This window comes from Micromonospora sp. PTRAS2, assembly GCF_054052245.1.
In genome coordinates this window covers 727,946-839,601 of the sequence record NZ_JBSWBU010000001.1, presented here as the reverse complement: position 1 = coordinate 839,601, position 111,656 = coordinate 727,946, and the positions used below count along the sequence as shown (strand labels likewise).

Here is a 111,656-nt window from a genome sequence, read left to right as displayed (position 1 = left end):
CAGCCCCGAGTTCCTGGACACCGAGGCCTTCCCGACCCTGGAGTACCGCAGCACGGGCGTGAAGTCCCGGGACGGCAACGAGTTCGTCCTCACCGGTGAGCTGACCATCAAGGGCGTGACGCGTCCGGTGGAGCTGGAGGTCGAGTTCGAGGGCGTGGGCCGCAGCCCGTTCGGCCAGGACATCTTCGGCTTCTCCGCCAGCACCGAGATCGACCGCGAGGACTTCGGCCTCACCTGGAACGTCGCCCTGGAGACCGGCGGCGTGCTGGTCGGCAAGAAGATCAAGATCGAGATCGAGGGCGAGGGCGTCCGCCAGGCCTGACCGCCCCGCTCCACGAGACCCGGGCCCGCGTCGCACCAGTCGACGCGGGCCCGCGGCCGTTCCGCCGGAGTCCCTTCGGCGGGAGCGTGCGAATTGTCACGGTCGGCCCCTTCGCGGGGGCGGTGGCGCGCGCCCCCACCTGGGTAGAGAGGCGGTCGGGAGCGCGTTCCAGGCCGGTCGCGGTCGCCGCAGAGGTGACCGTCCGGCGTCGGCCCCTGGCCCGGCGCGGGGGGTGCTTTTACCGTAGAAGGTTCACAATGTGCGCTGCGGGCGGCAGGCCCCGCCGCGCCTCGCGCCGGGAGGACACATGGGCAGGGACGTCGAGCAGGGCGCCTTCTCCCGAGAGGACAGGCTCCACTACCGGCAGAAGGTCCGGAGGTGCCTGGACGTCTTCGCGTTGATGCTGGACGACTTCGGCTTCGACGCCGACCGGCCAATGACCGGGCTGGAGATCGAGCTCAACCTGATGGACCCGGCCGCCGAGCCGGCGATGCGCAACGACGAGATCCTCGCGGACATCGCCGACCCGCTCTTCCAGACCGAGTTGGGGCGGTTCAACCTGGAGCTGAACGCCGAGCCCCGGCTCATCGAGGGCGCCGGCTTCGCCGACTACGAGCGTGACCTGCGCAGCAGCCTGGACCGGGCCGACGCGCGGGCGGCGTCGTCCGACGCGCGGATCGTCCTGGTCGGCATCCTGCCCACACTGACCGAGCGGCACCTGGTGGCCGACAACCTCTCCACCGCCGCCCGGTACCGGGTGCTCAACGACCAGATCGTCGGTGCCCGGGGCGAGGACATCGAGCTGGACATCCGCGGCGTCGAGCGGCTCCGGACGCACACCGACTCCATCGCGCCGGAGGCCGCCTGCACGAGCCTCCAGTTCCACCTCCAGGTCGCCCCGGACAGCTTCGCCGACTACTGGAACGCCTCCCAGGCCATCGCGGGCGTCCAGGTGGCCGTCGGGGCGAACTCCCCCTACCTGTACGGCCGGCAGCTCTGGGCCGAGACCCGGATCGCCCTGTTCCAGCAGGCCACCGACACCCGCCCCGACGAGCTGAAGGCCCAGGGCGTACGCCCCCGGGTCTGGTTCGGCGAGCGCTGGATCACGTCGATCTTCGACCTGTTCGAGGAGAACGTCCGCTACTTCCCGCCGCTGCTGCCGATCTGCGAGGACGAGGACCCGGTCGAGGTCCTGCACGCCGGGGGCGTGCCCGAGCTGGCGGAACTCCGGCTGCACAACGGCACGGTCTACCGCTGGAACCGGCCCGTCTACGACATCATGAACGGCCGGCCCCACCTGCGCGTGGAGAACCGGGTGCTGCCCGCCGGCCCGACCGTGGTCGACATGCTCGCGAACGCCGCCTTCTACTTCGGCCTCGCGCGGGGCCTGGCCGAGGCGGACCGGCCGATCTGGAGCCAGCTCACCTTCAGCTCCGCCGAGGAGAACTTCCACGCCGCCGCCCGGCGCGGGATGGACGCCGTCCTGCACTGGCCGCGCCTCGGGGACGTGCCGGTGACCAAGCTGGTGCTCGACACCCTGCTGCCGACGGCGGCCACCGGGCTGGACCGCTTCGGCGTCGCGCCCGCCGAGCGGGACCGCCTGCTCGGCATCATCGAGCAGCGCTGCCGCACCGGCCGCAACGGCGCGGTCTGGCAGACCGAGACGGTCTGGGCGGCCGAGCACCACCGGGGCCTGGAACGCGACGCGGCCCTGCACCACATGGTGCAGCGCTACGCGGAGTTGCAGCGGAAGAACGAACCGGTGCATACCTGGCCGGTCGACTGACCGACCCACCACCTCGCCGGCGGCCGGACCACCACCCCGCCGGCACAAGGTTGATCACGCCGGCTGGTCGGCCTCCGTGTCGACCAGCCGGGCCGGCCCGGGGCCGGTCGTCGCGGTCGCCTCCCCGGCCTCACCGGCCTCCCCGGCCTTTCCGGCGGCACCGGAGCGCTGCCGGGGCAGCACGGCCGGCGCGGCGGAGCCGCGTCCGCCCGTCGTCGGCTTCGAGGACCCGGCCGCCTGCCCCGCGAGGTCGCGCCCGGCGCTCCGGCGGGTCGCGGAGCGCTGGGCGAGCGCCGCCGTCAGCACCGATCCGGCGAAACCCACCACCACGGCGTACGGGGCGACCAGGTGCGCCGACACCTGCTCCCGGCCGAGCGTGCTCAGGCCGGGCACGACCAGCAGGTACGCCAGCGCGACGAGGACCGGCCCGGCCCCGCCGGAGGCCGCCGCCCCGAGCCGGTGCTCCGCCGACCGGGCGGCACGCCGCGCGCCCAGCGCCCCGATCAGCAGCGCCGAGCCGAGCGCCAGCGACGCGCCGGGCCAGTAGAACCAGTCCCGGATCCAGAAGTCGGGCCGGTCGGCGCTGAGCTGCCAGATCCCGAGCTGGGCGGTGGTCAGCCCGCGCCCGGCGAGCACCCCGTCCACCACGGCGACCACGGCGAGAAGCCAGAGCCAGCCGGCGGTAGCGATCACGTTGGCCGCCGCAGCGGGCGAGCGCAGCGCCCAGACCGCCACGAGCAGCCCGAGGAACAGGCCGATTCCGGCGTACCCGGCGGCCATGGCCTGCGGTGCGGCGACGCCGGGCACGTCCGCCATCCGTGCCGGCACGGCCACCAGCAGCACGGTGACCAGCGCGCCGACCGCAGCGGCCAGCGCCAGCACGAGCGCTCCCGCCGGCCGGGGCGGGCCGGTCGGCCCCGGCCCGGCGACCGGGTCGACGGCGTCGGCCACGTCGGGTCCCGGGTCGGCCACCTCCGGTCCCGGGTCGGCCACCTCCGGTCCCGGGTCGGCCACCTCCGGCCCGCGGGCGGCGGCCGGTGCCGGGGCGACCGAATCCGTAGCGGCGGCCGGTGCCGGGGTGCCCGGCGCCGGAGCCGGCTCCGGGACGGCCGGCTCGGCGGTGGCAGTGGGCTCGGCAGTGGCAGTGGCAGTGGGCTCCGCGGTAGCGGTCGGCTGGGCAGCGGCGGTGGGCTCCGCATCGGTCGTGACCCCGTCCGGGGCGGTCGCGGCCCGGTCTGCTGACCGGGCGACGGGACGCCGTAGCCGCTGGGCGCAGACCGCGCCCGCGATCGTCGAGGTGGCCGAGATCCAGGTCGCCCACGCGAGGCTCGCCACCCACGCCGCCTCGCCCGCGTCGACGCCCGACGCCGACCAGTTGATGATGCCCAGCCCGTAGCCGAAGCCCAATTGGGCGGCGCCCGCGCCGGCAGCGACACCGATCGCGGTGGCGATCGATCCTCCCCAGCCCCGTCTGGCCATGCCGGGCAGCGTAACGCCCCTGGGGCGGCCCGGCGAGTCGTGGCGGGGAACCCGCGCCGGGGTGCCTGGCGTGCCCCCGGTACGGTCGCCGGTGATGAGGTGGTGGGCGCTGTGACGGACGGGAACACCGTGGGGGAGGCGTACCCCGACGAGGCCGACGCGACCGGCTCGGGCCGGTCGGCCAAGCTGCTGGGCGGCGGCCTGGCCGTCGCGCTCCTCGCGCTGGCCGGCGCGGCCGGTGGCTGGCTGCTGGCCGGTGAGGACGACCCGTCGCCCGGCCTCCCGGCCGCGCAGCCCGACGTCTCGGCCACGGCACCCCCCTCCGAGGCCCCGTCGTCGCCGGCCCGGACGACCGCTCCGGCGACCCGGACCACCGCGCCCACCCGCTCCACCGGGCTGACCGTCCCGCCCGTGGTGGGCACGGACTTCGAGGACGCGCGGGACGAGCTGCGGGACCTGCGGCTGGGCTGGCGGTTGGTCTTCGGCGCGGAGTCGGGGCGGGACGTGCGGCGCGCCGACCCGCCCGTCGGCTCCCCCGTGTCGCGGGGGACGACCGTCGCGCTGTACGTCGCCGGGCCCGCACCCGAGGTCAGCGTCCCCGACCTGGTCGGCGACGACTGCGACGACGCGGCCGAGGACCTGGTCGAGGAGGGCCTCTACCCCGGCTATCCGACGGGCCGGACCGGCGTCGTCACGGCCCAGGCGCCGGCGGCCGACAGCACGGCGCACTGGAACGACAAGGTGGCTCTGACCTGCGGCGAGGAGCCCGGCGAGCCGAGCGCGGAGCCGCCGCCCACGCCGTGACGGCGGCTCGCCGCGCCGGTCCCGGCCGCGCTGGCCCACAGCGGTTAGCGTGGATGGGAGGGCCAGCCGCCCCGCCCGGTGTGGGAGAGGACGTGCCATGAGCGACGACCGCCAGGACCCGCCCCCCGACGACGCCGGTGACCAGACCCGGCCGCTGCCGAAGCCCGGTGACGACGACCGGCCGAAGCCGGCCGGCGGGCAGGTGTGGTCCGGTCGGGCCGGGGTGCCGCCGCCCCGACCGGCGGAGTACGGGCCCCCGACCGGCGAGTGGTACGCCGAGGAGCAGCCCGGCCGGCGCTGGTGGACGCCGATCCTGCTCGGTGTCGTGGCGCTGCTGCTGCTCGGCCTGCTGGGCGTCGGCTTCTGGCTGGCCCAGTCGTCCGGCGACGGCACCGGTCCCGAGGAGACGCCGTCGGCGGGCCCGACCTCGGCACCGGCGACGACCGGGGCACCGACGACCGAGGCGACGACCGGTGGGCCGTCCCCCACCCCGACGACGCCGCCGGCCACGACCCCGGCCGGGGTGCCGATGCCGCCGCTGGTGGGGCTGCCCCGGGCGACGGCCGAGCGGATCCTGGACCGGCTCGGGGTCGACCACCGCGTCGAGACCCGTGAGTCCGACCGGCCGGCCGGCACGGTGCTGGAGACCGACCCGGAGGCGGGGACGCTGGTGCCGGCCGGCGATCAGGTCATCCTGGTGGTCGCGGCGGCACCGGCACCGACGAGCAGCGCGGCGGCCCCGACGACCCCGGCGACCCCGACCCCCTGACGGCGGATCCGGTCGTCACGCCCGGCACCGGGTTCGGTCACCGCGCTTCGCGCCCGACGCCGGTCACCACATGCGGCGTCTGGTGCCGACCAGGCCCAGCCCGGCCAGGGAGATGGCGAGCCCGAGGAGACCGGACCAGAACAGGGAGCGGCTCGTCTCGTCCCGCTGGGAGGTGGGCCCCGCCGCGGCCCGCCCGGCCTCGACCACCGGGTCCGTTCCGGCGCCGGCCCCCGCGCCGGCCGGTGGACCGGTCGGCACGCCCGCCGCGTCCGCTCCCGCACCGACGGGGCCCGGGACGGCCGGTGGATCCGCCGGGGCGGCCCAGTCGGGCTCCGGCTCCTCGTCGACGACGGTGATCTCCGGCGCGGGGACCGGCGCGGCCAGCTCGGTGGCCGACAGGGTCGGGTAGCGGACCACCACCCCGAGGGTGGTGGCGGCGCCGAGGAGCGCCAGCAGCCCGAAGGCGTAGATCGTACGGGACCTGTGGTGCCGCCGCGCGGCGGGCAGTATGACCATGACCATCCCAGGTTCAGGGTCCGGGACGCGCGGGGTGGAGACGTTCGCCGGGGTGGGCGTACCGATTCTATGGCGGTGGCACGCCCACCGGGACGGGTTTCGGCTGGTCAGCCGACCCGGGCGGGGGTACGCACCACGGGGCGGCGCTGCCGGACGGGGACGGTGCGCTGCCGGGGTTGGGCGGCGGCCCGAAGCTGGCGCAGGCCTGCGGCCTGCACGTAGATCGAACGCCGGCTGACCGCGTCCCCCGCCGCGTTCAGCTCGTAGCCTTCGAGCCACATCCAACCGTCGTAGGTGGGCCAGTCGAGCACCCGGATCACGCGGAACATGATCGGCTTGAGGAACTGGACACTCGCCGCGCGCGTCACGTGCAGCACGTCACCTGAGCGGGGAAGCACAGAGTTCTCCTGGGGAGATCGGCCGGCGGGCACGCCGGTGGCTGGTGTTTCGGGGGATGTCTCGCCTGGTGACGGGGTTGTGCCTCGTGAACCGGCGGCGCTGGTGATGCTGGTCGGGTCGGGCGCGTTGGTGGCGTGCCCGCACCCGACCAGCACCCCGCCGCTCCCGGTCGTCGCGCCCGCCACCACAGTCACCCTGACGTGCGGCAGCGGGGTCCTCGCCCGGAGCGGATCTTGTCGTGCGGTGCCGGGCTGGTATCCCTCGACCGGACGCCCACCCGTCGGCGGATCGTCCCTTTCCGGCGGCCGACCGGAACGGTGAGTGATTCGAGCCCTACGGACAGATTGCATGAGTGTCGTGCTTCATGCAAGTTGCATGTCGACTTTTGCCGATACGTGAGCGGCTCGCGGAAATAGACGCTTGATGCCGCTGTCCCCGGACCGGCACACTGGACGCCGGTTCCGCCCGTCGCGGCCGGTCGACGACCGGCACCATCACCCCTGCCGCGAACGCTCGCCCGCCGTTCCGACGGTCGCGCCCCCGGCGGGCGTCGACCCCAGGCGCGACCGACCGGAGGTAACCGGGTGAGGGCGAGCAGCGAGCGATTCGGCCCAGTGGGCCGCCGGGGGGCGTCGTGAGCGAGCGGCGCAGCCCGACCATCCGCCGTCGCCGGCTCGGCGCCGAACTGCGCCGGCACCGCGACGCCGCGCGCATCACCATCGAGGCGGTGGCCGAACGGCTGGAGTGCTCGGCGTCGAAGATCTCCAGGATCGAGACCGGCCACACCACCGCCACCCCGCGCGACGTCCGCGACATGCTGCTGATCTACGGAGTGTCCGGCGCGGAGAGCGACGAGCTGGTGCAGATCGCCCGGGAGGCCCGGCAGAAGGGCTGGTGGCACCCCTACAGCACCGTGCTGGTCGGGGCCTACGTCGGGCTGGAGTCGGCCGCCAGCTCCATCCGGCAGTACGAGCAGCAGGTCGTCCCGGGCCTGCTGGAGACCGAGGAATACGCCTCGGCGATGATCCGCGCCGCCCGGCCGGACTTCACCACCGAACAGGTTCAGCAACGGGTGCGTGTCCGACTGGGCCGTCAGTCGTTGTTGACCCAGGACGATCCGGTCGATCTGTGGGTGGTGCTCGATGAGGCGGTGCTGAGCCGGCCGGTGGGCGGCGACGCGGTGATGCGTGGCCAGCTCAAGCGGCTGGTGGAGGTGGCGGAGCTGCCGAACGTGACGCTCCAGATCCTGCCGTTCTCGGTCGGAGCGCACGCCGGCATGGACGGCACCTTCACCATCCTCAGCTTCCCAGAAGCCAATGATCCGGATGTCGTGTACGCGGAGAACGCCACGGGTGGGCTCTTCCTGGAGAAGAGCGACGAGCTACAGAAGTACAGCTTCATCTTCGATCATGTTCGAGCAGCAGCCATGCGCCCGGAGGAATCCATCGCACAAATCGCAAAACTGGCAGAGGAGCCGTTGTGGAAATGGCGACCAAGGGGTTCCGTGGGGACCTGACGCGGGCGACGTGGTTCAAGAGCTCGAAGAGCGGGCCGAACTGTGACAACTGCGTGGAGGTGGCGTACGTGACCGGGGCGGTCGGGGTGCGGGACTCGAAGGACAAGAGCGGTCCCAACCTGGTCTTCGCTCCGGCAGGCTGGCACGCCTTCGTCGCCGGGGCCAGGGACGGCGCGTTCCTCCGGGACTGATCGCTGACCCCTAGACACGACGGGCGTGACCCCTTCCGGCAGCGTGGCCGGGGCGGGGGTCGCGCCCGTCGCGTTTCCACCGCCGACCCGGGTCGTTGAACCCGTCGGGACGGCGCTGGTCGACGACCCGGACCAGCTACCGGAACGGCAACGGCCACCCGGATCGGCACCCGAGCGAGGCAGGCGAGACGATGACGACGATCGGTTCAGAGAACCTCACCAACGGTCCGGGCAAGCCGGAGCGGTTCGGCGGGAAATACCGCGGGGCCCGCCGGGACACCGTCCTGACGGAGGTCGTCTCCACCGATTCCGAGATCGGCAGCCGGGACGACGGACCGACCGCCCTCGACCAGGCCGTCCCGCCGCTGTCGCTGCCGTCGCTGGACCCGAACCCGCTGACCGAGCCGTCGTTCCCGCCGTCGGGCTGGTCGGCCGGCCCGTCGGCCACCGACTCCCTGGTCGACCACCCGCTGCTGCGCGGGCTGCTGCTGGAGCTGCCACCCAAGGGCAGCGTGCCGCCGCCCGGCTGGCTGGACCGCTGGTTCGAGGCGACCCGGGCGATCCTGGAACTGCTATACGTGCAGGGCGGCGCTGGCCGCTCGCGCTGACCCGGGCTGCCGGGTCACCGCCCGCTCGGCGAGGCGGCTGTGGCGCAGCGCCTGGCGTACCCCGATCGCGGCGACGCCCAGCGCGGCCACGGTGACGGCGGCGCCGGTGGTGCCGGGCCCGGCGAAGAGGTCGAGGCCGCTGGCCGACAGCACCCCCGGCACGGTGGCCAGGCCGGTGGCCTGGAGCGGCAGGCCGATCAGCGGATGCGCCGCGGCGGCCCGCAGCCCGTGCGGGGCCGGCGTCTCCGGCGCGGCGGCGAACGCCCCCGCACCGGCCCACAGCCGGCGCACCCGGCGGGCCGTGACGACCGCCACCAGCAGCGCGGGGGCGGCGGCCAGTGCCAGGCCGGCGGCGGCCCGGTCGATCGTGCCGGTGCCGGCGCTGGTCAGCCCGGCGGCGAGCACGGCCGCCGTCAGGCCGAGGCCGGTCACCGTCAGGGCGAACAACCATCCGGTACGCCGCCGCAGCGCGCGGGCGCGGTGCGGCCGGGGCAGCCGCTCGGCTAGGAGACCCGCGGCCAGCCACACGCCGGCGATCGGCAACAGCACGATGAGATGCCCGTCCATGCCGTCAGCCTTGCCCAGTTCGACGCCCGCCGAATCCGGGTCGGCCCCCTGTTCGTCCCGCAGGCCCGTCCCGTAGGGGTCGCGCGGGCGGCCTAGACGGCGAAGGTGGCGGGGCGCTCGGTGGCCGGGGTCGGCGGCTTCGCCTTCCACAGGCCGGTCTTCTGCGCCGCCAGCCGGGCCAGGTATGCCGGGTTGAGGATGACGTACCGCCGCCAGAGGCGCTTCGGCTCCAGGCCGAGCCGCCAGAACCACTCCAGGCCGGCCCGCTGCATCCACGGCGGCGGGTTGCGCAGCAGCCCCGCATGGTAGTCGAAGGCCGCCCCGACGGCCATCATCGGCATGTCCAGCAACGGGCGCATCGCGTACGTGAAGATCTCCTGCCGGGGGCAGCCGAGCCCCACCAGGACGAGCCGGGCCCCGCTGGACCGGATCCGGTCGGCGATCTCGGCGTCCTCGCCGGGCTGCACGGCGCGGAACTTCGACGGCTCCACCCCGGCGATCTTCAGCGCCGGGAACATCCGCTCCAGGGCGGGGATCAGCCGCGCCAGCGTCTCCTCCGTCGAGCCGTACAGGTAGACCGGCAGGCCCTCCTCGGCGAAGCGGCGCAGCACGTGCAGGGTCAGCAGCGGGCCGTAGACCCGGTCGGCCAGGTTGGCGTGGTGCAGCAGGTTGAGCGCCCAGCGCACCGGCTGCCCGTCCGGGGTGACCACGTCGAACGAGTTGAGCCGGGCGTTGTGGGCCGGGTCGAGCACCCCGGTCATCACCCCGTGCACGGCGAGCGCGGTGAGCGCCAGCGGACGCCGCTCGTGCGCCGCCGCCACCACCCGCTCGGTCGCGGTGGCGTAGTCGGTGGCGTCGACGAGGACGCCGAGAACGTTGCGCTTGCTGCCGTCGGTCATGCCCCGGGCACCCACTTGTCCACGTTGGCCTCGTAGATCTCGCGCATGATCATCGGCACGTCGTAGACCTGCTTCCAGTCCGGGTAGTCGGCCTGGAACGCCTCGTTGGAGCCGATCCACCACTTGTGGTCGCCGATCCGGTTCGCCTCGACGTACTCGGTGATCATCTCCTGGCCGGTGATCTGCTCGGCCAGGGCGAACGCCTCCCGGTTGGAGGTGTTGGAGTGCCGGCCGCCGCCGAGGTTGTAGACGGCCGCCGAGCGCGGGTTGCGGAAGAACGCCTCGAACGCCGACACCACGTCCGAGCTGTGGATCGCGTCCCGGACCTGCTTGCCCTGGTAGCCGAAGATCTTGTACGTCCGGCGCTCCATGTTCGCGCGCATCACGTACCCGAGGAAGCCGTGCAGCTCGGTCGCGGAGTGCGCCGGGCCGGTCAGCGTGCCGCCCCGGAAGCAGGCGGTGCGCATCCCGAAGTAGCGGCCGTATTCCTGCACCATCACGTCGGCGGCGACCTTCGACGCGCCGAAGACCGAGTGCAGGCAGGCGTCGATCGACATGTCCTCGCGGATGCCCTGCGCGTACGGGTGCCCCGGCTCGATCTCCCAGCGGGACTCCAGCTCGACCAGCGGGAGGCTGTTGGGGCGGTCGCCGTACACCTTGTTGGTCGAGCAGTGGATCACCGGCGCCTCGATGCAGTGCTCGCGCACGTTCTGCAGCACGTTGAGTGTGCCGCCGGCGTTGACGTCGAAGTCGGTGAACGGGTCGCGCACCGCCCAGTCGTGCGAGGGCTGCGCGGCGGTGTGGATCACCACGGCGATGTCGCGGCCGTACCGGGCGAAGAGCTTCGCCAGCGAGTCGCGGTCGCGGATGTCGATGCTGTGGTGCGCGTACGCCCCGCCGAGCTCCTCGGCCAGCCGCCGGACGTTCCACGCGGTCGACGCCTCGGCGCCGAAGAACTCCTGCCGCATGTCGTTGTCGATGCCGACGACGTCGAGGCCGAGGCCGGCGAAGTGCCGGACCGCCTCGGAACCGATCAGGCCGCCCGACCCGGTCACCAACGCGACACTCACACGCCACTCCTGGTCCATCGGAGGCAGGGAAACGATCGGAGCATAGCGTGACGTCCGGCACCCACCGGATGGGACGCCGGGCCCCACGGAACGGCGAAAGGGCCCCGCGTTCCGCGGAGCCCTCGCTCTGGTGGGGAAGGGGGGAGTTGAACCCCCACGCCCTTTCGGGCACACGGACCTGAACCGTGCGCGTCTGCCATTCCGCCACTTCCCCGTGGCCTGACCCGGAACACTTTAACCTGCCCCGGATCCGCTGTCCCCAGCGGCCCGGCACATCCTACAGCGTCCCTGGCCTGCGCCGCGACCGGTTACCGTTCGTGGCGGACGAAACTGTAGCACGGGGGAAAGGGCCCGTTCGAACGGGCCGGTGACGGCCGGCCGAGCGGCGTGTGAGCTGCGCGCGCGCCGGCCGGATACCATCATGTCCTCGGGACCCGAGGAGGAGCCGGTGAGCGTGCTGCAACGCTTCGAGAAGCGTCTGGAAGGCCTGGTGGAGGGAGCCTTCGCCAAGGTCTTCAAAGGGGTGGTCCACCCCGTGGAGATCCTCAACGCCATGCAGCGGGAGGCCGAGGCGCACAAGGCGATCCTGGCCGGCGGGCGCACGTTGGTGCCCAACCGCTACGTGATCGATCTCTCGCCCTACGACCACAACCGCCTGGCGCCGTACGCCGCCGCCCTGGCCCAGGAGCTGGCCCAGTCGCAGGCGGAGTTCATCGGCGAGCAGGCCTGGACGGTCTACGGCGACGTGATCGTCGAGATCGAGCGCGGCGAGGGCCTCGACACCGGCATGTTCCGGGTCACCGCCGAGGTCTACACCGGCGGCGACGTGGCACCGGTCTCCGCGCCGGGCTACGACCAGGGCGGCTACGACGCCGGCCCCGCCTATCCGGCGTACGACCAGGGCGGCGGCTACGGTCCCCCGCCGGGGCACGGCGGTGGGCGCAACGTCCGGCTGGTCTCCGGCGACGGCCGCACCTACCCGCTCCAGATGGGCTCGACCGTGATCGGCCGGGGCGACCAGGCCAACCTGCGCCTGCCCGACGTCGGGATCTCCCGCCGACACGCCCGGCTGGACTTCGACGGTGGTCAGGTCGTGCTGACCGACCTCGGCTCGACCAACGGCACGATGGTCAACGGCCAGCGGGTCTCCGCCGTCGCGCTCAACCCCGGCGACATGATCCAGCTCGGCACCACCACCCTGACCTTCCGCGTGGACGGCTGATCCGCCTTGCCGGAACTCGTCATCACCGTCGCCCGGTTCGGGTTCCTGATCCTGCTGTGGATCTTCGTCTTCACGGTGGTCGGCGTCATCCGCCGGGACCTGTTCGCCGGCGCCCGGTCGGGCCGGCTGGTGGCCGCGCCCCGGGCCGTGGGCGCCTCGACCGGCCAGCCGCAGGCCAAGCCGGCCAAGGCGAAGCGGGGCAGGGCCGCGCACCAGCTGGTGGTGACCGCCGGTCAGCTCGCCGGCACCCGGATCACCCTGGGCGAGGCGCAGATCACCATCGGTCGGGCCGAGGATTCGACCCTCGTCATCACCGACGACTACGCGTCGGCGCGACACGCCCGGCTCGTGCCCCGCGACGGGCAGTGGTTCGTCGAGGACCTCGGATCGACTAACGGCACCTACCTCGATCGCGCTAAGGTCACCGGACCAACCCCCGTCCCCCTCGGCGTGCCGATCCGCATCGGGCGCACCTCTCTCGAATTACGGCCATGACTCTGACCCTGCGCTATGCGGCCCACAGCGACCGCGGTCTGATCCGAGACGGTAACCAGGATTCCGTCTACGCCGGGCCGCGGCTTCTCGCCGTCGCCGACGGCATGGGCGGCATGGCCGCCGGTGACGTCGCCAGCAACATCGTCATCGGTGCCATGGCGCCGCTCGACGAGGACGTCCCCGGTGACGCCCTGGTCGACGCGTTGCGTTCGGCCGTGGGCACCGCCAACCAGCAGCTCCGCGACACCGTGGACGCCAACCCGCAGTTGGAGGGGATGGGCACCACGCTGACCGCGACCCTCTTCTCCGGCACCAAGCTCGGCATGGTCCACATCGGCGACTCGCGGGCCTATCTCCTGCGCAACGGCGAGTTCGCGCAGATCACCAAGGACGACACCTACGTCCAGATGCTCGTCGACGAGGGCCGGATCAGCGCCGAGGAGGCGAGCAGCCACCCCCAGCGCTCGCTGCTCACCCGGGCGCTCGACGGCCGCGACATCGACCCGGAATACAGCGTCCGGCAGGTGCTCCCCGGCGACCGCTACCTGATCTGCAGCGACGGCCTCTCCGGCGTGGTGAGCGCCGAGACCATCGCCGACACCATGCGGGAATACACCGACCCCCAGCAGTGCGTCGAGCGGCTCGTCCAGCTCGCGCTGCGCGGCGGCGGCCCGGACAACATCACGGTGATCATCGCCGACGCCACCGACCGGGACATCGTCGAGGCGAGCCCGATCGTCGGCGGCGCCGCCGCCCGGGACCGGGGCATGGCCACCTCCGCCGACGTCTCCACCCCCGCCGCCCGCGCCTCCGCGCTCTCCGCCCCCCGGCCGCCCGCCCCCGAGGAGCCGGCCGACGACGACGGCGACGACGACCGCCCGAAGCGCCGCCCGCTGCGCACCGCGGCGATGACCCTCGCCCTGCTGGTCATCCTCGGCGGCGCGCTGCTCGGCGGATGGACGTACACGCAGCGGCAGTACTACGTGGGCGCCACCGAGGACGGCCGGGTGGCCGTGTTCCGGGGCGTGCAGGGGCAGATCGCCGGCCTCGACCTCTCCGCCGAGCACTCCGTCAGCCCCGCCCGGCTCGACGACCTCACCCTCGCCGCGCAGGAGCAGGTCAAGCAGGGCATCCCGGCCCGCGACGAGCCCGACGCCGAGCGCCGGCTGGCCGAGCTGACCAGCGACGACCCGCTGAACCCCAACCTGAAGCCGATCTGCCAGCCGACCCCGACGCCGACCCCCGAGGCGACGACGCCGGAGCCCACGAGGTCCCCGGTCAAGCCGGGGGCGACCCGCACGGCCTCCGGCAGCGCCCGACCCGTCGACACCCCGACCCCCGCGCCCACCGAGACGCCCGACGTGCTGCCCTCCGACACGGTTCCGCCGGCCGACCCGGCCGGGTGCCGGTCGCCGGAGTGAGCGTCGGCTGAGAAACCTGAGGACACCTCCGTGACCGCAGCCGCCGCACCGGCCGCCTCGCCCGCAACGACGGGCGAGCAGCCCGGCGTACGCCTGGCCCGGTCGCGGCGCAACGCCGAACTGTCGTTGCTGCTGCTGGCCCTGGTGATCGTCGCCGCGTACGGCGCGACGGTGGAGGCGACCGTGCTCGACACGGTCACCCCGGACTTCTGGGTCCCCACCGCCGTGCTGGCGGGCGTCTTCCTCGCCCTGCACGTCGTCATCCGGTACCTGGCCCCCTACGCCGACCCGGCCCTGCTGCCGGCGGTGGCGCTGCTCAACGGCATCGGGGTGGGCTTCCTGCGCCGGCTCGACCTGGCCCGGGCCGCCCCCGCCGACCGGGAGTCGCTGGCGATCTTCGCCGGCAACGGCGGTCGCCAGTTCGCCTGGACGCTGGCGTCGGTGATGCTCGCCGCCGGCCTGCTGGCGCTGATGCGCGACCACCGGTCGGTCTCCCGGTACGCCTACACGCTGGGGCTCGCCGGCATCGTGCTGGTGATGATCCCGGCGGTGCTGCCGGCGAAATACTCGGAGATCTACGGCGCGAAGCTGTGGATCATCGTGCCCGGGGTGGGGCAGATCCAGCCGGGTGAGTTCGCCAAGCTCGCGCTGCTCGCCTTCTTCGCCTACTACCTGGTGCGCAAGCGCGAGGTGCTGTCGCTGGCCAGCCACCGGTTCCTCGGCATCGACTTCCCGCGCGGGCGGGACCTGGGGCCGGTGCTCGCGGTCTGGGCGCTGAGCGTGCTGGTGCTCGTCTTCGAGAAGGACCTGGGCACCTCGCTGCTCTACTTCGGCATGTTCGTGGTGACCCTCTACATCGCCACCGAACGGGTGAGCTGGCTGCTCATCGGCCTGATCCTGTTCTTCGGCGGCGCCTACCTCGCGTACGTGCTCGGCGGCGTCGTCGGCGGGCCGTTCGCCAACTTCCACCTGCGGGCCCAGATCTGGCTGGACCCGTTCGCCGACCCCTACCAGGACGGCTACCAGCTCGTCCAGGGCCTGCTGGCGCTGGGCAGCGGCGGCCTGTTCGGCGCGGGGCCGGGCGGCGGGGAGCCGCTGGAGATCCCCGAGGTGCAGAACGACTTCATCTTCGCCGGCATCGGCGAGGAGATCGGGCTGTTCGGCCTCTCCGCGCTGCTGGTGGTCTACCTGCTCATCGTGGAGCGGGGCCTGCGGGCCGCGCTCGCCGTGCGGGACTCGTTCGGCAAGCTGCTCGCCGGGGGCCTCGCCTTCACCCTCGGCCTGCAGGTCTTCGTGATCGTCGGCGGGATCAGCAAGCTCATCCCGCTGACCGGTCAGACCACCCCGTTCCTCTCCGCCGGTGGCTCGTCGCTGATGGCGAACTGGCTGCTCATCGCGGTGCTGCTGCGGGTCTCCGACGCGGCCCGCCGCCCGGTGACCGGTGGTGGTGGCCCGGCGGCCCGACCAGGGGGCGGCCCACCCGAGCAGTTGCACGGTGCCCCCACGGAGGTGATCCGGCCGTGAACGCACCCCTGCGCCGCGTCGGTGTCGTCGCGATGGTCCTGTTCGGTCTGCTTTTCGCGAACCTGAACTGGATCCAGGCCTACAAGGCCGACGAATACCGCAACAGCGACTACAACGGCCGGGTCCAGGTGGCCGAGTACGAGCGCAAGCGCGGCAACATCGAGGCCGGCGGCACGGCGCTCGCCACCAGCAAGGAGACGGGCGGCAAGCTGCGGTTCCTGCGCACCTACCCCGGCGGCGAGAAGTACGCGCACGTGCTCGGCTACAAGCCGGTCAACCTCGGCGACACCGGCATCGAGCGGGTCGAGAACGACTTCCTCGCCGGCACCAGCGACGCGCTGATCGCCAACCGGATCAAGGACATGTTCACCGGCGACGAGACGGGCGGCGGCAACGTGCTGCTGACCCTCTCCAAGCGGGCCCAGGACGCCGCGTTCAACGGGCTGTCCAACAACCAGGTCGGGGCGAAGAAGGGCGCGGCGATCGCGTTCGACCCGCGCACCGGCGCGGTGCAGGCGCTGGTCTCCATGCCCAGCTTCGACCCGAACCCGCTGGCCAGCCACGACACGGACGAGGCGACGGCGGCGTACAACAAGCTGGAGAGCGCCGAGGGCGGCCCGCTGAAGAACCGGGCGCTGTCGGAGGTGCTGCCCCCGGGCTCCACCTTCAAGATCGTGGTGGCCGCCGCCGCGCTGGAGAACGGCATCGGCAAGAACACCCAGATCTCGGCCGGCCCCAGCTACACCCCGCCGACCTCGGGCACCCCGATCCGCAACGCGGTGCCGTCGATCTGCCCGGAGTCCGAGGTCAGCCTGATCAGCGCGGTCACCGAGTCCTGCAACACGGGCTTCGCCAAGCTCGGCGTGGAGCTCGGCGCGGACACGGTGAAGGAGAAGGCCCGCCAGTTCGGCTTCGAGCAGGACGACCTGACCGTCGGCCAGCTGGGTGAGGGCGGGCTGCCGGTGGCGGCCAGCCGCACCGGGGCCATGCAGGGCCCCGACGGCAGCACCGACCCGGCCGCGCTGGCCCAGTCCTCCATCGGCCAGCGGGACGTCAAGATGACCCCGTTGCAGGGGGCCCTGATCGCCGGCGCGGTCGCCAACGGCGGCAGCCAGATGCGGCCCTACCTGGTGCGGCAGCTCCTCGCACCGGACCGCACCACCAGCTACTACACGGCCAAGCCGCGCGAGCTGCGCCAGCCGGTCAGCGGGCAGGTCGCGTCGGACCTGCGCGACATGATGGTGAGCGTGGTGGAGAACGGCACCGGCCGCAACGCGAAGTTCAACGGCTACACCGTCGGCGGCAAGACCGGCACGGCCCAGTCGGGCCCGCAGACCCCTGACCACGGCTGGTTCATCGGCTTCGCCCTGGACTCGAAGGGCACCCCGGTCTCCGCGGTCTGCGTGGTGCTGGAGGAGGCGGGCAGCGGCGGCAGCGCCGAGGCGGCCCGGATCGCCGGCAAGATCATGCAGGCGGCGGCCGCCGACTCCGGGGGGCGCTGACATGCTCAGCCCCGGGGTCCAGCTCGGCAACCGCTACCGCCTCGACGAGCGGATCGCCAGCGGCGGCATGGGCGACGTGTGGCGCGGCACCGACCAGGTGCTCGGCCGCACGGTCGCCGTGAAGAGCCTGCTCCCGGCGCTGCTCGACGACCCCGACTTCGCCGAGCGCTTCCGCGGCGAGGCCCGCACCATGGCCACGATCAACCACCCCGGCGTGGTCGACGTCTACGACTTCGGCAACGACCAGCAGATCGCCTTCCTGGTGATGGAATACGTCGAGGGCGACGCGCTCTCCTCGACGCTGGGCCGGGTCGGCCGGCTCACCCCGGCGCGCACCATGGCCCTGCTCGCCCAGGCCGCCGACGCGCTGCACGCGGCGCACTGCAAGGGCATCGTGCACCGCGACGTGAAGCCCGGAAACCTGCTGGTCCGGCCCAACGGCACCCTCGTGCTGACCGACTTCGGCATCGCCCGGTCGGAGCTGGTCGCCCAGCTCACCGCCGCCGGCTCGGTGCTCGGCACCGCCTCCTACATCTCCCCCGAGCAGGCCACCGGCGCGGTGGCCACGCCCGCCTCCGACGTCTACGCCCTCGGCGTGGTCGCCTACCAGTGCCTGGCCGGCCGGCGGCCGTTCGAGGGCGACAATCCGCTGGAAATCGCCATGAAGCACGTCCGGGACACCCCCCGGCCGCTGCCGGCGGACATCCCGCCCCCGGTGCGGGCCATCGTCGAGCGGGCCATGGCGAAGGACCCGGCCGCCCGCTGGCCCAGCGCCGCCGCCCTCGCCGGGGTGGCCCGGCAGGCGAAGCTCGCGCTGGGGCAGCAGTCCCGTGGCGGCGGCCACGTCGGGCAGGTCTCCGCCGCCCCGGCGTCCCCGGCCGGCCCGCAGGCGCGCGCCCAGGTGCCGCCCGCGTCCCGGCAGCAGCCCCGGCCGCCCGCGGTGGCGCAGCGCCCGGTGCCGACCTCCGGCCCGCCGCAGCAGCGCCCGGTCCCGGCGTCGGCCCCGCCGCAGCCGCGTCCCCCGGTCACCCACCAGCCCCGCCCGCCGGTGGTGCACCAGCAGCCCCACCCGCCGGCCGGCGTGCCCCGTCCACCGGTGGCCAACCAGCCGGCCTACCCGCGTGGCGCGGCGACCGTGCCGCCGCCGGCCCCGGTCCACCAGGCCAACCCCCTCGCGTACGCCCGCCAGCCCGGCCCGCCCCCGGCCCCGCCGCAGCGGTCCAGGTCAGGGGCGGTTTGGCTGTTCATCCTGGTGGCCACACTGGTCCTGCTCTGCTCCGGCGTGATTTCCTACAACCTGCGGAAGAATGCGGCAGCCGGTGACCCCGGCGGGTCCGGTGCCCGGGCCGTGGCGTCCGGCGCGCTGCAGGCCGGTGGGCGCGACGATCCGTCCGGGACGCCGTACCGTCGAGTGGAACGACTCCTGCCGGGCGGCGGCGAGACGACGACGAGCGAAGGACGACAGACGCGATGACAGCGCAGGCCCGCCTGCTCGGTGGCAGGTATCAGGTCGGCGAGCTGCTCGGCTACGGCGGCATGGCCGAGGTGCACCGCGGCCGTGACCTCCGGCTCGGTCGCGACGTCGCGATCAAGATGCTCCGGGCCGATCTGGCCCGCGACGCCACCTTCCAGATGCGGTTCCGGCGGGAGGCGCAGAACGCCGCCTCGCTCAACCACCCGGCCATCGTCGCGGTCTACGACACCGGCGAGGAGACGGGGCCGACCGGCGAGACGCTGCCGTTCATCGTGATGGAGTTCGTCAACGGGCGGACCCTCAAGGAGGTGCTCGGCGTCGAGGGGCGGCTCCAGCCGCGCCGGGCGCTGGAGATCTGCGCCGACATGTGCGCCGCGCTGGAGTTCAGCCACCGGCACGGGATCATCCACCGCGACATCAAGCCCGGCAACGTCATGCTCACCCAGACCGGCCAGGTCAAGGTGATGGACTTCGGTATCGCCCGGGCGTTGGCCTCCGGCGCCACCACGATGACGCAGACCAGCGCGGTCATCGGCACGGCGCAATACCTCTCGCCCGAGCAGGCGCGCGGCGAGGCGGTCGACGCCCGATCCGACGTGTACGCCGGCGGCTGCGTGCTGTTCGAGCTGCTCTGCGGCCACCCGCCGTTCGTCGGGGACAGCCCGGTCAGCGTGGCGTACCAGCACGTGCGGGAGGCCCCGCCGACGCCGAGCGACATCAACCCCGACGTCAACCCCGCCGTCGACGCGATCGTGCTCAAGGCGCTGTCGAAGAACCCCCTCAACCGCTACCAGAGCGCCGGCGAGATGCGGGCCGACCTGCTCCGCGCGGCGGCCGGCCGGCCGGTGCTCGCCACCCCGGTGATGCGCGAGGCCGAGACCGCGCCGATGTCGGCCGCCGGGTCGGGCTACCCGACCCAGGTCGTCGGCGGCGCGGCCACCCGGCAGCAGATGCCGGCCCGGGTCGGCGACCCGCGCCAGCGCCGGGCGTCCTCCTGGGTGATCGCCACCTTCGCCGCGCTCGGCGTGCTCGCGGTCATCGCCCTGGTCACCGCCTACCTGATGAGCCAGGGCGGCACCGAGAAGATTGCCGTCCCCGACCTGACGGGTCAGACCCAGGCGGCGGCGGTGGCCCAGCTCGAACAGGCCGGTCTGGTGCCCGCCGTCGGTGACCCGATCGCCAACAGCACCTGCAAGAAGGACACCGTCGCGGCGCAGAATCCCCCGCCGACCACCCAGCTGGAGAAGGGCCGGGGCGTCACCATCCAGATCTGCTCCGGCAAGCCGGAGGTGACGATCCCCAACGGGCTGGTTGGCTCCCAGTTCGACAACGTCGAGCAGCAGCTCGAGGCCCTCAAGCTGAAGGTGAACAAGAAGGAGGTCAGCAGCTCCTCGCCGGAGGGGATCGTCACGAACGTCTCCCCGAAGTCCGGCACCAAGGTCGCCGAGGAGAGCACCGTGACCGTGGAGGTCTCCCGGGGCAACGTCCGGCAGGTGCCGAACGTCGTCGGCTCCTCGGCCGACGACGCCAAGCGCGAGCTGGAGCAGGCCGGTTACGTGGTGAAGATCGTCGACGGCGACGAGGTCCCCGCCGACCAGGCGGGCAAGGTGTCCGGTCAGAACCCCCGGGGCGGCACGGAGCTGGAGCGGGGCAAGCGGGTCACCATCGAGGTCGACATCCCCGAGCCCACCCCCGACCCGACCGAGCCGACGGGCAACCCGCCGGTCACGCCCACGCCGACCCCGCCGATCGACGGCGGGGGTGGCGGCAACGGCGGCGGCTTCCCCTTCCCGACCCCGCCGGTCCGCCTCAACCAGGACTGACGCCGGCCGAGGCTCGTCGATCAACGCGTTCGCCGACAGACGAGCGCGTTGATCCACACCATGCCAGCGACATGGCGCCATCCTTCGAGCCTGGATCGCCCCATGTCGCCGACAGGCCGCTCCCAGCTCGCGCCGCCCAGCGCGGGGAACCGGAGCCGGTCAGGCGGCGGCGAAGGCGGCGAGACGGCGCGCGTCCACCTCGGCGGCCAGCGCCGGGGCGCGCTCCAGCGCCTCCGGGTGGCCGCAGGCGGCGAGCCAGTTCGCCAGCATCAGGTGACCGCCCTCGGTCAGCACCGACTCCGGATGGAACTGGACGCCCTCGATCGGCAGGGTGCGGTGCCGCATCGCCATCACCACCCCCGAGCCCGTCCAGCCGGTGACCTCCAGCTCCTCGGGCAGGGTCTCGGGCAGCACGGCGAGCGAGTGGTAGCGGGTCGCGGTGAACGGGTCCGGCAGGCCGGCGAGCACCCCGACGCCGCGGTGGCTGACCTCGGAGGTCTTGCCGTGCAGCAGCTCGGGGGCGCGGGCCACGGTGGCACCGAACGCCTCGCCGATGGCCTGGTGCCCCAGGCAGACGCCGAAGATCGGCAGCTCGCCCGCGTACCGGCGGATGACGTCGAGGCAGATGCCGGCGCGGTCGGGGCTGCCCGGCCCCGGGGAGAGCAGGACGCCGGCCGCGCCGACCCGCCCCACCTCCTCGACGTCGATCTCGTCGTTGCGCCGCACCTCGCAGTCCACCCCGAGCTGGCCGAGATACTGCACGAGGTTGAAGACGAACGAGTCGTAGTTGTCGATCACCAGGACGCGCATCGTCACCTGCTCGGAGAGGGGGGCGGGGTGTTGTTCTGCTCGGTGTCGTACGGCAGGTCGTGCTCGTCGCCGGCCGGCGGGGCGTTGCCGTCCACGCCCGAGCCGCCGCCCGGCACCCCGGAGTCCTGGGTGACCTGCACGTCGTCGAAGGGGAGCAGCGGCTCCGCCCACGGGAAGACCACATACCAGAGCAGGGCCACCGTGGCGGTGGCCAGCAGCAGTGAGCCGATCAGCTTGCCGGGCACGCCCAACGGCAGCTTGCGCCAGATCCAGGCGTACATCGTCAGCCCCCCAGCTCCGCCGGTTGACCCGCCGACTTCGGCTGCGTACGGGTCAGCTCGGCGTGCACGATCAGGCGCTGGTAGTTGTCGAACTTCGGGTTGCAGGTGGTCAGCGTGAGCACCTTCTTCGTTGGCTTCGCGTCCGGCTGCATCGGCACCGGAGCGACGACCTCTACCTGGTTGGGCTTGACGATGCGCGACTTGTAGACCTGGTAGACGTACCACTCGGTCTTGCCCTCGACGACGATCGCGTCGCCCGGGTTCAGCTCGTCCAGCCGCCAGAAGGTCGCCCGGTTGCGGTGGCCGGCGACGGAGAAGTTGCCCACCTCGCCGGGCATCGCGCTGTCCGGGTAGTGGCCCGGGGCGTACCGGATGTCCTGCTGGGTGACTCCCTCGACCACGACCCAGTTCTTGTCGAGCTTCGGGATGTAGAGCCCGGCGATGGGCTTGCCGTGCGCCGGTGGCTTCGGCTTCGCCGACGCGCTCGCGCTGGGAGCCACGGTCGGGTCGCCGGTGGGACCCCACGCCTGGGCGAGCTGGTTGCTGAGGTCGTTCTGGTGGGCGTCGACGATGGCCGACTTGCCCCACACCTCGTAGCCGGCGAAGAGGAGCACCACCAGGCCGAAGGTGATCAGCAGCTCGCCGGTGAACCGGACCCCGGTGCGCAACCGGCTCCAGAACGTCGGGCGGGTGAGGTCGGAGTAGACGCTCTTGTAGCCCTCGTCGGTCTGCTCGGCCCGGAGCTGGACCACCCGCTCGCCGCGACGCGGCCGGGGCGGCTCGGCCGGCTCCCCGTCGGTGGCGGCCTCGTCGCCGTTGTCGGGCAGGCGCGGCACCGCGCCCATCAGCGCGGTCGCGTCGGGGGCCGGAGGTCGAGGGGGCACCGCCGGGATGACGGCGGTGGCCGCCGGGTCGACGGGGTGACCAGGGCTGCCGCCCGGCGGAACCGGACGCCCCGCCCCGGGGGACACCGGAGCGGGCGACACCGGGCCGGGGCGGTCGACCGCCCCGTGCGGCGGGGTGCCGTGCGGCGGGGTGCCGGGTTGGCGGTCCGCGGCGGGCGGCACCGGGCCGGGGCGGCGGTCCGCAGGGGGACGGTTGACCGCGTCGGGCGGCGCGGTGCCCGGGAAGCCGGACCCACGGGAGAAAGTCGCCCCGGAGCGGTCGTCGGCGCGCGCCTCGATCGGGGGGAGGAAGGCCGTGGGACCGTCGGTGTCGGTCGCCGGACGGGGCGCGGGCCTGAGCTCGGCCGGGCGGTGACCCGGCCCGAACCCGGCGTCGCCGTCGACGGGCCGCCGCTCGTACGGTGCCCGCCCGGGCTCGGTGCCGTTGCCCGAGGGGCGTCCGTACGGCGTCTGGTCGGGCTCGGCCGCCGGCCGGCGGGCCGGGGCGTCCACGGGCGGTCGCGCGGCCGGGGCCTGCGGGGGCGTGCCCATCGGGGGGTGGGCCGGGGCCGGTGGCCCGGATGCGGGCCGCTGCGGGGTGCCGGCGAACCAGTCGGTGCCGCGCCCGGGGTCCGGGGCCGGTGCGGGCCGCTGCTGGGCGCGGGGCCCGGCCAGGGGCGGGGCCGCCTCCGCGGGTGCCCGGCCGGGCGTCGCCGGCCGCTGGGCGTGGGGCACCGCCGGGCGGGGCGTCAGCACGGGCGTGGGCCAGGGACCGGTCGGGCCGGGCCGCTCCGGGCGGGACGGGTCCGGCGGAGCGGCGGCCACCGCGTCGGCGGCAGCCGGGCCAGGTGCGGTCGGGCCAGGACCCGTCGGGCCAGGATTAGCCAGGCCAGGGGCGGTCGGGTGGGGGGACGCCGGCCCATGGGCGGCCGGTTCGGCGCGGTCGAGCCTGGGGAGGAAGGCCGTGTCCTCCTCCTGCCGGCCCCGGTGCTGGCCGTCCCAGCCGTCGTCGGGCCTCCGGGTCACCGGGGCACCGTCGCCGCGCGCAGGGCTGTCGAGTCCTCGAACGCCGGCACCGTGACCGTCGAGACGGTCTCCCGGTAGCCCAGCTGGAAGTCGTTGACCGCGCCCTTGAACATCTGCACTCCCTCAGACGCGGCGAGGGCCTGCCGGAGCGCAGCGGGGTCGCCGATTGCAACGATCTTGAATGGAGGGGAGTACACCCGCCCATGGAGCAGCAGGGTGTTACCTACGCAGCGTACCGCGCTGGTGGCGAGGACGCGGACGTTCATGATTGACATCGCCTCCGCGCCGCCGGCCCAGAGCGCGTTCACCACGGCCTGCACGTCCTGCTGGTGGACGACCAGGTCGTCGTTGGTGGCGCCGTCGGGCAGCTCCTGGTCCGCGCGCCGTACGGCGTCGTTCAGCTCGACCGTGACGCCTGTCCCGGTGAGCGCGGTGAACCCGGCGTCCTGCCGGCTGGCGGCGGCGCGGTCCCGCTGCTCCCTGATCGGGCCGTCGGAATCGGCCAGGGTCGCCGTCTCCTCCTCGACCTCGGCCCGGAGTTGGGCGGCCCGGCGCTCGCTCGCGGCGACCTGCACCCGGCGGTCCTCGATGAGCTGGGTGAGCTGGGGTCGGCGGTCCTCGCGCAGCGCGGTGCCGCCGGCGGTCGTCGCGGTGGTGGTGAACAGCAGCCCGGCCGCGGCGGCGATCAGCGGCACGCCGATCGACCAGCCCGGACGCCGCTGCCGGGGACGGCGGGGCAGGAGGCCGACGACCGCCCGGCGGAGAACCTTCTGCCAGGAGGCCGCGCCGGACGTGTACTCCACCGAGCGCTCCTTCCGCGTCGTCTCGTGTCGGCCCGCGACGACGCGGGCCGGTGCGGCGACCCGAACAGTCCCGCCTTTTTCGGTCACTCCGTGCATCGGCCTGACCCCATTCATGGCTTGAACGGGTCATCCGGACTACGCTAGCTGTCGAACATTATTGGCCATGGACCGTCGCCCCCGCGCCCGGTTGTCAGGCCGGACGAGGTCGTCACCCCTCTGGAGAGCGTCGTGCCCAAGTCTCAGGTCCGCAAGAAGAAGGTGTACACCCCGCCGACGGACGTGCGTCCGACGGCGACGGCGGCGACGCGCAAGCCTAGCCCGGTCTGGCTGCCGGTCACGGCGGTCGCCCTGATCGTCGCTGGCATCGGCTGGCTGGTGGTCTACTACCTCTCCGAGCAGGAATACCCGGTCATGTCGTGGGGTTACTGGAACCTCGCGGTGGGCTTCGGCGCGATGGTCGCCTCCCTGGTCCTGCTCTCCCGCTGGCGCTGACCCCGCGGGCCCGGCCGTCACCTGCCGGGCTGGAGCCTGACCCCCGGCCTGCCTTCCGGCACGATCCACGCCACCCCGCCGGGCCCCTGCCCGGCGTTTCGGCGGCGGGCACCCTATGGTGTCCGCAGGGCGGCGCGGCTCAGCTGCGAGATGACTCACGTTACTGTCGGGTAACTCTCGCGTAGGCTGCACTGCATGACCGAGCGGAGCGAGGTCATCGACCGGTCCGGTCGGGGTGCGACGAAGGCGCTGCGCCGGTCGCGCCCCTGACCCGGCCCGGCCGCCGAGCCGCTCGACAGGCAGCAGACCGGGAGGCCAACTCGATGGGCAGCGTCCAGATCGTCACCACGATCCTCGCGGCCGCCATCACCGCCGTGGCGGTGTGGCTTGCGGTACGCGCGGTCATGAAGATCGTGGCAGTCGTCCGGTTGGGCCAGCCCGCCCCGGAGCGGTTCGCCGACCGGGGCACCCGCACGAAGACGATGCTGGCCGAGACCGCCGGCCACACCAGGATGCTCCGCTGGAGCGTGGTCGGCGCCGCGCACTGGTTCGTCATGGTCGGCTTCATCGTGCTGTCGCTGCTGGTCCTGGAGGCATACTTCGAGGTCGTCTCCCCGACCGGCGGCCTGCCGCTGATCGGCGGCCTGGCGGTCTACGGCCTGGTCACCGAGCTGATCGCGGTGCTCGGCACGGTCGGCATCCTGGTCCTGATCGCGATCCGGGTCCGCAACCGGCCCTCCCGGCCGGGAGGGCGCTCCCGGTTCACCGGCTCGACCATGTGGCAGGGCTACTTCGTCGAGGCCGTGGTGCTCGCCGTGCTGATCATGGGCTTCGTGATCCGGGGCTTCAAGGTGGCCACCGACCACTTCGAGTACCCGCTGTGGGCCACCCCGGTCAGCCACGCCGTCGGCGCGCTGCTGCCCGACTGGTCGGCCGGCGTCAGCATCGCCGCCCTCATCAAGATCGCCATCTCGATGACCTGGCTGATCGTCATCGCGCTCAACGTCACGATGGGCGTCGCCTGGCACCGGTTCCTCGCCTTCTTCAACATCTTCTTCAAGCGCGACCCGGGCCGGGCCGGCTCCGGCCTCGGTGCGCTGCGGCCCATGATGAGCCAGGGCAAGCCCCTCGACTTCGAGGAGGCCGACCCGGAGAAAGACCAGTTCGGCGTCGCCCAGGTCGAGCAGTTCACCTGGAAGGGCCTGCTCGACTTCAGCACCTGCACCGAGTGCGGGCGGTGCCAGTCGCAGTGCCCGGCCTGGAACACCGGCAAGCCGCTGTCGCCAAAGCTGCTCGTGCTCAGCCTGCGCGACCACGCGTACGCCAAGGCCCCGTACCTGCTGGCTGGCGGCGGCAAGGACCTCACCGGCGAGGAGAAGGCCACCGCCGCCCAGCTCGCCCACGTGGACGTGCTGGCGCTCGCCGAGGCCGAGAAGCCGCTGATCGGCGGCGCCGAGGACGGCGGCATCATCGACCCGGACGTGCTCTGGTCCTGCACCACCTGCGGCGCGTGCGTCGAGCAGTGCCCCGTCGACATCGAGCACGTCGACCACATCGTCGACATGCGCCGCTACCAGGTGCTGATCGAGTCGAGCTTCCCGTCCGAGGCCGGCGTCATGCTGCGCAACCTGGAGAACAAGGGCAACCCCTGGGGCGCCCCGCAGAACACCCGCGAGGACTGGACCAAGGGGCTCGGCTTCGAGGTGCCGCGCGTCGGCGAGGTCGACGACTTCGAATACCTGTTCTGGGTCGGCTGCGCCGGAGCGTTCGAGGACCGGGCCAAGAAGACCACCCGGGCGGTCGCGACCCTGCTCAACGAGGCCGGCGTCTCCTTCGCCATCCTCGGTGAGGGCGAGACCTGCACCGGCGACCCGGCCCGCCGGATCGGCAACGAGTTCGTCTTCCAGATGCTCGCCCAGCAGAACGTCGAGACGCTGAACGAGGCGTTCGACGGCCGGGAGAAGAGCAAGCGCAAGATCGTCGCGACCTGCCCGCACTGCTTCAACACCCTCGGCAACGAGTACGGGCAGCTCGGCGGCGAGTTCGAGGTGGTGCACCACACCCAGCTCCTGGCCCACCTGGTCAGCGCCGGCAAGCTCACCCCGGTGCAGCCGGTCGACGGCGGCGTCACCTACCACGACCCCTGCTACCTGGGACGGCACAACCGGGTCTTCGCCGCCCCGCGCGAGGTCCTCGGCGATTCCGTCCAGGGCGAGATCGTCGAGATGCCGCGCAACAGCGAGCGCTCCTTCTGCTGCGGCGCCGGCGGCGCCCGGATGTGGATGGAGGAGAAGATCGGCAAGCGGATCAACGTGGACCGGGTCGAGGAGGCCATGTCCACCGGGGCGAGGACCATCGCGGTCGGCTGCCCGTTCTGCTCGACGATGCTCAACGACGGCGTCAACGGCAAGGGGGCCGGTGAGCAGGTCGAGGTCGTCGACGTCGCCAGCGTGCTGCTCCGCTCGCTCAAGCCGGCCGACGCCGCCGGCGAGAAGGAGACCGCCACCTCCGGCAGCTGACCCGACGAGGCCGGTGCCGCGCGTAGTGATGTGCGGCCCGGCCCGTCGTGGAACAATCCTGCCGAGGTGAACCGATCATCGACAGTCTTCTGGTTGCCACGGTGTTGCCCCTGGTCGGCTTCGTGCTGCTGACCGCGGGCAACGCGTTCTTCGTAGCGGCCGAGTTCGCCCTGGTCACGGTGGACCGGCCGGAGATCGACCGACGGGCCGCCGCCGGCGACGGCGCGGCCAGGACGGTCCGCCGCGCGCTGCACGAGCTGTCCTTCCAGCTCTCCGGTGCCCAGCTCGGCATCACCATCACCGCCCTGCTCACCGGATACCTGGCCGAGCCGGCCCTGGCCCGGCTGTTCGCCCCGGCGCTGCACCCGCTGGGCCCGGCGGCCGACCGGTTCACCCCGTTCCTCGCCCTGGCCCTGGCGACCCTGCTGTCCATGCTCTTCGGCGAGCTGGTGCCGAAGAATCTGGCGCTGGCCCGGCCGATGCCCGCCGCGCTGGCCACCGCCCGGGGGATGCGCGGCTTCTCCCGGACGTTCGGGTGGCTGATCCGGGGGCTGAACAACTCGGCGAACACGCTGGTCCGCCGGCTCGGGGTGGAACCGCAGGAGGAGCTGGCCAGCGCCCGGTCCCCCGAGGAGTTGGGCCTGCTGGCCGCGATCTCGGCCCGCGCCGGCGCGCTCCCGCCGGACACCGCGATGCTGCTGCGGCGCACCATCCGCTTCGGCGACAAGCGGGCGGCCGAGGCGATGACCCCCAGGGTGGACGTGATCGCGCTGCGCGCCACGGCGAGCGTCGCCGAGCTGCTGACCCTCGCCCAGCACACCGGCCGGACCAGGTTCCCCGTCTTCGAGGAGACCCTCGACCTGGTCACCGGCGTCGCGGCGGTGCCGGACGCGCTGGGCGTACCGCTGGCGAACCGGGCCCGGACGACCGTCGCGTCGGTCGCCCGCGAGCCCGTGTACGTGCCGGAGAGCCTCGACCTCGACGGCGTCCTGGCCGCCCTCAAGGCAGCCGGCGCGGACCTGGCCATCGTCGTCGACGAGTACGGCGGCACCGACGGCGTGGTGACCGTGGAGGACCTGGTGGAGGAACTGGTCGGGGAGATCGCCGACGAGTTCGACCCGGACGCGGTCGACGACGTCGGGCCGGTCGAGCTGACCGTGCCGGGTGGTGAGCGGACCGTCCTGGTCGACGGGGTGCTCCGCGAGGACGAGCTGGTCGAGCAGACCGGCTTCCGGCTCCCCGAGGGCCCCTACGAGACGCTCGGCGGCTTCCTGATGGCCCGGCTCGGGCACATCCCGGTGGCCGGCGAGACGGTCGAGGAGGGCGGGTACGAGTTCACCGTGGTCGAGGTGGAGCGGCACCGGATCGAACAGGTGCGGGTGCTGCGCCCGGAGGAGCCCGGGGACGATGCCTGAACTGCTGGTAACCGTGCTGCTGCTGCTCGGCAACGCGTTCTTCGTCGGCAGCGAGTTCGCGCTGATCGCCTCCCGGCGGACGGTGATCGAACCGCTGGCGGCCGGCTCGAAGCGGGCCCGCTGGGCGCTGTCGGCGATGAACCAGATCCCGCTGATGATCGCCGGGGCGCAGCTCGGCATCACCATCTGCTCGCTGGGCCTCGGCGCGATCGCCGAACCGGCGCTGGCCCACCTGATCGAGCCGCTGTTCCACGCGCTGGGCCTGCCCGACGGTGCCGTGCACCCGTTGGCGTTCCTGATCGCCCTCGGCGTGGTGGTCTTCCTGCACACCGTGGTCGGCGAGATGGTGCCGAAGAACATCACCCTCGCCGGGCCGGAGCCGTCGGCGCTCTGGCTGGGCCCGGCGATGCTGGCGTTCTGCACGGCGACCAAGCCGCTGCTGCTGGCCATGAAGTGGGCGTCGCGGCAGGTCCTGCGGATCTGGCGGGTCGAGGCGACGGACGCGGTCAAGACGGTGTTCACCGCCGAGGAACTGGCCGGTCTCGTGTCGCAGGCCCGGACGGAGGGGCTGCTCGACGCCGAGGAGCACGCCCGGATCACCGGGGCGCTCGCGCTGCACACCCGCACGGCGGCGGACGCCCTGCAACCCTGGTCGACGGTGACCACAGTGGCCGAGGACGTGTCGCCGGCCTCGCTGGAGGTGCTGGCCACCCGCACCGGCCGGTCGCGCTTCCCGGTGGTGCAGCGTGCCACCCGCCGGGTGCTCGGCTTCGTGCACGTCAAGGACGTCCTCGGGTACGCGGGGGCGGAGCGCCGCGCCCCCGTGCCGGCCGGGGTCTACCACCCGCTGGCCGTGGTGCCGCCGGACCGTACGCTGGCCGACCTGCTGCTGTCGATGCGCCGCGAGCGGCGGCACATGGTGCTGGTGAGCGACGGCCGCCGCCCGCTCGGGGTGGTGACGCTCGACGACGTGCTGACGGCCATCGTCGGCTGACGGACCGGCCGCCACGGTGCCCGTCTTCTCCGTCGTCGCCGCACGGCCCACACCCGTTGTGCAGGAAGGATTTGCGGGGCGTCACGGTGTGCCGACCCGCCTTGATTCCTCGCGCGGGACTCCCCTAATGTGAGGCGCTGACCGCTGTGGGTCGTCTGCCTCGATCTTCCCTCTCGCGAGGCGCCCGGCGGTCGGTTGCGAAGGAGTCGGTGCCGGTGGCAACCATGCCCCCTCATCGTCATGCCCCGGAACGGTCAACCGCTCGCCCGGGTGGTGCCCGCCGTTTCGCACGCCGCCTGCTCACCTTGGTCGCGGCGGTCGCCGTCGGCGCCGGGACACTGACCGCGCCCGCGTACGCCGAGCCGTCGGTGGACGAGATCGAGGCGCAGATCGACAAGCAGTGGGAGCAGCTTGAGCCCACCATCGAGCAGTACAACAAGGTCCGCGCCCAGCTCAAGGTGAACCGCGAGAAGGCGGCGGAGGTGCAGAAGAAGATCGAGCCGCTGGCGCTTGAGACAGAGCTGGCGATGAACCGCGTCGGCGACCTCGCCTCCCGCTACTACATCTCCGGCCCGTCGCAGGACATCGGCGCGCTGCTGGTCAGCACCAAGCCGGGCACCCTCGCCGAGCAGCTGACCATCCTGGACCGGCTGGCCGCGCAGGAGCGCAAGCAGGTCGAGGGCGTGCTCGCCGTCCGGGCGAAGTACGACACCGAGAAGCAGAAGCTCGACACGCTCATCGTCTCCCAGGAGAAGCAGACCAAGGAACTGGCGGCGAAGAAGACCAAGATCAACGGTGAGATCAAGCGGCTCCAGGCGTCGATGCCGAAGACCGTGGTGTCCACCGAAGGCTGCCCGACGGTCACCGGCGTGGTCAGCGCCGCTGCCCGCACCGCCATCAAGACCGCCTGCGCCCAGGTCGGCGACCCGTACGTCTGGGGTGCCACCGGCCCGAACTCGTTCGACTGCTCCGGCCTGACCCAGTTCGCCTACAAGGCGGCCGGGATCCACCTGACCCACTTCACCGGCGCCCAGTGGAACGAGGGCCGCGCCATCCCGCGTTCCGAGGCCCGCCCCGGTGACCTGGTGTTCTTCTTCAGCGACCTGCACCACGTCGGCCTCTACATCGGCAACGACAAGATGGTGCACGCGCCCCGCGCCGGCAAGCCGGTCAACGTGAGCAGCATCAACACCATGCCGGTGGCCGGCTTCCGCCGACCCGGCTGACCCGGCCCGGCCCCCGCGAAGGCCGCGCCGCGCAGCACCACCCGAAGGCCCCCGGTCACCCGCCGGGGGCCTTCGGCGTGCGGCGGACATCGACGCCGGCCACGGGCCTGTACGGTGTGTCACGGCCGGTCGGGTTGCGGATCGATGGCGATCGTCTCTACTCTGGCCAATTGTCGGCCGGTAGCTGCACCGCCCAGCCGGGCGGTGACGGTGCGACACCGCCGAGTCGCCTCCGGGCGAGCCGGGGACCCAGGTACGCCGGGGTGAATCCGCAGCGGCGCTGCGGTAGGGCGCTCTCCCTTCCCGCCCGAACCCGTCAGCTAACCCGGTAGGCGGTAGAGGAAGAAGGAGAACGGAGCCCGGTGGCACTCCATGCCCCGCGGCGCCCGTCACGCCGGTCGGCCGACGCCGACCGGATGCCGGCTGCGCCGCGTACCCGCTGGTCACGCTGCACCACCGTCCTCGCCGCCCTCGTCGGCGTCGCCGTCGTCCTGACCGGCGCACCGACCGTGGCCCACGCCGACCCTTCGGTCGCCGAGATCGAGCGGCAGATCGACGAGGACTGGAACAAGCTCGAACCGATCATCGAGCGGCACAACGCCACCCGCCAGGACCTGGCCGCCAAGCGCAAGCAGGCCGACGCGCTCGCCGCGCGGATCGGGCCGCTCCAGCGCCAGGTGGACGAGGCGTTGAAGAAGGTCGGCGGCCTCGCCGCCGAGGCGTACAAGGGCGACAACATCTCGGTGGTCAACGCCCTGCTGGGCAGCCGCACGCCGAGCCAGATGATGGGGCAGCTGGAGCTGCTCGACCGGTTCGCCCAGCGCCAGCAGCACGACGTCCAGGCGGTCGTCGACCTCCGCGACGAGCTGGCCGCGAAGAAGCAGCCTCTCGACGAGATGGTCGCCCAGCTCACCCGCACCGAGGCCCAGCTCGCCGCGAAGAAGAAGCAGATCAACGCCGAGATCGACCGCCTGCAGAAGCTGCGGCTGAAGGTGTACGGCAACGGAGGCGGCGGCCCGTTGAAGCCCGCCCCCTGCCCGGCGAGCTATCCGGGTGGCGGCGCGGGGACGGCGGTGAAGTTCGCCTGCGCCCAGATCGGCAAGCCCTACGTCTGGGGCGCCGAGGGCCCGAACTCGTACGACTGCTCAGGGCTGATGCTGGCCGCCTGGGCGAAGGCCGGCGTCTCGCTGCCGCACAACGCGGCCCAGCAGCGGTCGGTGACCGCCAAGGTCAGCCGCGCCGACCTGCGCCCCGGCGACCTGGTCTTCTACTACTCCGACCTGCACCACGTCGGCATGTACGTGGGCGGGGGCTGGGTGGTGCACGCCTCCCGGGCCGGCGTCCCGGTGAAGATGAAGCGCGTCGACGACGGCCCGATCCACAGCTTCGGCCGCCCCGCCTGAGGTGCAAGGAGGGGCCCCTTCTTAACGCATACGGTCGAGAAGGGGCCCCTTCTCACACCCCTCGGGCGGGAGGACCGCGGAGGGTGGCGCAGCGCGCCGCAGCGTGCCGCAGGAGGAGCGGTACGTCAGGGGGCGGGGGTCAGCGGGGCGGCCAGGTGCGCCAGTTCTGCCACGAGCGGCTCGGGGTCGGGCCGCGCTGACCCTGGTAGCGCGAGCCGTAGACCGCCGAGCCGTACGGGTGCTCGGCCGGCGACGACAGCCGGAAGATGCACAGCTGGCCGATCTTCATGCCCGGCCACAGCGTGATCGGCAGGTTCGCCACGTTGGACAGCTCCAGCGTGACGTGGCCGGTGAAGCCCGGGTCGATGAAGCCGGCCGTGGAGTGGGTGAGCAACCCGAGCCGGCCCAGGCTCGACTTGCCCTCCAGCCGGCCGGCGAGCTGGTCGCCGAGCGAGATCACCTCCAGCGTGGAGGCGAGCACGAACTCGCCGGGGTGCAGCACGAACGGCTCGCCGTCGGGCACCTCGATCATGGAGGTCAGGTCGTCCTGCTGCGCCGACGGGTCGATGTGCGTGTAGAGGTGGTTGTTGAAGACCCGGAAGAGCTTGTCGAGGCGTACGTCGATGCTCGACGGCTGCACCAGGGTCGGCTCGAACGGCTCCAGCGCGAGCGTGCCGGCCTTCAGCTCGGCGACGAGGTCGCGGTCGGAGAGCAGCATCGCAACACCATAGCGAGGTGGGTCAGCGGGACCGGTCAGCGGGGCTGCTCAGCGGGCCTGCGAATCGGGTGCCCGACCCGCGCGTCGCGCTTCGCGTGTCGTACAGGTGTTCGATAGAATGCCGGCATGGCTTCCTGGTCCGAATTCGCCGCTGACGAGCCACGACTCGCCGACGGGATCCGTCATCTCATGCAGCAGTACGGGCCGGGCTTCGGCTACCTGGCCACCGTCCGCGCCGACGGCGGCCCCCGGGTGCACCCGGTGTCCCCGGTGATCACCGACGAGGGGCTCTTCTGCTTCGTCGTCGACTCGCCGAAGCGGCGCGACCTCGAACGCGACGGCCGCTACGCGCTGCACTCCTTCCCGCCGGAGGACAGCGACGACGAGGCGTACGTGGCCGGGCACGCCAGGCCGGTGACCGACCAGGCCCGGGTGGCCCGGCTCGCCGAGATCGGGCGAGCCGCGCCGCAGGTGGACTGGCGGCTCTTCGAGTTCACCGTCGACGTGGCGATGCTGGCCCGGCGCGGCGACGCCGGCACCGTGCGCCCGGGTGAGGCGACCGGTCGGCCGGCCGTGCAGGTCTGGCTCGACCCCGGTGCCGCTGGCGCTGCGGCCACCACCACTACTACTGCCACCACCGACGCCGCGAGCACCGCCCCGGGCGGGGGCGCGGTGGGCGTACCGGATCGGCGGTCGGTCCTCGACGGGCGCGGCGCCCATCGCGCGGCGGCCTGACCCCCACAGACGCCGGTGCCGGCCCGTCGGGAGACGGAGCCGGCACCGGAACGATCAGCGGCAGTGGTGCGTCATGCCGCGCGGTACGCGTTCCACGCGGTCAGCATCCGGGCCGCCTGGCCGGCGGTGAACTGGTACATGCAGGAGTCGTAGGTGTAGTCCATGAAGTTGGTGATCGGGTCCAGGCCGGTCGCGGTGCAGGTGTCCCGCCCGGTCGGGCACTGGTATGCCGGCGACGCCTCGGCCGGGGTGTCGCTCACGCCGTCGCCCGAGCCGGAGCAGCCGCCCTGGAAGGTGTGGTAGAGGTTCAGCCAGTGGCCGACCTCGTGGGTGCCGGTGTCACCCTGGTTGTAGTTGGTGGCGGTGCCGCCCGGCAGCGACTCGGTCAGCACGACGACGCCGTCCATGCTGTCGAGCCGGCGCTTCGGGAAGGTGGCCCAGCCGAGCAGGTCGTCGCTCAGCTCGCCGAGGTAGATGTTCAGCGTGTTCTTGCCGCCCTCGCGCAGCGAGGACTTCATCGAGCGCTCGGCCGAGGAGCCCTGCACGATCGGGAACCACGCCGGGTTGGTGACCCGGTTGATCTTCTGGAGCTGGAAGCTGAAGGCGGTGGCCGCGCCGCCGGTGGCGCCGGTGTAGGCCTGGTTCAACACGCTGATCTGCGAGTTGATCATCGAGTCCGGGATGTTGCCGCCGGCGCGGGTGCTGTCCTCCTGGATGACGTGCACGACGACCGGGATGGTCACGGTGGCGAGCGCGGCGGCGCCGGCACCGGCCCGGTAGTTGGCCCGCTCGCGCAGGGCGGCGGCGAGGTCGGCCTCCCGCTCGCGGGTCTCCTTGGCGGTCAGTTCGTTCGGCTCGTGCTTGGCGTGCGCGCCGGCCTTCACCCGGGCGTCCGAGTGGACGTCGGCCGGCTCGGCGCACGCCTCGGTCGGGGCGGCGGAGAAGGCCGAAGCGGCCGGGACGACACCCACGGCGGCGGTGCTGAGCAGGAGCGCGAGGGTCGTCGACGCGACGCCGGCGGTGCGCCGGGTCAGCAGGTTGGGACGGAGTCCCATGGGCCCACCTCTTTCTGGCGGCGCGACAGGGGGTGTGTCGCGCCGTGGCTTGAACGTGCGGGAGACGTTACAACCCATCGAGGCATTTGAGAATGGGCATATGTTGCGGCGATGAAAATCCCGCGTACCGACGATGGCCTGCGGATCTTGGTCGGCCGGGTGTCGGCGCGATCGGGACGATGGGGCGCGCGAGGGGTGCCTGGGTGCACGCGTCAGCGGTGTCGGGTACAGTGGGTCCGCCTGCGGGTGTAGTTCAATGGCAGAACATCAGCTTCCCAAGCTGACAGTGCGGGTTCGATTCCCGTCACCCGCTCCACGCACGAAGGCCCTGGTCAGGACGCAAGTCCCGAGCCGGGGCCTTCGGCGTTGCAAGGTCAATGGTCATGCGGCGTGTCGTCAGCCCGCTCGGAGGTGGTCGCCATGCCCGCGAAGCTGACCCGCAACGAGGCCGTCGCCCTCGTTGAGCGGATCATGCGGCTCGACTATGCCGAGGACGCCGAGTTGAACGACTGGCTGGACAGGCTCGAACGAGATCTCGTCTATCCGGATGTCTCTGAGCTGATCTTCAGCATCATGCCGGAGCTGACGGCTGCCGAGGTCGTTGACCGCGCCCTGGCCTACCGGCCGTTCGAGATGTGCGCGGCCCCGTGGACGGAGCCACCGGCAGGCTAGCTCGCTTCTCGTCCCGGTCCTTGGCAGCATGTCGGCGACATGGCGGTATCACGGTGGGTCGGATGCCGCCGTGTCGCCGCCATGGAGTCGATCATGGTTGACGGACGAACGTGAACAGCGCTCCGGAGGTGTCCAGCGGTCGGGGCGTGCCCGTGAACCGGTGCACGCCGACCGAGAAGAGCACGCCGTCCGGCGCGTAGAACGCCCGCTCGGCGAAACCGGCGTCCCGCAGCCAGCCGCGCAGCACCGGCGTCAGGTCGGGGGCGCGCCGGGTCCGCGTCCAGATCACCGTGGCACCGGCCGCGCACAGCTGCGGCAGGGCGGCCACGGTTCGGCGTACGTCATGGTCGTCGACGTTGCCGAAGACGCCCGCCATCAGCACGAGGTCGGCCGGCACCGCCTGTGCGTACGACGAGAGCCGGCCCGCGTCCGCCCGCCGGATGTCGACGTTCGCGAGGCCGGCCCCGGCGGCGGCTGCCCGGGCGGCGGCGACGTTGCCCGGGTCGTACTCCAGCAGCGTGGCGCGGACGCGGGCCGCGTCGGCCCGGCCAGCCAGCGCACCGACCAGGTCGTGTCCCTGGCCCGCACAGGCGCTGACGACCGCCAGCGGCTCGCCGGGGCGCTCGTCCAGCCACGCGGTGATCGCCCCGCGCACCAGCCGCAGCCGGCGGGACAGCGGGGAGTCTTCGTCGGCGTAGGGCTGGTGCCACGCCTGCCAGTCGGTCCCGGTCGTCATGGCGTCGAGCCTGCCAGCCCCGGCCCTGTCGGCCCACAGGCGCTCGCCGGACCCGGAGGCGTCAGAGCCGGCCGACGGCGACGAACACGCAGGTGGCGAGGATCGTCAGGTTGACCAGCACGGCGACGGGCTCGCGCAGCCGCAGGTGGATGCCCGCCGCGCCGACCATGACGACGCCGAGGCCGGCGGCGGCGAGCGGCGTGAGCCACGTCGCGATGCCGGTCAACCCGGGCAGGAGCAGCCCGACGGCCGCGAGGACCTCCAGCGCGGCCACGGTCCGCAGCATGGGCATGGGTACGATCCGCGCGCTCGTCTGCCCGCCCGCGAGTAGCCTCTCCCGGGACCAGGTGCCCTTGGTCAGCCCGGAGAAGGCGAAGATCAGTGCGAGGACCGCCTGCGCGGCCCAGAGTGCGACGTTCACGGCGACTCCCGATGGTCGTGGGTGGTGAACGAACCGGACACTTCGCACGACGGGATGCGCCGACGGTTGGTGACCGAGCGTGCGGCGGGGTGCTGCCTCGGCGGGATGCCGCCGGCCGGTCAGGACGTACGCTGGCGCTCATGCGGATTGGCATCGTGATCCTTCCGGACCAGCGCTGGTCGCAGTCGCAGCGCCGCTGGCGGCAGGCGGAGGAATGGGGCTTCGACCACGCCTGGACGTACGACCACCTGGGCTGGCGGGACCTGGTCGACGGGCCCTGGTTCGACTCGATGACCACGCTGACCGCCGCCGCCACGGTGACCTCCCGGATCCGGCTGGGCACCCTCGTCGCCTCGCCCAACTTCCGGCACCCGGCGGCCTTCGCCCGGCAGATCACCGCCCTCGACGACGTCTCCGGCGGCCGGTTCCTGCTCGGCGTCGGCGCGGGCGGCATCGGCTTCGACTCGGCCGTGCTGGGCGGGGAGACGCTGCCGCCCCGCCAGCGCGTCGACCGGCTCGCCGAGTTCGTCGAGCTGCTCGACCTGATTCTGCGCGAGGACGGCACCACCTGGCGCGGCGACTGGTTCGCCGCCGTGGACGCCCGCAACAACCCGGGCTGCGTGCAGACGCCCCGGGTGCCGTTCGTGATGGCCGCCAACGGCCCCCGCTCGATGCGGCTGGTGGCCCGGTTCGGGCAGGGCTGGGTCACCACCGGCACGGGCGGCGACGACGTGGAGCAGTGGTGGGGGACGGTCGCCGACCTCGCCACCCGGATGGACCGGGCGCTGGCCGAGGCCGGCCGCGACCCGGCCACTCTGGACCGCTACCTGTCGCTCGACTCCGCCCCGGCGTTCTCGCTGCGCAGCGCGGACTTCTTCGCCGAGCAGGTCGGGCGGGCCGCCGCCCTCGGCTTCACCGACGTGGTGACGCACTGGCCCCGGGCCAGCAGCTGGTACGCCGGGGACGAGGCCGTCCTGGTGGACGCGGCCACCCGCCTCCTGCCGGAGCTGCGCCGCCTGACGCCGGCTCCCCGCCCACCCGCCGCCGGGTGAGGGTGGTGGTGGGGGTGTGAGAAGGGGACCCTTCTCGACCGTATGCGTTAACAGGGGGCCCTTCCTTACCCCCGCGTCGAGACGAGCCGAAACCGCACGCAGACGATCCGGCTGTCGTCGGTGACGGGGGTGCCGACCCGCGCCCAGTAGGCGGCGTGCCCCGCCCGCCACTCCTCGATCGACCGGTCGCCCTCCCCTTCGGAGCGGGCGAAGTCCCACGGCACGTCGGCGAAGCGCACCACGTCGACGCCGGTCACCTCGACGACTCCGACGGGCGCGTCGTGGTCGTCCACGAGGGCGAGCCGCTCGCCGACGTGCTCCAGCTCCTCGCCCTCCTCGGCGTACTCGTCGGTCAGGCCGGCGGTCGCCGTCTTGGCCCCGGCCAGCACCAGGGAGTTGAGTCTCGCCCGCAGCTCGCCGGGGGTGCCGAGGGCGAGGCTGCGGAGTCCGTCGATCCGGGGCCACATCCCGCCGAGGCTACGCGGCCCGGCCGCGCTCCGCCGCCGGATTCGGCGCGGCGCGCGGCGACCTGCCCCGGCCCGACCTGGCCCTCGCTGCGCTTACCCGCGCCGCGCCACCCGCGCCCCGTGTCGGGGCGGCGCTGCTTCGCGCAGCGTGCCCGGGGCGTTACGGTGGCTGGCAGGTGGGCTGGCGGAGGGAGCGGGTGATGGCGGACCGGCGTGCGGTGCTGATTCCGGGGCGGGGCTACGACACCCGGGCGCCCCTGTTCGCGTACGTCGGCGAGGCCCTGCGCCGGATCGGCTTCGACACCCACGAGATCACCTGGCAGGTGCCGTCTGACCTGGGCGCGGACCGGGCCGGGCCCTGGGTGGCCGAGCAGGTCGCCCCGGCGTTGGCGGAGCCGGCGCACCTGCTGGTCGGCAAGTCGCTGGGCAGTTTCGCCGCCCCGTTCGCCGCCGACCGGGGGCTGCCGGCGGTGTGGCTCACCCCGTTGCTGCGCCGTGCCGACGTCACCGAGGCGCTGGCCCGCGCGACCGCCCCGTTCCTGCTGGTGGGCGGCACCGCCGACGCCCTGTGGGACGGCACCCAGGCCCGCCGGCTCAGCCCGCACGTGCTGGAGGTCGACGGTGCCGACCACTCGCTGCTGGTGCCCGGTCCGCTGGCCCGCTCGGCGGAGGTGCTGGGCATGGTCTGCACCGCCGTGGAGGAGTTCCTCGGCGGAGCGGGCTCGGGCGGCTGAGCCGCGCTGCTCGCGGCCGCGCCGCCCCGCTCAGACGGGCCGTCCTGCTCAGATCAGCTGCGCCGCGTAGCCGGCCGCGGCGAGCACCTGCTCGTCCCCCGTCGCCGCGTGGGCGTCGAGCACCGCGTCGGCGAGCTTCACCACGTGCTCGTCGCCGTGCCGGGCCGCGCGGGCGAAGACCTCCGCCGGGGTGCCGGGGGCGACGGCCGGCGGCGCGACACCGGCCGGGGAGGCGTACACGGCGGTGACGGCCGCCGTCGCGGACCAGGCCGCGGCGAGGCTCGGGGCCCAGAGCCCGGGGTCCAGCTCCGGCAGCGTACGCAGCACCGCCGTCGGCGCGGTCACCGCGTGCACCAGCATGACGGGTTCCGCGTGCCCGTACCGGAGGTAGTCGAGGCTCGCCCGGTGCACCAGTTCGGCGAGCCCCCGCTGCGCCTCGGCCGGGGTCCGCGCGGGCCGCAGCGCCGCGAGCGACGACTCCCATTCGGGTACGTCCGGCAGCCGGCCCAGCCGCTCGCGGATGCCGCCGGTGCGGTCGGCGATGCGGGGCAGCCCGGCCAGCGCGGCCGCCACCCCGGTCTCCCCGCCCTCCCCAGCCACCCCGCCGTCCCCGCCCTCCCCGGTGGGAGGTGCCGCCGGCAGCAGGGGTGCGCCCGGTACCGGCTGCCAGCGCGCGGCCCAGTAGGCGAGGGCCTGGCCGAGTTCGGTGCGCCGGTCCGGGCTGGTCTCGGCGGCCCGCAGCGCCCGCACGGCGTGCCCGACCCGGATGACGCCGTGGGTGGCCCCGGCGGCGATGCCCGGCAGCAGCCGGGGCCACCAGGTGCCGAGGATGTCCCGCCAGGGCCGTTCGCGCAGCTCCCGGTCGAAGTGGGCGAGCCAGTCGCCGGCGCGTTTCGGGTCCCCGAGGGCGGCCCGCCAGTCGTCGATCGGCCGGAGGCCGCGCGGCAGCTCGTCGAGCCGCCGCAGGTAGTCGTCCAGCCAGCGGTGCACCTCGGCGTCGTGCCCGTGCTGGACCAACGCCTCGACCGCCATCGGGCCGTGGTTGGAGAGCCAGCCCTCGAACTCCGGGCCGGTGCGGTGCAACCGCCGGTACGCCTCATCCAGGATTCCGTCGTCCATGCCCCCGATCGTGCGACTTGAAGCTTGCTTGAGGTCAACCCTCGGATGGCGTCAGCCGGTCGCCCTCGACCAGGCCGCGTATCCGCAGCTCGGCGGCGAGCGCGGGCGGGCAGTCGAGCACCACGGCGGAGGTGCCGAGGACCTCGGCGCCCCGGGCGGCGCAGATCGCGTACAGGGCGTGCAGCTGGGCGCCGGTGGCCACCCAGTCGTCGACCACCAGCACCCGGTCGCCGGGGCCGAGGTGCCGGTCCCGGACGCCCAGGTCGACCCGGCGGCCCCGGAAGTCCGGGGGGCTCTGCGCCCAGGTCGTCGCACCGGCGGGCAGCCGCCCGTCCCCCGCCTTGTGCGCTGGCGCGAAGCCGACCCCGAGGGCGGTCGCGGCGAGCGGGCCGAGCAGCAACCCGGTCACGGCGGGGGCGAGCACCACGGTCGGTCGGGCGTCCCGGAACGGCGCGGCCAGGGCCGGCCCGAGCCCCGCCAGCACCGCCGGGTCCCGCCACCACCCGGAGACGTCGCTGACCAGGTGGGTGCTCTGCGGGCCGGGGTCGATCCACCGGAACAGCTCGACGAGACGTTCGCTCAGCTCAGCGGGCATGCCGCCCATCCTGCGCCAGATCGACGCCCCGGTGGGGTCCGGCCCGCCCGGGGCCGAGCGGGCCACGCCGCCTCGGATGATCGGCCACACGTATGCGAGCAAATACGAACATAGCGCCATGATCACGTTGACTTCGGAAGTGCTTCTCTCGTTACGGTCCGGGCCGGTTTGTTCTCCAGGACTTCGTCCTGAACAACGACTTCGTTATCCACGACGAAAGGACCGGGCCCGTGGTTGGTAGGCACTCCCGTACCCGATTGTTCTCCTCGCCGGCCGGGATCGCGGCCACCGCGGCGGTCGGCGTCGCGCTCGCCGTCGGCGGCACCGTCGGCGCGGTGAGCCTGACCTCCGGCGAGGCGGCCCCGCAGCCGACCGTCGCCGACGTCCCGGTGAGCGCCCCCACCACCGCGGCCGCGCCCTCGCCCAGCGCGAGCGTCCCGCCCAGCGCCAGCCCGTCGCCGACCGTCACGGCCAGCCCGAAGGCCACCCGGAGCCAGGCCGCCTCGCGGAGCAGGCCGCGCACCGCCGCGCCGAAGCCGGCCGCCACGAAGGCGGCCGCCACCAAGAAGCCCACCCCGACCAGCAACGTCGTCGACAGCGGCTCGTGCGGGGCGTCCTTCTACGACGAGGGGCAGCTCACCGCCAACGGGGAGAACTTCGACCCGAGCGCCATGACCGCCGCCCACAAGACCCTGCCGTTCGACACCATGGTCCGGGTGACGAACCCGGCCAACGGCAAGTCGGTCACCGTCCGGATCAACGACCGGGGCCCCTTCATCGACGGCCGCTGCCTCGACCTGTCGCGGGCCGCGTTCGCGGCCATCGCCTCCGTCGACGTCGGCGCACTGACCGTGAAGTACGAGGTCCTGGGCTGACCCGATGACCTCGGGCGGGGCGGTGCGACCGGGGCCGGACCGGCCGCCGCCGGAGACCCGGCCGGGCAGAACATCCTCGGCCGACGGGCCAGGCTCATTCACCGGTTCACGTCCATCAGGCATGCTGTCCCTCGTACGCATGCATGCCTTCCAGTCGGGCCGTGGCCCGCTGAGCCCCGGATCCCGCGCCGGCCTCGGCGCGGCCCTCGTCCTGCTCGCGATCATCTCCGGCGTGGAGCTGGCGGACGGCCGCTGGGCGCACTACGTGGCGCTGATGGTCGCCGCCCCGTTCCTCGCCGCGGCACTGGCCTCCTGGCGGGTGGTGCTCGGGGTGGGGGCCGCCGCGACCGCGATCGGTTCCGCCTTCGCCCTCGCCGAGCCGCGGACGTCGCTGGTCACCGCCGTCAACGTGGCCGGCATCGCGCTCGCCACCGGCATCGCGGCGGCGGTGGCCGCCGTGCGGCAGCGGCAGGCGGAGCAGATCGCCGAGCTGTCCAAGCTGGCGGCGGTGGCCCAGCAGGCGGTGCTGCGTCCGCTGGGCCCGCAGGTGGGGACCCTGGCCGTGGCGGGGCGCTACATCTCCTCGACCGCCACCGCCGAGATCGGCGGCGACCTGTACGAGGCGATCGACACCCCGTACGGCGTCCGCATGATCATCGGTGACGTGCGCGGCAAGGGGCTGGACGCCGTGCGGCTGGCCAGCATCGTGCTGGGCTCGTACCGGCACGTCGCGTACGAGCGGGCCGACCTGCGGGCGGTGGTCGCCGACCTGGACCGGGCGGTGGCCCGCAACGTCGGCGACGAGGACTTCGTCACTGCGGCCCTGGTCGAGGAGCGGGGCGGCACCCTCACCATCGTCAACTGTGGCCACCCGTCGCCGCTGCTGCTGCGCCGGGGCGCGGTGATCCCCCTCGAACCGCCCGCGCCCGCGCCGCCGCTGGGCTTCATGCCGGTCGTCCGGCCCCGGGTCGAGCGCCTGGAGCCGGGGGACCGGCTGCTGCTGTTCACCGACGGCCTGGGCGAGGCGCGCCGGGACGGCGAGTTCTTCCCGACGGCCGACCGCGCCTGGCGGCTGCTCGGTCACGGCACGGTCGGCGACGGGCTGGCCTCGCTGGAGACCGCCCTGGTCGAGTGGGTGCACGGCCGGCTCGACGACGACATCGCCCTGGTCCTGATGGAGTACGCCGGCCACAGCAGCGCGGTGACCGCCCCCGTGCCGAGCTGGGAGGTCGGCGCGGCCGAGGGCTGAGCCAGCTTCTTCGCCGTCCGGTCCGGCTCCGCCTCGCTGCTCCCGGCCCGCCCGGTCCCCGCCCCCTCGACGGCCGAAGCGCGGGTGTGTAATCGCCGTCACTTCCACGTTGAGCTTGTCGCTGCCTACCCGCGAGTAATACAGTCGGGGTTACTGATCGGTAACACCTGTCCGGGAAGCGGGGCCAGCGAGCATGACCCACTACAAGAGCAACCTCCGGGACCTTGAGTTCAACCTGTTCGAGGTCTTCGGGGCGGACCGGGCGTTCGGCCAGGAGCCGTACTCGGATCTCGACGTCGACACCGCGCGCAGCTTCCTCGCCGAGGTGGACCGCCTCGCCCGCGAGGACCTCGCGGCAAGCTACTCGGACAGCGACCGCAACCCCCCGGTCTTCGACCCGGCCACGCACACCGCGCCGCTGCCGGAGCCGTTCAAGAAGTCTTACCGGGCGTTCATGGAGTCCGAGTTCTGGCGGCTCGACCTCCCGCCGGCGCTCGACGGCACCAACGCCCCGCGTGCCCTCTGGTGGTCCCTCGCCGAGCTGGTGCTCGGCGCGAACGCCCCCGTCTGGATGTACGCCTCCGGCCCGTCCTTCGCGCACGTTCTGCACGTCGAGGGCACCGAGCAGCAGAAGAAGTGGGCCAAGCTCTTCATCGACAAGCAGTGGGGCTCCACGATGGTGCTCACCGAGCCCGACGCGGGCTCGGACGTGGGCGCCGGCCGCACCCGGGCGATCCCGCAGCCGGACGGCTCGTGGCACATCGAGGGCGTGAAGCGCTTCATCACCTCCGGCGAGCACGACCTGAGCGACAACATCGTGCACTACGTGCTGGCCCGCCCGGTCGGCGTCGAGGGCGTCGGCGGCCCCGGCACCAAGGGCCTGTCGCTCTTCGTCGTGCCGAAGTTCCACTTCGACCCGGAGACCGGCGAGCTGGGCGAGCGCAACGGCGTCTACGCCACCAACGTCGAGCACAAGATGGGGATCAAGGTCTCCAACACCTGCGAGATGACCTTCGGCGAGCACGGCGTGCCGGCGAAGGGCTGGCTGCTCGGCGAGAAGCACGACGGCATCCGGCAGATGTTCATGATCATCGAGTACGCCCGGATGATGGTCGGCACCAAGGCCATCGCCACGCTCTCCACCGGCTACCTCAACGCCCTCGAGTACGCCAAGAACCGCGTGCAGGGCGCCGACCTCGTCCAGCAGGCCGACAAGACCGCGCCCCGGGTCACCATCACCCACCACCCGGACGTGCGCCGCTCGCTGATGCTCCAGAAGTCGTACGCCGAGGGCCTGCGCGCCCTGGTCTGCTACACGGCCTCCTGGCAGGACCAGGTCGCCATCGCCGAGGCGGCCGGGGACGAGCAGGCGACGAAGATCGCCAAGCGGGTCAACGACCTGCTGCTGCCGCTGGTCAAGGGCGTCGGCTCCGAGCGGGCGTACGAGATGCTGGGTCACGAGGCGCTGCAGACCTTCGGCGGCTCCGGCTTCCTCCAGGACTACCCGCTGGAGCAGTACGTCCGGGACGCCAAGATCGACACCCTGTACGAGGGCACCACCGCGATCCAGAGCCTCGACCTGATCTTCCGCAAGATCGTTCGGGACAACGGCAAGGCCCTCATGACGGTCGCCGGCGAGATCCAGGAGTTCATCACCTCCGAGGGCGGCAACGGCCAGCTCAAGCAGGAGCGGCAGGCGCTCGGCAAGGCGCTCGCCGAGGTGCAGACCATCCTCGGCGTGCTGACCGGCTGGCTCGGCGAGGCGCAGGGCGGCGACGCCCGGGCGCTCTACAAGGTGGGCCTCAGCAGCCGCCGGTTCCTGCTGGCTATCGGCGACCTCGTCGTCGGCTGGCTGCTCCAGCGGCAGGCCGACGTCGCCCTGCGCGCCCTGGCCGGTGAGGTCTCCACCGCCGACAAGGCGTTCTACACCGGCAAGGTGGCCGCCGCGAAGTTCTTCGCCCGCGAGGTGCTGCCCCGGCTCGGCGCCGACCGGCGGATCATCGAGAGCACCGACCTGGAGCTGATGGACCTCCCGGAGGAGGCGTTCTGAGCCGCTGACGCACCACAGCGGCCCCCGGACGGCCGGCGAGTCCCCCAACTCGCCGGCCGTCGCCGTTTCGCCCCGTGTCGTCGGCCGGCGCTGTCCCGCCCCGCTTCGGCGACCCGTGCCGAACAGTCCGGCGTGTCCCCTATCGCCGGTCGCATCCCGGGTACTTGCCCGGCCGGGCGGGTAACCGAGGCCCGGACGTCGTCAGTGAACGCCCAGAGCCACCGCACGTGGGGGTGCAGCGCACATGGGCATTGGTAGTGGAATCTTCCTCATCGCCATCGGCGCGATCCTGACCTTCGCCATCCGGGCCAACGTCTGGTGGGTGGACCTGCGCGCGGTCGGCTGGGTGTTCATCCTGGCCGGGTTGGCCGTGCTGCTCACCACGCTCTGGTTCTGGCAGGACCGGCGCAAGCGGGCGCGCACCCTGATCGTGGAGGAGAACAGGCTGTCGCATCCGACCGCCATGATGCCGCCTCCGCCCGATCCACCGCCGCCCACGGCACCGCCCTCCTGAGGCCCACCGGCACACCGGCCGCGCACCGGCCCGCCCGGGCCCACCCGCCCGGGCCCACCCGCCCGGGCCGGCCCGCCGGGCCGCCCGCCCGGCGCGGTCGCACCTCGGGCGTTCGCAGGTGTTAACAGGGGTCCCCTGTACAACGGAATGCGTTAACAGGGGGCCCTTCCTTGCGCCTCAGGCGCGGGCGGTGTGGCGGGCGACGATGTCGGCGCGGCGCAGCTCGGCCCAGGGGAGCCGGGTGTGGTGCACCACCAGGTCGGTGGTGCGCAGGCCCTCCTGGTCCGCGCGTTCCGGGTCGAGCAGCGCCGAGAGCAGCGAGATGCCCGGATTGTGGGCGACCAGCAGCACCGTCGTCGCCTCCGCCGGGGTCGACCGCACCAGCGCCAGCAGGTCCGCCGGGCGTGCCTCGTACGCGCCCGGCTCGTAGCGCACCTGCGGGGCGGGACCGGCCGGTCCCGCCTCGTCCGCCGCGCCGGTCATGCCCAGCTGCACCCCGTGCCAGGTCTGGCGGGTGCGCCGGGCGGTCGAGCAGAGCACCACGTCGGGGAGCAGGCCGTGCCGGGCCAGCCAGGCACCGGCGGCGGCCGAGTCGGCGTGCCCCCGCGCGGTGAGCGGCCGCTGGACGTCCGGGCCGCTACCCGGTGCCTCCGCCTTGGCGTGCCGCAGCAGCACCAACGTCCGTTCCGTCCCTCCGACGTCCGTCATGGGCCCAGCTTGCCCGATTGACGATCGGAGCGCCTGGGTATGTCGATGGATGCCGCAACCTCATCCATGGCCGCGGCGGGTAGCAGCGCCAGCTGACAGCCAAGGAGGCGACGAAAATGGGCATTGGTGCCAGCATCTTCCTCATCGCGCTGGGTGCGATCTTCGCGTTCGCCGTGCAGGCCGACCTGGGGTGGCTGAATCTCGGAGTCGTCGGCTGGGTCCTGATGCTCGCCGGCGTCGTCAGCCTGCTCACCACGCTCTACTTCTGGAACCGGGGCCGCCGCACGGTGGTCGCCGCGCCGGTGCACCAGAACCGCGTGGTCGCCGACCGGGTCGTGCCGGTGCAGGGCGAGCCCGTGGTCCAGGAGTACCGCGAGGTGCGCCGCCCGGGTCGTACGGTCTGACCGGTCCGGCCCGACGGCCGACGACCGCCCAGGACTCCGGGGGCCCCGCAACGGCGCGGGGCCCCCGGCGCGTGCCCGGGGCGGGGGATCAGGTGGAACCGGGGTGCGGGCTCAGGCGAACAGGGCGAAGTAGATCGCGATGTGGTGGCAGATCGCCGCCACCAGCGTGCAGGCGTGGAAGAACTCGTGGTGGCCGAAGACGGTGGGCCACGGGTTGGGCCTGCGCAGCGCGTAGAAGACGGCGCCGACGCTGTAGATCGCGCCGCCGACGGCGAGCAGCACCAGCGCGGTCACGCCGCCGGAGTGCAGGATCTGCGGCAGCATCGCCACCGACACCCAGCCGAGGGCCAGGTAGAGCGGTGCGGAGACCCAGCGCGGCGCGTGCGGCCAGACCAGTTTCAGCGCCACGCCGCCCAGCGCGCCGCCCCAGACCAGGGCGAGCATGGTGGTCGCCTGCCGGGCGTCCAGCAGCAGGACGCAGAACGGTGTGTACGTGCCGGCGATGAACACGAAGATCATCGAGTGGTCCATCCGGCGCATGATCTGGTAGCCGCGCTCGGACCACACCCGACGGTGGTAGAGCGCGCTGGTGCCGAAGAGGCCGCAGACGGTCAGGCTGTAGACGAGGCAGCTGACCAGCGGGGACCAGCCGGGGCGGCTGGCGGCGATGGCGCAGAGCACGATGCCGCAGACGAGCGCGGCGAAGAACGCGTAGGTGTGCAGCCAGCCGCGCATCCGCGGCTTCCCGATGTCGACCGGCTTGAGTCGAAGCGGTGCGGAGGTCGTCACGCACCTAGGTTACGGCACCGTAGGTTACCGTCAAGTAGTGCCTATCGTCACGGGACCACAGGGTCCGGCGGCCCTGTCGGGCCCGCCGATCGGGGATCATGGCGGGATGCGGATCCGGCCCGTCGGCGCCCACGCCCTGCTGCTCGACTGCGACGACCCCGACCAGGTGGAGGCGTGGCGGGCCGAGCTGACGCGCCGCCGCGCCGCCGGCGAGCTGACCGCCGTCGAGATCGTCCCGGCGGCCCGTACGGTGCTGCTCGACGGGGTGCCCGACCCCGACCGGGCCGCCGCGCTCGTCGCCCACTGGACCCCACGACCCGCCGACGGCACGACGCCCGCCACCGCCACCAGCCCCGCCGACGGCACGACGCCCGCCGAGGTCGAGGTGCCCGTCACGTACGACGGGGTCGACCTGCCCGTCGTCGCCGGCCACTGGGGCGTGGACGTGCCCGAGGTGGTCGCCCGTCTCACCGGCACCCCGTTCCGCGTCGCCTTCTGCGGGTTCGCGCCCGGGTTCGCGTACCTGACCGGGCTGCCGCCGCAGTGGGCGGTGCCCCGGCTCGCCACCCCCCGCCCCCGGGTCCCCGCCGGCTCGGTCGCGCTCGCCGGCCCGTACGCCGGAATCTATCCCGGCGCGTCGCCCGGCGGCTGGCTGCTCGTCGGACGGACCGCGCTGACGCTGTTCGACGTGGCCGCCGACCCGCCGGCCCGGCTCGCCCCCGGCACCCCGGTACGCCTGGCGGCGACCACGTGACCCGCCCACCCGCCGGCGGCCCGGCACGCCGGCTGGAGGTGCTCCGGGCAGGGGCGCTCACCACCGTGCAGGACCAGGGCCGGCCCGGCTGGGCACACCTCGGCGTGCCCCGGTCGGGGGCGCTCGACCCGGCCGCCCTGCGGCTGGCCAACCGCCTCGTCGGCAACCCGGAGGACGCCGCCGGCCTGGAGATCACCCTCACCGGCTGCGCGCTGCGCCTCACCCGGGCCGGCACGGTCGCGCTCACCGGCGCGGACGCCGACGTGTGGATCGGCGACGGGCGGCTGGGCGACATGCCGACCGGCGACCCGAACACCGGCGACCCGAACACCGGCGACGCACGGCGGACCGGCCCGCACCCCGACGTGCACCTCGGCGACCGGCCCGGAGACGTCGGCCGGCCCCTGGCCGTGCCCGCCGGGGCGGTCGTGCGGATCGGCCCGGCCCGCTCCGGGCTGCGCACCTGGCTCGCCGTCGCCGGCGGGATCGCCGTGCCGCCGGTGCTCGGCAGCCGGTCCACCGACACCCTCTCCAGCCTCGGCCCGCCCCCGCTGCGCGACGGCGACACCCTGCCCCTCGGCGACCCGGCCGGCGACCCCGCCCCCGTCGACGTCACCGTCGGGCCGCCCACCCCGGCCGCGCTGCGGCTCCGGCTGCGCCTCGGGCCCCGCGACGACTGGTTCACCCCCGCCGCGCTCGACCGGCTGCTCGGCACGGCGTACACGGTGAGCCCGGTCAGCAACCGGGTCGGCGCGCGGCTGACCGGCGCGCCGCTGCCCCGCGCGGTCGCCGGGGAACTGCCCAGCGAGGGCCTCGTGCTCGGCGCGGTGCAGGTGCCCGCCGACGGCCAGCCGCTGATCTTCCTCGCCGACCATCCCACCACCGGCGGCTACCCCGTCGTCGGGGTGGTGGACGACGTGACGCCGCTCGCGCAGGCCCGCCCGGGGACTACGGTGACGTTCCATGGACCTCAACGCTGACCTCGGCGAGGGATTCGGCATCTGGCGGCTCGGCGACGACGAGGCGCTGCTCGACCTGATCACCTCGGCCAACGTCGCCTGCGGCTTCCACGGCGGCGACCCGTCCACCATGCGCCGGGTCTGCGCCGCCGCCGCCCAACGCGGGGTCGCCGTCGGGGCCCAGGTCGGCTACCGCGACCTCGCCGGCTTCGGCCGCCGACACATCGCGTACGCGTTCGCGGACCTGCGCGACGAGACCACCTACCAACTCGGCGCGCTCGACGCGTTCTGCCGGGCGTACCGCACCCGGGTCCGCTACCTCAAGCCGCACGGGGCGCTCTACCACGCCGCCTCGGTCGACGAGTCGCAGGCCGCCGCCCTGATCGCCGCCATCGACGAGTACGACCGCGACCTGCCGGTGCTCTGCGCCCCCGGCTCGGTGCTCGCCCAGCTCGCCACCGGCGCCGGCCTGCGGGTGGTCGCCGAGGGCTTCGCCGACCGGGGCTACCTGCCCAACGGCACGCTGGTGCCCCGCACCGCCCTCGGCGCGCTGGTCACCGACCCCGAGCAGGTGGCCGCCCGCGCCGTCCGGATGGCCACCGAGCAGACCGTGGTGGCCGTCGACGGCACCGTCGTGCCCTGCCCCGTCGAGTCCATCTGCCTGCACGGCGACACACCGGGCGCGGTGGCGTCCGCCGAGCTGGTGCGGGCCGCGCTCCTCGAAGCGGGGGTGACGCTCACCCCGTTCGCGTGAAAGGAGGGGCACCTTGTTAACGCATTCTGTATAGGAAGGGCCCCTTCCTAACGCAACCAGCGCCGGCGCGCGGGCGGCCGCGCGGGGGCAATCGGCGGGGCGCGGGCGGCCGCGCGGGGCGCTGGCGGCCGGCGGGGCGCAGGCTGTCAGGCGTCCAGGCCGCGCAGGACCAGCGGGAGCCGCGCCGGGCCGCCCTCGACCACCCGCACCGGCACCCCCCAGTCCTGCCGGGTCAGGTGACAGGCCGCGTGCTCCACGTCGGCGTCGCACGTCGCCGCCTGCGCGGTCACCTGGAGCACCCCGCCGGCCACCGACCCGTCGACCACCAACCGGCGGGACAGCTCCGTGCCGGTGCCCGCCCCCTCCGCCAGCAGCTCCGGCGGCGACGCCGAGACGACCAGCCGCGTCGACGGCCCGTACGTCTCGTCCAGCTTCTGCCCCGGCGCCGGGGCGAAGACGACGTCCAGCGTCACCTCGCCCGCCGCCACCTCCATCGGCTTCCGCTCGGTGCGGTGCCGCGGGCCGTCGACCGTGCTCGCCCCCACGGCGGACAACGCGCCCGGGGCCAGCCGGGTCAGCCGGTGCGCGGCCGACTCGACCACCAGCACCCCGCCGTCGGCGGTCAGCACCACGTCGCTCGGCTCGGCGAGCCCGTCGGCGACCGTCGACACCTGCCCGGTGGCCGGGTCGAAGCGGCGGACCGCCCCGTTGTACGTGTCGGCGACCAGCACCGAGCCGTCCGGCAGCGCGCACACCCCCAGCGGGTGCTGGAGCAGCGCCCGGTCGGCCGGGCCGTCGACGTGGCCGAAGTCGAACAGGCCCTGCCCGACGGCGGTGCCCAGGACGCCGTTCTCGACGTACCGGATGGCGCTGGTCTCGCTGTCGGCGACCCAGAGCCGGGTGCCGTCGGCCGAGACCGAGAGGCCGGACGGCTGGGCCAGCCACGCCTCGGCCAGCGGCCCGTCGCGCAGCGCCTCGACGGTGGTGCCGGCGTACATGCCCGCCGTGCGGCGGATCGGGTCGAACCACCAGAGCTGGTGGATGCCCGCCATCGCGACGATCACCCGGTCGTCGTACCAGGCCACGTCCCACGGGGAGGAGAGGTCGACCGAGAGCGAGTCGTGGGCGTGGTCGTCCACCGTCGAGCGCCACTGCCGGCCCGTGCCGGCCACGGTCACCACCTCGCCGGTGGCCAGCCGCACCCCGCGCAGCAGGTGGTTGACGGTGTCGGCGACGACCACGTCGTAACCGGCCACCTCGGCCACGTGCTCCGGCAGCCGGCACAGCCCCTGCGGCTCCGAGAACGCGGCGGCGCCGGGCGGCCCGTCCGCGCGCCCCCGGACGCCCGCGCCGATCCGGCGCACCAGCGTCTCGCCGTCGGGGGCCAGCTCCACCAGGGAGTGCCGGGCCGAGTCCGACACGAGCAGGTGCCCGCCGTCGAGCGCGAGGGCCTTGCCGGGGAAGCGCAGGGCCGTCTCCGGCTCGGCGGGCGGCACGTACGGACCGTCGCCCCGGTGCAGGGTGCCCTTCGCCTCGTGGGTGGCGACCAACTCGTCGACCAGCCGGGCCAGCCCCTCGGCGTGACCCTCACCGGCCATGGTGGCCACCACGTACCCCTCGGGGTCGATCACGGCGAGGGTCGGCCAGGCGCGGGCCGCGTACTGCTGCCACATGTCCAGCTCGGGGTCGTCGAGGACGGGGTGGTGCACGCCGTACCGCTCGACGGCGGCGGCGACGGCGGCCGGGTCCTTCTCGTGCTCGAACTTCGGCGAGTGGATGCCGACGACGACCAGCACGTCAGCGTACTTCTCCTCCAGGGGGCGCAACTCGTCGAGCACGTGCAGGCAGTTGATGCAGCAGAAGGTCCAAAAGTCGGCAATTGTGATCTTGCCGCGCAGGTCGGCCAGCTTCAGGTCCCGCCCGCCGGTGTTCAGCCAGCCCCGTCCGCGCAGCTCGGGAGCCCGTACTCGTGCGCTCATGCCCCCAGTCTGCCCGACCGGGAGGCCCCGACCGGCCGGCACCCCGCGCGGCTTGGTCACACCCCGGGCGTACGACGAAGGCGGGGCCACGGTGGTCCGTGGCCCCGCCCCCGGGTTCGCTACTTGGTGGCCGACTTGAGGCAGAGCACCTTCTTCGGCACGTCACCACGGAGGACGACGTGCGGCTGGCCCGGGTCGGCGCACTTCTCCTTGGTCTCGACCTTAGACACGATCGTGAACGATCCCGCCTCGCCGCAGGTGGCCGACGTCGCGGATTCGCCTGACTGCTTCACGCAGGAGCCGACGGCCGGGTCGAACGGCTTCGCGTTGTCGCCGCCCACCTTGCCGAGCAGCATGAGCAGCCCCAGCGGCACCGCGAGGATCAGCACGGCGGCCACCAGCACGGCGGCCAGCACCCGGCCGTTGCGGACCTTCGGTGGCGGAGCCTCGGCCTTCGGCGCGTCCGCCTCCGGCTTGAACGCGTCGAACCGGCCCTGCTCCTCCGGCTCCGCGCCCCAGGCAGGGCCGGACTGCGGCCCCTGCGGCGGGAAGCCGACCTGGGTCGGCTCGCCGTACGGCGCGGGAGGGTGGCCCGGCACCGCGCCCGGCACGGCGGTGGCCCCGCCCATCGGGCCGCCGAACTGGTCACCCGGGCGGTCGCCCTCGTGCGGGCGGACGCCGTTGACGGGCCGGTTGCTGGCCGGCGGGTCCACGAAGGACGGCACCCCGGGCGGGAAGGCCGGCGGAGCGGGCGCGCCGGCCGCCCCGATCGCCGGGCTGTCGCCGAAGCCGTGCTGCTGGCCGGCCTGCCGGTCCGGGGCGTCGAAGCGCTGCGGTCCGCCCTGCGGCCCGCGGTCGTCGAAGCGCTGCTGCGGCCCGACGTCGTCGAACCCGCGGTGCTGGTCGCGCCCCTCGAACCCGCGCTGCTGGTCGTGCCCGTCGAATCCGCGGTGCTGGTCGTGCCCGTCGAATCCGCGGTGCTGGTCGGGTCCGTCGAAACCGCGCTGCTGGTCGGGTTCGGCGGGGCGGCCCTGGGGGCCCGGCTCGTCGAAGCGGCCCGGCTCGTCGAACCGCCCCTGCGGGCCCGGCTCGTCGAACCGGGACGGTGGCGGGTTGTGCTCGGGGCGGAACGGGCTCTCGTCCGCCGCCTCCGGCTCGTCGGCCGGCTCCGGGCGGGCCGGCCGGCCGTACACCCGGGGCTGCGGCGCGGGCGCGCCGCCGGGGTGCAGCGCCTGGTCGGTGGGGGGCACCACGCGGCTGGCCATGGGCACGGACGCGCTCGCCGAGACGCTGCCCACCGCGCCGTCCGCGGCCTCTCCGGCCTCCGCCGCGGGTACGGCGGCCCGGGCGGCCGCCCCGGACTCCGGCGAGACCCGGGGGGCGGGCACGAACGGGGTGCCCTGTGGGTGCGGCTCCTCGGCGCGGCCCCAGCCGGCGCCCGACTCGGGCGCGTACGGCGACGGGGCGCCCTCACGACCTGAAGGTTCGCCGGCCGGCGAGGGCTCGACCGCCGGGGGGAACTGGGCCGGCGGGGCGTAGTCGGCCGGCGGGAGGGCGGCCAGGCTGGCACCGGGCACGCGCTGCTCCTGCGGCGGCAGCGGCACGGCGTTGGCCGGCGAGATCCCCGGCCCGGGGGCGGGCTGGTAAAGCGGACGGTCCTCGGGCCGCTCGGGCTCCCAGGCGTTGCCAGCCTGCTGCGGCGCGGCGGTCTCCGGCTCGGTACGCCCCCACGCCTCGCCCGGTGCCCACGGCTCGACGTCCGGCATGACCGGGCGGTCCGAGCGGTCGCCGCCGGGCCGCTGCTGCGGGCTCTCGCCGGGCGTCCCCCAGGCGGGCGGCCCGTCCGTGCCGACGGTGGCGGTGGCCCGCGCCGGTGGTACGGAGGTCGGCTCGGCCGCCGCCCAGTCGGGGACCTCCGGCCGGTCGTCCTGCCGCTGCGGCACCGCTGCCGCGCCCCACGTGCCGGGCTGCCCCGACTCGTCGGCGGCGGGCCAGGCGTTCGGCTGCGGCTGGTCGTCGGAGCGGACCGCCGTGGCAGCCCACCCGCCGGAGCGGGCGGGGTCGTCGTGGGCGGAGGCGGGGGAGCCGGTCGCCCAGCCGCCGGAGCGGGAGGCGTCGTCCTGTGTGGTGGCCCAGTCCTGGGGCGGGGTCGCCTGGCCGGGCACGCGGGCGGCACCCCGGGCGGCGGCTTCGGCCTGGCCCCACGCGGCCGGCGGCTGCTCGGCCGGGCCGCCGAATCCGGGCTGCCCGGGCGCACCGTCGAACGTGGGTTGTGCGGCGGGTCCGCCGAATTCGGACGGGGCGGCCGAGGCGGCCTGACCTGCCTGGCCAGGGGTGTCGGGTTGCTCGGTCCGCGGCCAGCCACCGGAGCCGGCGGGGCCGTCGGCCTGCTGCGGAGCGGCGTTCCAGGCGTCGGGGCCGGCGGGGCCGTCGCCCTGCTGGCCGGAGTTCCAGCCGCCGGAGCGGGAGGCGTCGTCCTGTGTGGTGGCCCAGTCCTGGGGCGGCGTCGCCTGGCCGGGCACGCGGGCGGCACCCCGGGCGCCGGACTCGGCCTGGCCCCACGGCGCCGACGGCTGCTGGTCGGCCGCGCCGGCCCAGGCCGGGGCCGGCTGCTCGGGCTGCGTCGCCCAGGCCGGCTGGGCCGGCTCTCCGTTCGGTGCGTTCGCGGCGGCCGGGGCGGCGGCCCAGCCGGGGCCGGCCTGCTCGTTCTGCTGCCAGCCCGGTGCCGGTTCGTTCTGTTGCCAGCCCGGCCCGGCCTGCTCGTTCTGCTCCCAGGCGGGCTGCGCCGCGCCGGCCGGCGGGCCCCAGGCGGCCGGGCGGTTCGGCTCCGGCTGCTGCGCCGGCACCTGGGCGGCACCCCAGGCGGCGGTCGGCGGCTGGTCACTCTGCGGAGGCTGGCCCCAGGCGGCGGTCGGGGGCTGGTCACCCGGTGCCGCGCCCCAGTTGGGGGTCGCCGGCTGGTCGCCCTGCGGCCCGGTGCCCCAGGCGGCGGTCGGCGGCTGGTCGCCGTGGGGCGGCGCTCCCCAGGCGGCGGTCGAGGGCTGGTCGTTCTGCGGGGGCTGGCCCCAGGCGGGGGCCGGCGGCTGGTCGTTCTGGGTCGCCCAGGCGGGAGCAGGCGGGTTCGGCCGGGCCGCGGGGGGCGGGGGTGCCCAGCCCAGGTCCGGGTTGGCGACGCCGTACGGCGCCGGTGCGCCGGCGCCCGGCGACACCTCGTCCGGCTCCTGGCCGGGGTGGTGCGGGCCCTCGGACGTCATCGGTGCGCCTCCTCCATCACATGTCGGCCGCCGATGCCGACGGTGCGTCGGCGTGGGTACCGGTGTGGCCGGCGGTGCCGACCGTGGGGACTCCCCGCACCGTATCCGGTGGCCGCCCGCGGCATCCGGGGAGCACCGGCCGTCACTCCGCGTCGCCGGACGGTGTCGAGCAGCTTCTATCGGCACGACGGGGTCCGGGCGGGCGGTTGACGACCGAGCCCCACCGTACCGGGCGGTGCGGCGAGGCGGAATCCCGGTGTCAATAGGCCCGAAACGCCGACGACCCGCCCGGGCGAACCGGGCGGGTCGTCGAACTGGAGGAGGGTGAGAAAAGTGTGGGGCGTCAGCTCATGTGACGCTGGGCGATGGCGAGAAGCTCCTCGCGGACCGCGGGCGAGTTGGCGGAGCGCAGGGCGTGCTCGATGGCACGGGCCCGGCGGTTGGCGTCGCGGCGGTTGCGGATTCGCTCGATCATGCTCATCTGGGTTCTCCTCCTGGCTATTCGGTTGTCGGCCCCTTGATGACTCAATTGAACCGCATCCAGCCCCGAAGTTCCAACGATTAGTAGGTGAGCTGAGACACCTGCCTAAGGATCGTAGGTCAACGGGGTCTGGTGACGGTGCTTTCTTCTTCCAACGGCAACGGCCGGTGTGCCGGGCGTTCACCCGTGGCACACCGGCCGTGGCTGGTGTCGGTTACCCGTCAGGTCCAGGCGAGCAGCGCCGCCTCCGGATCGGCCAGGAAGTCCCCGATGTCGCGGAGGAACTTCGAGCCGAGTTCGCCGTCGATGATCCGGTGATCGAAGGAGAGACCCAGCGTGGTCACCTGACGTGGGCGGACCTTGCCCTTGTGCACCCACGGCATCTCGCGGACCGCGCCGAACGCCAGGATCGCCGACTCGCCCGGGGGCAGGATCGGCGTGCCGGTGTCCACCCCGAACACCCCGACGTTGGTGATCGTCAGCGTGCCGCCGGACATGTCCGCCGGCGAGGTCCGGCCGGCCTTCGCCGTCTGCACCAGGCCGGTCAGCGCGTCCGCCAGCTCACGCAGCGTGAGTCGGCCGGCGTCCTTGATGTTCGGCACGATCAGGCCGCGCTCCGTGGCCGCCGCGATGCCCAGGTTGACGTACTCCTTGACGACGATCTCGTCGCCGGCCCACGTCGAGTTGACCATCGGGTGCCGGCGTACCGCCAGCAGCACCGCCTTGGCGACCAACAGCAGCGGCGAGACCCGCACGTCGCGCCACTCCCGCCGGCCCCGCAGCCGGTCCAGGGCCTTCATCGTCCGGGTCACGTCGACGGTCAGGAACTCCGTCACATGCGGCGCGGTGAAGGCCGAGCGGGACATGTTCTCGGCGGTGAGCCTGCGTACCCCCTTGACCGGGATGCGCTGCTCGCGGTCGGCGCCGAAGGCCGCGGCCGACGTGGCCGGTGCCGCGACCGTCGGCGGCTCGGCCGCCGTCGCGGTCCCGCTCGCCGCCCGCTGTACGTCCTCCCGGGTGATCGAGCCGAGCGGCCCCGACCCGCGCAGCGAGCCGAGGTCCACGCCGAGGTCCTTGGCGAGCTTGCGCACCGGCGGCTTGGCCAGCACCAGCCCGCCGGGCCGCCCGTTGCCGTTCACGGTCGTCGCCGCCGCGACTGCTGCCGCTGCCGTGACCGGTGCCGCCGCGGGGACGGGCGCCGGGGCCGGCGCGGGCGGAACGGAGGCCGCCGGGGTGGCAACCGGCCGCTCCGGGGACGCGCCCTTGCGCGGGCGGCGCTTGGCCGGCGCGTTGCGCGGGCCGTAGCCGACCAGCACGGCGGTGCGCCCGCCCGGCGCCACGCCGCCGATCAGCCCCGGCTCGACCATGCCCTCCTCGGGCGCGATCTCGACGGCGGCCAGGGACGCCGCCGACGGGGTCGGCAGGTCGGCGGCCGGCGCGCCCGTCGTCGACGCCTCGACCGGGCCCGCGCCCGGGTCGGTGTCGATCGCGATGATCGGCGTGCCGACCTCGACCGTGCTCCCCTCCGGGTGGAAGATCGACCGCACCTGGCCGGCCCACTTCGCGGGAATCTCGACGGCCGCCTTCGCCGTCTCCACCTCCACGATCGGCTGGTTCAGCTCGATCGTGTCGCCCTCTTTGACCAGCCAGGCGAGGATCTCGCCCTCGGTCAGCCCCTCGCCCAGGTCGGGCAGGTTGAACTCCTTGATCCGCGACACCCCGCTCACCACCCGAAGGCGCGGTCGACGGCGTCGAGCACCCGGTCGAGGTCCGGCAGGTACTCCTCCTCCACCCGGGACGCCGGGTAGGGGGTGTCGAAGCCGGTCACCCGCAGCACCGGGGCCTCCAGCGAGTAGAAGCACTCCTCGGTGACCCGGGCGGCGATCTCCGCGCCCAGACCCAGGTTGCCCGGGGCCTCGTGCACCACCACGCACCGGCCGGTGCGCCGCACCGACTCGTACACGGCGGTGAGGTCCAGCGGGGAGAGCGTGCGCAGGTCGACGACCTCCAGCTCCCGGCCGTCCTCGGCCGCGGCGGCCGCCGCGTCCAGGCAGGTCCGCACCATCGGCCCGTACGCCAGGACGGTGGCGTCCGTGCCGGCCCGCGCCACCCGGGCCGAGTGCAGCGGGTACGCCGCCGACAGCGGGGCCTCCAGGTCGACCGGGCCCTTCTCCCAGTAGCGCCGCTTCGGCTCCAGGAAGACGATCGGGTCGTCCGAGGCGACCGCCTGCTGGATCATCACGTACGCGTCCTGCGGGTTGGCGCAGGTCACGACCTTCAGGCCGGCGGTGTGCGCGAAGTACGCCTCCGGCGACTCCGAGTGGTGCTCGACCGCGCCGATGCCGCCCCCGTACGGAATGCGGATCACCATCGGGATGCGCACCTTGCCCTGCGAGCGGTAGTGCATCTTCGCCACCTGCGACACGATCTGGTCGTACGCGGGGTAGACGAAGCCGTCGAACTGGATCTCGCAGACCGGGCGGAAGCCGCGGATGGCCAGGCCGACCGCGGTGCCGATGATGCCGGACTCGGCCAGCGGGGTGTCGATCACCCGCTGGTCGCCGAAGTCCTTCTGGAGGCCGTCGGTGATCCGGAACACGCCGCCGAGCTTGCCGACGTCCTCGCCCATGATGACGACCTTCTGGTCGTGCTCCAGGGCCCGGCGCAGGCCGGCGTTGAGGGCCTTGCCGAGGGTGAGCGTCTCCGTGGCCATCAGTGGGCGCTCCCTTCGAACGACTCCAGGTAGCGGCTGAACTGCGCCCGCTGCTCGTCGAGCTCCGGGGACCCGTGCGGGTAGACGTGGTCGAACATCGTCACCGGCTCGGGGTTGGGCATGGCGAGCACCCGCTCGCGCAGGTGCACCGACTCGGCGCGGGCCTGCTCGTCGACCTCGGCGAAGAACGACCCGTCGGCGATCTTCTGCTTCTCCAGGAACGCCTTCATCCGGGCGATCGGGTCCTTGGCCTGCCAGGCCTCGACCTCGCTGGCGATCCGGTAGCGGGTCGGGTCGTCGGAGGTGGTGTGCGCCCCCATCCGGTAGGTGTACGCCTCGATCAGGCTCGGGCCCTGGCCGTGCCGCGCGTTGTCCAGCGCGTGCCGGGTCACCGCGTACGAGGCGAGCACGTCGTTGCCGTCCACCCGTACGCCGGGGAAGCCGAAGCCGCGCGCCCGCTGGTAGAGCGGGACGCGGGTCTGCCGCTCCAGGGGCTCGGAGATGGCGTACTGGTTGTTCTGGCAGAAGAACACCAGCGGGGCGTTGAAGACGCTGGCCCAGACGAACGCCTCGTTCACGTCGCCCTGGCTGGTCGCACCGTCGCCGAAGTAGGCGATCACCGCCTCGCCGTCGTCGCCGCCGGTCTTGCCGTCCATGTGGACGCCCATCGCGTACCCGGTCGCGTGCAGGGTCTGCGCCCCGATGACGATCGTGTACATGTTGAACTTGAACTCGTTCGGGTCCCAGCCGCCCTGGTCGACGCCCCGGAACAGGCCGAGCGGCATGATCGGGTCGATGCCCCGGCAATAGAGCACGCCGTGCTCGCGGTAGGTCGGGAAGGCCATGTCCTGGCTGCGCAGCGCCCGCCCGGAGCCGACCTGTGCCGCCTCCTGGCCGAGCAGGCTGGCCCACAGCCCCAGCTCGCCCTGCCGCTGCAACGCGGTGGCCTCGGCGTCGAGCTTGCGGACCAGCACGAGGTCGCGGTAGAGCCCTCGGTACTCCTCGTCGGTGAAGTCGACGCGGTACTCCGTGCCGTCCGGCCCGAACGCGCTCTCGACACGCTCTCCGGCGGGCGTGAGCAGCTGCACGAGTTCCGGGTCGCCGCCAGCCGTCGCGGCCGTTCGCTTGGCACGGGGTGCGGCTCGCCGGCCGCGGGTGGTGGTGACCCCGGGGTCGCCCTTTGCCATCCGTCTCTCCCTGTCGTGGTCTGCGCCGGCACCGGGGGTGACCCGCTCCGCGCAGTGTGTGCACCCGCCCGGCTGGTGCCGGACTGGTTCCTGGCGGCCGCGCCTAGCCCCGGTGAGGGTTGCCGCGCGGCGTGAGCCGGATTCCGTGCGAACCCGGTTCGGGAGCGCCGGCGTCGTACCGCGCCTGCCGCAGGGTGCGCGGAGGTCGCGGCTGCGTTGCCGTCGTGCCCCAAATGATGGCAGAGGAGGTGAGCGCGCCCACAGTACGCCCGCCCCGGATTCCGGGCGCTGTCGGGTTTGTGGCTGGTGGGGCCCGCTGTCCCCGGAGGATCGTGAGTGACCGGGGCGGGCCGGACAATTTGTGTGTCGACACGCGGTGGCTCCTGGTGAACTGGCCGTCACTGAGTCAAGCTGATGATGCCGGTCGGGCGTTTCATGGGTTTATGCCCGTTTTGGTCCCTGGGGGATCGCCCGTCCCGCATCGATGATCGACGACGGACGAGGAGTGCGCGTGTCCCAGCCAGGTGAGGGTCCCACCGTGCCGCTGCTCGGCCGGCACCGTGCGGCCGGGGGCAGCTACCGTCGGGTCGTCGGGGCGCACCGCGCCCCCGGCTCCGGTGCCCCCGGGCGCGGATACCTCTTCACGGTCGCCCTGCTTGCCGGCACCGCCTCCATGCCGATCCTCGCCGCCATCAGCACCGGGTCGGCCACCGTGGGCAGCACCGCACTCCCCGACAGCAGCACCCCGTTCATCCCCACGCGTTCCGTCGGGCCGGTGATCGTGCCGGCGACCGGCCAGCCCGCGACCGCCCCCTCGACCCCGCCGGGCACGGCCGCGGTGCCGCAGCCCGAGCTGCCCGGTCCGGGCCTTCCGCCGCCCGCGCCCGCGCCGATCGTGCCGGCCGCCTCCGACCGGTCGGATCCCGAGGCGGTCCACCGCCCGCCGCCCCGGGTGCCTACCCTGCCCCCGCCGCCCACCGTGACCCCGACCCCCACCCCGACGCCGCACCCCTCCCCGGCCCCGGCGCCGACCGGGGAACCCATGCCTCCGACCACGCCGCCGACCGAGCCGACGGCGACCCTCTCCGCCTCGGCCCAGGTGCCGAGCCCGTCGTCGGGCACCGAGCCGACCGCGAGCGCGGAGCCCACCGCCGGCCCCGACCCGACGACGACCGGTGGACCAGTCCCCGAGACCGCTTTCACCGCGCCCCAGGTCGCTCCCCCGGCGTTCCCGACCACTCCTGCGGTGTCCCCGGTCGTGCCCACGGCGGTGCCCAGGCCGCCCACACACCGCCGCCCGGCGTCCACCCCGTCCAGCCACCCCAGCCCGACGCCGCAGACTCCGGCCGTGCCGCCGCAGCCCACCACCGGCTCGCCCGTCGGCCCCGCCGTGGGCGACGACCGCCCACCCGCCACCCGGTGAGGCCGGTCACCGCCGGCCGGCCCGGCCCGCGTGACGATGGCCCGGGCACCCGGCCGAGATCGCAGACCGGCGAGCGACGGCCGGGGCCGCAGGTCGGCGAGCGGCGACCGGGGCCGCCCGGCGGTAAGCGGCGACCGGGGCCGCACGGCGGGGAGCGACAGGGCTGAGCAGACCGGATCGTCCCCCAGCGGAAGAAGAGCGCCTCCACGTCATGCCCGGCCCGGGGCTGCGCGCCGCCCGCCTGATCACCGAGCTGACCGCGCCCGCCGTCCTGGTGACCGTGTTGACCATGCTGGTCGGCTGGTTCGGCGGGAACGGCGGCGCGCACGGGCTGGCCTGGGGGCTGCTTGCCACCGTCTTCGCCAGCGGGATTCCGTTCGCGTACATCGTCGGCGGGGTACGCCGCGGGCGACTCACCGACCACCACGTCGGTGTGCGGGAACAGCGCCGGACGCCGCTGCTCTTCGGGCTCGCCTCGGCGGCGGTCGGCTGGGCCCTGCTCGCCGCGTTCGGTGCTCCCCGCCCGCTGCTGGCGCTGGTGGCGGCCGGCGTGGTGGGGCTCGTGGTGGCGGTGACCGTGAGCCACTGGTGGAAGATGTCGATCCACACGGCCGTGGCCGCCGGCGCGGTGGTGGTGCTGGTGCTCACCTTCGGCCCGCCGCTGTTGGCCGCCGTGCCGGTGCCGGTGCTTGCCGGCTGGTCCCGGGTGCGGTTGCGGGCCCACACCCTGCCCCAGGTGCTGATCGGCGGGACGGTCGGCGGGCTGGTGGCCGGAGCCGTCTACGGCGCGCTGACCTGAGCGGACCGCCTGCCGGCCCGGCCAGGCCCTTCGACCAGGGCCGGGCCGAGCCGGGTCAGGCGCCGCGGTCGGGGTCGTGCCGGGTCAGGTCCCGTCGTCGGCGAGGCGGTGCCGGTTCGCCTCGATCCAGGCGTCGAGGGCGGCCGGGTCGTCCGGGTCCACCCCGTCGGCCATCAGCTGGGCCACCGCCGCCGTGGCGGGGCTGCGGCGCTCGCCGGTGGAGTAGAGGCGGGCGAACTCGGGGATCATCTCCTCGACGGCCGTGTCGGTGCGCTCCGCCGCCGCCTGCGGCAGCCCCTTGCGCCGGGCCGCGTAGGCCGCCCAGCCGCGCAGCACCCGGGGCAGCATCGCGGCGTCGTCCATGTCGAGCACGGCCCGTCGGTGCACCCAGTCGAGCAGGAACAGCTCGGCGACCGTGGGACTCCAGCGCAGCGCGTCGGCGTCGGGGAAGCTCGCCGCGTGGTCGAGCAGCAGGCTGAGGCAGAAGTGCAGCGAGGCCAGCCCCGCGTCGTCGGACGGGTCGAGGTCGTAGCGGGCGGCCTCGGGCGAGGCGAGGAACGCCCGGACCAGTTCCGTGCGCTGGTCGCCGGAGAGGGGCTCGGCGTCCCGGGTGGCCCCGGCGGTCGGCGGGGGCAGCAGCGCCAGCCGGGCACCGGCCAGCGCCCGGTCGGTGGCGAGGGACCCTTCGGCGGGCAGCTCGCCCAGGTCGTCGGTGACGGCCAGGTGCCGGCCGACCTCGCCGTGCATCCGGGCCGGGTCCTCCTCCCGGAACCACGTCAGCTCGTCGCCGTCGACCATCTCCCGGACCTGCTCGACGATGCGTCCCGCCGGGCCGCCCACGAAGACGTCCTTGGTGATGCCGATGTTGTGGTCGACCAGGGCCACCAGCGCGTGCTCGGGGCCGCCTGCCGCGTCGTCGTAGGCGAACGTGGCGAGGTAGGAGGTCTGGTCGCCGTACACGTCGCCGTAGCTCCAGGTGCCGGTGAGGTGCACCCGCCCGAGGTGCGCGGACCAGGCCGGGGCCTGGGTGCCGGGGTTGACCTTCGCCGCGCCCTCGGCGTCGGGCACCAGGGCGGCGAAGACGGAGCGGATGGTCCTCGCCGCCGCCGTGCGGCGGCGGGAGGTGGCGGCGAGGAAGCCCGTGACGAACTCCCGGACGGCCGCCTCCCGGTCGGTCTCCGCGACCGAGTAGACGCTGCCGAGCAGCGCCGCGCCGAGCATCTCGGCATCGAGAGCGGTGTCGAGCCTGGTCACGTCGCGTGCGGCGTGCAGCACCGCGTCGTAGGGGGTCTGAGGCGTGGCCATGCGTCGACCCTACGCCCGCCGACGGTCCCCGAACAGCGAAGAAAGACGCCGGTCGTCAGCGGCGGGCGGCGTCCCGCAGCGCCTGCCATGCCTGCCCGTGGCGGGCCAGCACCGCCCGCACCGGCTCCACCACGTGCTCCTGCCCGACCGCGCCGACGGCGAGGGTGAGCCGCTTCTCGGCCCGGCCGCGCGCCCGGCGGGCCGCCCACCGCACCACGGGCCTGGTCGACGCGGCCACCAACAGCCCGGCGAGCAGGCCGCCGAGCAGCAGCACGGTGGGCAGCGGTGCCTCACCGACGCGCGGATAGTCCAGGGCGGGCAGGCCGAGCGCGCGCAGCGCGTAGCCGAGCGCGAGCCAGCCGAGGCCGGCCACGGCCGCGAGGGTGACCAGCCACTGCATCCCGCCGACGATCCGCCACCAGGCGGGCCGGTGGTCCAGCCCGAGGTCGGTCTGCGCCACCGCGCGGTCCAGGGCGTCCGGGAGGTCACCGAGCCGGGACCGGGCGGCCGTGGTCACGGCGGTCGCCCACGGGTCGGGCAGGTCGGTGCCGGCGCGGTCGGCCACCGCCCGCACGGCCAGCCCCAGCGCCGAGCGCTGCGCGGCGCTCGGTTCGGGTACGGAGGTCGCGGCGACCGGGCTTTCCGCCGGCTCACCGGCGTCGCCGCCGCCGGTGGGCGGGCCGGGCAGGTGCAGCCGGCGCAGCGGGTCGGGGCGCAGCCGCCGCCAGCCGCGCACCAGCGGCCAGCCGGTGCTCGCGGCGGCCCGGTGCCGGTAGGCCCCCTCGACCGCCTCCGCCACCGCCGGCACCCCGGCCGCGCCGGCCAGCGCCCGGGTCAGCCCCGAGGAGGGGCCGGTGTCCGGCACGTCGGTCGGGGGCTCGGCGGCGACCAGTTCCGCCAGCCCGGCGACGACCGTGTCGACGTCGCCGGCGAGGCGGCGCAGGGCGGCCTGCCGCTCGGCGACGGTGCGCTCCAGCGTGGCCCGCAGCTCGGTGATCCCGTTCGGGTCGACGGCGGTGGTGGTCAGCAGCGGCACCCCGCCCAGCTCGTCGGCGTCGAGGAGCCGGCGCAGGTCGGCCAGGACGCGGGGCAGCTCGGCCGGGGGCAGCCGGTCGGCCTGGTTGAGCACGACCAGTGTCACGTCCCGGTGCCGGTGGAACTCGCGCAGGTAGCTGGTGTGGACCACCCGGTCGGCGTACTTCTGCGGGTCGACGACCCAGATCACCAGGTCGACCAGGCCGAGCAGCCGGTCGACCTCCAGCCGGTGCGACCGCTGCACCGAGTCGAAGTCGGGCAGGTCGAGCAGGACGAGCCCGTGCAGGGCCGACTCGTCGTCGCCGTCGAGCGCGCTCTCCCGGACGAACCGGTGCCGGGGCAGCACGCCGGTCCAGTCGAGCAGCCGGGTCGCGCCGTCGAGCGGGCCCCAGACGCAGGCGTGCGCCACGCCGGTGGTGGGGCGGCGCACCCCGACCGGGGACAACTCGAACCGGGCGAGCGCGTTGAACAGGCTCGACTTGCCGCTGCCGGTGGCACCGGCGAGGGCGACGACGGTGTGGTCGCGGGAGAGCGCGAGCCGCGTGCCGGCCCGTTCGACGAGGGTGTGCGCGGGCACGAGCTGGGTGTCCGGGAGCTGGCCGTCGGCCGCTTCGAGGAACCGCCGGACGGCCGCCAGGCGGGCGATCAGCGCGTCCGGGTCGACCCGCTGGTCGCCGCGCAGCGCCTCGCGCACCCGGCCGACGAGGTTCGGGGTCACCGCGCTCCGCCTTCCGGGGCCAGGGCCGGGGGCAGGGCCGCCGCGCCGGCCGCCATGAGGCCGCTGCGGTGCCGGGCCTGCTCGACCTGCTCGGCCGCCGTCCGCAGGGCGTCTCCGGCGTCCGCCGCCGGCCGGGCGGTCGCCGTGCGGGACAGGAACCGGGTGGCTTCGGTGTCGAGCAGCTCGCGGACCCGCGCGAGCAGGTCGCCCCGGGCCTTCGCGGCCAGCGTACGCACGGCCTGGTCGCCGAAGATCGCCTGGAGTACGGCCTGCCCGGCGACCGTGGTGCCGGCCCCCGTGGCGACCTCCAGCCCGGTCGGGATGAACGCGGTCGAGGCGAACACGGCGATCATCACGGCCAGCCCGGTGGCGTTGACCGCGTACGCGGCGGTGCGGGCGACGAACCGCCGGTCGGCGCCCTCGGACCGGACCAGCTCCAGCACCCCGCGCTGCCAGTCGCGGACCAGGCGTTCGGCGCGGTCGGGGAAGTCGGTGCCCGGGTGGGCGAGCGGCGGGTCGAGCAGGGCCGCCCCGGCGGGGTGTGCCCGCCACCCGGTGTAGGCGTTCTCGGCCGCCTCGGCGGCGACCCCGCGCAGCAGCGTGACGAGCTGCGACTCGATGGCGTCGCGCAGCTCGGTGGCGGGGGCGGGCCGGCCGGTCACCGCCGCCAGGAGCCGGTCCCGCAGCCGGCCGATCCGCGCCTCCAGGGTGCGGAAGAACTCACCGGTGCCGACGAACTCCTGCCAGCGGGCGAGCACCTCGCCGCGCAGCAGCCGGCCGTCGCGCAGCCCCTGCTCCACGACGCGTTCGGCCCCCTGGTAGGCGGCGACGACCCGGTCGTCGAGGGCGTCGGCGGCGGCCCCCTGCTCGTCGGCGGCGTCGGCCAGGCCCGCGACGGCCGGGACCAGCGCGGCCAGCGCGCCGTCGAGGGTCTGCCGGACGACGGCGGCGCGCGCCCCGGCGTCGGCGGCGAGCCGGGAGAACCAGCTCCCCAACGGGTCGGTGACCTTGTCGGGCAGCAGGCCCTGGCCGTCGACCCAGGTCTCCGGGAGGACGAACAGGGGTGCCGCGCCGAGGCCCTGCTCGGCGAGCATCTCGGCCAGGTGGGCGGCGACCTCGTCGGTGGCCTCCGCCGGCACCCGGTCGAGCACCATGGCGATCACCACCCCCCGGGCCCGGGCGGTGTGCAGCAGCTCCCAGGGGACCGCGTCGGCGTAGCGGGCGGCGGTGGTGACGAAGAGCCAGAGGTCGGCGGCGGCGAGGAGCTGGCCGGCGAGCGCGCGGTTGGCGTCGACCACGGAGTCGATGTCGGGGGCGTCGAGGAAGGCCAGCCCGGCGGGGAGCGCCGGGGCGGTGACGAGCTGGAGGGTGCCCGGATCCTCGCTCGGCTCGTTGGTGCGGGTGAGGCCGGGCAGCAGCTCGCCCTGGCGGAACCACCCGGAGTCGGCGGGGTTGCAGACGAGCACCGGGGAGCGGGTGGTCGGCCGGAGCACCCCGGCGGCGCTGACCCGGGCCTGGACGAGGCTGTTGACCAGCGTCGACTTGCCGGCCCCGGTGGAGCCGCCGACGACCACGAGCAGCGGCGCGTCGAGCCGGGCGAGCCGGGGCAGGAGATAGTCGTCGAGCTGCGCGGTGAGGCTCGCGCCGATCTGTCGGGCTGCCTCGGCCGAGGGCAGGGCGAGCGGAAACCGGGCCGCGCCGATCGCGGCCCGCAGGGCGGTGAGCGCGGCGGGCAGGTCGTCCCCGGAAGGGCCGGACGGGTCCTCCCCGGCATCCCCCGTGCCGGTACGGGCGGCGACGGCGGGCGAACCGGTTCCGATGGCGGGATCGCCGTGCGTCGTCACCGCTAAAGCGTGCCCGACCAACGCAAGGTAAGACAACCGGGCTCCCCCGAACGCGAGGTTGCGTCGGGTCGGCTCAACTCGACTTGACGATCGCCGTACCCGTGGCACTATTGAGTCAAGTTCACTCAACTTGTGGCGAGCGAGCGGCGGGACAACCCCCGCCACCTGCTCCGACGCGAGAAGCCTCCAACGTAAGAAGCGAGGAAGCGAAGATGGCACGTGCGGTCGGTATCGACCTCGGCACGACGAACTCCTGCGTCAGCGTTCTCGAGGGCGGTGAGCCCACCGTCATCGCGAACGCTGAGGGCTCGCGGACGACCCCGTCGATCGTCGCGTTCGCCCGCAACGGGGAGGTCCTCGTCGGCGAGGTCGCCAAGCGCCAGGCGGTGACGAACCCGGACCGGACCATCCGGTCGGTCAAGCGGGAGATCGGCACCAACTGGACCGTCGACATCGACGGCAAGAAGTACACCCCGCAGGAGATCTCGGCCCGGACGCTGATGAAGCTCAAGCGGGACGCGGAGGCGTACCTGGGCGAGCAGATCACCGACGCGGTGATCACCGTCCCGGCCTACTTCAACGACGGCCAGCGTCAGGCCACCAAGGAGGCCGGCGAGATCGCCGGCTTCAACGTGCTGCGGATCGTGAACGAGCCGACCGCGGCGGCCCTGGCGTACGGGCTGGACAAGGGCTCCAAGGAGCAGACCGTCCTGGTCTTCGACCTCGGCGGCGGCACCTTCGACGTGTCGCTGCTGGAGCTGGCCGAGGGCGTCGTCGAGGTCAAGTCGACCAGCGGCGACAACCAGCTCGGCGGCGACGACTGGGACCAGCGGATCATCGACCACCTGGTGAAGACCTTCCGGGGCGAGCACGGCATCGACCTGGCCCAGGACAAGATGGCCCTCCAGCGGCTGCGCGAGGCGGCCGAGAAGGCCAAGATCGAGCTGTCGGCGGCCACCACCACCAACATCAACCTGCCGTACATCACGGCCGGCTCCGCCGGCCCGCTGCACCTGGACGTGACGCTCAGCCGCGCCGAGTTCCAGCGGATGACGCAGGACCTGCTGGACCGCTGCAAGGGCCCGTTCGAGCAGGCCGTCAAGGACGCCGGGATCAAGGTCGCCGACGTCGACCACGTCATCCTCGTCGGCGGCTCCACCCGGATGCCGGCCGTCACCGACCTGGTCAAGCAGCTCACCGGCCGGGACCCGAACAAGGGCGTCAACCCCGACGAGGTCGTCGCCGTCGGCGCGGCCCTGCAGGCCGGCGTGCTCAAGGGCGAGGTCAAGGACGTCCTGCTGCTCGACGTGACCCCGCTGAGCCTGGGCATCGAGACCAAGGGCGGCATCTTCACCAAGCTCATCGAGCGCAACACCACCATCCCGACCAAGCGCTCCGAGGTCTTCACCACGGCCGACGACAACCAGCCGTCGGTGCTGATCCAGGTGTTCCAGGGCGAGCGGGAGATCGCGGCCTACAACAAGAAGCTCGGCACCTTCGAGCTGACCGGCCTCCCGCCCGCGCCGCGCGGCGTGCCGCAGATCGAGGTCACGTTCGACATCGACGCCAACGGCATCGTGAACGTGCACGCGAAGGACCTGGGCACCGGCAAGGAGCAGAAGATGACGATCACCGGCGGCTCCTCGCTGCCGAAGGACGACATCGAGCGGATGCGCCGCGACGCCGAGGAGCACGCCGACGACGACAAGCGCCGCCGCGAGGAGGCGGAGACCCGCAACGTCGCCGAGGCGCTCCAGTGGCAGACCGAGAAGTTCCTCGCCGAGAGCGGCGACAAGCTGCCGGGCGAGAACCGGGAGCAGCTCAACGAGGCGCTCGGCGAGCTGCGCGGCGCGCTCGGCGGCCAGGACATCGACAAGATCAAGGCGGCCCACGAGAAGCTCGCGCAGGTCTCCCAGCAGGCCGGCTCGCTGCTCTACGCGTCCCAGCAGGCCGAGCAGGGCGAGCAGCCGGGGGCGGCCGGCCCGGGTGCCGGCGCGACCGGTGGCGCCAAGGCCGGCGGCGCCGACGACGTGGTCGACGCGGAGATCGTGGACGAGGACAAGAAGTGACGATCCGCCTCGGACACGTATCGACGGCCAAGGGATGAGGTAACCGCATGACGGAGAAGCCACGAGCCGCCGACCCGGTGGAGTCCGGGTCGACGCCGGGTGGCTCCGCGACCGCCGAAGAGCAGCCGCGGGTCGTCATCCGTGACAACCGCAAGATCAGTAAGTCCGAGGTGCCCGCCGCGGCCGACGCCGGGGCCGACACCCCGGCGGAGGGCCTGGTCGAGGACGCCGAGATCGTGGTCGACGAGATCGAGGTCGAGGCCGCGTCGGTGGACGGGCCGCCCGTCGTCGACGCCCCGGCCCAGCCGGTCGAGGGCGCTGCGCCGCCCGCCGGCCCGCCGCTCGGCGCGGAGCTGGAGGCGCTGCGGGCCGAGCTGGACGAGCGGACCCGAGACCTGCAACGGGTGACGGCGGAGTACGCCAACTACCGCAAGCGGGTGGACCGGGACCGCAGCCTCGTCCAGGAGCAGGCGACCGGTTCGGTGCTCGCCGCACTGCTGCCGATCCTCGACGACCTGGACCGCGCCCGCGAGCACGGCGACCTGGTGGGCCCGTTCGGCACCGTCGCCGAGCAGCTCACCACCGCGCTGGGCAAGTTCGGCCTGTCGGCGTTCGGCGAGCAGGGCGACCCGTTCGACCCGACCCGGCACGAGGCGGTGGCCCACCAGAGGTCCGCCGACGTGACCGAGCCGACCTGCGTGCAGGTCATGCGCCGGGGCTACCAGCTCGGCGAGCGGCTGCTGCGGCCGGCCATGGTCGCGGTCGCCGACCCGGAGTAGTGCCGACCCGTGTCGTCCCGTCCGTCCGCACCGGGCGGACGGGACGTCCGGGGTACGTCCCGTGGAAGGGGGTGGACCGGTGAGTACCAAGGACTGGATCGAGAAGGACTACTACGCCACGCTGGGCGTGCAGAAGTCCGCCTCCTCGGACGAGATCAAGAAGTCGTACCGGAAACTGGCCCGGGAGTCGCACCCGGACCACAACCCGGGCGACTCCGGTGCCGAGGAGCGGTTCAAGGCCGTCTCCGAGGCGTACGCGGTGCTCGGCGACGAGGCCAAGCGCCGCGAGTACGACGAGATGCGCTCGCTGTTCGGCTCGGGTCAGTTCCGGCGCAACGCCCGAGGGCCGGGCGGCCCCGGCGGGCAGCCGTTCGACGTGTCCGACCTGTTCGGCGGCGCGGCGGGCGGCGGTGACCGGCGCTTCGGCGGGGCCGGCTTCCAGGACCTGTTCAGCTCGATCTTCTCCGGTGGCGGCGGTGCCGGCGGCCCGGCCCGCGCGCGCGGCCCGGCGAAGGGCCGGGACATCGAGACCGAGGTGGCGCTCGACTTCGGCGACGCGGTACGCGGGGTCACCCTCCCGCTGACCCTGCGCGCGCCGGGGATCTGCGACACGTGCGCCGGCAGCGGGGCGAAGCCGGGCACCTCGCCGGTGACCTGCCAGGTCTGCCACGGTGCCGGGGTGACCAACCGCAACCAGGGGTCGTTCAGCTTCTCCGAGCCGTGCCGCAACTGCCAGGGCGTGGGGACGGTCGTCGAGGAGAAGTGCCCGGAGTGCCACGGCACCGGCGGGGTCACCAAGACCCGCACGCTGAACGTCCGCTTCCCCGCCGGGGTGGCCGACGGCCAGCGGATCCGGCTGAACGGGCGCGGCGAGCCGGGCGAGCGCGGCGGCCCGGCCGGTGACCTGTACGTGCACGTGAAGGTGCGGCCGGACGAGTTGTTCGGGCGTACCGGGGACGACCTGACCCTGACCGTGCCGATCACCTTCCCGGAGGCCGTGCTCGGCACGGACCTGCGGGTGCCCACGCTCGACGGCACGGTGACCCTGCGGGTCCCGCCGGGCACGCCCAGCGGCCGGGTGCTGCGCGCCCGGGGCAAGGGCGTCGTGCGCCGCGACGGAAAGGCCGGTGACCTCCTGGTCACCCTCGACGTGGTGGTCCCGGCCGGGGTGTCCGACGAGGCGCGGGCGGCGCTGGAGGCGTTCGCCGAGCAGACCCCGCCGGCCGCCCGGGAACATCTCGACGCCCGGGTGCGTCGGTTCAGTTGAGCCTGCTGGAGTGTGTGCGGAGGTGAGCGGGGATGGCGGGAGAGCACGTCGGCTCGGGTGACCCTGCCTACGAGGCCAAGGTGCTGATGATCTCGGTCGCGGCGCGGATGGCGGGGATGCACCCCCAGACCCTGCGCCAGTACGACCGGCTCGGCCTGGTGCAGGCCGGCCGGGCGGCCGGCGGCGGGCGCCGCTACAGCGTCCGGGACGTGGTGCTGCTGCGCGAGGTGCAGCGGCTCAGCCAGGACGAGGGGGTCAACCTCGCCGGGGTCAAGCGGATCATCGGCCTGGAACGCCTGCTGGAGCAGGCCCAGCAGCGGATCGCGCGGCTGGAGGCCGAGCTGGACGCCGCGTACCGGCGGGTGGCGGAGCTGGAGTCCCTCGCCCGGTTCCCGGGCAGCGACCTGGTGCCGACCAACCGCACCTCCACCGCCCTGGTGGTCTGGCGTCCCCGGCGCGACCGCTGACCCGCCGCTCACCCCGCCGGAGCATCGTCGGCCCGGTCCGCTTCCCGGAACCCCGGCGCGGGCCGGGCCGGCTCCACTAACCTGCGAATCAGGCCGGCCCGCACGATCCGGGCCCACCGCGCTGGCGAGGGGGAGCCATGTCGGAACAGGCCAAGAAGGTGGCGCAGCAGGCGGAGGAGCGGCTCGACCGGGTCGCCAAGTCCGCCCGGCAGCGGTTCGACAAGATCACCGAGGGCCGGTTCACGGATAAGGTCCGGGAGGGCCGGTTCGCCGACCGGGGCGACCACGGCACCGACCGGGGCCGGGCCGACCAGGGCTCCGGGCAGGCCGACCGGCGCTCCGGGCAGGATGCGCGGGACGCGCGCGGCGGGCGGGACCAGCGCGGCGAGGGGCGCGGCGGGACGGCCGCCTGAGGCGGCCCCGGCGTCAGCCGATGCGGCGGTTCTCGCGGACCAGGCCGCCCTCGCACCAGTCCCGGTAGACGAACAGGTGGGGGCGCGCCAGCAGCACGCGGCTGTTGTGCGCCCACGTCCGCATCATCTCGTCGCCGGTCCGCTCCGACTGCTCGACCAGCTTGCGGAAGCGGCGCTTCGGGTGGGCGCGGAAGTTCGTCCGGATGCCGTCGGCGGCATAGATGTAGAGGCAGTGCAGCGCGAACCGGCGGGCCGGGCAGGCCGGGTCCATCGCCAACTCGAAGAGCGTCTGCACCAGGTGGTCCCCGGAGACCAGCAGGTCCCAGTCCGGCGGCATCGACGTCAACGGCACCGAATCGGGGTGGTACGCCCACGCCCGCAACTCCGCCGGGGACGGGTCGACGGGGTTGGCGAAGCCGTGGAACGTCGAGTCCTGCACGCTCACCGGCCAACCTTCCGCTCGCGCCCGAGGGCGACCGACCGGCCTCCCACGGACCCTTGCTGCTGGGGCGAAACGGTAACCCGGTCCGCCGACCAGGGGGAAGGGGCTCCCAGCACAATTCGGCATCCGATGGACGCGGGGCGGGGCCGGCCGTACGGCCGACCCCGCCCCGGCGGGCGAAACTGAGCGTCGGCTCAGTCGGTGGTGACCAGCGGCTCGGCGCGTTGGGCGACGGCCCGCTGGCGCAGCCACACCTTGAACCAGGCGAAGTCGGGCAGCCGTGCCAGCATCGGCCCGGTCACCACCGTGATCAGCACGTACGCCGTGGCCAACGCGGCCAGCTTCGGCTCGACGCTGCCGGCGGCCACGGCGAGCCCGGCGATGACGATGGAGAACTCGCCGCGCGGCACGAGGGCCAGCCCGGCCCGCCACCGGCCGGGTTCCTTGATCCCCACCCGCCGGGCGGCCAGGTATCCGGTCAGCGTCTTCGTCCCCATCGTGACCACGGCCAGCGCGAGCGCCGGCAGCAGCACGGGCGGGATGTCCCGGGGGTCGGTGACCAGGCCGAAGAAGACGAAGAACACCGCGGCGAACAGGTCCCGCAGCGGGGAGAGCATCTCGGTGGCGTGGTGCGCCACGGGGCCGGACAGCGCGATGCCGACGAGGAACGCGCCGACCGCCGCCGACACCTGGAGCTTCGCCGCGATGCCGGCGACCAGCAGGGTGAGCCCGAGCACGCCGAGCAGCAGCGCCTCCGGGTCCTTCGCCGACAGGGCGGAGGAGATCAGGTGGCCGTACCGGATCGCCACCACCAGCACCAGCACGACGGTGCCGACGGCGACGCCGAGCGCGATGCCGCCGCCGAGCAGGCCGGTGCCGGCCAGCACGGCGGTGAGCAGCGGCAGGTAGAGCGCCATCGCCAGGTCCTCGATGACCAGCACCGACAGGACCACCGGGGTCTCCCGGTTACCGAGCCGGCCCAGGTCGGCCAGCACCTTGGCGATCACGCCGGAGGAGGAGACCCAGGTGATGCCGGCCAGCACGATCGCGGCCACCCAGTCCCAGCCGAGCAGGAAGGCGAAGGCCGCGCCGGGCAGCGCGTTGAACACGCCGTCGATCAGGCCGGCGGGAGCCGCCGAGCGCAGGTTGCCGACGAGTTCGCCGGCCGAGTATTCCAGGCCGAGCATGACCAGCAGCAGGATCACGCCGATCTCCGCGCCGACGGCGAAGAACTCCTCGCTGGCGGTCAGCGGCAGCACGCCGCCGTGGCCGAAGACGAGCCCGGCGAGCAGGTAGAGGGGAATGGGGGAGAGGCCGATCCGCCGCCCGAGCCGCCCCAGCAGCCCGAGCAGGAACAGCAGCGCACCGACCTCGATGAGCAATATTGTGGTTTCCTCGTGCATCCGCGCCTCAGCCGTCCGGGTCGCTGTCGGCGAGGATGGCGGTCACGCCGTCGAGCCCCTTGCGGGTGCCGACCACGACCACCACGTCACCGGCGTCGAAGCGGAAGGCCGGGTCGGGCGAGACGATCACCTCGCCCTGGCGCAGCACCGCGACGATCGAGGCGCTGGTCCGGGTGCGGGCCTTCGTGTCGCCGAGCCGCCGGTGGACGTACTTGGAGCCGGCAGGGATGGCGATCTGCTCGGTGAGCAGCCCGGCCGCCTGCTCGCGCAGCCCGGAGAGCTGGCCGAGCATCAGCGACGCGCCGAGGATGTCCGCGAGCGCCTCCGCCTCGTCGTCTGTCAGCGGTATGTCGTGCTGGCAGGAATCGGGATCATCGGGGTCATAGAGGACAAGGTCACGGCGGCCATTGCGGTGGGAAACCACACCGAGCCGGCGTCCGGATTCCGTCAACAGGTCGTGACGCATTCCGATCCCGGGTAGGGCAGTCTGTTCGACACGTACTCGCACGGCGTCAGGCTACCGGTTGGGGGGTAGGCCGATGACTCGTCGGTTCGGCCGCAGAATGGTCGCGCTGCTGCTCGCGCCCCTGCTGACCGGCTGTTCGATCGGCGACGTCCGTCGCCCGCCGCCGGACCGCACCGCGCCGTCGCCCCGACCGACCGTGATCGAGCCGTCGCCGTCGCCCCCGGCCCCCGCCGTCGAGTTGCGCGACGTCCGGGTCCCGGTCGGCAAGGGGTACGAGCGCCCGTACGTCGAGTTCGTCACCGCCGAGCAGGCGTACGCCCTCTTCGCCAGCTGCCCTGCGGAGCGGGACTGCCCCGCGGTGCTCTACGCCACAGTCGACGGCGGCCGGTCCTGGCGGCGGCTCGTCCTCCCCCGCGTCGTTGCCGAGAACCCGCAGCTCTACGCCGTCCCCGGCGTGCTGATGCTGCTCGCCGAGCCGCACGGCCGGTACACCTCGACCGACGGCGGGCGCACCTTCGCGCACACGAACGGGGACCAGGAGCCCGTCGCCTGGCGGGCCGCCCAGGGCCGGTTCCAGATCGACTACCCCACCGGTCGGGTGGTCCGCTGGGCGGGGCTGCGGGCGACACCCCTGCCCGCCAAGCCGCCCGTGCCGGCGCCGCACGGCGTCGTCGAGGCCCGCGGCCTGCTGGTGGTGGCCGGCGTCGACGGCGGGAAGCCGTACGCGGCGGTCTCGACGGACCGGGGGCGCACCTGGCAGCCGACCCCCGTGCCGGCGCCCGACGGCGAGGTCGGGGTGGTGCGGCCGATGGTCGGGCCGGACGGCGAGGCGCGGCTGGTCGGCTGGCCGCCGGACCGGAGCGGCTTCCCGGCGCTCTGGCGGTATCTGGGCCGGTGGGTGGCGGTGCCCGCCGCGGGGCATCCCGCGCGGGCGGACTCCGTGGTGCCGCTGACCACCGGCCGGTTCGCCGTCAACGGCCCGGACGGCGCGGGCGTGGTGGCCGACGGACGGTACGACCGGCTCGACTGGCCGGTCGCCCCCAAGCACTACCTGACCCTGCTGGCCGACGGCACGCTGGTGGGCCGTGCCCCCGACGAGGTGTTGCTGGCCACCGGGCCGGTCGGCAACCGCCGCTGGGTGCGCGTGGTGCTGGCCCCGGCCTGACCGGCCGCGCCGTCCCGCGCCCGCCGCCCGGCCGACTCTTGAGTGACGCAGGTCACAGTCGCAAGGTTGAGCGGAATAGGCTCAACTCTGGTTGTGTCCTTCCTAGTGGACACGCCGATCCGGGGGAGCCCATGAACACGGAACGTCTCACCACCAAGAGCCGCGAAACCATCACCGGTGCCGTCGCGCTGGCGAACCAGCGCGGTCACGCCACCGTGGAGCCCTGGCACCTGCTGCTGTCGCTGCTGGACACCGAGGGGTCGACCGCCGCCGGCCTGCTGCGCGCCGCCGGGGCCGACCCCGCCGAGCTGCGCCGGGCCGCCCAGCGCGCCGTCGACGCCCTGCCGGCCGCCCGGGGCTCCAGCATCGCCGAGCCCACGCTGGCCCGCGAGTTCGTCAACGCCATCGGCGCCGCCGAGCAGATCGCCCGGCCGCTCGGCGACGAATACACCTCGACCGAGCACCTGCTCGCCGGCCTGGCCCGGGTGGGCGGCGCGGTCGCCACCGCGCTGCGCAACGCCGGCGCGACCGAGGAGAGTCTGGTCGCCGCGTTCCCGACCGTCCGGGGCGGGGACCGGCGGGTCACCACCGCCGACCCGGAGCAGACCTACCAGGCCCTGGCCAAGTACGGCGTCGACCTGACCGCCAGCGCCCGCGACGGCAAGATCGACCCCGTGATCGGCCGGGACTCCGAGATCCGCCGCGTCATCCAGGTGCTGTCCCGGCGTACCAAGAACAACCCGGTGCTGATCGGCGAGCCCGGCGTCGGCAAGACCGCGATCGTCGAGGGCCTCGCCCAGCGGATCGTGGCCGGCGACGTGCCCGAGTCGCTGCGCGACAAGAAGCTGGTCTCCCTCGACCTCGGCGCGATGGTGGCCGGCGCACAATACCGGGGCCAGTTCGAGGAGCGCCTCAAGTCCGTGCTGGAGGAGATCAAGAACTCCAACGGCCAGGTCATCACCTTCCTCGACGAGCTGCACACCGTCGTCGGCGCGGGCAAGGGCGAGGGCTCGATGGACGCCGGCAACATGCTCAAGCCGATGCTCGCGCGCGGCGAACTGCGGATGGTCGGCGCGACCACCCTCGACGAATACCGCGAGCACATCGAGAAGGACCCGGCCCTGGAGCGCCGCTTCCAGCCGGTGCTGGTCGGCGAGCCGACCATCGAGGACACCATCGGCATCCTGCGCGGGCTCAAGGAGCGCTACGAGGTGCACCACGGCGTACGCATCACCGACGCCGCGCTGGTCGCCGCCGCCGCCCTCTCCGACCGCTACATCACCGACCGGTTCCTGCCGGACAAGGCGATCGACCTGGTCGACGAGTCGGCGTCCCGGCTGCGCATGGAGATCGACTCCCGGCCGGTCGAGGTCGACGAGATCGAGCGGGCCGTGCGCCGGCTGGAGATCGAGGAGATGGCGCTGGCCAAGGAGCCCGACGCCGCCTCCGCCGAGCGCCTCGACCGGCTGCGCAAGGAGCTGGCCGACAAGCGCGAGCAGCTCACCGCCCTCTCCGAGCGCTGGCAGACGGAGAAGAGCCACATCACCAAGCTCTCCACCGCCAAGGAGGAGCTGGAGCGGCTCGGCGGCGAGGCCGAGCGGGCCGAGCGCGACGGCGAGCTGGAGCGGGCCGCCGAGCTGCGCTACGGGCGCATCCCCGCACTCAAGGCCGACCTGGCGAAGGCCGAGGAGGAGCTGGCCCGGCTCCAGGCCGACGGCGCGATGCTCAAGGAGGAGGTCGGCGCGGACGACATCGCCGCCGTGGTCGCCTCCTGGACGGGCATCCCCGCCGGCCGGCTCCTCGAAGGCGAGACCGCCAAGCTGCTGCGGATGGAGGAGTCGCTGGGCGCGCGCGTGGTCGGCCAGGCCGAGGCCGTCTCGGCCGTCTCCGACGCGGTGCGCCGCGCCCGGGCCGGCGTCGCCGACCCGGACCGCCCCACCGGCAGCTTCCTCTTCCTCGGCCCGACCGGCGTCGGCAAGACCGAGCTGGCCAAGGCGCTCGCCGAGTTCCTCTTCGACGACGAGCGGGCCATGGTCCGCATCGACATGAGCGAGTACGGCGAGAAGCACTCCGTCGCCCGGCTCGTCGGTGCCCCGCCCGGCTACGTCGGCTACGAGGAGGGCGGCCAGCTCACCGAGGCGGTGCGCCGCCGGCCGTACTCGGTGATCCTGCTCGACGAGGTCGAGAAGGCCCACCCCGACGTCTTCGACGTGCTGCTCCAGGTGCTCGACGACGGTCGGCTCACCGACGGCCAGGGGCGCACGGTGGACTTCCGCAACGCGATCCTGATCCTCACCTCCAACCTCGGGTCGTCGGTTATCAGCGACCTGACGTTGGCCGAGGAGCAGCGCCGGGAGGGCGTCCTCGCGGTGGTCCGGTCGCACTTCAAGCCGGAGTTCCTCAACCGGCTCGACGACATCGTGGTCTTCGCCGCGCTGCTGGGCGACGACCTGCGGGCCATCGTCGACATCCAGCTCGACCGGATGCGGAAGCGACTCGCCGACCGCCGGCTGACCCTGGACGTCAGCGAGGCCGCCCGGGGGTGGCTCGCCGAGCACGGGTACGACCCGATCTACGGTGCCCGCCCGCTGCGCCGGCTGGTGCAGTCGGCCATCGGCGACCAGCTCGCCCGGGCGCTGCTCTCCGGCGCGATCCGCGACGGCGACACGGTCCAGGTCGACCTGGCCGACGGCAAGGACGGGCTGACGGTCGCCGCGGCCTGACCCGCTGGCGTGGATGTTAATAGGGGCCCCCTGTACAACGTTTTGCGTTAACAGGGGGCCCCTCCTTTCAAGGGGGTTGAGGATGGGCGATCGGCTCGATGCGGCCGTGCGGGAGCTGGCGGGCACCGACACCCTCGCCTTCGGCGGGGTCGGCTTCGCCGGCACGGTGCTGCCGGAGACCGAGGCGTACTTCGAGGTCGAGCGGCAGCTCGACGCGCACCCGGAGCGGGCCCGGCGGAAGGTCGACTGGCTGCTGGCGCACGGCTCGCCGGCCGGCCGGGCGTACGCGGCGACCCTGCTGGGGCGGGTCGACCCGGCCGCCGCCCGCGCCGCCTGGGAGGCGCTGCGCGGCTCCGAGGCCGAGTTCGTCACCTTCGCCGGCTGCATCATGGGCCGGACCAAGCTGGGTGAGTACGCGAACACGCAGCTCAACCGGCCCGAGGACGGTTCGTAACTGAGTCGTCACTCAACTCCGCTCGGGTTTCGCCACGTGCGCGGGGTTGTTACCGTCTCCGCCGACGCGACTGGGGGAGGCGATCGGGTTGAACGGTTCGGTGGCGTATCTGGTGACGGCGGCGGGCTGCCTCATCGCGGTGGCCGGTGTCGTCATCGCCGTGGTGGCGATGCAACGTTCCCGTAGGCGCACGGGCGGGCGGCCCGGCCCGGTGGACCCGTTCCGGGACCGCGACGCCGACGCGCTGCGGGGCGACCCGCGCCGGCTGAGCCCCGGCGACATCGTCGAGATCCGCGGCACCTCGTACGGGGTGCGCGGCTCGGTGCTGCTCAGGGAGGGCAGCTGGACCTGGTCGGAGCACCTGCTCGACGACGCGGCCGGTGGCCAGCTCTGGCTCTCCGTCGAGGAGGACCCCGATGTGATCATGGTGCTCTGGACGACCGATCCGGCGCTCACCATCACCCCGGGCGCGCCGAGCATCGACCTCGACGGTCACCGGTACGTCAGCAAGGAGGCCGGGCACGCGCGGTTCACCGCCACCGGCAGCACGGGCCTCGACCCGTCCGGCGCGATGCGCTACCACGACTACCGGGGCCCGGGGAAGCTGCGGCTCTCCTTCGAGGCGTACGGCAACGCCGCCTGGGAGGTGGCGCGGGGCGACGAGCTGCACCGCTCCGACGTGATGATCTACCCGCAGTCCGGGCCGGGGAAGGTGAGCTGACCCGTGCTGGTCACCCTCGACGCCCCGTACGTCGACACCAGCGCCGCCGACCTCAGCCTCGCCCTCGGCGACGGCGAACGCCCCGCGCTGCACGTGCTCGACCTCGACCTGCCCGGCGGGATCCGGCTGCGGCTGCGGCTGCTCGGCGCGTCCCACCAGGTGGTGTTGCGCGCGGCCGGCACCGAGCTGACCGAAACCGTCGCCTGCCTTCCCGGCCGCCCGCCCGAACTGCCCGCCACCCGGCTGGACGAGGCGAACGGCTACCGGTTCACCGCCACCGTGCTGCGCCCGGCCGGGGCGGAGCTGAGCACCCGGGTCGCCGCGCTCCGCGCCGAGCTGGCCGGCGACCCGTACGCGCTGGTCGGGGTGTTCCCCGGCGACGCCGACGCGGTGACCGCCCTCGCCGTGCGCACCGACCCGCCGGACGGGGCGGTCGGCTGGCGCACCTGGCACGCGTACCCCCAGACCAACGAGCTGGTCCTGACCGAGACGGTGGTGGCCCTTGTGAGCGCGAGGAGTGAGCCGGGTCTGCGAGCCCCGCAGTCGCGAACGGAGGTGGCGCTGTGACGTACCGACGCTGGTTCGTGGTGGGAGCGGCGGTCGCCGTGGTCGGCGCGCTGCTCGCCGCCTTCGCGATCTTCTACGGCAACTTCTCCCCGCGCGGCTACGTGCAGGACCGGTACAACCGGGCGGCCAGCCGCGACATCGGCCGGGACGCCGTGGCGTACACCTCGACGAAGACGCCCAGCCAGGTCGCCAAGGAGGTCACCGACGCCTGGCAGCCGGCCGACCAGTACGTCGACGGCAGCGGCGTCTACCTGCGCTACGACGACGACTCGGTGGTGATCCTGCCGATCGCCGCCGGCTCGGTGATCCTGCTCGAACGCCTCACCACCGCCTACCCCCGTTACCACTCGACCGTCGGGTCGCACTGGGGCTGGGGACGCGGCAGCACCGTCCGGGGCGGCGGCCCCGGCGCCGGCAAGTAGCCCGACGAACGCCCCTCACCCTGGAGTGTCCCCCTTGCAGAACCTCGTCACCGATCTGCTGGTCACCCTCGCCTACGGCGTGGTCGGCGTCGTCCTGATGGGCATCGGCTACGGGCTGGTCGACGTGGCCACCCCCGGCAAGCTGCACGAGCTGATCTGGACCGAGCGCAACCGCAACGCCGCCCTGCTGCTGTCGTCCAACCTGCTCGGCGTCGGCACCATCGTGGTCGCCGCGATCGTCGCCAGCGAGGACGACTTCGTGCTCGGCCTCGTCGGCGCGGCGGCGTACGGGATCGTCGGCCTGGTCATCATGGCCGCCGCGTTCCTGCTGCTCGACGCCGTGACCCCGGGGCGGCTCGGTGAGCTGCTGGTCGACCCGGAGCCGCACCCCGCCGTGTGGGTGTCCGCCGTCGTGCACCTCGCCACCGGCGCGATCATCGCCGCCGCGATCAGCTGATGGCCGCCGGCAAGCACCCGGGCGGCGGGCGGCCCGGCCAGCCGGCGGCGAAGAAGTCGTCGGCCGCCAACGGCTGGGTCATCGCGCTGGTGACCGTCGTCCTCGTCGGCGGCTGCATCGGCATCGGCGTGGTCAACGGCGACTCCGGCGGCACCACCGTCCCCGCCCCGGCGGCCGACGAGCGGGCCGACACCGTGCCGATCCTCGCCCAGGCCGCCAGCAGCCAGGGCGTCTGCTACGGCTGGCGGCTGGAGAGCTGGTACGGCTCCACCCCGGTCAGCGTCGGCTCCAACCTCGGCGACGGGGTCCCCGTGGTCGACGACCCGGCCTGCCCGCGCTGGGTCGAGGTGACCGCCGACGTCCGCTACACGTCGGAGAGCAGCGAGAGCAGCGACTCGGCGACCATCAACGTGACCGGCTCGCCCGACATCGACCGCGCCGACCTGTACGCCGTCGAGACCGGCCTCGCCCGCTTCGGCCTCGACTCCGACGTGTTCGTCGACGACCCCGGCTGGGCGGTCTGCCGGGCCGCCGTGGCGCTGCCGCTGCTGCTCGCCGAGACCGGCGTGGTGTCGCCCGCCGCCGCCCCCACCGCGCAGCCCGGCGCGACCGCCGCCCCGCTGCCCGACGCCGGCAGCGACTTCTGGCGGGACCGCTGGGGCTGGCTGCTCGCCACCGGCGGGCTGCTGCTGGTCACCGCGCTGCTGTTCACCGTCGGGTTCGTGCAGCGCAGCCGGCAGCGCGCGGCGGCGCCCGCCGGGCGTACCCCGGGGAAGGCGTGACCACCGAGGTGCCGGCGGCGGTCGACGGCGAGGCCCCCGCCGCCCGGCCGCGCTGGCGGCTGGCCCGCTCGGCGGTGCTGGTCGCGGTCTTCGTCTGCGCCGCCTGCGGCCTGGTCTACGAGCTGGCCCTGGTCGCGCTCGGCAGCTACCTGATCGGCGACGCCGTCGGTCAGGCGTCGATCGTGCTCGGCGTGATGGTCTTCGCGATGGGCGTCGGCGCGCTCGCCGCGAAGCCGTTGCAGTCCCGGGCCGCCGCCGCGTTCGCCGTGGTCGAGCTGGTCCTCGCCCTGCTCGGCGGGCTGTCGGTGCTCGGCCTCTACGCCGCGTTCGCGTGGCTCGACCTGTACGGCCCGGCGCTGGTCGGCACCGCGTTCGTGCTCGGGCTGCTCATCGGCGCGGAGATCCCGCTGCTGATGGTCATGCTGCAACGCATCCGCCAGCAGTCCGCCGGCAGCGCCGTGGCCGACCTGTTCGCCGCCGACTACGTCGGCGCGCTGCTCGGCGGGCTGGCCTTCCCGTTCCTGCTGATCCCGGTCTTCGGGCAGCTCAAGGGCGCGCTGGTGGTCGGCGCGGTGAACGCGGTGGCCGGCGTGGCGCTGGTCTGCACCGTGTTCCGGGCGGAGCTGAGCCGCCGGGCGCGCGTCGCCGTCGGCGCCGGCTCCGTCGTGGTCGCGCTCTGTTTGGGGTACGCCTGGGTCACCGCCGCCGACTTCGAGGTGACCGCCCGGCAGCAGCTCTACCGCGACCCGGTGGTGCACGCCGAGCGCAGCCGCTACCAGGAGATCGTGCTGACCCGCTCGGTGCGGGAGGTCGGCCACGCCGACACCGACCTGCGGCTGTTCCTCAACGGCGACCTCCAGTTCAGCTCCGTCGACGAGTACCGCTACCACGAGGCGCTCGTACACCCCGCGCTGAACGGCCCGCGCGGCGAGGTGCTGGTGCTCGGCGCCGGCGACGGGCTCGCGGTGCGGGAGATCCTGCGCTACCCCGACGTGCGGCGGGTGACCGTCGTCGACCTCGACCCGGCCGTGGTGGCGCTGGCCCGCAGCGAGCCGCAGCTGCGCGAGCTGAACGGCGACGCGTTCGCCGACCCCCGGGTGCGGGTGGTCAACGTTGACGCGTTCGGCTGGCTGCGCTCCGCCACCGAACGGTTCGACGTGGTCGTCGCCGACCTGCCCGACCCCGACGAGACGGCCACCGCCAAGCTCTACACCGTCGAGTTCTACGCGCTGGTCCGGGCGGTCCTCGCCGACGGCGGGCGGCTCGTCGTGCAGTCCGGCTCCCCGTACTTCGCGCCCCGGTCGTACTGGTCGATCGAGGCGTCGGTACGCGAGGCCGGCTTCGCCACCGTGCCGTACCACGTCGACGTGCCCAGCTTCGGCGACTGGGGGTTCGTGCTCGCCGCCCCGGGTGCCGCCCCGCCCGCGCTGGCGCTGCCCGCCGACGCCCCCCGGCTGCGCTTCCTCACCGCCGGCACGCTGGCGTCGGCCGCGAACTTCCCCGCCGACCGGGGCCGGCTCGACGTGCCCGCCTCCACGCTGCTGCGGCCCAGGGTGCTGGAGTACGCCCGCGTCGAGTGGCGCGGCTACTAGCGTCGGGACCATGGTGCGCGGACCGTCGCGTCGTCACTGGATGCCGCCCCGGGCGCTGGCCGCGGCGGCGTACCTCCAGGCGTTCGTGCTGTCCGGGGTGGCCGCCGTGCTGCTGACCCGGGTGCTCCTGCGGGCCACCGGCTATCCCCAGCTCGGCGGCGGCGGCCTGCACATCGCGCACGTGCTCTGGGGCGGCCTGCTGCTGGCCGCCGGCCTCGGCGTGGCGCTGGTCTTCCTCGGCGGCGCGGCCCGGATGACCGGCGCGATCCTCGGCGGGATCGGGTTCGGCCTGTTCATCGACGAGGTGGGCAAGTTCGTCACGGCCCGCACCGACTACTTCTACGCCCCCGCCGCCGGCATCATCTACGCCGTCTTCGCGGTGCTGGTGGTCATCACGCAGGCGGTCCGGGAGCGGACCCGGCTGATCCCCGAGGAGCGGACCGCGAACGCCCTGGACGCCGTGGCCGGCGGCCTGATCGACGGGCTCACCGACCGGCGTCGGGCGCAGGTGCTGCGGCTGGCCCGGGGCTCCGGCGCGGAGACCGAGGCCGCCGTGGCCGCGCTGCTCGACGCGGTGCCCCGCCGGGAACCGCCGCCGCCCCGGTTCTGGCAGCCGTGGCTGGCCCGCGTCCGCCGGGTCGCCGTCGGGCTGACCGACCAGCGGTGGGTGGTCCGTTTCGTGGTGCTCTACCTGGTGGTGGAGCCGGCGCTGACCGTGGTCGGGGTGGCGGTCGACGGCGTCACCGGGGCGTTGGACGAGGAGCGGGAGTGGGGCGCGGTGCTCGGCGTGTCGGCGTCCGCGCTGGCCACGGCGGTGCTCAGCATCGCGGCGGCCGTCCGGCTGCGGCGGGACCGGATCGGCGCGTTCCGGCTGTTCAAGCTGGCGATCCTGGTCGACCTGCTGTTCGGGCAGATCTTCAACTTCACCGTCAACCAGTTCGGGGCGGTCGCCGCGCTGGCCTTCGACCTGTTCCTGCTCGCCGTGGTGACGGCCGAGCACCGCCGGCTGTCCCGGGCCCGCTGACGGGCGGCACGGGACTCCGGACGATACCGTGACGTCGTGATCTAGAAGGGAGAAGTCATGGTCGATACCCACAGCACGCCGTCGCGGGCCCGTCCGGGCATCGTGACGATCTCCAGTTACCTGCTCATGTTCTTCGCTCTGCTCCAGCTGCTCAACCTCGTCACGACGATCGCCGTGGCCGGCAAGCTCCGGCAGGGCTTCGAGGACGCGTTCGCGGGCACCGCGAGCGGGGCCGAGGGGTTGGGCACCTTCGTCGTCGGCTTCGCCATCGGCAGCGCCGTGCTGATGCTGGTCCTCGCCCTGGTCCTCGTCGTACTGGCGATCTTCAACAACCGGGGCAGCAACGGCAGCCGCATCACCACCTGGGTGCTCGGCGGCATCCTGCTCTGCTGCGTCGGCGGCAGCATGATCAACGGCGCGGCCGGCTCGATGGGCGGGCCGTCGGCCGGCGGGGACGCGCCGAGCGCCGAGGAGATCGAGCGCAGCCTGACCGCGGCGCTGCCCTCCTGGTACACCCCGGTCAGCCTGCTGCTCGGGGTCGCGGGCCTGCTCGCCGTGCTGGCCGCGCTGATCCTGCTGGCCCTGCCGAAGGCGAACGAGTTCTTCCGCAAGCCGAAGCAGGGCTGGGAGCCGCCGGTCCCGGGTGCCGCCTACCCGGCGTACCCGCAGCAGCCCGGCTACCCGCAGACCCCGGGTTACCCGGCCACCCCCGGCTACCAGCCCGGCCACCCGACGTACCCGCACGGGACCCACAGCTCGTCCACCCCGGACCAGTCGCCCTACCCGGACCAGCCGGGGCCGTCCCCGTCCGACCGGCCGGACCCGTCCGGGCCCGGGCAGGGTGGCGACCCGGGGCCGTCGCCCTCCAGCGGCTCGTCGGACTCGGGCTGGTCGTCCGGCGGCTCCTCGGACTCCGGCTCCTCGTCCGGCGGTTCGTCGGACTCGGGCTCGTCCTCCTCGTCGTCGGACTGAGCATCGATGCCGCCCCGCCCGCGACCAGCCGGGCGGGGCGCGCCGGATAACGGCGACACCGACCGTCCCTCCGAGTAGGTTCCAACCGGACGCCTACCGGAGGGACTCGTCGTGTCGTACCCCGATCAGGTGCCGGCCCGTCGCCCCGCGGCCGTCGGGCTGGCGGCGGCGGTGCTGCTGCTGATGGCCGCCGGTGCCGTGGCCTCGGCGGTCGCCGCGCTGCTCGCCCTCGGCGGCACCGTCGGGCGGTTCCGGTCGGCGGCGGCCGGCACCTCGGCCGGTGCGGCGGAGGTCGACGACGCGGTCCTCCTTCTGCGCGGCGCGACGATCGCCTCGGCGGTGGTGACGGTGCTGGTGGGCGTCGTGCTGGTCGGCCTGGCGGCCGGGCTGCTCGCCGGCCGGCCAGGGGCCCGGCTGGCGACCTGGGTGGTCTGCGGGCTGGGCGCGCTGTTCGGCTGCTGCGCGGTGGCCGCGCTGGTCGGCCAGCGGGCCGTGCCGCTGCGGCTGTCCGCCGGCGACCGGTCCGCCGCCGAGTTGCTGGGCCTCGTCGGCGACGCGTACCCGGAGTTCTGGCTCGCGGCCAACGCCGCGCTTTCGGTCGGCCAGGCGCTCGGTTACCTTGTGGTAGCCGCGTTGCTGGTCTCGCCGAGCGCCAGCGCCTGGTTCCGCCGGCGGCACCCCGCGCCGGCACCGACCGCCGCCCCGCACCACCCGCCCCGCTGAGGATCGTCCGTGACGCCAGAGCAGGTCCCCGCCATGCGCCGTGCGCTGGTCACCGGCGCGACGGCGGGCATCGGCGCGGAGTTCGCCCGCCGGCTCGCCGCCGACGGCTGGGCCCTGGTGCTGGTGGCACGCGACGCCGCCCGGCTGGCGGAGAAGGCCGCCGAGCTGACGGGCCGGTACGGCCACCCCGTCGAGGTGATCCCGGCGGACCTGTCCACCGCCGACGGCTGCGCCGACGTGGAACGGCGGCTGGCCGGCGACGAGCAGGTGGACCTGCTCGTCAACAACGCCGGGATCAGCCTCAACCAGCCGTTCCTGCGGTCCTCGATGGCCGATGAGTCCCGCCTGCTGGGGCTGAACGTGCACGCGGTGCTGCGGTTGACCCGCGCGGCGGTCGGCCCGATGATCCGGCGGGGCGACGGGGCAGTGATAAATGTCTCTTCGGTCGCCGGCTTCGGTCCCGTGATGCCGGGATCGACGTATCCGGCGAGCAAGGCGTGGGTGACGGCCTTCAGCGAGTCCGTCGACCTCGCGACCCGCCCGCGTGGAGTACGCGTGATGGCCCTCTGCCCTGGTTACACCCGCACCGGCGCGCACGAGCGGATCGGGATCGACATGTCCGGCACGCCCCGTCTGATGTGGCTGACCGCCGAGCAGGTCGTCGACGAAGCCCTGCGTGACCTGCGGAAAGGCCGCACGGTCAGCGTTCCGTCACGGCGTTACAAGCTGGCCGTCGCGGCGGTGCGGCACGCTCCCCGGGGGCTGCTGCGCCGGTTCGCCCGGGACACCCGGGGCCGCGACGACCGTCGCCCCGGCTGACCTGCGGCGCAGCGGCGGCAGACCGTCCCCTTCGGCGGTTCGGCCGACCCGGCCCGGCTAATCGATCGCACAGAGTAGCCGAATATCGCCAACCATCGGTCGCCCGTGGGGCTGACCGGGGTGGACCCCACACACACCTCCCAGACTTGCGCAGTACCCTCTATCGCCATGGGGGACCACGACGACCTGCGTAAATTCATCATCGACCTGGCTGTGGTCCACGGGCGGGTGGTGCTCTCCTCCGGTCGGGAGGCGGACTGGTATGTCGATCTGCGACGTGTCACGCTCCATCACCAGGCCGCTCCGTTGGTCGGTCGGGTGCTGCTCGACCTGACCGCCGACTGGGAGTACGACGCCGTCGGTGGCCTGACCCTGGGCGCCGATCCGGTGGCGCTCTCCATGTTGCACGCCGCGTCGGCGACCGACCGGTCGCTCGACGCTTTCGTTGTCCGTAAGGCGGGTAAGGCTCATGGTCTGCAACGCCGCATCGAGGGGCCGGACGTGGCCGGACGACGGGTACTGGCGGTCGAGGACACGTCGACGACCGGTGGCAGCGTGCTGACCGCAGTAGAGGCGCTGCGCGAGGCCGGAGCCGAAGTAGTGGGTGTGGCGGTTATTGTTGATCGTGGCGCCGGCGACGCGGTGGAAGCCGCCGGACTGCCGTATCGGGCGGCCTATACGTTGGCTGACCTCGGCCTTGTGGCCTAAAAGTTTGCCGATTCGGACTTGCTGATATGCAGGCGGATCGATGCTGCTGGTGGAAGGATGGAATACGTGGGAACTGCGTTGGCTGAAATGACCATGCCTCAGATCTCGCCGCTTGCCGGCGAGCCGATCGAACGCGCCGACGCCGAGCGGCTGGCGGGGGTCCTCAAGGCCCTTGCCGACCCTGCTCGGCTGCGGCTGCTCAGCCTGATCCAGTCGGCCCCCGAGGGCGAAGCGTGCGTGTGCGACCTGACCGCGCCGCTCGGCCTCTCCCAGCCGACGGTCAGCCACCACCTGCGTATCCTCACCGAGGCCGGCTTGCTGGAGCGGGAGAAGCGCGGGGTCTGGGCGTACTACAGGTTGGTGCCGACCGCGATCGCCACGATCGCGGATCTGCTGACCCCGCCGCGTAAGCGGGCCACCAAGAAGGCCCGCTGACGAGGTTTTCCGTTCCGGCCGTCCCGCCTCAGGACGGCATCGGGTGGCGTGCAAGGGGTGGCGCCACCACCGGACGGTGACGCCTGCCCGGGTAACCGGCAGTCGCCTCGTTACTTGATTGCGGCTTGAACGATGGCCGGTCCCGTCGAAACGGGACCGGCCATCGACGTACGCCTTCTCCGTCAGTGGCCCTCGCCGCGCTCCGGCCACCGACCGCCGTCCTGCGGCGGCTGCTGCGGGAACTGCTGCTGCCCGTGCGGGGCCTGACCGTGGTGGTCGTGGTGGTGGTGCTCGACCGCGTCCCGGACGGCCTCCACCGCACCGGCCGCGCTGGCCGCGGCGATCACCGTCATGACCTCGCCCCGCTTGCGGGCCCGCCGGTCGCGGAGGAACTCGAAGAAGATCGGCAGCACCGAGATCAGGATGATCAGCGCGACCACCGGCAGGATGTACCGGTCGATCTTGTCGCCGATCGCGTTGTAGATCTGCTCGGCCAGCAGGTAGCCGATCAGCAGGATGCCGTCCACCCACAGGATCGCCCCGACGACGTTCCACAGGAAGAACTGCTTCGCCGGCATGCCGAGCACGCCGGCCACCGGGTTGAGGAACGTGCGGACGATCGGGATGAACCGGGCCAGCACCACGGCCTTGGCCGGGCCGAACTTCCGGAAGTAGTGCTCGGCCTTCTCCACGTACTCCCGCTTGAACAGCCGCGAGTTGGGGCGCTCGAACATGCGCCGGCCGTACCGCGCGCCGAGCCAGTGCCCGAGCTGCGCACCGACGATCGCGCAGATCGGGCCGCCGATCAGCAGCCCGACCAGGGAGAGCCGGGTGCCGTCGCCGAAGATCGCGTCCGCCACCGGCGAGGCGGCGACGCCGGCCAGGAACAGCAGCGAGTCGCCCGGGAAGAAGAAGCCGACGAGCAGCCCGGTCTCGGCGAACAGGATCACCCAGACACCGATCAGCCCGAAGGTCTGGAGTAGATCCTTCGGATCGAGCGGGTTCAGGGCGACGGTCTCGGAGACCGCCCGTGCCTTCTCTGCTGTGTCCACGGCCACACAGGGTACCGAACCCGGAACCGGTCGCGCTCCGCGCCGCCCCGGACCGGGCCGGCCGCCGCCCGCACCGGCGGGGGCGACCAGCCCGGTCCCGCCTCACAGGCGCGGGTCGACCGGCTCCGACTCGCAGGCCAGGACGGCGAAGACCAACTCGTGGCGACGCCACAGCGGAGCGCCGTCCGCCAGCGCGGCCAGGGCCGCCAGCCCGAGCGCGTGCTCGCGCAGGGCCAGCCCCCGCTTGCGCCCCAGCGACCGGCGGCGCAGCGCGGCCAACTGCTCCGGCTCGGTGTACCCGGGACCGTAGATGATCCGCAGGTACTCCCGGCCCCGGCACTTGATGCCCGGCTGGAGCAGCGACCCCTTCGGCGACCGGGCGGCCAGCCCCGCGTACGGCTTGACGACCATGCCCTCCCCGCCGGCGGCGGTCAGCGCCAGCCACCAGTCGGTCGCGTCCGCCTCGGCCGAGGCGTCGGCCAGGTCGACGACCCGCCGCCGGGTGACCGTGAAGAACCCCGGGTCGGCGGCGCACAGCCGGTCGGCCAGGTCCAGGTGCCAGCCGTGGTCCCGCTCGACGTGGCTCGCCCCGGCGGAGGCGAGCACCGCGAACGGGGCGAGGGTAACCCCGGCCAGCCCGTCCGTCGGTGCCACGTACGCCCGGTAGGCCGCCGAGTACGCCTCGACGTCCGCCCGGCGGGCCGCCATCCGCGCCCGCAGGTCGCCCACCGGCAGCCCCCGCCCGGCCGCCGCGTCCAGGGTGGCGAGCACCGCCGGCAGGGCCGCGCGGCCCGCCGCGCCCACGCTCGCGTACTGCTCGCGGATCAGCCCGCCCGCCTTCGCCGACCAGGGCAGCAGCTCGCAGTCGAGCAGCAGCCAGTCGGTGTCCAGCTCCGCCCAGAGCCCCGCCGCGCCGACCGCCGCCCGGACCCGGCCCAGCAGCTCGCCGTCCAGCGGCGGGCCGAAGAACGGTCGGCCCGTGCGGGTGTGCACCACCCCGCCGCCCGGCCCGAACGGGCCGCCGTCCGGGTCGCGGCAGACCAGCACCACCGCCCGCGAGCCCATGTGCTTCTCCTCGCACACCACCCGGTCGACGCCGGCCGCCCGGTAGTCGGCGAACGCCTGCGCCGGATGCTCCAGGAACCCGTCGGCCGTGGCCGTGGAGCAGGGCGCCATCGTCGGCGGCAGCCAGGTCAGCCAGCGCGGGTCCACGGCGAACCGGCTCATCACCTCCAGCGCGGCGGCGGCGTTCTCGGCCGGCACGGTGAGCGTCCCGTACGCGTGCTCGACGTGCCGCCGACCGGTCACGTCGCGCAGGTCCAGCACCGCGTCCGGGCGGGCCGGGGCGGGCGCGACCAGCGGGCGGACCGGGGCGTACCACTCCTTGACCGCCGGGACGGAGACCAGCTCCTTCTCCGGGTACCGCAGCGCCGTCAGCTTCCCGCCGAACACGCAGCCGGTGTCGACGCAGATCGTGTTGTTCACCCACTCCGGCTCCGGGGTGGGCGTGTGCCCGTACACGACCGTTGCCGAGCCCCGGTAGTCGCGCGCCCACGGGTAGCGCACCGGCAGGCCGTACTCGTCGGTCTCGCCCGTGGTCTCCCCGTACAGCGCGAACGACCGGACCCGGCCCGACGCGCGGCCGTGGTATTCCTCCTTGAGCCCGGCGTGCGCGACCACCAGCCGGCCGCCGTCGAGCACGAAGTGGCTGACCAGGCCGTCCACGAACGTCGCGACCTCGGCCACGAACGCCGGGTCCTCCGCGTCGAGCTGGGCCATCGTCTCGGCCAGGCCGTGGGTGAGCCGCACGTCCCGGCCGCGCAGCTTGCGCAGCAGCTTCTGCTCGTGGTTGCCCGGCACGCAGATCGCGTGGCCGGCCGCCACCATGCCCATCACCAGGCGGAGCACCCCGGGGGAGTCCGGGCCGCGGTCCACCAGGTCACCGACGAAGACGGGGGTACGCCCGGCCGGGTGCACCGCGTCCACCGGGCGGCCCGCGTCGTCGCGGCGCAGCACGTAGCCCAGCCGGAGCAGCAGCGCCTCCAGCTCCTCGCGGCAGCCGTGGACGTCGCCGACGATGTCGAACGGGCCGGTCAGCTCCCGCCGGTCGTTGAACAGCTTCTCGTAGCGGATCTGCGCCGCGTCGATCTCGTCGACCCCGCGCAGCACGCGCACCTTCCGGAAGCCCTCCCGGGCCAGCCGCCCGTACGACTGCCGCAGGTCCCGCTGCATCCGGGTCAGCACCTGCCGGCCGTGGGTGCGGTCGGCGCGCCCCTGCGTGCGCTCCCACGCCACCGCCTCCGGCACGTCCAGCACGATCGCCACCGGCAGCACGTCGTGCTCGCGGGCCACCCGGACCAGCCCGGCGCGCGCGTGCGGCTGGAGGTTGGTGGCGTCCACGACGGTGAGCAGGCCGCGCCGCAGCCGGATCCCCGCCACGTGGTGCAGGGCGTCGAACGCGTCGGCGGAGGCCGACTGGTCGTTCTCGTCGTCGGCGACCATGCCCCGGAAGGCGTCGGAGGAGAGCACCTGGCTCGGCGCGAAGTGCCGCCGGGCGAAGGTGGACTTGCCGGAGCCGGAGACGCCGACCAGCGCCACCAGGGCCAGCTCGGGAATCTCGATCACGCGGCCTTCTCCTTCGTGCCCGTTCCTGCGGTCGTCGCTTCCGTGGTGCGGAACACGGCGAGCTGGGTCGGCGGACCCACCTCCGGATCGTCGTCACCGACGCCCCGGAGCTGCGCCGCATAGCCGTACGTCGCCGCGACCCGGTCCACCCAGGCCGCGAACTCGGCCCGGGTCCACTCGAAGCGGTGGTCGGCGTGCCGGAACCGGCCCACGCCGAGCCCCTCGTAGCGGACGTTGTGCTCGACGTTCGGCGTGGTCACCACGACCGTCGCCGGCCGGGCGTGGCCGAACACGGCGTCCTCCAGCGCCGGCAGGCGCGGCGGGTCGACGTGCTCGATCACCTCCATCAGGACCGCCGCGTCGTACCCGCGCAGCCGGTCGTCCCGGTAGGTCAGGGCGGACTGCCACAGCCGGATCCGGTCGCGCTGCCGCTCCGGCAGCCGGTCCAGCCGCAGCCGGCGGGCCGCCAGCGTCAGCGCGTGCGCGGACACGTCCGTGCCGACGACCTCCGTGAACCGCCGGTCGCCCACCAGGGCGGACAGCAGCGCGCCCGGACCGCAGCCGAGGTCCAGCACCCGGGTCGCCCCGCTTTCCGCGAGCGCGGCGAGCACCGCCTCCCGGCGGCGCAGCGCCAGCGCCGGCCGGCGCGGGACCTCCGCGCGGTCCTCCTCGGCCACGCTGTCGGCGGGCGGCTCCTCGGCCAGCCGCTGCTCGGCGAGCCGGGCCATCGCCTCCCCCGCGAGGGCGCGGCGGTGGGCCAGGTAGCGGCGGGTGATGGTGGCCCGCTCCGGGTGGTCGGCGAGCCAGCCCGCACCGGCCCGGAGCAGCTTGTCGATCTCGTCCGGGGCGACCCAGTAGTGCTTCGCGTCGTCGAGGACGGGCAGCAGCACGTACAGGTGGTTGAGGGCGTCGGCGAGCCGCAGCGTGCCGGTGAGCGTCAGGTCGACGTACCGGCTGTCGCCCCACTGCGGGTGCGACTCGTCGAGCGGGATCGGGGTGGCCGTCACCGCCCAGCCCAGCGGGGCGAACACCCGCTCGGCCAATTCGCCGCCGCCCCGGCAACGCAGCACGGGGACCCGCACCTCCAGCGGGATCGGCGCGGCGGCCAGCTCCGGCCGGTCCCGGGACTCGCCGCGCAGCGCCGAGCGGAACACCTTGGCCAGCGCCGAGGCCAGCAGGCTCGACGCGGCGTACGGCCGGTCGTTGACGTACTGGCCGAGGGTGAAGGTGTCCGGGGTGGCCGCCTGCCGGTGGCCCCGGCCCCTGCCGTGCCCGCCGGCCAGCCGCAGCGGGTCGACGTCGACGATCAGGGCGGCGGTGCAGCGCTGCTCGTCGGCCTCCGGGTAGAGCACGTGCGCCGCGCCGACGGGCAGCTCGAAGGAGTGCATCCGGTCCGGATGCTTGACGAGCAGGTAGCCGAGGTCGGTGGCGGGACGGTGCGTCGTGGTGAGGGTGAGCAGCACGGCCCCATGGTGTCAGGGGCCTCGATCTTGCGTCGTCCGCTTTTCGGTGCGGTGCTTGGTTGTGGTGGTTGCGGTGGGGGGCTCCCCGGAAACCCTTCGTGGTGTCGGCCGGCGCTCTGGTGGCTCGGGGCCGTGGGTGCTCAGCGGTAGTCGTCCTCGTCTGCGGCGACGATCCGGGCCTGCTCCATGGCGTCCCAGTCGCCGACCTCCAGGCCCCGGCTCGGCTCGCCCTCGCTGTCGGCCGGGTCGGCGGAGGTGGCCTGCTCCACGGCGTCGGCCGCCGGGGCCTCCGGGTCCCGCTCCTCCGGCGCGAGGTGGTCGCTCGGGGTGAAGTCCTCGTCGGGCTGACCCATCGTCCCTCCCTGAATCGGCGGAAAGCTACCCACACCGTACGGGCTGGCCGGGGCTGCCGCTCGGTGGCGGGGGTGGAGTCGGCGGATTCCCTCCTCCGGATCGGTCCGGCGGTGCCAGGATGGTGCCGTGGGCTTCCTGATCCGGCTGGCGATCACCGCGATCGCGTTGTGGATCACCACGCTGATCGTGCCCGGCGTCGACGTGGGTGGCCGCAGCGGCGGCAACACCGCGCTGACCCTGGTGGCGGTGGCGTTGATCTTCGGCGTGGTCAACGCGGTGCTCAAGCCGGTGATCAAGGTGGTGGGCTGCGTCTTCTACCTGCTGACCCTGGGGCTGTTCGCGCTGGTGGTCAACGCGCTGCTGTTCCTGCTGACCGACTGGATCGCCCGGCACCTGGACCTGCCGTTCCGGGTGGAGGGTTTCTGGCCAGCCTTCTGGGGGGCCATCGTCATGGCGGTGGTGACCTGGCTGATCAGCGTCGCCGTGCCGGACAACCTGGCGGACCGGTGAGGCTCCGACCGGGTGCCGCCGGGCCCTGCGGGCGGCCCGCGCGGCGGCCGGCCATGGGCCGGTTTCGTCCGTGGCCACCTCCTGCGGGATACTTCCGGCGGAGGACAGCGCGGTCCGGCGCACCCACGGAAGACAGCGGCCGGTGACGGCCGACAGCGGTAAGTAAGGAGCGTTCGACATGCCCATCGCTTCCCCCGAGGTCTACGCGGAGATGCTGGACCGCGCCAAGGCGGGCCGGTACGCATACCCCGCGATCAACGTGACGTCCTCGCAGACGCTGAACGCGGCGCTCAAGGGCTTCGCCGACGCGGAGAGCGACGGCATCATCCAGGTCTCCACCGGCGGCGCGGAGTACCTCTCCGGTCCGTCCGTGAAGGACATGGTCACCGGCGCGGTGGCGTTCGCCGCGTACGCGCACGAGGTCGCGAAGAAGTACCCGGTCAACGTCGCGCTGCACACCGACCACTGCCCGAAGGACAAGCTGGACAAGTTCGTCCGGCCCCTGATGCAGATCTCCAAGGAGCGGGTCGCCGCCGGCCAGGAGCCGCTGTTCCAGTCGCACATGTGGGACGGCTCGGCCGTGCCCGTGGCGGAGAACCTGGAGATCGCCGCCGAGCTGCTCGACCGGGCCGCCGAGGCCAAGATCGTCCTGGAGATCGAGGTCGGCGTCGTCGGCGGCGAGGAGGACGGCGTCGAGAACGCCATCAACGACAAGCTCTACACCACCGTCGAGGATGGCCTGGCCATGGTCGAGGCGCTCGGCCTGGGCGAGAAGGGCCGCTACATGGCGGCGCTGACCTTCGGCAACGTGCACGGCGTCTACAAGCCGGGCAACGTGAAGCTCCGGCCGGAGATCCTGAACAACATCCAGGAGGCCGTCGCCGCCAAGTACGGCAAGGAGAAGCCGCTCAGCCTGGTCTTCCACGGCGGCTCCGGCTCGCTGCTGTCCGAGATCCGCGAGGCGCTGGACTACGGCGTGGTGAAGATGAACATCGACACCGACACCCAGTACGCCTTCACCCGGCCCGTCGCCGACCACATGCTCCGCAACTACGACGGCGTGCTGAAGATCGACGGCGAGGTCGGCAACAAGAAGCAGTACGACCCGCGCACCTGGGGCAAGCTCGCCGAGGCCGGGCTCGCCGCCCGCGTCGTCGAGGCCTGCGAGCACCTGCGCTCCACCGGCACCAAGCTCAAGTGACGTTAGGAAGGGCCCCTTGTTATCGCCCAGGCGATAACAAGGGGCCCTTCCTTGCACCTAGCCGGCCGTCAGGACGCGGACCGCCTCGTGCACGTCGTCGGTGAGGTGCACCGTGCCCGACAGGTCGCCGAACGGCGAGGCGGCCAGCAGCGGGCGCAGCAGCGACTCCACCGGCAGCTCCGTCGTCCAGTACGCCCGGTCGAGGAAGACGTACGCGCCGCTCGCCCCGTCCGTGCCGTAGTAGGTCTTCGTCGCCGCCTGGAACACCTCCTGCACCGTGCCGGCCCGGCCGGGCGCGAAGACGATCCCGCCCCGGGCCAGCCGCAGGATCGTGTCCTCCCGGATGGCGTTCGAGAAGTACTTCGCGATCCGCCCCGCGAACAGGTTCGCCGGCTCGTGCCCGTACAGCCACGTGGGGATGGCCAGCCCGCCGGCCCGCGCCCAGCCCAGATCCAGGTTGAGGTCCGGGTCGCGCTGCCGGGGCACCGCCGGGGCGTACCGCACCCGGACCTCCAGGGCGGCGGACGTGTACCGGTCGTGGTCGGTGAAGTCCGGCGCGGTCGCGAGCAGGTCGATCGCCGCCGTCAGCTCCCCGGCCGGCCGGGTCGACAGGTACGCGCCCAGGTTGGCCGCCTCCATCACGCCCGGCCCACCACCGGTCACCACCAGCCGGTCGGCCCGCGCCAGCTCCCAGCCCAGCACCGCCGCCATCCGGTACGGCACGCTGCCCCGGCGCACCGCGTGCCCGCCCATCACGCCCACCACGGACTGCGGCCCGTGCGCGGCCAGCCAGGCCCGGGTGGCGTCGACCAGCGCGTTGTCCACGCCGTGGTCGTGCAGCCGTTGGCCGAGCGCCTCCTTCACCTCCGGCAGCGCCCCGCCGTGCGCCCGGAAGTGCTCGTACACCCGGGTGTCGTACATGCCGGCGAAGCCGCCCTCGGCGAACCCGGCGGCCAGGTCCTCGGGCGTGTACAGGTGCGACGGCTGGGTCGGGTACGGCAGCCCGGAGAAGGGCGGCACCACGTTCGCGCCACGCCGGACCAGGTCGGCGCCCACCTCGCGGGAGGCGAACCGGCAGCCCACGAAGAGGGTGCCCGTCACCTCCGTCCCGCTCAGGTCGGGGACCGGGTCGACGTCGAGGCGCAGGCCCTGCACGGTCAGCCCGGCCAGGCTTCCGCCGGCCAGCCGCTGTTCGAACGCGCTGCGGGTCTCGATCTCGGTGGCGCTGGTGTCGTGCGGGGAGAGCACGTCCGCGGGAGGTGGGGTCGGCACGACGCCATCCTGCCCACCCGGGTCAACCCCGCAAACCATCCCGTACGCACAGGAGCCCGGCGGCGAGGCCACCGGGCTCCTGCTCCAACCGGGTCCTGGGGAGGCTCCGGACCAATAGTTGTAGTGGAAAACATCACCCGTCGGCATGGGCCGCAGGTCCGGCCCCGGGAACCGCAGGTCCGGCCGGGGCGAACCGCAGGTCCGGCCATCATGGACCGCCGGGTCGGTGCCACGACCACAGGCGTGACGAAAGCCTCAACCGTTCAGGTGGCCGGGTCTGCGGACCCCCTCGCGCGGCGCAGAGCGAAGCGGGTTGAATGGGACGATGCAGAACCTGTTGCCTGAGCCACCGGCCACCCTCCTGCCGGCCCACGACGAGGCCGACACCACCCTGGCCGCCGCCGAGGAGGCCGGCACCGACGAGGCGTACGCCGAGGTCGCGGCCCGCTTCCCGACCTACAGTGCGGGCTGGGGTGCGCTCGCGAGCCGGGCCCTGGCCGACGGCCAGGTCGTCCCCGCGTACGCCTACGCCCGGACCGGATACCACCGGGGTCTCGACCAGCTGCGCCGCAGCGGCTGGAAGGGCCACGGCCCGGTGCCCTGGTCGCACGCGCCGAACCGGGGCTTCCTGCGCTGCCTCTACGTGCTCTCCCGGGCCGCCGGCGAGATCGGCGAGGCGGACGAGGCCGCGCGCTGCGCCCAGTTCCTGCGCGACTGCGACCCGGCCGCCGGGGACGCCCTGGCCAGCGCCTGACCCATCCCGAGCAGGTGCGGCGGCCGGTCCGACACCCGTCGGGCCGGCCGCCGCGCTGATCGGGCCCCGCCCCGGTCGGAACCGGGTGCCGGTCAGAGCCCCTCGGCGACCGATGCGGCGATCTTCAGCCAGGCGTCGCGGGTGGCCGACGAGAGCTGCCCGTACCGGATCGGCTCGCCGGTGTCGATCAAGCGCTCGTACGGGGCGAGCAGCACCGCCCGGGTCCGGGCCGCGAAGTGCTCCTGGATGGCGGGCAGGTCGATCTCCTTGCGCGAGGGCGGCATCGACACCACCGTCACCGCCTGCCGGACCAGCCGGTGCCGGCCGCTCTGCTCCAGGTGGTCGAGCATCCGGGCGGCCGTCTCCGCCGAGTCGTTACGCGCCGACATGGTCACCACGAGCTGGTCGGTGGCGTCCATCGCGGCCTGCCAGTTCTGCGCCCGCACGTTGTTGCCGGTGTCCACGAAGATCAGCTTGTAGAACCGGCTGACCACCTCCCGGATCTCGGCGAACGCCGACGCGGTGAGCATCTCCCCGCCGGTGGCCGACTCGTCCGAGGCGAGCACGTCGAACATGCCCTCGCCCTGCGAGCGGACGTACTGCGACAGGTCGCCGACCCGCCCGTGCGCGCCCTGGAACTGGCCGAGGTCGCGCAGCATGTCCCGCACGGTGCGGGAGTGGAAGTCCTGCTGGGCGCGCATCCCCAGGGTGCCCTGGGTCTCGTTGTTGTCCCAGGCCAGCACGTACCCGCCGCGCTTCTGGCCGAAGGTCATGGCGAGCAGCAGGATGGCCACGGTCTTGCCCGCGCCGCCCTTCGGGTTGACCACGGTCACCTGGCGCAGCCCGCCGAAGTTGCGACGCACCATCTCGATGTCGTGGCGCATCTCCTGCTCGTGCCGTCCTGGCGGGAGCTTGATCAACCCGGTCTTGTTCACCACGGCCCGTACGCCCATCGTGGCCACCGGGTCGGCCGGGCGCACCTGCCGGCGGCGGGCGAAGTCCTCTGCGGTCGGCGCGATCCCGGTGTCGGGCGTCCACGCCGGTTCCGGGTACCCCGGCGGCACCCGGGTCACCCCGTCGGCCTGCCGGTACGGCGGCTGCGGCACCGGTGCCACCGGCTGCTGTGCCACGGGAGCCGGGGGCTGCGGCGGCCAGCCCGGTGGGTACCACCCGGACGTGGCCGGCTGCCCGGGCCCGGGGTGCCCCGCGACCGGGTGTCCCTGTTCGGGGTGGCCCTGGTCGGGATGCCTCGGGCCCGGCGGGGCCGCGTCGGGGCGGGGCGGGGCGGGCGGCGGTTGCTGCTGGCCGGGACCCCATCCCGTCGTTGCCTCGCCCGCCGTGGCCGGATAGCCCCCCGCGTACGGGTCGACCGGCCCGGCCGCGGCCCCGGCGACGGCCGGCGGGTACGGGGTGGGGGCCAGCGGCCCGGGCGGGTTCATCACCGGCGGGAACGGCCCGGGTGGCTGCGGAGGTGCTGCCTCGACCGGGCGCGGCACCCCGTCGACCGGCTGCGACGGCCCGGGCCGTGCTGCCGCGTCGACGGGCTCCGGTGCCATCACGGCCGGCTGCGGCGGTGCGGGCCGTGGGGCCGTTTCGGCGGGGTGCGGCGGTGCGGGTCGGGCCGCTGCCTCGGTCGCCCGCGCCGCTGCGGGTCGCTGCGGCGGCAGCGCCCACGGCGACTCGGCCACCCGCCCGCCGCCGTGCGCGGCCGTGCGGCCCGAGCCGTCCGCCGCGTCGGTACCGCCCGGCCCCTCCGCACCGCCGGCCGTACCGTTGCTGCTCGCGCCCGTGTTCCCGGTCGCTGGCGCCACCGGCCCGACCGCCGTCACGCCCGGTGCCACCGGGACCGGCCCGGCGGCCGTCGTCCCGTCGGCGGCCCGCAAGGTCCCGGCAGCCGTCGGCGGCTCCGACGCCACCGCGTCGCCCGGCGACCCGTACCCCTCGCCCGGGAGCGGCCCGGGCGACGCCTGCGGGTCCAGGGTGAAGGGCAGGTGCAGGTCGACCGGACCCGGCGTCGGCTGCCCGGCCCGGGGAGCCGGCACCCCGCTGACGGCGGGCGGCGCCCAGGCGGTCTCCGCAGGCACCGGGGCGGGACCGCCCGCGCCGTGCGTGGCCCAGGTGTCGGGCGTGTCCGTGCCGCGGGCGGCCCAGGCGTCGGGCCCCGGCCCGCCCCGCTCCGGGCCTGTCGCTGCGGGCGCTTCGCCCTGCGGACCGGCCATCTGGTACGGCGCGTAGGTGCTCGGCGTGGCTCCCAGCGACGGGTAGGCGTCGGAGGCGACGAACGACGGCTCGGCGTCCTCCTGGTACGGCACGGAACCCGCCGCGGCTGTCATGGCCCACGCCGGAGCGGAGCCGCCCCGCCCGGGATCGGTCGCTTCCGGCGGCCAGAGCGGTTCGATGTCCCGCTCCGGCACCGGCTGCTGGCCGGGCACGTGGACCCGGTCGGCGTTGTCGTCCACGCGGTTCCTCCCAATTCCTCCTGCCGAGGATAGGCCCCGGAGCCGAACCGCCGGGATCGACGCGGGTCTCCGCTCTTCCTCCCGCGCCGGTCGCCGCCGGTGTTCCCGCCGCGCCGGTCTCCGCCGGCGTTGCCATGGCGCCGACGGCCGACCCGGGGGTGCGCCGGGTCAGGCCGCGTAGACCGCCCAGGCCGCAGGCTCGACCCACCAGGACCGCTTCCGGCTCAACTCGCCCTCGACCCCGTCGTCGAGGTACGGCACCCGCTCGTCACGCGGCACGACGGCAACCGCGCGCCCCCGCGCGCGGCGCACCTCGAACCGCACCCGTTTCCTACCCAACGTCGAGCGGGTCACCACGGGAACGGCCACCGCCACCTCCACCAGCCCGTCCGTCGGGTCGCCGGCGGAGAGCAGCGGCAGTTCGTCGAGCCGGGCGTACCCGGCCGCGTTGCCGATCGCGCAGGCCAGCAGCGGATCGTCGCCGGCCGACAGCACGGCGTCGTCCACCTCGACGCGCCCCCGCCAGTGCAGCGGCCGGCCCGCGTCGTCGGCGGCGCCGATCAGCGCGCCGTCCAGGGTCACCGAGCCGCCGTCGTTGCGCAGCAGGTCCAGCCGCCGGACGGTGCCGTCCAGCACCGCGGCGGCCACCGCCGCCGGGTCGCGCGGCAGGCCGAGCTGCGCGGCCAGGTCACGCTGCCCGCCGGCCCGGGCCGGATCGAGCGGGAGTACGCCCACCGGCGGCAGGTCCGGCACCGTACGGTTGCCGGGCAGGTCGGCCGGGCGGCGGCTGGGCGGTGGGGCGTACCGCCGGACGAGCCGGCGCACGACGGCGCGCAACTGACCGTCGCTGGCCGTGGCGACGACCAGCCGGGTCTTCGAGTCCGGGTCGGGCCAGGTGAGCCCGTCGGGGCGGGGCGGGCCGTCGAGCCGGGCGAGCACCTCGTCGATCTCCGCGTCCGAGCGGGCGGTGACCGTCTCCACCCGGGCGCCCCGGGCGGTCAGGGCGTCCGCGCAGGCCAGCACCGGCACCCGGGGGGTCTCGCACCGCTGCCCGGTCGGGGCGTGACCGTCGTCACCGGTCGCGCCGGCACGGGTCGCCCCGCCGCCGCTCGCGGCGTCACCGGTTGCGCCCTCTTCGCCGCCGCAGCAGGCGCCGCCGCTGCCGCAGGCCCCGCCGGGAGCGTCCCGCTCCGAGCCGAGGGTGAGCAGCACCACGTCGTACACGAAGGAGCCTCCTGCCTGTCGACGAACCCCTGCCGGTCCCGCCGTGACCTCTTGTTAGCCTGACACCCCGGGCTCGCTTACCGGTCGCCACCTGGCACCCGAGCCTTCTGGAGGCGGAGAAGATGCCAGCGATCGTGCTCATCGGCGCTCAGTGGGGCGACGAGGGCAAGGGCAAGGTTACCGACCTGCTGGGTGAGCGGGTCGACTACGTCGTGCGCTACTCCGGCGGCAACAACGCCGGCCACACGGTGATCACCCCGGACGGGCAGAAGTACGCGCTGCACCTGATGCCGTCGGGCGCGCTCTCGCCGAGCGCGATGATCATCATCGGCAACGGCGTGGTGGTCGACCCGAAGGTGCTGCTGACCGAGATCGACGGCCTCGCCGAGCGCGGCGTGGACGTCTCCCGGCTGCGCATCTCCGGCGACGCGCACCTGATCATGCCGCACCACCGGGCCCTGGACCGGGTGGTCGAGCGCTACCTGGGCAGCGCCCGGATCGGCACCACCGGCCGGGGCATCGGCCCGGCGTACGGCGACAAGGTCGCCCGGATGGGCATCCGGCTGCAGGACCTGCTCGACCCGGGCATCCTGCGCAAGAAGCTGGAGCTCGCCCTGCGCGAGAAGAACCAGATCCTGTTCAAGGTCTACAACCGCAAGGCGATCGACGTCGACGCGACCGTCGAGGAATACCTGGCCTACGCCGAGCGGCTCAAGCCGTACATCGCCGAGACCCGGGTGATGCTCTGGGACGCCCTGGACCGGGGCGAGACGGTGCTGCTGGAGGGCGCCCAGGCCACCATGCTCGACATGGACCACGGCACGTACCCCTTCGTGACCTCGTCGAACCCGACGGCGGGCGGGGCGTGCGTGGGCGCGGGCATCCCGCCGACCGCGATCAACAAGGTCATCGCGGTGAGCAAGGCGTACACGACCCGGGTCGGGTCCGGCCCGTTCCCGACGGAGCTGTTCGACGACAACGGCCAGCACCTGCGCAAGGTCGGCCACGAGTACGGCACGACCACCGGCCGGGAGCGCCGCTGCGGCTGGTTCGACGCCGTCGTCGCCCGGTACGCGTGCCGCCTCAACGGCGTCACCGACCTGGTCATCACCAAGCTGGACGTGCTCACCGGCCTGCCGAAGGTCCCGCTCTGCGTCGGCTACGAGATCAACGGCGAGCGGTTCGACGACATGCCGATGACGCAGACCGACTTCCACCACGCCACGCCGATCTACGAGGAGCACGACGGCTGGTGGGAGGACATCACCAAGGCGCGGACGGAGGACGAGCTGCCGGAGAACGCGCGCCGCTACATCGCGCGCATCGAGGAGCTCTGCGGCACCCGCGTCAGCGTGGTGGGCGTGGGACCGGGCCGTGAGGAAAACGTGACCCGTCACCCCCTCCTCCCCTGAGGGGCGGGGAAGGGGCGGACGGGGGGTGGGTAGAGTCCGTGGGCGTGCGCGTACTTCTTCTGGGTGGTGGCGGGCGGGAGCATGCGCTCGCCCTGGGGCTCGCAGCCGATCCGGCCGTCGAGGGGCTGATCGCGGCGCCGGGTAATCCGGGGATCGCCGAGGTCGCCGAGTTGCGGTCGGTGGACGCCGCCGACCCCGCCGCCGTCGCCGCGCTCGCCGTGGAGACCGGCGTCGACCTGGTGGTGATCGGCCCCGAGGCGCCGCTGGTGGCCGGGGTCGCCGACGCCGTACGCGCCAAGGGCATCGCCGCGTTCGGGCCGTCCGCCGAGGCCGCCCGGCTGGAGGGCTCGAAGGCGTTCGCGAAGGACGTGATGACCGCCGCCGGGGTGCCCACCGCGCGGGCGTACACCTGCACCGACCAGGAGGGCACGGCGCGGGCGCTGGACGAGTTCGGCGCGCCGTACGTGGTGAAGAACGACGGGCTGGCCGCCGGCAAGGGCGTCGTCGTCACCGACGACCGGGCCGCCGCGCTGGCGCACGCCGCCGAGTGCGGCCGGGTCGTCGTGGAGGAATACCTGGCGGGCCCCGAGGTCTCCCTCTTCGTGGTCACCGACGGTGAGGCGGCGCTGCCGCTGCTGCCCGCCCAGGACTTCAAGCGCGTCGGCGACGGCGACGCCGGCCCGAACACCGGCGGCATGGGGGCGTACGCGCCGTTGCCGTGGGCCCCGCCCGGCCTCGTCGACGAGGTGATGGCCGACGTCGTCCACCCGACGCTGGCCGAGATGCGCCGCCGGGGCACCCCGTTCTCCGGCCTGCTCTACGTCGGCCTGGCGATGACCGCCGCCGGCCCCCGGGTGATCGAGTTCAACGCCCGCTTCGGCGACCCGGAGACCCAGGTCGTCCTCGCGCTGCTGGAGACGCCGCTCGGCGGCCTGCTGCACGCCGCCGCCGCCGGCACCCTGGCCGACCACCCGCCGCTGCGCTGGCGCGACGGCGCGGCGGTGACCGTGGTCGTGGCCGCCGGCAACTACCCGGGCACCCCGCGCACCGGCGACGTGATCACCGGCGCCGACCGTCCGGGCGTCATCCACGCGGGCACCGCCCGCCGGGCCGCCGACGGCGCGTTGCTCTCCGCCGGCGGCCGGGTCCTCTGCGGTACGGCCACCGGCCCCACCCTCGCCGCCGCGCGCGACGCCGCGTACGAGCTGGTGGGCGGCATCGGGCTGGCGGGCTCGCACCACCGCACCGACATCGCCGCCGCGGCGGTCGACGGCCGGATCACGATCCCCGGCTGACCGGGGGCACTCCCCACCGGGCGGGTTCCGGCGGGGCGGTCAGGGAGTGGGGTCCGGTGTGACCGTCAGGCCATGCCGAGCGCGGCGGCGATGACGGCCTGGGCGGTCGCGCTCAGCTCCTCGCCCTTGGCGTCCGTTGCGGTGATCGAGTATTCGACCCGGAACCGGCCGTCCCGGGTCGACGCCACGGCGGCCAGGTAGCCGTACCGGGAGCCGGTCTTGACCCAGAGGGTCTCGCCGTCGTCCAGCGGCATGGCGGACAGGCCGGCGCTGTACCGGGCCGGGCCGCCCTCGACGTCGTCCACCGGCGGGAGGGTGAACATCTCGGTGAGCTGCGGCTCCGGCACGACCCGGCCGGCGAACAGCGCCGTCATGAAGGTGTCCAGGTCGGCCAGGCTGGAGATGACGTCACCGGAGGCGGGGGTGTAGGTCTGGCTCCACACGGTGGCGTCCACCAGCTCGGTCACCCCGTCCCGGGTGACGGCCTGGTAGCCGTGGGCGTGCGGGCCCCGGATGCGCGGGTCGTCGCCGGGCCCGTACGTGTCGCGCAGGCCGAGCGGCCGGGCGATCCGCCGCGCCAGCTCCTGCTCGTACGTGTGGCCGGTGACCTTCTCGACGAGCAGCCCGGCGACGATGTAGCCCATGTTGGTGTAGTCCTGCTTCTCGCCGGGGTCGAACGCGCGCGGGTTCTCCAGCCCCGCCCGGACGATCTGCTCCGGGGTCCACCGGTCGTACCGGTGGGCGAGCTGCCACTCGATGTCGCCCGGCGGCGTCGGGCTGGGGATGCCGCTGGTGTGGTGGAGGAGCTGGCGGACGGTCACGGTCGGGTAGTCGGCGGGCAGCAGGCCCGGCAGGTAGCCCTGCACGGACCCGTCGAGGTCGACCCGTCCCTCGGCGGCGAGTTGCAGCACCAGCGCGGCCGTGAACACCTTGGTGACGCTGCCCACCCGGAACCGGGCGTGCGGCGGCACCGGGGCCCCGGTGCGCAGGTCCCGCACCCCGCTGGTGCCCGTCCAGCAGCCGTCCGCGGTGGTGATCCGGACCTGGGCGCTGGTCGCGTCGGCGTCGGGTAGGCCGGCGATCGCCGCCCGTATCGGGGCGGGGTCGAGGGTGCCGGGTCGGCAGTCGACCCCGGATTGGTCGTTGTCGACTGCGGCGGCGAGCGGGGCGGGCGCGGGGCCGAGGGGCGCGGTGGCGCGCGGGGCGGCGGTGACCGCGCCGGGCACGGCGACGGTGAGCAGGGCGGCGAGTGCCGTGGCGGCGACCGTACGCCGATTCATGATTGTCATGCCGTCAGCCTGCCGGCGGGGCGTGCCCGGGAGCATCCGGGCAAGTCCCCCGACGGACCCGGGCGGCGGCCTCAGGGGGATCCCCGGTCAGCCGAAGTAGCGGCGTAGCTCGCGGGTGAGCACCTTGCCGGTGGCGTTGCGCGGCAGGTACTTCACGAAGACCACGTCGCGGGGGACGCTGAACCGGGCCAGGTAGTGCCGGACGTACTCGCGGACCGCCTCCGGGTCGAGGGTCTCGCCGGGGTGCAGGGCGAGGAACGCGGCGAGGCGCTGGCCGTACTCGTCGTCGGGCACGCCGATCACGGCCACCTCGCGGACCTGCGGCAGCCGGGCGACCAGGTCCTCCACCTCGGACGGGAAGACGTTCTCCCCGCCGGATACGATCATGTCGTCGGCCCGCCCGTCGACGAAGAGCAGCCCATCGGCGTCGAGCCGGCCGAGGTCGCCGGTGTCCAGCAGCCCGTCCCGGCTCTCCCGGGCGGTGCCCGAGGTGTAGCCCTCGAAGAGCATCTCGTTGCCGACGAAGATCCGTCCGACCCGGCCGGCGGGGACCGGTCTGCCCTCGTCGTCGAGGATGCGCAGCCGGGTGCCGTGCGGCGGACGGCCGGCGGTGGTCGGGGCGGCCCGCAGCTCGGCGGGGCCGGCGATGGACGCCCAGGACACCTCGGTCGAGCCGTACAGGTTGTAGAGGACGTCGCCGTAGGTGTCCATGAAGCGCAGGGCGAGCCCGCCGGGCAGCGCCGACCCGCTGAGGGCGACCACCTTCAGGGGCGGCTTCGGCTCGGGCGGCGGCACCTCCATCAGCCGCTGCACCATCACCGGCACGGCGAACATGGCGTCGCAGCGGTGCGCCGTGAGCGCGCCGAGCGTGGCGGACGGGTCGAAGCGTCGGTGCAGCACGATCGTCGCCCGCAGGGCGAAGCAGACCTGGAGCGCCGCGTACCCCCAGGTGTGGAACAGCGGCGCGGCGATCAGCACGGTGTCCCGGACGCGCAGCGGGATGCGGTCGATGATGGAGACCAGCGGGCCGAACCCGTGCGGGGTGGGCCGGCGTGCCCCCTTGGGCGCGCCGGTGGTGCCGGAGGTCAGCACGATGGTGCGGCCCTCGCGCGGCGGCGGCTGGAGGTCGCCGGGCAGCGCCGCCGCGATCAGCTCCTCCAGCCGGGCCTCGTCGACCCGGTGCAGGTCGGCGGGGAGGCCGAGGGCCCGTTCGGCGAACTCGGCGTCGTGCACGAGGACCTTCAGCCCCTGCTCCTCGGCGACGGTGGCGAGCTGCGCGGGGGAGAGCCCCGTGTTGACCAGCACCGCGTCCGCGCCGAGCAGGGTGGTCGCGACCATGGCCTCGATCAGCCCGTGGTGGTTGCGGCAGAGCAGCCCGATGCGGTCCCCGCTGTGCACGCCGAGGCCGCCGCGCAGCGACTTCGCCAGCCGTTCGGCGCGGTCGAGCAGGGCGCCGTACGTCAGCTCGGCGCCCTGCTCGTCGACGACGGCGGTGCGGCCCGGGTCCCGGGCGGCGGCCTGGCGCAGCTCGCCGGCGAGGCTCCAGCCCCACCGGCGCAGCGCGTTGAGCTGGGCGGCGACCCGGACCGGCGGGCCCGGGGTGAGCAGCCCGCGCCGGGTCAGCGTGGCGACGGTGAACGGCAGATCCATCCGCGGGCCTCCTCCGGGCGTGCGGGACCCACCCGGCGACCGTGCGGCGTGTCGGGTCGGGTCGGGTCGGGTCGGTTCGTGGTCGGGTCAGCGGACGTGGACGCCGGAGATGGCCCGGGAGATCACCAGTCGCTGGATCTCCGACGTGCCCTCGAAGATGGTGTAGATCTTGGCGTCCCGGTACCAGCGCTCGACCGGGTGGTCCCGCAGGAAGCCGGCCCCGCCGAGCAGCTGCACGGCCTTCTCGGTGACCGACACGGCCACCTCGCCGGCCTTGAGCTTGGACATCGAGCCCTCGCCGGCGGTGAACGGGCGGTTGTTGCGCCCCATCCAGGAGGCCCGCCAGACCAGCAGCCGGGCGGCGTCGATCTCCATCTTCATGTCGGCCAGCGCGAACGCGACCGCCTGGTTCTCGATGATCGGCCGGCCGAACTGCACCCGGTCCTTGGCGTAGTCCAGCGCGTACTCGTAGGCGGCGCGGGCCACGCCGAGCGCCTGCGCGCCGACGGTCGGCCGGGACAGCTCGAACGTGCGCATCGCGGCCTGGCCGGAGGCCTTCTGGCCGGATCGGGCGCGGGCCAGCCGCTCGTCGAGGGCCTCCTTGCCGCCGAGCAGGCAGCGGCCGGGGACCCGGACGTCGTCGAGGAAGACGTCCGCCGTGTGCGAGGCGCGCAGCCCCAGCTTGCGCAGCTTCCGGGTCGCGCTCAACCCGGCGGTGCCCGGGGGTACGACGAACGCGGCCTGCCCGCGCGAGCCGAGCGTCGGGTCGACCGAGGCGGTGACGACGTGCACCCCGGCGATCCCGCCGTTGGTGGCGTACGCCTTCTGCCCGCGCAGCACCCATTCGTCGCTGGCCTCGTCGTAGACGGCCCGGGTGCGCATCGCGCCGACGTCGGAGCCGGCCTCTGGCTCTGTGGTGCAGAACGCGGCGACGGCCGGGGAGTCGGCGTCGCCGAAGCACTGGGGGACCCACTCGACGAGCTGGTCGGGGGTGCCCGCGCCGTAGATGGCGGCCACGGCCAGCGAGGTGCCGAAGATGCCGAGGCCGATGCCGGCGTCGCCCCAGAAGAGCTCCTCGCTGGCGATCGGCAGGGACAGGCCGGTGGGGTCGGCCCAGCAGGTGGCGAGGAACTCGAAGCCGTACAGCCCGACCTTCGCCGCCTCCTGGATCACGGGCCAGGGGGTCTCCTCGCGCTCGTCCCACTCGGCGGCGGCCGGGCGCACGACCTCGGCGGCGAAGCCGTGCACCCAGTCCCGCAGGTCCCGCTGTTCCTCGTTCAGGTCGAGCGAGAACTCGGCCATCGTCAGCCCTTGGGGATGTCGAACAGGTTGGCGATGTTGGCGGCGAGGCCGAGGTCGCCCTTGGCCTTCAGCTTACCGGTCATGAACATCATCACCGGGTTCGCGCCGCCGGAGACGATCTTCAGGAACTCCAGGGGGCCCATGGTGAGGCTCAGCTTGGGGTCGTGCTGCGGGGTCTCGTTGACCGTGCACGCGCCGTCGGCGACGACGATCTCGTAGGTGTCCGTGCCACCGTCGGGGCGGCCCGTGATGCCCCAGTGGATCACCGCGTTGGTGGAGCCGGCCCGGTCGGCGCGGAACAGCGTGGGCATCCGGCCGAAGACCTCGCTCAGGACCTTGCCGCGCAGCTCGCCGGACATCACCTCGACGATCTTGTCGTCGGGGGTGGACTTGACCAGCTGGGCGAACTCCTTGGGGCCGTAGTTGGCGAAGTTGGCCGGGTCGAAGTCAGTCATGGAAAGGAACCTCTCGAGCGGCGACTGTGGTTACTCTAGCGTAACCTTACGCACGAGTAGGTATGCTCGCAAGGTGTCCAGCACCCCCACCTTCAAGCGCCTCCCCCGGGCCGTACGCGAGCAGCAGATGCTCGACGCCGCCGTCCGGGTCTTCTCCCGACGCGGCTTCCACGCGGCGAGCATGGACGAGATCGCCGAGGACGCCGGCATCTCCAAACCCATGGTGTACGCGTACCTGGGCAGCAAGGAGGAGCTCTTCGTCGCCTGCCTGCACCGCGAGGGCACCCGCATGATGGAGGCCATCGCCGGGGCCGCCGCCCCCGACCTCGACGCTGACGAGCGGCTCTGGCGCGGCCTGCGCGCGTTCTTCGGCTTCGTCGGGGCGCACCGTGACGGCTGGGCGGTGCTCTACCGGCAGGCCCGCGGCTCCCAGCCGTTCGCCGGGGAGCTCGCCGCCATGCGGGCCCGGCTCGTCGAGGTGGTCGCCGGGATGCTCGACCACGCCCTGCGCGCCCGGGGCCGCGAGGTGGGCGCCACCGACCTGGAGGTCGTCGCGTACGCCCTGGTCGGCGCGAGCGAGTCGCTGGGCGACTGGCTCGCCGACCACCCGGAGGCCGACCCGGAGAAGACCGCCACCCGGATGATGAACGTCGCCTGGCTCGGCGCCGACCAGCTCCTCCGCGGCGTCACCTGGCACCCCGAGGGGTAAGGAAGGGCACCTTGTTAACGCTTTCCGTATAGGAAGGGCCCCCTGTTAACACGCCTGGCGGGAGTGTCGGTGGGGTGCGCGAGGATGGGCGGGTGCTCGACGGCATCGACGACATCGACTGGGTGCGGCTCGGCCACGCCTACGGCTCGGCCGGGGACGTGCCCGGCCTGCTCCGCGCCCTGCGCTCGCCCGACGAGGAGGAGCGGCAGGCCGCCTTCGGCGCGCTCTACGCCAACATCTTCCACCAGGGCTCACGCTACGAGGCGTCGGCGTACGCCGTGCCGTTCCTGCTGGAGCTGCTCGCCGACCCGGCCACCCCCGACCGGGAGCTGGTGCTCTACCTGGTGACGGCGCTCGCGGTGGGCTACGACGAGCGGTGGCTGCCCGAGGGCGTCCCGGTGGCCGAGTTCCGCCGGGCGGCCGACGGCGGGCGGGAGCTGCTCGCCGCCAAGCCGCCCCCGTGGCACGGCGACGACGAAAGCCAGAAGGAGTACGTCGAGTGGGCGTACGTGGAGTCGCTCGACGAGGCGGATCAGCAGCGCCTGTGGGCGCACATCGAGCTGGCCGTCTACGACGCGGTGCGAGCCGGCGTGCCCCTGTTCCGTGACCTGCTCACCGACGCCGACCCGGGGCTGCGCGCCGGGGCGGCGTACGCGCTCGCCTGGTTTCCGGAGGACGCGGCCGGCAGCCTCCCGGCGCTCGTCGCGGCGGCCGGGGCCGCACTGGAGGTGGACGAGGACGAGGCGGCGACCGCCCTGGTGGCCGCCGGGTTGCTCGGTGCCGCGCCCGACGCCGGGCTGCTGACCGACGCGCGCCCGGTGATCCGCTGGGCCGCCGCGGTCGGTCGGGCCCGGGTGCTTGGCGCCGATGCCGACCCGGCGACGGTCGACGAGCTGCTCGCCTGGACGGCCGCCGGTCCGGGCAACCGGCTGACGGCCGACGGGGCCGAGGTGCCGTTCCTCGACGGCGACCTCAACGGGTACGCGGGGCTGTCCCTGCGCCTGCTCGGGCCCCGGCACACCGATCGGGCGTTCGACGCGCTGCTCGACCGGCTGCCCGCCGTCACCGGCGAGCAGGCGTTGCCGGTGACGGCCGAGGCCCTGCGCCTGGCGTTCCCCGACGGCAGCCTGCCCACGGGGGTGCCGTGTGCGGCGCTGGCTCCCCGGCAACGGCGGCTCGTCGAGCTGCTGGCCCGGTCGCCCGAGGTGTGGCTGTTCGGCGACTCGACGTTCGTCAACTTCAGCCTGCTCGTCGGCGACTACGGCCTGCCGCGCAGCCGGGAGGCGATGCTGGCGTACCTCGAAGGCGTTCCGACCTGACCCTCGGCGGTCCGCTCAGCGGGGCCGGCCGGCGGCGCGTCGGCGGGCGCGGAGCCGAAGCCAGCGGGCGGCCTCCAGCAGGCCGGTGATCGCGACCGACAGCCCGATCCCGGCCAGGATGCCCTTGACCGGCTCCCGCTCGAAGGCCAGCCCGCCGAAGTAGCCGAGCAGCCCGCAGTACGCCGCCCAGGTGCCGGCCGCGAGCGCGTCGAAGAGCACGAACGACCGCAGCGGATAGCGGACCGCGCCCATCGTCAGGGTCACCGCCGTGCGCCCGCCGGGGACGTAGCGGGCGGTGGTGAGCATCATGCCGCCCCGCCGGTCGACCGCCCGGCGGGCCCATTCCGACCCGGCGCGCCGCCGGCTGTCCGCCGGCAGCCGGGCCAGCCGGTGCGCGCCGCCGCTCCGGCCGATGGCGTACGACAGGTGGTCGCCGGCCAGCGCGCCGCACGCGGCGAGCACGATCACCATCGTCAGGTCCGGCTGCCCGCCGACCGCGAAGACCCCGGCGGTCACCACGATCGTCTCGCCGGGCACCGCCGGGAAGACGGCGTCGACCGCGGTGACCGCGAAGATCACCAGGTAGACCCACGGCGAGGTGACCGTGTCGTGGAGCAGGCCGAGGACCGACTGCATGCCCTCATGCTCTGCCGTCGCGGCGTTAAGAAGGGGCCCTTCCTATACAAAAGGCGTTAACAAGGTGCCCTTCCTTACAAGCTTGCCCTCGGCGGTGGGTGAGTGGGAGGTGAGCGTCACCGGGGCGCCCAGGGCCTCCTCGACCGCCGCCGGCCAGTCGGCCGGAGGGTCGTCGTCGTAGACGGGGCGGGCCGCGAGCAGGCGGGCGGTGAGGGCGGCCTGGCGGTCCAGGTCGCCGGGCGGGCCGGGCTCCAGGCGGTCGGTGCCGTCGTAGCGGCGGCAGATCCGCAGCCCCCGGTCGGCCAGGTCGAGGTGGGTGAGGGCGAGGCTGTCGACGCCGCCGGCCGCGTCGAGGGCGTACCGGTGGGCGACCGCGTCGAAGTGGCCGAACCGGAACCGCCCCTGCCACGGGTTGGTGGCGTTGTGCGCGTCGGCCAGCGGCAGCGCCGGGTCCTCGGTGACCAGCGGGCCGGGGCCGTGCCGGGTGGTGGTGACCCGCAGCACGCCCAGCCGCTCGGCGGTGCCGGCGAGCCCCGCCTCGGCGAGCAGGCCCTCGGCGTTGGCGAACGTGGTGGTGCTCCACGTCGTGTACGGGTGGAAGCCGTGCCACTCGTCGAGCAGCACCCCCTGCGCCCCCTCGAAGACGCAGGTCCCGGCGCGCAGCACCCCGGCCAGGTGGGACCGGTCGACGATCGCCACCCGGTCGCCGAACGCGGTGAACGCGGGAAGGCAGTCGTCGACGGGCGGGGCGTCCAGCGGGCCGAGTTCGGCGGTGAGCCGGTCGCGCAGGGCGGCCAGCCGGCGGCGCAGCACGGCCGGGGTGCGGCAGTCCGCCACGCGGGGCGCGGAGTCGGGGTGGGCGAGCCCGTACGCGACGGCCTCGCCCACCCCCAGCCCGCAGGAGCCGTGCCGGTCGGCTCCGCGGGCCAGCTCGCGGGCCCGGTTGGCGGCCCGGTGGTACGGGGTGGCCAGCAACGCCTCCCCGTCGACGGTGAGCCTGTCGAGCGCGTCGGGCACGCCCACCGTGGCGAGGTGGTCGGCCTCGGCGGCCAGGGCGAGCGGGTCCACCACCACGTGCCGGGACAGGTGGGTCCGCACGCCGGGGCGGAAGGTGCCCGCCCCGAACTGCGCGAACGTGTGGTGCCGCCCGTCGCGCAGGACGACGTTGTGTGCCGCCTGCGCGCCCCCGTTGAAGCGGACCACCGTGTGGACGGGCCGGGTGGCGCAGAGCCAGTCCACGACGGTGCCCTTGCCTGCGTCGCCGTAGCCGAGGTCGACCACCAGCACGTGGTTCACAGCCGGGTCACCCCACGGGTGGGCGGCGTCGACGGGGCGGGCAGCGTGGCCACCTGGTCGCGGGTGCCCCGGCCGAGGCGGGCCAGCGCCTTCGACACGGTGCCGGTGGCCTTCGAGCCGGCCTTCTTGAGGTCGGCCAGGCCCTGGTCGAGGTCGACGGCCTGCTCGCCG

At 74.0% G+C, this 111,656-nt stretch carries 106 protein-coding genes, 2 tRNA genes and 1 riboswitch (2 of these 109 running past the window's edge); of the genes, 62 read left to right on the top strand and 46 right to left on the bottom strand.

From position 1 onward, the window contains the following. Positions 1-322, top strand: the 3' portion of a protein-coding gene (locus tag ACVMYR_RS04045) for a YceI family protein (RefSeq protein ID WP_077935405.1). The gene continues 260 nt to the left of window position 1, outside the view; 322 of the gene's 582 nt are visible here — the last part of the coding sequence; its start codon lies off the left edge, out of view; it ends in the stop codon at positions 320-322. Positions 323-629: 307 nt separating this feature from the next. Next, a complete protein-coding gene (locus tag ACVMYR_RS04040) occupies positions 630-2,108 on the top strand; it encodes a glutamate--cysteine ligase (protein WP_077935406.1) in 1,479 nt (492 codons plus the stop codon). 54 nt (positions 2,109-2,162) lie between these two features. On the opposite strand, the gene ACVMYR_RS04035 is transcribed toward ACVMYR_RS04040, so the two are convergent. Then, a complete protein-coding gene (locus tag ACVMYR_RS04035; RefSeq protein WP_457121124.1) occupies positions 2,163-3,587 on the bottom strand; it encodes a hypothetical protein in 1,425 nt (474 codons plus the stop codon). 111 nt (positions 3,588-3,698) lie between these two features. Here ACVMYR_RS04035 and ACVMYR_RS04030 point away from each other — a divergent pair, with 111 nt between their 5' ends. Both ACVMYR_RS04030 and ACVMYR_RS04025 read left to right on the top strand, forming a co-directional pair. Next, on the top strand, positions 3,699-4,391 hold the full coding sequence (locus ACVMYR_RS04030) for a PASTA domain-containing protein (protein WP_363632146.1): 693 nt from the start codon (positions 3,699-3,701) through the stop codon (positions 4,389-4,391). A 97-nt stretch (positions 4,392-4,488) separates the two neighbouring features. Beyond that, entirely contained in the window at positions 4,489-5,160 is a 672-nt protein-coding gene (locus ACVMYR_RS04025) for a PASTA domain-containing protein (RefSeq protein ID WP_457121123.1), read from the top strand. Between the two features lie 63 nt (positions 5,161-5,223). On the opposite strand, the gene ACVMYR_RS04020 is transcribed toward ACVMYR_RS04025, so the two are convergent. Further along, positions 5,224-5,682: a hypothetical protein gene (locus ACVMYR_RS04020; protein WP_077935410.1), complete on the bottom strand. Its 459-nt coding sequence runs from the start codon at positions 5,680-5,682 to the stop codon at positions 5,224-5,226. 101 nt (positions 5,683-5,783) lie between these two features. Then, a complete protein-coding gene (locus ACVMYR_RS04015; RefSeq protein WP_043961066.1) occupies positions 5,784-6,074 on the bottom strand; it encodes a hypothetical protein in 291 nt (96 codons plus the stop codon). A 635-nt stretch (positions 6,075-6,709) separates the two neighbouring features. On the opposite strand from ACVMYR_RS04015, the gene ACVMYR_RS04010 reads away from it, so the two are divergent. The 3 genes from ACVMYR_RS04010 to ACVMYR_RS04000 all read left to right on the top strand — a co-directional run bounded on the left by ACVMYR_RS04010 (position 6,710) and on the right by ACVMYR_RS04000 (position 8,390). After that, a complete protein-coding gene (locus ACVMYR_RS04010; protein ID WP_077935411.1) occupies positions 6,710-7,591 on the top strand; it encodes a helix-turn-helix domain-containing protein in 882 nt (293 codons plus the stop codon). After that, positions 7,561-7,782 carry a DUF397 domain-containing protein gene (locus tag ACVMYR_RS04005; RefSeq protein ID WP_043961068.1) on the top strand — a complete coding sequence of 74 codons (222 nt, stop codon included), beginning with the start codon at positions 7,561-7,563 and terminating at the stop codon, positions 7,780-7,782. Before ACVMYR_RS04010 ends, ACVMYR_RS04005 begins: the two co-directional genes overlap by 31 nt. Before the next feature lie 191 nt (positions 7,783-7,973). Continuing rightward, positions 7,974-8,390 carry a hypothetical protein gene (locus tag ACVMYR_RS04000; protein WP_077935414.1) on the top strand — a complete coding sequence of 139 codons (417 nt, stop codon included), beginning with the start codon at positions 7,974-7,976 and terminating at the stop codon, positions 8,388-8,390. Here the strand turns inward: ACVMYR_RS04000 and ACVMYR_RS03995 are convergent. From ACVMYR_RS03995 to ACVMYR_RS03980, 4 genes are all read right to left on the bottom strand, one after another. Next, positions 8,355-8,957, bottom strand: coding sequence for a hypothetical protein (locus ACVMYR_RS03995; RefSeq protein ID WP_457121122.1), 603 nt, complete (start codon positions 8,955-8,957; stop codon positions 8,355-8,357). The genes ACVMYR_RS04000 and ACVMYR_RS03995 overlap by 36 nt on opposite strands. 92 nt (positions 8,958-9,049) lie before the next feature. Next, positions 9,050-9,856: a WecB/TagA/CpsF family glycosyltransferase gene (locus ACVMYR_RS03990; protein WP_077935415.1), complete on the bottom strand. Its 807-nt coding sequence runs from the start codon at positions 9,854-9,856 to the stop codon at positions 9,050-9,052. Continuing rightward, positions 9,853-10,926: an NAD-dependent epimerase/dehydratase family protein gene (locus tag ACVMYR_RS03985; RefSeq protein ID WP_457121121.1), complete on the bottom strand. Its 1,074-nt coding sequence runs from the start codon at positions 10,924-10,926 to the stop codon at positions 9,853-9,855. Before ACVMYR_RS03985 ends, ACVMYR_RS03990 begins: the two co-directional genes overlap by 4 nt. A 128-nt stretch (positions 10,927-11,054) precedes the next feature. Continuing rightward, positions 11,055-11,140: transfer RNA gene (locus tag ACVMYR_RS03980), tRNA-Leu, on the bottom strand. A gap of 207 nt (positions 11,141-11,347) precedes the next feature. Between ACVMYR_RS03980 and ACVMYR_RS03975 the strand changes: the two genes are divergently transcribed. From ACVMYR_RS03975 to pknB, 7 genes are read left to right on the top strand one after another with little or no spacing between them, the layout of a single operon-like run. Further along, positions 11,348-12,148, top strand: coding sequence for an FhaA domain-containing protein (locus ACVMYR_RS03975; RefSeq protein ID WP_043961072.1), 801 nt, complete (start codon positions 11,348-11,350; stop codon positions 12,146-12,148). A 6-nt stretch (positions 12,149-12,154) separates the two neighbouring features. After that, on the top strand, positions 12,155-12,643 hold the full coding sequence (locus ACVMYR_RS03970) for an FHA domain-containing protein FhaB/FipA (protein WP_074475676.1): 489 nt from the start codon (positions 12,155-12,157) through the stop codon (positions 12,641-12,643). Beyond that, on the top strand, positions 12,640-14,064 hold the full coding sequence (locus ACVMYR_RS03965; protein WP_228986588.1) for a PP2C family protein-serine/threonine phosphatase: 1,425 nt from the start codon (positions 12,640-12,642) through the stop codon (positions 14,062-14,064). Before ACVMYR_RS03970 ends, ACVMYR_RS03965 begins: the two co-directional genes overlap by 4 nt. 30 nt (positions 14,065-14,094) lie before the next feature. Then, on the top strand, positions 14,095-15,588 hold the full coding sequence (locus tag ACVMYR_RS03960) for an FtsW/RodA/SpoVE family cell cycle protein (protein ID WP_077935416.1): 1,494 nt from the start codon (positions 14,095-14,097) through the stop codon (positions 15,586-15,588). Further along, positions 15,585-17,090: a peptidoglycan D,D-transpeptidase FtsI family protein gene (locus tag ACVMYR_RS03955; protein WP_077935417.1), complete on the top strand. Its 1,506-nt coding sequence runs from the start codon at positions 15,585-15,587 to the stop codon at positions 17,088-17,090. Before ACVMYR_RS03960 ends, ACVMYR_RS03955 begins: the two co-directional genes overlap by 4 nt. A gap of 1 nt (position 17,091) precedes the next feature. Further along, complete coding sequence (locus ACVMYR_RS03950; RefSeq protein WP_228986587.1) at positions 17,092-18,564, top strand: serine/threonine-protein kinase; 1,473 nt, start codon at positions 17,092-17,094, stop codon at positions 18,562-18,564. Then, positions 18,561-20,387, top strand: a complete 1,827-nt coding sequence (gene pknB, locus ACVMYR_RS03945; protein ID WP_457121120.1) for a Stk1 family PASTA domain-containing Ser/Thr kinase — start codon at positions 18,561-18,563, stop codon at positions 20,385-20,387. Before ACVMYR_RS03950 ends, pknB begins: the two co-directional genes overlap by 4 nt. A gap of 159 nt (positions 20,388-20,546) precedes the next feature. Here pknB and ACVMYR_RS03940 read toward each other — a convergent pair whose 3' ends face one another. From ACVMYR_RS03940 to ACVMYR_RS03925, 4 genes are read right to left on the bottom strand one after another with little or no spacing between them, the layout of a single operon-like run. Continuing rightward, positions 20,547-21,197, bottom strand: a complete 651-nt coding sequence (locus ACVMYR_RS03940) for an aminodeoxychorismate/anthranilate synthase component II (protein WP_396789237.1) — start codon at positions 21,195-21,197, stop codon at positions 20,547-20,549. Positions 21,198-21,199: 2 nt separating this feature from the next. Continuing rightward, positions 21,200-21,478 (bottom strand): hypothetical protein, encoded by a 279-nt coding sequence (locus tag ACVMYR_RS03935; protein WP_043961080.1) that lies wholly within the window; start codon positions 21,476-21,478, stop codon positions 21,200-21,202. A gap of 2 nt (positions 21,479-21,480) precedes the next feature. Continuing rightward, the gene (locus ACVMYR_RS03930; RefSeq protein ID WP_457121119.1) at positions 21,481-23,388 is read right to left on the bottom strand and encodes a class E sortase; all 1,908 of its coding nucleotides are present in this window, start codon (positions 23,386-23,388) and stop codon (positions 21,481-21,483) included. Then, positions 23,385-24,191, bottom strand: coding sequence for a DUF881 domain-containing protein (locus tag ACVMYR_RS03925; protein ID WP_077935422.1), 807 nt, complete (start codon positions 24,189-24,191; stop codon positions 23,385-23,387). Before ACVMYR_RS03925 ends, ACVMYR_RS03930 begins: the two co-directional genes overlap by 4 nt. A gap of 228 nt (positions 24,192-24,419) precedes the next feature. On the opposite strand from ACVMYR_RS03925, the gene ACVMYR_RS03920 reads away from it, so the two are divergent. The 6 genes from ACVMYR_RS03920 to ACVMYR_RS03895 all read left to right on the top strand — a co-directional run bounded on the left by ACVMYR_RS03920 (position 24,420) and on the right by ACVMYR_RS03895 (position 32,240). After that, positions 24,420-24,683: a cell division protein CrgA gene (locus tag ACVMYR_RS03920; protein WP_043961083.1), complete on the top strand. Its 264-nt coding sequence runs from the start codon at positions 24,420-24,422 to the stop codon at positions 24,681-24,683. 323 nt (positions 24,684-25,006) lie between these two features. Further along, positions 25,007-27,202 carry a (Fe-S)-binding protein gene (locus tag ACVMYR_RS03915; protein ID WP_077935423.1) on the top strand — a complete coding sequence of 732 codons (2,196 nt, stop codon included), beginning with the start codon at positions 25,007-25,009 and terminating at the stop codon, positions 27,200-27,202. A 104-nt stretch (positions 27,203-27,306) separates the two neighbouring features. Next, positions 27,307-28,617 (top strand): hemolysin family protein, encoded by a 1,311-nt coding sequence (locus ACVMYR_RS03910; protein WP_353902569.1) that lies wholly within the window; start codon positions 27,307-27,309, stop codon positions 28,615-28,617. Then, positions 28,610-29,611: a hemolysin family protein gene (locus ACVMYR_RS03905; RefSeq protein WP_043961086.1), complete on the top strand. Its 1,002-nt coding sequence runs from the start codon at positions 28,610-28,612 to the stop codon at positions 29,609-29,611. Before ACVMYR_RS03910 ends, ACVMYR_RS03905 begins: the two co-directional genes overlap by 8 nt. Before the next feature lie 209 nt (positions 29,612-29,820). Further along, the gene (locus tag ACVMYR_RS03900; protein WP_077935424.1) at positions 29,821-30,837 is read left to right on the top strand and encodes a C40 family peptidase; all 1,017 of its coding nucleotides are present in this window, start codon (positions 29,821-29,823) and stop codon (positions 30,835-30,837) included. A 209-nt stretch (positions 30,838-31,046) separates the two neighbouring features. Further along, positions 31,047-31,187, top strand: a riboswitch (cyclic di-AMP (ydaO/yuaA leader). Positions 31,188-31,199: 12 nt separating this feature from the next. Beyond that, positions 31,200-32,240: a C40 family peptidase gene (locus ACVMYR_RS03895; RefSeq protein WP_457121118.1), complete on the top strand. Its 1,041-nt coding sequence runs from the start codon at positions 31,200-31,202 to the stop codon at positions 32,238-32,240. Positions 32,241-32,379: 139 nt separating this feature from the next. Here the strand turns inward: ACVMYR_RS03895 and dcd are convergent, their stop codons facing one another. Then, complete coding sequence (dcd, locus tag ACVMYR_RS03890) at positions 32,380-32,958, bottom strand: dCTP deaminase (protein ID WP_077935426.1); 579 nt, start codon at positions 32,956-32,958, stop codon at positions 32,380-32,382. Between the two features lie 126 nt (positions 32,959-33,084). Between dcd and ACVMYR_RS03885 the strand changes: the two genes are divergently transcribed. Beyond that, a complete protein-coding gene (locus tag ACVMYR_RS03885; protein ID WP_077935427.1) occupies positions 33,085-33,693 on the top strand; it encodes a pyridoxamine 5'-phosphate oxidase family protein in 609 nt (202 codons plus the stop codon). Positions 33,694-33,764: 71 nt separating this feature from the next. Here ACVMYR_RS03885 and ACVMYR_RS03880 read toward each other — a convergent pair whose 3' ends face one another. Further along, entirely contained in the window at positions 33,765-34,748 is a 984-nt protein-coding gene (locus ACVMYR_RS03880; protein WP_457121117.1) for a zinc metalloprotease, read from the bottom strand. 242 nt (positions 34,749-34,990) lie between these two features. On the opposite strand from ACVMYR_RS03880, the gene ACVMYR_RS03875 reads away from it, so the two are divergent. Both ACVMYR_RS03875 and ACVMYR_RS03870 read left to right on the top strand, forming a co-directional pair. Further along, a tRNA-Gly gene (locus ACVMYR_RS03875) sits at positions 34,991-35,064 on the top strand. Between the two features lie 104 nt (positions 35,065-35,168). Continuing rightward, positions 35,169-35,420: an e9imm peptide gene (locus ACVMYR_RS03870; RefSeq protein ID WP_457121116.1), complete on the top strand. Its 252-nt coding sequence runs from the start codon at positions 35,169-35,171 to the stop codon at positions 35,418-35,420. Between the two features lie 91 nt (positions 35,421-35,511). Here ACVMYR_RS03870 and ACVMYR_RS03865 read toward each other — a convergent pair whose 3' ends face one another. Continuing rightward, the gene (locus ACVMYR_RS03865) at positions 35,512-36,156 is read right to left on the bottom strand and encodes an SAM-dependent methyltransferase (protein WP_457121115.1); all 645 of its coding nucleotides are present in this window, start codon (positions 36,154-36,156) and stop codon (positions 35,512-35,514) included. 61 nt (positions 36,157-36,217) lie between these two features. Then, positions 36,218-36,577, bottom strand: coding sequence for a DoxX family protein (locus ACVMYR_RS03860; RefSeq protein ID WP_431892798.1), 360 nt, complete (start codon positions 36,575-36,577; stop codon positions 36,218-36,220). 140 nt (positions 36,578-36,717) lie between these two features. Between ACVMYR_RS03860 and ACVMYR_RS03855 the strand changes: the two genes are divergently transcribed. Next, positions 36,718-37,629, top strand: a complete 912-nt coding sequence (locus ACVMYR_RS03855; RefSeq protein ID WP_077935445.1) for an LLM class flavin-dependent oxidoreductase — start codon at positions 36,718-36,720, stop codon at positions 37,627-37,629. 65 nt (positions 37,630-37,694) lie between these two features. Here ACVMYR_RS03855 and ACVMYR_RS03850 read toward each other — a convergent pair whose 3' ends face one another. Then, the gene (locus ACVMYR_RS03850; RefSeq protein ID WP_396789245.1) at positions 37,695-38,096 is read right to left on the bottom strand and encodes an ASCH domain-containing protein; all 402 of its coding nucleotides are present in this window, start codon (positions 38,094-38,096) and stop codon (positions 37,695-37,697) included. 200 nt (positions 38,097-38,296) lie between these two features. Here ACVMYR_RS03850 and ACVMYR_RS03845 point away from each other — a divergent pair, with 200 nt between their 5' ends. Further along, positions 38,297-38,830 (top strand): alpha/beta fold hydrolase, encoded by a 534-nt coding sequence (locus tag ACVMYR_RS03845; RefSeq protein ID WP_077935447.1) that lies wholly within the window; start codon positions 38,297-38,299, stop codon positions 38,828-38,830. A 48-nt stretch (positions 38,831-38,878) separates the two neighbouring features. Here the strand turns inward: ACVMYR_RS03845 and ACVMYR_RS03840 are convergent, their stop codons facing one another. Continuing rightward, a complete protein-coding gene (locus ACVMYR_RS03840) occupies positions 38,879-39,949 on the bottom strand; it encodes a questin oxidase family protein (protein ID WP_457121114.1) in 1,071 nt (356 codons plus the stop codon). 34 nt (positions 39,950-39,983) lie between these two features. Beyond that, entirely contained in the window at positions 39,984-40,544 is a 561-nt protein-coding gene (locus ACVMYR_RS03835; protein ID WP_431892790.1) for a phosphoribosyltransferase family protein, read from the bottom strand. Between the two features lie 230 nt (positions 40,545-40,774). Here ACVMYR_RS03835 and ACVMYR_RS03830 point away from each other — a divergent pair, with 230 nt between their 5' ends. The 4 genes from ACVMYR_RS03830 to ACVMYR_RS03815 all read left to right on the top strand — a co-directional run bounded on the left by ACVMYR_RS03830 (position 40,775) and on the right by ACVMYR_RS03815 (position 45,232). Beyond that, positions 40,775-41,419 carry a septal ring lytic transglycosylase RlpA family protein gene (locus ACVMYR_RS03830; protein WP_457121113.1) on the top strand — a complete coding sequence of 215 codons (645 nt, stop codon included), beginning with the start codon at positions 40,775-40,777 and terminating at the stop codon, positions 41,417-41,419. 121 nt (positions 41,420-41,540) lie between these two features. Next, positions 41,541-42,668, top strand: a complete 1,128-nt coding sequence (locus ACVMYR_RS03825) for a PP2C family protein-serine/threonine phosphatase (RefSeq protein WP_077935453.1) — start codon at positions 41,541-41,543, stop codon at positions 42,666-42,668. Between the two features lie 193 nt (positions 42,669-42,861). Further along, complete coding sequence (locus ACVMYR_RS03820) at positions 42,862-44,718, top strand: acyl-CoA dehydrogenase (protein WP_396789249.1); 1,857 nt, start codon at positions 42,862-42,864, stop codon at positions 44,716-44,718. A 244-nt stretch (positions 44,719-44,962) separates the two neighbouring features. After that, positions 44,963-45,232 carry a DUF6458 family protein gene (locus ACVMYR_RS03815; RefSeq protein ID WP_043961115.1) on the top strand — a complete coding sequence of 90 codons (270 nt, stop codon included), beginning with the start codon at positions 44,963-44,965 and terminating at the stop codon, positions 45,230-45,232. A gap of 177 nt (positions 45,233-45,409) precedes the next feature. Here the strand turns inward: ACVMYR_RS03815 and ACVMYR_RS03810 are convergent, their stop codons facing one another. Beyond that, positions 45,410-45,940, bottom strand: a complete 531-nt coding sequence (locus ACVMYR_RS03810; protein ID WP_457121112.1) for a SixA phosphatase family protein — start codon at positions 45,938-45,940, stop codon at positions 45,410-45,412. A gap of 116 nt (positions 45,941-46,056) precedes the next feature. Between ACVMYR_RS03810 and ACVMYR_RS03805 the strand changes: the two genes are divergently transcribed. Continuing rightward, positions 46,057-46,344, top strand: coding sequence for a DUF6458 family protein (locus ACVMYR_RS03805; protein ID WP_077935456.1), 288 nt, complete (start codon positions 46,057-46,059; stop codon positions 46,342-46,344). Positions 46,345-46,455: 111 nt separating this feature from the next. Here the strand turns inward: ACVMYR_RS03805 and trhA are convergent, their stop codons facing one another. Continuing rightward, entirely contained in the window at positions 46,456-47,133 is a 678-nt protein-coding gene (gene trhA / locus ACVMYR_RS03800; protein WP_091282670.1) for a PAQR family membrane homeostasis protein TrhA, read from the bottom strand. A 106-nt stretch (positions 47,134-47,239) separates the two neighbouring features. On the opposite strand from trhA, the gene ACVMYR_RS03795 reads away from it, so the two are divergent. The 3 genes from ACVMYR_RS03795 to ACVMYR_RS03785 are packed head-to-tail and all read left to right on the top strand — an operon-like array spanning position 47,240 to position 49,600. Further along, the gene (locus ACVMYR_RS03795; protein WP_228986578.1) at positions 47,240-47,887 is read left to right on the top strand and encodes a 5-oxoprolinase subunit B family protein; all 648 of its coding nucleotides are present in this window, start codon (positions 47,240-47,242) and stop codon (positions 47,885-47,887) included. After that, a complete protein-coding gene (locus ACVMYR_RS03790) occupies positions 47,884-48,867 on the top strand; it encodes a 5-oxoprolinase subunit C family protein (protein ID WP_457121111.1) in 984 nt (327 codons plus the stop codon). Before ACVMYR_RS03795 ends, ACVMYR_RS03790 begins: the two co-directional genes overlap by 4 nt. Next, a complete protein-coding gene (locus ACVMYR_RS03785) occupies positions 48,851-49,600 on the top strand; it encodes a LamB/YcsF family protein (protein ID WP_077935458.1) in 750 nt (249 codons plus the stop codon). The genes ACVMYR_RS03790 and ACVMYR_RS03785 overlap by 17 nt, the downstream gene beginning before the upstream one ends. 146 nt (positions 49,601-49,746) lie before the next feature. Here ACVMYR_RS03785 and ACVMYR_RS03780 read toward each other — a convergent pair whose 3' ends face one another. From ACVMYR_RS03780 to pdhA, 6 genes are all read right to left on the bottom strand, one after another. Beyond that, the gene (locus ACVMYR_RS03780; RefSeq protein WP_457121110.1) at positions 49,747-51,579 is read right to left on the bottom strand and encodes an NHL domain-containing thioredoxin family protein; all 1,833 of its coding nucleotides are present in this window, start codon (positions 51,577-51,579) and stop codon (positions 49,747-49,749) included. A 119-nt stretch (positions 51,580-51,698) separates the two neighbouring features. Then, positions 51,699-54,833, bottom strand: coding sequence for a hypothetical protein (locus tag ACVMYR_RS03775; RefSeq protein ID WP_457121109.1), 3,135 nt, complete (start codon positions 54,831-54,833; stop codon positions 51,699-51,701). A gap of 343 nt (positions 54,834-55,176) precedes the next feature. Next, a complete protein-coding gene (locus tag ACVMYR_RS03770) occupies positions 55,177-55,314 on the bottom strand; it encodes a hypothetical protein (RefSeq protein WP_165823299.1) in 138 nt (45 codons plus the stop codon). A 221-nt stretch (positions 55,315-55,535) separates the two neighbouring features. After that, positions 55,536-57,041, bottom strand: coding sequence for a dihydrolipoamide acetyltransferase family protein (locus ACVMYR_RS03765; RefSeq protein ID WP_457121108.1), 1,506 nt, complete (start codon positions 57,039-57,041; stop codon positions 55,536-55,538). Continuing rightward, entirely contained in the window at positions 57,038-58,027 is a 990-nt protein-coding gene (locus ACVMYR_RS03760) for an alpha-ketoacid dehydrogenase subunit beta (protein ID WP_457121107.1), read from the bottom strand. Before ACVMYR_RS03760 ends, ACVMYR_RS03765 begins: the two co-directional genes overlap by 4 nt. Further along, positions 58,027-59,214, bottom strand: coding sequence for a pyruvate dehydrogenase (acetyl-transferring) E1 component subunit alpha (gene pdhA, locus ACVMYR_RS03755; RefSeq protein WP_377587274.1), 1,188 nt, complete (start codon positions 59,212-59,214; stop codon positions 58,027-58,029). Before pdhA ends, ACVMYR_RS03760 begins: the two co-directional genes overlap by 1 nt. Before the next feature lie 511 nt (positions 59,215-59,725). Between pdhA and ACVMYR_RS03750 the strand changes: the two genes are divergently transcribed. Next, entirely contained in the window at positions 59,726-60,637 is a 912-nt protein-coding gene (locus ACVMYR_RS03750; protein ID WP_457121106.1) for a hypothetical protein, read from the top strand. Positions 60,638-60,848: 211 nt separating this feature from the next. Further along, complete coding sequence (locus tag ACVMYR_RS03745; protein WP_144082507.1) at positions 60,849-61,436, top strand: phosphatase PAP2 family protein; 588 nt, start codon at positions 60,849-60,851, stop codon at positions 61,434-61,436. A gap of 84 nt (positions 61,437-61,520) precedes the next feature. Here ACVMYR_RS03745 and ACVMYR_RS03740 read toward each other — a convergent pair whose 3' ends face one another. From ACVMYR_RS03740 to ACVMYR_RS03730, 3 genes are read right to left on the bottom strand one after another with little or no spacing between them, the layout of a single operon-like run. Beyond that, positions 61,521-62,741, bottom strand: a complete 1,221-nt coding sequence (locus ACVMYR_RS03740) for a hypothetical protein (protein ID WP_457121105.1) — start codon at positions 62,739-62,741, stop codon at positions 61,521-61,523. A 55-nt stretch (positions 62,742-62,796) separates the two neighbouring features. Beyond that, entirely contained in the window at positions 62,797-64,494 is a 1,698-nt protein-coding gene (locus ACVMYR_RS03735; RefSeq protein ID WP_396789259.1) for a GTPase, read from the bottom strand. Continuing rightward, positions 64,491-66,338 carry an ABC transporter gene (locus ACVMYR_RS03730; protein WP_457121104.1) on the bottom strand — a complete coding sequence of 616 codons (1,848 nt, stop codon included), beginning with the start codon at positions 66,336-66,338 and terminating at the stop codon, positions 64,491-64,493. Before ACVMYR_RS03730 ends, ACVMYR_RS03735 begins: the two co-directional genes overlap by 4 nt. Positions 66,339-66,550: 212 nt before the next feature. Between ACVMYR_RS03730 and dnaK the strand changes: the two genes are divergently transcribed. From dnaK to ACVMYR_RS03705, 5 genes are all read left to right on the top strand, one after another. Next, positions 66,551-68,407: a molecular chaperone DnaK gene (gene dnaK, locus ACVMYR_RS03725; protein WP_077935467.1), complete on the top strand. Its 1,857-nt coding sequence runs from the start codon at positions 66,551-66,553 to the stop codon at positions 68,405-68,407. Between the two features lie 47 nt (positions 68,408-68,454). Next, on the top strand, positions 68,455-69,186 hold the full coding sequence (gene grpE, locus ACVMYR_RS03720) for a nucleotide exchange factor GrpE (protein ID WP_077935468.1): 732 nt from the start codon (positions 68,455-68,457) through the stop codon (positions 69,184-69,186). 79 nt (positions 69,187-69,265) lie between these two features. After that, the gene (gene dnaJ, locus ACVMYR_RS03715; RefSeq protein WP_043961132.1) at positions 69,266-70,453 is read left to right on the top strand and encodes a molecular chaperone DnaJ; all 1,188 of its coding nucleotides are present in this window, start codon (positions 69,266-69,268) and stop codon (positions 70,451-70,453) included. Between the two features lie 32 nt (positions 70,454-70,485). Next, positions 70,486-70,920 carry a heat shock protein transcriptional repressor HspR gene (locus tag ACVMYR_RS03710; RefSeq protein ID WP_043961133.1) on the top strand — a complete coding sequence of 145 codons (435 nt, stop codon included), beginning with the start codon at positions 70,486-70,488 and terminating at the stop codon, positions 70,918-70,920. A 137-nt stretch (positions 70,921-71,057) separates the two neighbouring features. After that, positions 71,058-71,333: a hypothetical protein gene (locus ACVMYR_RS03705; protein WP_077935469.1), complete on the top strand. Its 276-nt coding sequence runs from the start codon at positions 71,058-71,060 to the stop codon at positions 71,331-71,333. A gap of 13 nt (positions 71,334-71,346) precedes the next feature. On the opposite strand, the gene ACVMYR_RS03700 is transcribed toward ACVMYR_RS03705, so the two are convergent. The 3 genes from ACVMYR_RS03700 to ACVMYR_RS03690 form a co-directional block, all read right to left on the bottom strand. Further along, on the bottom strand, positions 71,347-71,778 hold the full coding sequence (locus ACVMYR_RS03700) for a hypothetical protein (RefSeq protein WP_074475634.1): 432 nt from the start codon (positions 71,776-71,778) through the stop codon (positions 71,347-71,349). Positions 71,779-71,969: 191 nt separating this feature from the next. Then, positions 71,970-73,178 (bottom strand): cation:proton antiporter, encoded by a 1,209-nt coding sequence (locus ACVMYR_RS03695; RefSeq protein ID WP_043961138.1) that lies wholly within the window; start codon positions 73,176-73,178, stop codon positions 71,970-71,972. Between the two features lie 7 nt (positions 73,179-73,185). Next, complete coding sequence (locus ACVMYR_RS03690) at positions 73,186-73,686, bottom strand: cation:proton antiporter regulatory subunit (protein ID WP_043961139.1); 501 nt, start codon at positions 73,684-73,686, stop codon at positions 73,186-73,188. A 31-nt stretch (positions 73,687-73,717) separates the two neighbouring features. Between ACVMYR_RS03690 and ACVMYR_RS03685 the strand changes: the two genes are divergently transcribed. The 15 genes from ACVMYR_RS03685 to ACVMYR_RS03615 all read left to right on the top strand — a co-directional run bounded on the left by ACVMYR_RS03685 (position 73,718) and on the right by ACVMYR_RS03615 (position 87,208). Next, positions 73,718-74,809, top strand: a complete 1,092-nt coding sequence (locus tag ACVMYR_RS03685; RefSeq protein ID WP_457121103.1) for a WD40/YVTN/BNR-like repeat-containing protein — start codon at positions 73,718-73,720, stop codon at positions 74,807-74,809. Positions 74,810-74,940: 131 nt separating this feature from the next. Continuing rightward, positions 74,941-77,532, top strand: a complete 2,592-nt coding sequence (gene clpB / locus ACVMYR_RS03680) for an ATP-dependent chaperone ClpB (RefSeq protein WP_074475631.1) — start codon at positions 74,941-74,943, stop codon at positions 77,530-77,532. Between the two features lie 82 nt (positions 77,533-77,614). Then, positions 77,615-77,986, top strand: a complete 372-nt coding sequence (locus tag ACVMYR_RS03675; RefSeq protein WP_353900007.1) for a hypothetical protein — start codon at positions 77,615-77,617, stop codon at positions 77,984-77,986. Positions 77,987-78,074: 88 nt separating this feature from the next. Continuing rightward, positions 78,075-78,707: a DUF4178 domain-containing protein gene (locus ACVMYR_RS03670; RefSeq protein ID WP_077935472.1), complete on the top strand. Its 633-nt coding sequence runs from the start codon at positions 78,075-78,077 to the stop codon at positions 78,705-78,707. A gap of 3 nt (positions 78,708-78,710) precedes the next feature. Continuing rightward, entirely contained in the window at positions 78,711-79,274 is a 564-nt protein-coding gene (locus ACVMYR_RS03665; RefSeq protein ID WP_043961145.1) for a DUF2617 family protein, read from the top strand. Beyond that, positions 79,271-79,696 (top strand): DUF4247 domain-containing protein, encoded by a 426-nt coding sequence (locus ACVMYR_RS03660; RefSeq protein WP_091282625.1) that lies wholly within the window; start codon positions 79,271-79,273, stop codon positions 79,694-79,696. Before ACVMYR_RS03665 ends, ACVMYR_RS03660 begins: the two co-directional genes overlap by 4 nt. Before the next feature lie 34 nt (positions 79,697-79,730). Further along, positions 79,731-80,153, top strand: coding sequence for a DUF350 domain-containing protein (locus ACVMYR_RS03655; RefSeq protein WP_043961148.1), 423 nt, complete (start codon positions 79,731-79,733; stop codon positions 80,151-80,153). Then, the gene (locus tag ACVMYR_RS03650; protein WP_396789263.1) at positions 80,153-80,935 is read left to right on the top strand and encodes a hypothetical protein; all 783 of its coding nucleotides are present in this window, start codon (positions 80,153-80,155) and stop codon (positions 80,933-80,935) included. The genes ACVMYR_RS03655 and ACVMYR_RS03650 overlap by 1 nt, the downstream gene beginning before the upstream one ends. Beyond that, positions 80,932-82,527, top strand: a complete 1,596-nt coding sequence (locus ACVMYR_RS03645) for a polyamine aminopropyltransferase (protein WP_396789264.1) — start codon at positions 80,932-80,934, stop codon at positions 82,525-82,527. Before ACVMYR_RS03650 ends, ACVMYR_RS03645 begins: the two co-directional genes overlap by 4 nt. A 40-nt stretch (positions 82,528-82,567) precedes the next feature. After that, positions 82,568-83,551, top strand: coding sequence for a hypothetical protein (locus tag ACVMYR_RS03640; protein WP_077935474.1), 984 nt, complete (start codon positions 82,568-82,570; stop codon positions 83,549-83,551). A 57-nt stretch (positions 83,552-83,608) separates the two neighbouring features. Then, positions 83,609-84,523 carry a hypothetical protein gene (locus ACVMYR_RS03635; RefSeq protein WP_077935475.1) on the top strand — a complete coding sequence of 305 codons (915 nt, stop codon included), beginning with the start codon at positions 83,609-83,611 and terminating at the stop codon, positions 84,521-84,523. 111 nt (positions 84,524-84,634) lie between these two features. Beyond that, entirely contained in the window at positions 84,635-85,246 is a 612-nt protein-coding gene (locus ACVMYR_RS03630; RefSeq protein WP_396789265.1) for a hypothetical protein, read from the top strand. Between the two features lie 33 nt (positions 85,247-85,279). Beyond that, positions 85,280-86,065: an SDR family NAD(P)-dependent oxidoreductase gene (locus ACVMYR_RS03625; protein WP_043961155.1), complete on the top strand. Its 786-nt coding sequence runs from the start codon at positions 85,280-85,282 to the stop codon at positions 86,063-86,065. Positions 86,066-86,233: 168 nt separating this feature from the next. After that, positions 86,234-86,773: an orotate phosphoribosyltransferase gene (pyrE, locus tag ACVMYR_RS03620; protein WP_043963685.1), complete on the top strand. Its 540-nt coding sequence runs from the start codon at positions 86,234-86,236 to the stop codon at positions 86,771-86,773. Positions 86,774-86,830: 57 nt separating this feature from the next. After that, positions 86,831-87,208, top strand: coding sequence for an ArsR/SmtB family transcription factor (locus tag ACVMYR_RS03615; protein WP_007073957.1), 378 nt, complete (start codon positions 86,831-86,833; stop codon positions 87,206-87,208). Positions 87,209-87,390: 182 nt separating this feature from the next. Here the strand turns inward: ACVMYR_RS03615 and ACVMYR_RS03610 are convergent, their stop codons facing one another. The 4 genes from ACVMYR_RS03610 to ACVMYR_RS03595 form a co-directional block, all read right to left on the bottom strand. After that, positions 87,391-88,266 carry a DedA family protein gene (locus tag ACVMYR_RS03610; protein ID WP_091282610.1) on the bottom strand — a complete coding sequence of 292 codons (876 nt, stop codon included), beginning with the start codon at positions 88,264-88,266 and terminating at the stop codon, positions 87,391-87,393. 96 nt (positions 88,267-88,362) lie between these two features. Further along, positions 88,363-90,885, bottom strand: a complete 2,523-nt coding sequence (locus ACVMYR_RS03605; RefSeq protein WP_457121102.1) for a polynucleotide kinase-phosphatase — start codon at positions 90,883-90,885, stop codon at positions 88,363-88,365. Next, a complete protein-coding gene (locus ACVMYR_RS03600; protein ID WP_457121101.1) occupies positions 90,882-92,348 on the bottom strand; it encodes a 3' terminal RNA ribose 2'-O-methyltransferase Hen1 in 1,467 nt (488 codons plus the stop codon). Before ACVMYR_RS03600 ends, ACVMYR_RS03605 begins: the two co-directional genes overlap by 4 nt. A gap of 140 nt (positions 92,349-92,488) precedes the next feature. Next, positions 92,489-92,701 carry a hypothetical protein gene (locus ACVMYR_RS03595; protein WP_077935479.1) on the bottom strand — a complete coding sequence of 71 codons (213 nt, stop codon included), beginning with the start codon at positions 92,699-92,701 and terminating at the stop codon, positions 92,489-92,491. A 127-nt stretch (positions 92,702-92,828) separates the two neighbouring features. Here ACVMYR_RS03595 and ACVMYR_RS03590 point away from each other — a divergent pair, with 127 nt between their 5' ends. Together ACVMYR_RS03590 and fbaA are read left to right on the top strand one after the other, a co-directional pair. After that, entirely contained in the window at positions 92,829-93,212 is a 384-nt protein-coding gene (locus ACVMYR_RS03590; protein ID WP_077935480.1) for a phage holin family protein, read from the top strand. Between the two features lie 178 nt (positions 93,213-93,390). After that, the gene (fbaA, locus tag ACVMYR_RS03585) at positions 93,391-94,413 is read left to right on the top strand and encodes a class II fructose-bisphosphate aldolase (RefSeq protein WP_077935481.1); all 1,023 of its coding nucleotides are present in this window, start codon (positions 93,391-93,393) and stop codon (positions 94,411-94,413) included. Positions 94,414-94,470: 57 nt separating this feature from the next. Here the strand turns inward: fbaA and ACVMYR_RS03580 are convergent, their stop codons facing one another. Then, positions 94,471-95,685, bottom strand: coding sequence for an LOG family protein (locus ACVMYR_RS03580; RefSeq protein ID WP_176734283.1), 1,215 nt, complete (start codon positions 95,683-95,685; stop codon positions 94,471-94,473). A 325-nt stretch (positions 95,686-96,010) separates the two neighbouring features. On the opposite strand from ACVMYR_RS03580, the gene ACVMYR_RS03575 reads away from it, so the two are divergent. Continuing rightward, positions 96,011-96,439, top strand: a complete 429-nt coding sequence (locus ACVMYR_RS03575; RefSeq protein WP_077935482.1) for a DUF3151 domain-containing protein — start codon at positions 96,011-96,013, stop codon at positions 96,437-96,439. A gap of 92 nt (positions 96,440-96,531) precedes the next feature. Here ACVMYR_RS03575 and ACVMYR_RS03570 read toward each other — a convergent pair whose 3' ends face one another. Together ACVMYR_RS03570 and ACVMYR_RS03565 are read right to left on the bottom strand one after the other, a co-directional pair. After that, a complete protein-coding gene (locus ACVMYR_RS03570; RefSeq protein WP_457121293.1) occupies positions 96,532-98,127 on the bottom strand; it encodes a MinD/ParA family ATP-binding protein in 1,596 nt (531 codons plus the stop codon). 939 nt (positions 98,128-99,066) lie between these two features. Next, complete coding sequence (locus ACVMYR_RS03565) at positions 99,067-100,122, bottom strand: hypothetical protein (protein WP_457121100.1); 1,056 nt, start codon at positions 100,120-100,122, stop codon at positions 99,067-99,069. Positions 100,123-100,244: 122 nt separating this feature from the next. Between ACVMYR_RS03565 and ACVMYR_RS03560 the strand changes: the two genes are divergently transcribed. Beyond that, positions 100,245-101,534 carry an adenylosuccinate synthase gene (locus ACVMYR_RS03560; protein ID WP_043961166.1) on the top strand — a complete coding sequence of 430 codons (1,290 nt, stop codon included), beginning with the start codon at positions 100,245-100,247 and terminating at the stop codon, positions 101,532-101,534. A gap of 44 nt (positions 101,535-101,578) precedes the next feature. Next, a complete protein-coding gene (purD, locus tag ACVMYR_RS03555) occupies positions 101,579-102,829 on the top strand; it encodes a phosphoribosylamine--glycine ligase (protein WP_077935489.1) in 1,251 nt (416 codons plus the stop codon). A gap of 65 nt (positions 102,830-102,894) precedes the next feature. On the opposite strand, the gene ACVMYR_RS03550 is transcribed toward purD, so the two are convergent. From ACVMYR_RS03550 to ACVMYR_RS03535, 4 genes are all read right to left on the bottom strand, one after another. After that, on the bottom strand, positions 102,895-104,118 hold the full coding sequence (locus ACVMYR_RS03550) for a serine hydrolase domain-containing protein (protein WP_457121099.1): 1,224 nt from the start codon (positions 104,116-104,118) through the stop codon (positions 102,895-102,897). Positions 104,119-104,205: 87 nt separating this feature from the next. Continuing rightward, positions 104,206-105,768: an AMP-binding protein gene (locus tag ACVMYR_RS03545; protein ID WP_457121098.1), complete on the bottom strand. Its 1,563-nt coding sequence runs from the start codon at positions 105,766-105,768 to the stop codon at positions 104,206-104,208. Positions 105,769-105,855: 87 nt separating this feature from the next. After that, positions 105,856-107,070: an acyl-CoA dehydrogenase family protein gene (locus ACVMYR_RS03540; RefSeq protein ID WP_043961173.1), complete on the bottom strand. Its 1,215-nt coding sequence runs from the start codon at positions 107,068-107,070 to the stop codon at positions 105,856-105,858. A 2-nt stretch (positions 107,071-107,072) separates the two neighbouring features. Continuing rightward, a complete protein-coding gene (locus tag ACVMYR_RS03535) occupies positions 107,073-107,525 on the bottom strand; it encodes an SCP2 sterol-binding domain-containing protein (RefSeq protein WP_043961175.1) in 453 nt (150 codons plus the stop codon). Positions 107,526-107,598: 73 nt separating this feature from the next. Between ACVMYR_RS03535 and ACVMYR_RS03530 the strand changes: the two genes are divergently transcribed. Further along, positions 107,599-108,234, top strand: a complete 636-nt coding sequence (locus ACVMYR_RS03530; RefSeq protein ID WP_043961177.1) for a TetR/AcrR family transcriptional regulator — start codon at positions 107,599-107,601, stop codon at positions 108,232-108,234. 74 nt (positions 108,235-108,308) lie between these two features. Beyond that, the gene (locus tag ACVMYR_RS03525) at positions 108,309-109,553 is read left to right on the top strand and encodes a hypothetical protein (protein ID WP_457121097.1); all 1,245 of its coding nucleotides are present in this window, start codon (positions 108,309-108,311) and stop codon (positions 109,551-109,553) included. Between the two features lie 15 nt (positions 109,554-109,568). Here ACVMYR_RS03525 and ACVMYR_RS03520 read toward each other — a convergent pair whose 3' ends face one another. The 3 genes in view from ACVMYR_RS03520 to ACVMYR_RS03510 are tightly spaced (at most 42 nt apart) and all read right to left on the bottom strand, a layout consistent with a single transcriptional unit that may run on beyond the window. Beyond that, the gene (locus tag ACVMYR_RS03520; RefSeq protein ID WP_077935493.1) at positions 109,569-110,189 is read right to left on the bottom strand and encodes a DedA family protein; all 621 of its coding nucleotides are present in this window, start codon (positions 110,187-110,189) and stop codon (positions 109,569-109,571) included. A gap of 42 nt (positions 110,190-110,231) precedes the next feature. Then, positions 110,232-111,485, bottom strand: coding sequence for an adenylosuccinate synthetase (locus tag ACVMYR_RS03515; RefSeq protein WP_457121096.1), 1,254 nt, complete (start codon positions 111,483-111,485; stop codon positions 110,232-110,234). Then, on the bottom strand, positions 111,482-111,656 hold the 3' end of the coding sequence (locus ACVMYR_RS03510) for a hypothetical protein (protein WP_077935495.1). It continues 788 nt past the right edge of the window; the window shows 175 of its 963 coding nt (coding positions 789-963); its start codon lies beyond the right edge, outside the window — the gene reads right to left on this strand; it ends in the stop codon at positions 111,482-111,484. Before ACVMYR_RS03510 ends, ACVMYR_RS03515 begins: the two co-directional genes overlap by 4 nt.

What these genes read in the sequence shown, in the direction of transcription:
- ACVMYR_RS03650 (WP_396789263.1), top strand. Translation starts at nt 80,153, where the DNA reads ATGGCCGCCGGCAAGCACCCGGGCGGCGGGCGGCCCGGCCAGCCGGCG.
- ACVMYR_RS03835 (WP_431892790.1), bottom strand. Translation starts at nt 40,544, where the DNA reads ATGCCCGCTGAGCTGAGCGAACGTCTCGTCGAGCTGTTCCGGTGGATC.
- ACVMYR_RS04005 (WP_043961068.1), top strand. Translation starts at nt 7,561, where the DNA reads ATGGCGACCAAGGGGTTCCGTGGGGACCTGACGCGGGCGACGTGGTTC.
- ACVMYR_RS03615 (WP_007073957.1), top strand. Translation starts at nt 86,831, where the DNA reads ATGGAATACGTGGGAACTGCGTTGGCTGAAATGACCATGCCTCAGATC.
- ACVMYR_RS03990 (WP_077935415.1), bottom strand. Translation starts at nt 9,856, where the DNA reads ATGACCGACGGCAGCAAGCGCAACGTTCTCGGCGTCCTCGTCGACGCC.
- ACVMYR_RS03780 (WP_457121110.1), bottom strand. Translation starts at nt 51,579, where the DNA reads ATGAGCGCACGAGTACGGGCTCCCGAGCTGCGCGGACGGGGCTGGCTG.
- dcd (WP_077935426.1), bottom strand. Translation starts at nt 32,958, where the DNA reads ATGCTGCTCTCCGACCGCGACCTCGTCGCCGAGCTGAAGGCCGGCACG.
- ACVMYR_RS03545 (WP_457121098.1), bottom strand. Translation starts at nt 105,768, where the DNA reads ATGGATCTGCCGTTCACCGTCGCCACGCTGACCCGGCGCGGGCTGCTC.
- ACVMYR_RS03625 (WP_043961155.1), top strand. Translation starts at nt 85,280, where the DNA reads ATGCGCCGTGCGCTGGTCACCGGCGCGACGGCGGGCATCGGCGCGGAG.
- ACVMYR_RS03995 (WP_457121122.1), bottom strand. Translation starts at nt 8,957, where the DNA reads ATGGACGGGCATCTCATCGTGCTGTTGCCGATCGCCGGCGTGTGGCTG.
- ACVMYR_RS03520 (WP_077935493.1), bottom strand. Translation starts at nt 110,189, where the DNA reads ATGCAGTCGGTCCTCGGCCTGCTCCACGACACGGTCACCTCGCCGTGG.
- ACVMYR_RS03880 (WP_457121117.1), bottom strand. Translation starts at nt 34,748, where the DNA reads ATGGGACTCCGTCCCAACCTGCTGACCCGGCGCACCGCCGGCGTCGCG.
- ACVMYR_RS03825 (WP_077935453.1), top strand. Translation starts at nt 41,541, where the DNA reads ATGCTGTCCCTCGTACGCATGCATGCCTTCCAGTCGGGCCGTGGCCCG.
- pknB (WP_457121120.1), top strand. Translation starts at nt 18,561, where the DNA reads ATGACAGCGCAGGCCCGCCTGCTCGGTGGCAGGTATCAGGTCGGCGAG.
- ACVMYR_RS03810 (WP_457121112.1), bottom strand. Translation starts at nt 45,940, where the DNA reads ATGACGGACGTCGGAGGGACGGAACGGACGTTGGTGCTGCTGCGGCAC.
- ACVMYR_RS03940 (WP_396789237.1), bottom strand. Translation starts at nt 21,197, where the DNA reads ATGCGCGTCCTGGTGATCGACAACTACGACTCGTTCGTCTTCAACCTC.
- ACVMYR_RS03885 (WP_077935427.1), top strand. Translation starts at nt 33,085, where the DNA reads ATGGCTTCCTGGTCCGAATTCGCCGCTGACGAGCCACGACTCGCCGAC.
- ACVMYR_RS03760 (WP_457121107.1), bottom strand. Translation starts at nt 58,027, where the DNA reads ATGGCCACGGAGACGCTCACCCTCGGCAAGGCCCTCAACGCCGGCCTG.
- ACVMYR_RS03805 (WP_077935456.1), top strand. Translation starts at nt 46,057, where the DNA reads ATGGGCATTGGTGCCAGCATCTTCCTCATCGCGCTGGGTGCGATCTTC.
- ACVMYR_RS03840 (WP_457121114.1), bottom strand. Translation starts at nt 39,949, where the DNA reads ATGGACGACGGAATCCTGGATGAGGCGTACCGGCGGTTGCACCGCACC.
- ACVMYR_RS03775 (WP_457121109.1), bottom strand. Translation starts at nt 54,833, where the DNA reads ATGACGTCCGAGGGCCCGCACCACCCCGGCCAGGAGCCGGACGAGGTG.
- ACVMYR_RS03740 (WP_457121105.1), bottom strand. Translation starts at nt 62,741, where the DNA reads ATGGCCACGCCTCAGACCCCCTACGACGCGGTGCTGCACGCCGCACGC.
- ACVMYR_RS04000 (WP_077935414.1), top strand. Translation starts at nt 7,974, where the DNA reads ATGACGACGATCGGTTCAGAGAACCTCACCAACGGTCCGGGCAAGCCG.
- ACVMYR_RS03575 (WP_077935482.1), top strand. Translation starts at nt 96,011, where the DNA reads ATGCAGAACCTGTTGCCTGAGCCACCGGCCACCCTCCTGCCGGCCCAC.
- ACVMYR_RS03965 (WP_228986588.1), top strand. Translation starts at nt 12,640, where the DNA reads ATGACTCTGACCCTGCGCTATGCGGCCCACAGCGACCGCGGTCTGATC.
- ACVMYR_RS03695 (WP_043961138.1), bottom strand. Translation starts at nt 73,178, where the DNA reads ATGCACGAGGAAACCACAATATTGCTCATCGAGGTCGGTGCGCTGCTG.
- ACVMYR_RS03845 (WP_077935447.1), top strand. Translation starts at nt 38,297, where the DNA reads ATGGCGGACCGGCGTGCGGTGCTGATTCCGGGGCGGGGCTACGACACC.
- ACVMYR_RS04040 (WP_077935406.1), top strand. Translation starts at nt 630, where the DNA reads ATGGGCAGGGACGTCGAGCAGGGCGCCTTCTCCCGAGAGGACAGGCTC.
- ACVMYR_RS03975 (WP_043961072.1), top strand. Translation starts at nt 11,348, where the DNA reads ATGTCCTCGGGACCCGAGGAGGAGCCGGTGAGCGTGCTGCAACGCTTC.
- pdhA (WP_377587274.1), bottom strand. Translation starts at nt 59,214, where the DNA reads ATGGCAAAGGGCGACCCCGGGGTCACCACCACCCGCGGCCGGCGAGCC.
- ACVMYR_RS03905 (WP_043961086.1), top strand. Translation starts at nt 28,610, where the DNA reads ATGCCTGAACTGCTGGTAACCGTGCTGCTGCTGCTCGGCAACGCGTTC.
- ACVMYR_RS03635 (WP_077935475.1), top strand. Translation starts at nt 83,609, where the DNA reads ATGGTCGATACCCACAGCACGCCGTCGCGGGCCCGTCCGGGCATCGTG.
- ACVMYR_RS03770 (WP_165823299.1), bottom strand. Translation starts at nt 55,314, where the DNA reads ATGAGCATGATCGAGCGAATCCGCAACCGCCGCGACGCCAACCGCCGG.
- ACVMYR_RS03745 (WP_144082507.1), top strand. Translation starts at nt 60,849, where the DNA reads ATGCCCGGCCCGGGGCTGCGCGCCGCCCGCCTGATCACCGAGCTGACC.
- ACVMYR_RS03785 (WP_077935458.1), top strand. Translation starts at nt 48,851, where the DNA reads ATGGACCTCAACGCTGACCTCGGCGAGGGATTCGGCATCTGGCGGCTC.
- grpE (WP_077935468.1), top strand. Translation starts at nt 68,455, where the DNA reads ATGACGGAGAAGCCACGAGCCGCCGACCCGGTGGAGTCCGGGTCGACG.
- ACVMYR_RS03550 (WP_457121099.1), bottom strand. Translation starts at nt 104,118, where the DNA reads ATGACAATCATGAATCGGCGTACGGTCGCCGCCACGGCACTCGCCGCC.
- ACVMYR_RS03850 (WP_396789245.1), bottom strand. Translation starts at nt 38,096, where the DNA reads ATGTGGCCCCGGATCGACGGACTCCGCAGCCTCGCCCTCGGCACCCCC.
- ACVMYR_RS03795 (WP_228986578.1), top strand. Translation starts at nt 47,240, where the DNA reads ATGCGGATCCGGCCCGTCGGCGCCCACGCCCTGCTGCTCGACTGCGAC.
- ACVMYR_RS04025 (WP_457121123.1), top strand. Translation starts at nt 4,489, where the DNA reads ATGAGCGACGACCGCCAGGACCCGCCCCCCGACGACGCCGGTGACCAG.
- ACVMYR_RS03685 (WP_457121103.1), top strand. Translation starts at nt 73,718, where the DNA reads ATGACTCGTCGGTTCGGCCGCAGAATGGTCGCGCTGCTGCTCGCGCCC.
- fbaA (WP_077935481.1), top strand. Translation starts at nt 93,391, where the DNA reads ATGCCCATCGCTTCCCCCGAGGTCTACGCGGAGATGCTGGACCGCGCC.
- ACVMYR_RS03535 (WP_043961175.1), bottom strand. Translation starts at nt 107,525, where the DNA reads ATGACTGACTTCGACCCGGCCAACTTCGCCAACTACGGCCCCAAGGAG.
- dnaK (WP_077935467.1), top strand. Translation starts at nt 66,551, where the DNA reads ATGGCACGTGCGGTCGGTATCGACCTCGGCACGACGAACTCCTGCGTC.
- ACVMYR_RS03640 (WP_077935474.1), top strand. Translation starts at nt 82,568, where the DNA reads ATGCCGCCCCGGGCGCTGGCCGCGGCGGCGTACCTCCAGGCGTTCGTG.
- ACVMYR_RS04035 (WP_457121124.1), bottom strand. Translation starts at nt 3,587, where the DNA reads ATGGCCAGACGGGGCTGGGGAGGATCGATCGCCACCGCGATCGGTGTC.
- clpB (WP_074475631.1), top strand. Translation starts at nt 74,941, where the DNA reads ATGAACACGGAACGTCTCACCACCAAGAGCCGCGAAACCATCACCGGT.
- pyrE (WP_043963685.1), top strand. Translation starts at nt 86,234, where the DNA reads ATGGGGGACCACGACGACCTGCGTAAATTCATCATCGACCTGGCTGTG.
- ACVMYR_RS03675 (WP_353900007.1), top strand. Translation starts at nt 77,615, where the DNA reads ATGGGCGATCGGCTCGATGCGGCCGTGCGGGAGCTGGCGGGCACCGAC.
- ACVMYR_RS03560 (WP_043961166.1), top strand. Translation starts at nt 100,245, where the DNA reads ATGCCAGCGATCGTGCTCATCGGCGCTCAGTGGGGCGACGAGGGCAAG.
- ACVMYR_RS03855 (WP_077935445.1), top strand. Translation starts at nt 36,718, where the DNA reads ATGCGGATTGGCATCGTGATCCTTCCGGACCAGCGCTGGTCGCAGTCG.
- ACVMYR_RS03710 (WP_043961133.1), top strand. Translation starts at nt 70,486, where the DNA reads ATGGCGGGAGAGCACGTCGGCTCGGGTGACCCTGCCTACGAGGCCAAG.
- ACVMYR_RS03820 (WP_396789249.1), top strand. Translation starts at nt 42,862, where the DNA reads ATGACCCACTACAAGAGCAACCTCCGGGACCTTGAGTTCAACCTGTTC.
- ACVMYR_RS03935 (WP_043961080.1), bottom strand. Translation starts at nt 21,478, where the DNA reads ATGTACGCCTGGATCTGGCGCAAGCTGCCGTTGGGCGTGCCCGGCAAG.
- ACVMYR_RS03815 (WP_043961115.1), top strand. Translation starts at nt 44,963, where the DNA reads ATGGGCATTGGTAGTGGAATCTTCCTCATCGCCATCGGCGCGATCCTG.
- ACVMYR_RS03705 (WP_077935469.1), top strand. Translation starts at nt 71,058, where the DNA reads ATGTCGGAACAGGCCAAGAAGGTGGCGCAGCAGGCGGAGGAGCGGCTC.
- ACVMYR_RS03915 (WP_077935423.1), top strand. Translation starts at nt 25,007, where the DNA reads ATGGGCAGCGTCCAGATCGTCACCACGATCCTCGCGGCCGCCATCACC.
- ACVMYR_RS03540 (WP_043961173.1), bottom strand. Translation starts at nt 107,070, where the DNA reads ATGGCCGAGTTCTCGCTCGACCTGAACGAGGAACAGCGGGACCTGCGG.
- ACVMYR_RS03950 (WP_228986587.1), top strand. Translation starts at nt 17,092, where the DNA reads ATGCTCAGCCCCGGGGTCCAGCTCGGCAACCGCTACCGCCTCGACGAG.
- ACVMYR_RS03870 (WP_457121116.1), top strand. Translation starts at nt 35,169, where the DNA reads ATGCCCGCGAAGCTGACCCGCAACGAGGCCGTCGCCCTCGTTGAGCGG.
- ACVMYR_RS03595 (WP_077935479.1), bottom strand. Translation starts at nt 92,701, where the DNA reads ATGGGTCAGCCCGACGAGGACTTCACCCCGAGCGACCACCTCGCGCCG.
- ACVMYR_RS03865 (WP_457121115.1), bottom strand. Translation starts at nt 36,156, where the DNA reads ATGACGACCGGGACCGACTGGCAGGCGTGGCACCAGCCCTACGCCGAC.
- ACVMYR_RS04020 (WP_077935410.1), bottom strand. Translation starts at nt 5,682, where the DNA reads ATGGTCATGGTCATACTGCCCGCCGCGCGGCGGCACCACAGGTCCCGT.